We start from the raw sequence: 84569 nt of genomic DNA on the forward strand, positions 1-84569 counted from the left end.
TTTGACAAGCAGACAATATGAATAAAATAGCTAGACAAAAAATCAGTATTAAATTCTTTTTCAAAATCTTTGTCTCCTTTTTTATGCAAATATGTATTTTCAAGGTGTTAATTTAAAGAATATCACTAAGTAAAATATAAAGACAATACTATAGGATACTTACTTCTTCTCACATTCATTCTGTGCATTACTTACCAGTAACACCATTTGTCGCCACTAATTGATTATTAACTATTCGTGCTAAAGAACCTTTACTCACTCTTTCTCTCATGTAACTGCTATATTTTGACGTAGTCCAATAATAATTATTCATTGCTACAGATCTTCCAAACCAATTGTTATGAAGATCCATTTCTTTATCAATACCAACAGAATATTGTTCATGAGCATCAGTCCAAGCTTTTGCTCTTTCTTCGCCATATACAGCACCACTAGAACCACCCATGTTCGGAACTAAAATCGCATTCCAATAAGCATGTCTAAACGCATCACCATTTCCCTTAGTAAGTTGATCACCACCATAATATTTCTTCGCTTCATTAAGAGCATCAATTGAACATCCTCCATAAGTTACGAATTCAATAGGATGCCTCTTTGCTAACGAAATTTCCGCTTCTGTTAAATCAGGCATTCCTGGTATATCGTAACCATATAAACTAGGGGATTTTGCTGTGCTATTTTTTATCTTGTCACTAGCAATTTGATTCAATTCAGCATGAGTATATTTCCCATTCTTTATCTCATCTTTTAATTCTTTAAATATCAAATTTAATTGATATGGATCGATTGACCTTACCTCTTCTTCACTTAAATATTCTTCCCCCGTTTCTTTTAATTCATTTAAGTCAATGTTTTTTGCCTTTTCTGGCATGTTAGATAAAGAGAATGTTTGAAGTTTTGCTATGTTACTTTCTTCAGCATGAGAAATAGTTGGCAAAAGTCCGCCAAATAACATAGCTGATGTTAATGTAATAATTCCTGCCTTTTTAAAATTCAATTGAGTTTTCCCCATAAAATTACCTCGCCTTTAATTGTTAGTATATTTCAAATTTTGAAATACCTGTATATATTTGTAATATATTACCAAAGGTGATTATAGTTAAATATATTTTTCTTAATAATAGACAGAATATTCTTTTTTATTTGATTTTGATTATAAATATTTCCTTTTTAGTAGATGAAGTAGAGAAAAGGTTAACTGCAAAATGCGTTGGCATCATAGAGGAACACACTGCTGCGGAACATGAGCTGCTTCTTTTAGAGGAAAGAAATGAAGCTTACACAAAAAGTAAGTCAATTGCTAAATTAGAGCAAGAACTGAATATCTTGTTACATATAAGAAAGGAGTGAATAACAGCTGAACAATTAAATATTTTAGATTCAGGATTTGAGTAATTAAATAAATTTAAAAATTGATTTAATACTATAGCATCATTAATTACGGAAAAAGTAAATTAGATGCAGGTGACTTCCATACTGCCTTATCTTATTTTCAAAAGGCACTTCAAATCAGGCTACAAAAAGGAAATGAAGAGCTAATTCATTCAACTAAGTTTTGCATTGCGTATTGTATGTCTTGCTGATAAAAATCCCCAAAACTTTTAACTTTCTTCACAATTCTTTCAAAGTAATCACACTTAATCTCGCTATATTAAATAAGTAGTTATTCATATAGGGAAGGTTAGGGGAACTGAAAGTATGAAAGTAAATCGTTCGCTTCATTACATTTTTTGGCGTTGGCATTTTTATGCTGGGCTTTTTATTACGCCACTTCTTATTACGTTGTCACTGAGCGGAATTGGGTATTTATTTCGGGAGGAAGTTGAAGATTTCATCTATAAAGATTTATATTTTGGGAAGAGTGCTCAAACAGAATCTATTTCGATGTCTGATTCTATTTCCTTAACAGAGAAAAAATATCCACATTATAGCGTGGCGAAAATTAGTGAGTTTAATGGGGATTATAATACGAGACTTACGATTGCAAATGAGTATACTGGACAACAAAAATATGTATATTTAGATAGTAATAATCAAATTGTTGGAGATCAAAATGCAAGTGAAACGTTTGCCAATATCATGAGGGAATTACATAGTTCTCTTTTAGTTGGCGGCACTATCGTTAACTATACTGTGGAGCTTGCGGCATGCTGGACAATCTTTTTAATCATAACCGGATTGTACATGAGTATACGCCAATTCAAAAACACACCATCATCCAATAAGCGAGAAAAAGCAAAAAGACGTCATTCTATTATCGGTATTATATTTACAATTCCTCTCTTTCTGCTAGTCGCATCTGGCTTGCCATGGTCAGGATTTATGGGGAACCAAATTTATAAAATTGCATCGTCAAATGAATCACTCGGATATCCAAAATTGTACATGGCACCGCCTGAATCAAAGGTAAAAGAATTGCCGTGGGCAACAAGAAAAGAAGCTCCTCCTGAATCGAATTCAAATGAACCGAAAGCAATTTCTGTCCATGAATTACAAAAAGGAATTGAAATAAAGAAGCCATATGTTATTTCACTACCAGCTGATCCAAAAGGTGTATTCACTGTTTCGAAATCGAGCGGTTCTGGTATTACAGGTATGCATGTTGCACCAAATGAAGAGATAACAGCTTACTTTGACCAATATAGCGGAAAGCTTATTTCCAAAACGGACTATCGTGATTATGGATTACTTGCACAATGGTTCACTTACGGCATCCCGCTTCATGAAGGACATTTATTCGGATGGCCAAATAAAATATTATGCTTACTAACGACATTATCTCTACTACTGCTCATTTATTACGGAATAAAAATGTGGTTAGCAAGGAAGCCGAAAGGAAAATTAGCAGCACCACCAAAGCAAAGAGATAAGAAAAGCATAATCGTTTTCTTTATCATGATGGTTATACTAGGCGCTGTCATGCCTTTATTCGGGCTATCTGTTTTAGTGATTTTTGCGATTGAACTTCTTATATATGTATTTTCAAAAATACGATCATAATAAAAAGTATTTGTACTCTCATGTACAAATGCTTTTTTATTTACTATTTTCTTTTTTTCTACCACTTATTAAAAAGACAATATCTACTATAATAATCAATGCAATGATAACTTGGGCTACATAATCCATCGTTGTAGGACCACCCGCTTTATTCATCATCATATACGTTCCTGTTACAAATGAAATGGAAAGTAGCAGAAGTAATGTTACTTCAATATTGCCATATAGCTTTTGAAACAATCGCTTCATTTCAATCACCACCTTTACCATATTATAACAAAGAAAACCACTCTACATGAGTGGTTTTCTTCATCACTGCGCTGTTTTCTTTCGGTACATCTTCCCGTTCCAATAGAAGAATCGTGAAGTGAGGCCTCCGTACTTTACAATGCGCCGTGCCATTTTGTGCATATTCTTTTGTGCTGATACTTTTTGATCTGATAAATAAATACCAAGTAACCCTCGGCTTATAAGGCGATGAAACTTCGCATGAGGCAAATCACCAATACTCTTCTCCGCTTCTTCTACAAAATGTTTCATCCGATCTAATATTGCTTGCTCGTTTTCGTAATAACTACAGAAATTCAAATCTCCGCCTATACGGTCTTCTTCTTGATCAATGAAATAATCAAGTAAGATATGAAGCCCTTGTACGTAAGGGAAGTATCCTTGTCTAATTTTCGCAATATCTTCATCATGTAATTCATCATGAAAGGCATATGCGACAAGACAGAAGATTCCAAGTGTAGAACCGGCACATGCTGAAAATTCAAACCAACTCATCTCTGGTAAGTTTTCTTTATGCGCTTCAAACCACTTTTGTAATCGTGGTTCTCTTTCTTCTAATTTTACATGTTTATGAATTTGTAAATCACAATAATAACAAGCAAGTTCATGAAGAACAGGAGCAATTTTGTCATAGTGCTTCGTTTTCTTTAAAACATCTTGGCATGTTTCAACAAGTTCATCTAAATAACCACCATCATCTTGATCATCACGATAACGATAATAATTACCGCCGCCTTCTACTTCAGGTGATAATGCCATTAACATCGATTCATGCAGTGCGGCAAAATCATTTGGATCAAGTGATGTACTGCGATCACATAAATTATCTAAATAGTCGCTGATCGTTTGATACGCTACGATAAAACGAATACATTCTTCTCGGTGTTCATTTGCTAGCAGAGCTAAAATGCCACCGCCCTCGCAATGAAACGTTTTATGCTCAATACTTGCGATTGCCTGACTATGAAGCTCATCATTCGGAATATGGTAGGCACGCTCTTTCCACATCGCTAGCTCATGGTGTACAACCGGAAACACATCACGGTATACTTTCGCCATGAGCGTTATGGGATTACTCGGTACGTTCACTTCTTCCTTCATCTCCTCTATTAAATGTACAAATAATGATTTATTTGTTTGTTTTTACTATATTATTGACATGCATTTCAGTAAATGACTGAATATAACTCAAAATTTCATCACGCTCATACTCATTTAATAGCTCGTGATAACAATTCGGCCATTCTTTAAAAGCCTTATCACTTATTTTAACATTATCAAACCAAGTGCGGACACGTGTTTTATCTACAAGTTTATCCTCACAAGCTTGCATTAGCAAGAGCGGAACATCTGGAAAATCATCTATTTTTTTATGAGCAATTTCGATAGACTTGATCAATTCACTATACCAACGTACTGATACTTTGCGCAAGAACAAAGAATCATTCTCCATTGCATCTCTTACTTCATGGTTACGTGTTGACATTTCCACCGTAAGATTCGTTGCAAATTGCAATTTTGGAGCCACAACATTTAATATTTTTGAAGCAAATTGAAGCGGAGCAGAGGGTCCAGTCACTACCCCTAAACAAGGCGAACTCAAAATAACACCTTCTACATCTTCTCTCTTCGTTTCTTGCATCATACGAATGACAATAAGACCACCCATACTATGACCGAATAGAAAAATAGGTAACCTATACTTTCTTGCTTCTTTCACCCATAATTTAACTTCCTCTATGTATTCATCAAATGAATCAATATGTCCTCTATTTCTTGAAGTCGTTCCATGTGACGGAAGATCCCCCATCACGACGTGGTAGCCGATATGATTCCACATTTCCGCAACTGCTTCGTAACGTCCGTGATATTCCATTGCGCCGTGCACAATAACAATGACAGCTTTTGCTTCCTCCGCTTCATAATTCCACATACGGCTCTCCTCCATTTCACTCTTTCTCATAATTTGATACACTAAAACTAGTCTCTAGGAAAGGAAGACTTTACATGATATATCCTTACAAAGAAAAAAAACCGAAAATTGCGAGTAGTGCTTTTATCGCTGACTATGTTACGATTACAGGCGATGTTTCCGTTGGCGAGGAATCAAGTATTTGGTTTAATACAGTCATCCGTGGTGATGTGTCACCGACAATCATTGGAGACCGAGTAAATGTACAGGACCAATGTACACTTCACCAAAGCCCGCAGTATCCTCTTATTTTAGAAAACGACGTAACAATTGGGCATCAAGTCATTTTACATAGTTGCCATATTAAGAAAGATGCTTTAATTGGAATGGGATCTATTATATTAGATGGTGCTGAAATTGGCGAAGGAGCTTTTATCGGCGCTGGAAGCCTCGTTTCACAAGGAAAGAAAATTCCGCCGAACACGTTAGCTTTCGGTCGTCCCGCGAAAGTCATTCGTGAATTAACAGAAGAAGACCGTAAAGATATGGAGCGTATTCGCACGCAATACGTTGAAAAAGGTCAATATTATAAATCATTACAGAAGTAAATTTCCGCTGCCATAAGATTGGCAGCTTTTTTTATATAAAATCTAACTTTTTCTTTACAAAACATTATTACTCCCTCAACAAAATCTTATTAAAATAAAAGCTAATATCTCCATATATATGTAGATGAGGGAGGAGAATTTTTATGAAGGTCAGTGGATTATATAAAATAGAATGTTACATTTTCAGAGGAATTAACCGCTACTTTGATCAAAAAACATTAAATATCTTTTTCAGCAATATTACTCATATCGGTGGCGCGACTTTCTCCATCGCACTCACACTTTTCTTTTTAATTTTCGCAAAGGGAACTTTGCATCAAGCTGCAATTGCAACTGCTATTTCGTTAGCAATTAGCCATATTCCTGTGCAAATATTAAAAAGGTGGTATCCGCGAAAACGTCCTTATTTAACAATTCAGGATGCAAAATATCCAGTCCATCCATTAAAAGATCACTCTTTCCCGTCTGGTCATACAACAGCCGTTTTCTCTGTCTTCATTCCATTTATTTGCTATAATCCAAGCTTACTTGCTTTCCTATTACCGTTAGCATTATGCGTCGGTATTTCACGTATTTATTTAGGACTTCACTATCCGTCAGATGTATTCGTCGGTATGTGCCTTGGCACTTGCTCTGGCATCATCTCTTTTTATCAATTCATCCCACTTTTCACATAAAGGAGTGATATGATGAGAGTCGCCATTTTTACCGATACTTTTACGCCACAAGTTAACGGGGTTGCGAAAACGTTAGAGCGATTAACACAATATTTTCAGAAAGAACAGATCGCCTATTCTGTTTTCGCTCCTCAGCATACAGCTGAAGATAATTTTGTAGCGAATGTGAATAAGATGAGAAGTATCCCGTTAACAATATTATATCCAGAATGTCGTTTTTCTTTTCCTACTCCGCGCATTAAACGAGAACTACTTTCCTTTAAACCTGACATTATTCACATTGCCACACCTTTCAACATGGGACTTTGTGGATTGTATTATGCAAAAAAGTTAAACATCCCAGTTGTCGGTTCTTATCATACTGATTTCGATGCCTATTTACGTTATTACAAAATCGAATTCCTCTCCAATATGCTGTGGAACTATTTAAAATGGTTTCATAGTCATATGCAAAAAAATTTTGTACCTTCCTTTGAAACATTACATCAATTAAAAAACAAAGGCTTTCAGACCCTCTCTATATGGGGACGTGGTGTAGATTGCACACTCTTTCATCCTGCTTACAATACAGACCTATTCCGAAAAAAATATAATATTACAGCGAAGTATGTCCTTTCCTATGTTGGACGAATTGCTCCTGAAAAAGATATTGATACGCTGCAACACCTTATCGTTAAAACAGCACATACTCGAAACGATATTCATTGGCTCATTTCAGGAGACGGTCCTCTAGCAACAAGTTTACGTGAAGCTGTTCCGAAAACAAATATCACTTTTACTGGCTATTTACAAAGTACAGATTTAGCTGAAGCATATGCTTGTTCTAACATAATGGTGTTTCCATCAGCTACTGAAACATTCGGAAATGTCGTACTTGAATCACTCGCATGCGGTACACCTGTAATTGGTGCAAATAGTGGCGGGGTTAAAAATATTATTACAGATGGAAAAACGGGAGTTCTTTGTCCGCCTAAAAATGAAGATGCATTTCTATCATCCATTTATTTTTTATTACAAAATGAAGAAAAACTTGAGCAGATGGGAATAGCAGCTTCATCTTTTGCGAAATCAAAGAGCTGGGATGAGATCTTTCACGGTTTGCTTAACCAATATGAAGAAGTCCTGCAGCATAACGCATCAGAGTTGCTTGCTTAAATAGAAAAACTCCCTTCAAAAAAACGAAGGGAGTTTATTACATAGTCATAAATTTTAGTTTAATAAATGATACATAAGGTTAAACATTGTTTTATTTCTATATTAATTATATCAAAAATAAACATAACTAAACAGACTTGTAATAAAAACCCATAAAAATTAATATATGGTTATACAGTATTTTAAACTGTATAATGATTTTAAGAATTCCCCTTAAAATCAACTTACTCACATACCTTTATACAGCAATTGTTCCCCAATTCTGTATATCAAAAAACCTTTCATTCATTTGAAAGGTCTTTTTGAGCCTGCACATATTCTTCTTTCGTATTTACATTTATAAACCAATCCGCATTCGCCTGTACATCTTCTCCAGAAACATACTTCACATTACATAGTGATAAAAGCTGGCCCATACTTCTTTTTTCTTCCTGAAGTAAAGCATAAATCTTTTCTTTCACGCGGTTATGATACGCCGCAAGTAGCGGTTGTTTTCTTCCATTAATAATAGGTACAACCGCATCATATTCATTGCTCGTTTGCTCTAGTAAAATGGCAAACCATTGATGCGAAACGTTTGGTGCATCGCAAGGCATAATAGCGTACCAATCTGCTTCTATGTATTCCATACCTGATACAATGCCCGCAAGCGGTCCATTTCCTTTATAGTGCGGGATATCTTCTATAACAGGAACTTGTACGAATTGCTCTACTCGCTCTTTTATATCAGTATGGCTAATTACTACAATGTCTTGCAAAGTAGTTCCCATCACTTTCACAATATGCTCAACAAAAGTAGTTCCCTTCCAAATTGCTAACGCTTTCGGCTCACCAAATCTACTCGACATACCGCCCGCTAATACAATTCCAGCACACTTACTCATTGGCGATGCAGCTCAAATGTAATATGGCCTAATTCCGGTAAAATTAATTTATTCATCGCAAGTCGAACCGCTCCGCTAGACCCTGGCATCGAGAAGACTACTTTGCGCCCAATTGTACCACCAATCGCTCTACTTAACATTGCGCTGCTTCCGATATCTTCTAAATAACTAATCATACGGAACAGCTCACCAAATCCAACAATTTCTTTATCTAATAACGCTGATACTGCTTCAATTGTGACATCACGTTTCGTAATACCAGTACCGCCGTTTGTTAATACAACATCTACATCTCCCTTATGATAACCAGCTAACACCGCTTGCTGAATACTTTCTTTATCATCTTTTACAATTTCATAAGAAGTTACTTTATGTCCCGCTTCTTTTAACAATTCATGTAATAGTTGTCCGCTCTTATCTGTTTCTTCCGTACGTGTATCGGAAATCGTAACAATCTTGCAACGCACTTCTTTTGGAGCTTGCTTTTTATGTTCAGTTACACTCATTTTTTATCTTTCCTTTCTTAAAGACTTTTCTTCATTTTATCATACATACCTTTACACAATTATGTATGAAGCCACTCATGCGGCATGATACAATATAAGTATACTAACCCACAAAAAGGAAAGTGTACTTTCTTATACTCCTAGACTACACATCTTTAGCTACTCTTTATATTTTCTACATAATAGAATTCAATTTTAAAACTTGTACTAAAAAATAAATTGGAGGTCTACATAGTATGGAACTTTATAAAAAATTAACAACAACATTTATCCTCTTATTCATCGCTTCAATCACTGTCGGCTTTTCCTTAAAAGGCGCAATTCCATACGCTACATTAGTAAGCATTATATTTGCGACACTATTTTTACTAAGTAGTGCCTTTTGCGCAAGTAAAGCACGTCAAATGAAAGGTTGATTACATATGTTCAGAAAGAAATCAATCTTTTGTAAATCATGTAAAACAGAAATACAAACGTATGAAAAAGCGTGGATTCATATGCCCTTTCCGGCGAATGGCATGACGAATATGAAAAAGTATATTGAATTAGAAGGACAAATTTATTGTAGTTCGTGTGTTGAGATAATGAATAAAAACCAGTAAATACAAAAGGGGTGTTTACATTGTTTGAGTCCAACCGTATCCAGTTACGAAAGTTTTCCGAAGATGATATTCTAACATATTATAAATGGCATAATGATATAGACGTTATGAGTTCAACTACACTTACTCTTGATAAATATTCCTTTCAAGACACAGAAAAACTTTGCCAGCAATTTATTCATTCTTCGAACTCTAAGAGCTATATCATTGAAGAAAAAGCTACGCATCTTCCAATTGGTATTACTTCTTTAATTCATATTGATTCGTATAATCGAAACGCTGAATGCATTATTGATATTGGTAAAAAGGATTACTGGGGACAAGGTTATGGGCAGGAAGCTTTAACCCTATTATTGGATTATGCATTTTTAGAATTAAATTTACATCGCCTTTCTTTACGAGTATTTTCTTTTAACGATAGAGCAGTTAAATTATATAAATCACTTGGTTTTCAACATGAAGGAACTTGTAAAGAAGCTATATTCCGCAACGGCACTTGGCATGACATTGAACTCTTCGCTTTATTCCAACGTAATTATAAATAAAAAAAGCTTTGCGCTCACCGCGCAAAGCTTTTTTTCATATATTATAGACCAGCTTGCTCTTTTAAAGCTGCAGCTTTGTCTGTACGTTCCCATGATAGATCTACATCAGTACGTCCGAAGTGGCCGTAAGCTGCTGTTTGTTTGTAAATTGGGCGACGTAAGTCTAACATTTTAATAATACCAGCCGGGCGAAGATCGAAGTTGTTACGAACTAGTTCTACTAGTACGTCTTCAGATACTTTACCAGTGCCGAATGTATCAACTGAAATTGATACTGGTTGTGCTACACCGATTGCGTATGCAAGTTGTACTTCTGCTTTTTCAGCAAGACCAGCTGCTACGATGTTTTTCGCAACATAACGAGCTGCATATGCTGCAGAACGGTCAACTTTCGTTGCATCTTTACCAGAGAATGCACCGCCACCGTGGCGAGCGTATCCACCGTAAGTATCAACGATGATTTTACGTCCTGTTAAACCAGCATCACCTTGTGGTCCACCAATTACGAAGCGGCCAGTTGGATTAATGAAGAATTTCGTTTCTCCATCCATTAATTCTGCTGGTACTACAGCTTTAATTACGTGCTCTTTTAAATCGCGATCGATTTCTTCCCATGTAACATCTGGGTGATGTTGTGTAGAAATTACGATAGTATCAACACGTACTGGTTTACCATTTTCATCATACTCAACTGTAACTTGCGTTTTTCCATCCGGACGTAAGTATGATAATGTATCATCTTTACGTACTTCAGTTAAACGGCGAGCTAATTTGTGAGCAAGCGAGATTGGAAGTGGCATTAATTCTTGTGTTTCATTACATGCAAAACCAAACATTAAACCTTGGTCTCCTGCACCAATCGCCTCAATCTCAGCGTCAGTCATTTGACCTTCGCGTGCTTCTAGCGCTTGGTCAACACCCATAGCGATGTCAGCAGACTGCTCATCGATAGATGTTAAAACAGCACAAGTTTCTGCATCGAATCCGTATTTTGCGCGTGTGTAACCAATGCCTTGAATTGTTTCACGAACGATTTTCGGAATATCTACGTAAGTAGAAGTCGTAATTTCCCCCGCTACCAATACTAAACCAGTTGTTACAGTTGTTTCACAAGCTACACGTGCATTTGCGTCTTTTGATAAGATCGCATCTAAAATTGAATCAGAAATTTGGTCACAAATTTTATCTGGATGTCCTTCAGTTACAGACTCAGATGTGAACAGATGACGTTTTTTTGTCATGTGGTAAACCTCCCTACAGTAATTGTATATATTGTACGGAACTCATCCTTAATTTGCCACAAACTGCGACATACATTTATTCTCCCACACAAGCATACAGAAAAACCTTTCCTACTTTACATAGAGGAAAGGTTTAATTTGCTACTTGCATACTGCTTTTTGCCCTTCGCTCTTATCGTTCGAGACCTGTAGCCTCGCACAGGTTTTAGCACCTATTCACCTGCATTTATCAATACAAGTGAGGTTGCTGGGCTTCATCGGGCCTGTCCCTCCGCCAGCTCGGGATAAGAGAGTATCCGTCCCAACCTATACTAAAGAAATGATATTCATTTGTCAATTAATATTCACATTTTCCTGAAAGTTTTTCTCAATACGCCTGAAATGAAATATTAATAAGGAAATAATGCATTCACACAAACAAAAAGAAATAAATAGTATACATTATTTATATAATTGTGTTATACTCTTGTTGGGGATTACGAGAAATATTTCATTAAATGAAAAGGATGGTATATAAATATGAGTACTGTGAATGTCCAAATTGGTTTACACGAATTATTGAACGGAAGCAATGCACAGATTCAACTAAGTGTTCCGCAATTAGTGGAAAAAGTATTAATGCGAAATGAAGGGAAATTAACTTCTACTGGTGCCGTTTCTGCTTCAACAGGAAAATATACAGGACGTTCTCCTAAAGATAAATTTATTGTGAAAGAAGCATCGGTTGCTGACAAAATTGCTTGGGGAGCTGTGAACCAACCGATTTCTGAAGAACATTTTAATAAATTATATACTAAAGTTTTAGAATACTTAAAAGAAAAAGAAGAGTTATTCGTCTTCAAAGGATTTGCAGGCGCTGACCGCAATTACCGCCTACCAATTCAAGTTATTAACGAATATGCATGGCACAATTTATTTGTACATCAATTATTCATTCGTCCAACTGAAGAAGAATTAACGACTCATGAATCAGAGTTCACAATTGTTTCTGCACCGAATTTCAAAGCTGATCCAGCTGTTGACGGTACAAACTCTGAAGCATTCATTATGGTTTCATTCGAAAAACGCATCGTATTAATTGGTGGTACAGAATACGCTGGAGAAATGAAAAAATCAATCTTCTCTATTATGAACTTCTTATTACCTGAACAAGATATTCTTTCTATGCACTGTTCTGCAAACGTAGGTGAAGAAGGCGATGTAGCATTATTCTTCGGTTTATCTGGAACAGGTAAAACAACATTATCTGCTGATCCAAACCGTAAATTAATTGGTGATGATGAGCACGGTTGGTCTGATAACGGTGTATTCAATATTGAAGGCGGTTGCTACGCGAAATGTGTAAACCTTTCTCACGAGAAAGAACCACAAATTTTCGATGCAATCACATTTGGATCTGTTTTAGAAAACGTTATCATTAATGACCAAACGCGTATCGCAGACTATAACGATACTACTTTAACAGAAAATACTCGTGCTGCATACCCTATGCATGCGATCGACAATATCGTACTGCCAAGTGTTGCTGGACACCCAAATACAATCATTTTCTTAACTGCTGATGCATCTGGCGTATTGCCTCCAATCAGTAAGTTATCAAAAGAACAAGCTATGTATCATTTCTTAAGTGGTTACACTAGTAAACTAGCAGGAACAGAGCGCGGTGTTACATCTCCGCAAGCAACATTCTCAACTTGCTTCGGTTCACCATTCTTACCACTTGATGCATCTCGCTATGCTGAAATGCTTGGTGAAAAAATTGAGAAACACGATGCGAAAGTATTCTTAGTAAACACTGGCTGGACTGGTGGCGAATACGGCGTTGGTAAACGTATGAACTTAGGTTACACTCGTGCAATGATTCAAGCTGCATTAAACGGTGAACTTGCGAAAACTGAAACAGCTAAACATGACATCTTTGGTCTTGAAGTTCCACTTCACGTACCAGGTGTACCTGACGAAGTGTTAATGCCTGAACAAACTTGGGCTGATAAAGCTGCTTACAAAGCAAAAGCAATCGAACTTGCAAATGAATTCAAAGCTAACTTCAAAAAGTTCGACAGCGTATCTGAAGACATTATTAACTTAGGCGGTCCAATCGCTTAAATTAAAACTTTCTGTTGAAATAACCCTTTACTCATATGAATAAGTGTCGTGTAACCGTAAAGTTTCGCGTACTCACCGACAAAACCCAATGCGGCTTAACGGTTTATACACACTTACATAAAAAAGAAGCTTACGTGAAAACGTAAGCTTCTTTCTATATCTTATATAAAGTGAAGCGCTAATCTCTTCATCTGTGACTTAGATTATAAAATTACAGCTGCAAATTTATACATTATATCCCTACTCGCTACATCTCTCTGGTTTCACACCACATGGGAGCAAAAAAGGTCCTGACCGCTTCTATCCGTGGCTGGATCATCTATTCCATCTAAAAAGAAGTCTTTTATCTTTTTTAGCTCTTTGTTAGTTCTTTCTCATCTTTCATGCTATAGTATCCTAAATTAACAACAATTAAGAAATAACCACCCATAATCCCTACTGCAAATGCCCACATAACCATGTGGTGCTCAATTTCGTACATAATAATAGCACCCAAAATGGCAGCTGCAAAACGGTTAAACATACCGAGTGTCGGTGCTTTCGTCTTCTTTACAATACTATCTCCAAGCTTCTCAATTCTTCTCCCTAAAAGCCAAACGCAATACATACTTACAATAAGCCCAATTCCAGCGCCTAAAAAATGTGCCGAAAAAGGTGTTAACATCCAACCTAGTAACAAAATACCTAGTATATAATACGATTGGATTTTAAATGATCTTAGTGACATACTAATCATGCTGTACCTCTCTTCATTCGTTCTTATCTATCCAACAAAAAATTTCTTTCAAATTCATATTCCTTACATCCATTTCATTCAAATTAAAAACAACATAAACAGTATGTTTATGTTGTTTAAATATTTTTAGGAAATAATATTATACAAGATTTCAAACATCATATTCTCATATTTTGTGACGGTTTTTCAAACTTTTTTCGTCCATTTATGAAAAAAATGATATCAATCTATGAACATACGGATATGATGTAATAAGCACACAAATAAAGGGGGCGTCTAATGATTTATTTTTTAATGGCTCTCATTCACCTCATTATCCCTGCACTTATTGGACTTTCATTGTATTGGTACACGAAAAACCATAGCATTTTTTACGCTGTCCTCGGTGTTCTTCTTCCAGGTATTATTCTTATTACACTCTTCCGTATTCCATTTTTAAACTTAATTCCACTTATTACTGCTATCTTATTTCTCATCTTCTTACCAAAAATAAAAAAATAGGAAAGCAGATCATAGGTGATCTGTTTTCCTATTTTGATATAGGTTCCCCTGCAATAGAATGAACTTTTACTTTCTCCGATTTCACAAACCATAGACCGACAAAAATGATAATTCCACCGATGATTTGTTGAAACGATACATATTCATTTGCCCAGACAGCTGCAAATAGAACAGCTACAAGCGGCGTTATATACATATATACCATCGTATGTGACGCCCCAATTTTTTGAACACCAACATACCACATTACTAGACCAAATACTGTTACAAAGAAAATAGAATATAGTAAAGCAAATAGTGTCATTCCGTGAGTAATGTGAAATGGCATGACAAACACATGTGGACCACTTAACAATAATAGCGGAATCGCACCCACTAATGCAGACCATGCTGTAACACGTAATGCTGAATATTTTTTAATTAATGGTCCTGCTAAAACAGGATAAAGCCCCCAGCATATTGATGTAATAAGTCCAATTCCATTGCCATAAAAAGAACTAGTAAGCGAATGTCCTGCTACTAAAACTAATGCTGCACCAACAAAGGCAGTCATAGAACCGATTAACTTTCGAGAAGAAAAATTTTCTTGTTTCAAGAAAATCGCAAATGCAGTTGTAAAAATAGGTGAAATAGAAATGAGTAAAGAGGCATTTGTAGCAGATGTATATTTGACAGTTTCCATAAATAACGTTTGATACAGTACAATACCTACAATGCTAACGATAATTAATCTAGGTATATCCTTTCGCTCCATATAAACCGACTTTTCAATAAAAAAGGTAAGGAGTAACAGAAGCGGTGCCGCCGCCATCATGCGAAGTGCAGTAAACTCAATTGCTGTAAATTCTAAAAGTCCATACTTCGCAATTGTATAGTTAATCCCCCAAATAATAACAACACTTAAAATTAACAACTCAATTCCCCATCTTCTCATGCGTATCCCCTCCGCAAAGAAGATTATACAGAAAATTCAATCACATGTACATTTCATTATGTGAAAAAATCTTTTTACTATTGAAACGTTTTGGTAAATGAAATTATATCAGCGATTTTCTGAATATATCGGCGCAACTCCATTTATATCAGCGATTTCCCAAATATATCAGCGCAACTCCATTTATATCAGCGATTTTTTCAATATATCGACTTATCAACAAAAATCGACAATAATAGCGACTTATAAAATAAAAAAGGTGATTCCAAAATACATTTTGGAATCACCTTTCCTTTACTATATTCGAACGTGTAACTTCATATTTGGATTATAAAACTGGCTTGGGCTCTTCAACTGAAAAGTCCCTCCACCTTCATGCCAATCAACAGTTAACTTATCATCCATAAATACAAGCTTTGTACGATCAGCGATAAAGTTCATTGTGCTTGATTCAATATCCACATCGCGCTCATCTTTCTCTGCTACAGCTACTAAATCGATAATTCCGCTCATAACACAACCGCAACCTTCATTATCGTAAAATAACTTTATATATTTCGCTTCACTTGGAATCGTATCCATAATCTTTTTATATGCTGCTTCTGTTACAGTAACGTACATACGTTAATCTTCATCCTCTCTTCTCTTATCATTCATATATTGTATCACCATTTTTCTCAAAAGTTATATACAGAAAATTAAGACTAATATACAATGTATGTGATAAAGTTTCAGCAATCGAGCTTTTATGAATAGTTCATGCAGGAGAAAGGAGGTTTACTATCCGTGTTCAAACTCCTATGTTATTAGGTCTATTGGGTAGTTTCTTCATTTCTAGCGGAATACTGTTACAGCATGTACTTCCCTATTCTCCTTCTATCGGCTGGATTCTAGGTTTTATTTGTTACCTATCCGCTTCTTATTTTACTACGAAGAATACAAACAACTCATAAAGCAAAAATCATCTTAAGGAGGATTATCAAACATGCCAGCCTTAAAAAAAATAGAGCAATCACTCAATCACTTATTCCAAATTGAAAAATACGGAAAAGATAGTGCCTTTAGTCGATTTATCCCAGCCGTATATGATCCTATCAAATTTCCTTGGCAACAATTTTTCGAAGCAAATTTTGTAGATTTATTTAACGGCCTTATGATGCACGGATCTGAAAATGTAAACAAAGTATTTTTAGCTGTATTCCCTACAGGTGACGTTCTTGAAACATTCATTTCACAATCCACACCTGGTGATTTACTCTTTATGCACCATCCCCTTGTAATGGAGTGTGGTGATCCGCTTGGAAGATCAGGTCGCGGTTTCATACCAATTCCTGAAAAATATTTGCAAGGAATAAAAGAAAAACAACTTTCTATATATACATGTCATGTACCAATGGATTTTCATCAAACGCATGGAACGAGTATTTCAATTGCAAAAGCATTAAACGCTACTGTAGTGGACGACTTTGCATATGGAGGTCCAGAACAAGAACCAATTGGTCTTATTTGTGAAATAGATGAAACATCAACAGAAGCACTCCAAAAACATCTAAAACAACTCTTCCAGATTCCTTACACAGACTTCGAAGGTAAACGACATGATTCCATTAAAAAAATCGCAATTATCGCTGGGTGTGGCGATGTTGTATCTTTAATGAAGGAAGCAGAAGAAAAAGGTGCTGAAGCATATATTACAGGAGAAATCCATTGCCATATCGACAATGATTACGGCCGACATAAATACTCGCTCATTATGGATTATGTAAAAGAAACGAATATGTCTCTAATTGGTGTATCACACTCTGCCTCTGAATATTTAGTGAAAGAGACATTGATGTATGATTGGTTTAAAGAAAATTTTGATGTGGATGTTATTTTGCTTCCGCAGGAGAAATGGTGGCTCTAACGCTATCATTTTTTAAATTTATATACACAATACAATCGACCACAGAAAAATAGAGAAATGTGAAAGCACCACCTGTACCAACGTAAATGCTTTCGTTGTGCCGGAAAACAAACCTACTGGTAGCACCGAGTTTACTGGTGCTACCAGTATTACAGCATGAATATATATTCTATTTTTCTAATCACTGACATATAGCAATTCATTTCATAAAAAAAAGACCCGAGATTCGGGTCAACAAATAGAAATATAAATGAACTACAACAAATAACAGACAAAGCCATTATATATTTTTCATAGTAAAACATCCATTATTTTCTTTTTACACTATCAATATATTATTTTTCGTTATCGTCCTCTTTTTTAGAACGTCTACCTAAGAAGAACACAAAAGCATTACTTCCAAATAAGTGATGTTTTTTCTATTTAATGCAGTGGTAACATAACCTCAACCGTTGTTCCAACCCCAACTTCACTTTCAAAACTCATTTTACCATTGTGGTCTTTAATAATTTTTTCTGTAACTACTAAACCTAGACCAGTTCCTGTTTCTTTCGTTGTATAAAAGGCTTCATTTAACTTTGGAATTTTATCTTTTGGAATACCACATCCCTCATCTTTCACTTGAACGATGATTCCATCTTTTACAGTAACTTTAATCGTAATTGTTCCCCCAACTGACATTGCTTCAATTGCATTTTTGATTAAATTAAAAAAGACCTGTTTTAATCGTTTTTCATCACATGTAATGGACGGTAAGTCTTTACTGTAAATACCTTGTATGTGGACTCCTTGTTTTAAAGCAGGCTTTTCCATAACTCGAATAACATAAGAGATAATTTCTTGTATGTTATGAGTTTCTGATTCTAGTGATTTAGATTTCTCAAATCCACTAAGTTCTGTAGCAATTATATGAATCCGATCTACTTCTTGTTTCATAATATCACTATAAATTTTATCCTCTGGATGCTTGTCGGCTTGTTTATTCACAAGTTTTTTTAAGTTTGCTAAAGGTCTTCTAATCTTATAACCAATAACCGTTGCCATTTTTCCAACAGCTGCTAGTTTTTCTGTCTGTTTTATTTCTTTGTCCATCATCTCAAGCGTACGAACGTAAGACTGAACCCTCAAAAATATAATCCAACATATAATAGTAAATACACTATATAATGCCATTGGGATTAAAACGAGAGAAGATTGAATAATGATTCCTGTAAGAGCGTACTTCCCGACAAGTATCGCTGGAACTAACCAGAAATATCTTTTGTTCACAAAGATTGGTGCGAACAAAATAAAAAATACTTCTACTATATTTCCACCGTCAAATTCCGCATCGCTACCATAATAAATCATAATGTTATGGATACAATCTAATACATTATAGCCAATTAGAATAATATACTTTACCACAAAAACATTCTTCCATTTCATAAAGTATATTCCACTGCAAAACAATACTACCGTCAAAAAGTAAAGCCATAAACCTAAACCATCTTCAAACTTTCCTACGCCTTCTTGCTCTCCCGCGATTAAAGGTACGATAAATTCATAGGCAAGATCATACACAAAAAATATAATAAAAAATAAACTTAAAAATACTTTCAATGCCTTTATTTCTTCATTTTTAAATATATAGCCTTTATTCATATGGTAACTCCTAGCTTTTCTTCCACTTGGATTTCAGTATTTCCACACTTCCTTGGGAGAATGATGTCTATTCTCGTTCCAGTATCTCTTTCACTTGAAATATGCAGCTCACCAAGGTGCTCGGCGACAATTCGATTCGCTACCGTAAGTCCCAGACCAATTTTATCTTGTTTCGTTGTATAAAAGGCTTCTGTAACACGGGTTAAGTTTTCTTGCTTAATACCATGACCATTATCGATTACGCTGATTATTACATATTCTTTCCCTTTATTCTCTAATTGCAAATGTAATATGCCACCTTGTTCCATTGCCTCTAAAGCATTTTTTATCGTATATAAAAAGACTCCTCTTATTTTTCGTTCATCACATTCAACTTCTATTGTTTTTTCTTCCACATTAGAAATAAACTGCACGTTTAATTCATTCATTTTTCCGCGAAGACTTGTTATTACTTGTAATACAATTTTTCCTACATCATGTTTCTTATAAATAGAAGGTTTGCATGTAGCAACTTCCATCAACTCACTTATCATATTATTCATATTTTCTATTTCAAAAATCATACGTTTATAAATAGGATCCTCTTCATGCTTCTCTCGTTGTAATTGCGTAAATCCTTTTAATGAAGCCAGTGGATTTTTAATTTCATGTCCAACAGTCGCTGCCATTTTTCCGATTACTGCTAATTTTTGTGATTCACTAGCAATCGCAATACTTTCCTTTACGGCTGAAAGATATTGTAAAAATCGATTTAAAATGATATATGCAGCTATTAACATAAGCGTACACATAATAAGGAACATAAATGCTTTTACTTCCTCTAATACAAATAAATAAATTAAATATTTTCCTACAATAGAGGAAAGTAAAAACACATAAAATTTTTTATTTAAAAATATAGGTACAAAGAAAATGAGAATAATTTCTATTATATTTGTCGCATCAAACGCCGCTTTATTATAAAAAACATATGCAAATATATTAGCGATTTCTATCGCTATGTATGCAAATATCCATGCATATTTAACAAGGTTTGCCTTCTCTTTTTTCATTAAATATATATTCACGCACAGTATTGCTACTCCGCAAATAACTTGCCATATTATGTTGTATCCCTTATCCATTATTGATTTATCTTCTAATACGATTGCATAGAAAATTTGATATACAATAACAATGACATATAACACCCATAAAAGGATTTTTGCATTCTTTTCTTCTTCTTTATATGATAGAAAACTTTCTTTCACTTCAACACCCCTTCAAAATAATATCTCGAAGAATACCATTTATTATAATAAATGATTTTCATAGACAAACAAAGATAAATCGAACATTTGAGGAAAATCGTACCAAAAACGCAATATATTTAGACTATATACAGAGCATAAAATCTATGATCATTAATACGTATATTATGGAGGATGTTTTATATAGACGGCCTAAAAAGTAAAACAAAGCTTTTAGAATGGAGCCTATTGATAGAACAGGGGGAGTTTTATGTTTGTTACTGTCGAGAAAGATGTGCATATTTTTGTGCAAGACGTTAATCCTGGTCCAGGTAGTAAGACTGTTTTCTTCGTTCACGGATGGCCTTTAAATCATCAAATGTATCAATATCAACTCAATGTTTTACCAGAGCATGGCTTTCGCTGTATTGCCATGGATATACGAGGGAATGGGCAATCTGATAAGCCATGGACTGGTTACACGTATGATCGATTAGCCGATGATATCGCAATTGTTCTGGAAGCACTTCAAGTAGAGAACGCTACATTAGTCGGTTTCTCAGTTGGTGGTGCTCTTTCTATTCGCTATATGTCTCGCTATAATGGCCGCCGCATTTCTAAGCTCGCATTAATTGACGCTGTCTCCCCCTCTTTCGTTAAAAATCAAGAGTCCCCTTACGGTGTACCGAAAGAACAAGCAGATGCTCTCATTAATCAAATGTATGCTAATTTACCAAAATTTTTAAATGATGTATCTTTATCCTTTTTCAATAGAAACTTAGGAGCTGCAACCCTTGAATGGTTTTCTTATCTCGGTATGCAGTCCGCTTCTTATGCCCTTATCAAAATTTTACAAGCAGCTGCAAATGAAGATGTAACGAAAGATTTAAATAAAATTAACGTCCCAACAAAAATCTTCCACGGCGTTCACGATCAACTAATTCCTTACAAAAGTGCTGAACTTACACAACAACGAATTAAAAATTCTCAGTTACATGCTCTTACAAATAGTGGTCATGGTTCACCAATCGATCAAGCGGATGAATTAAATAAAGAACTGATAAAATTTTTACAAACATAACAACTGCAATATAAGAATGAAAGTTAACATAATCGTTTTTATAAAACATAAAATTCACACATTTCTCACAAATACACGAATAAAACGATTACATTTTCATATATACTAAATGTACAAGTAATACTCCCTAAACCCAGCTTGTCTGGTTACCCCGTTAAATACTATGAAAAAAGAACTTGTATCGTTATACAAGTTCTTTTTGTTTCTTTTATTTAAAGAGGATATCTTTACTATATTGATTTCCAACGAGTAAATCATATTGAAGCATTTTATATTGCTCTAACATTTCGTTTTGTTTCTTTGTTAAATCATTGATTACTTCTCCATTTTTATCAACTTTTAATTCATCTCTAAGCACTGGTATTTCCTTGTAAAGTTCCGATAAAAATTGATAAAATAAGGATTTATTTAATCCTGCATAATCAAAAATAAGATTAGAAAAATGAATTGGGCTTACTAAACCTAAATTATCATTTGGCATATCAAAGTTTGCATACATTAATAACGGAGTTTGCGCCATCGCTAAACGTTCACTCGGTGTTTTTTCATTCGTTATATACCCGTTTTCTTTATAAAAAGATTTATTTGTTCCTAATGATGGAAGATGATCTCCAAAGAATACTAATAATGTAGGTCTATCTAAATTATCTAGTTGCTCTATTAAATATTGAAGGGCCTCATCTGAACGTCTTAATCCTTCTGTATACGTCTCTAATTCTCCCTTTGATTCTTCATTTTCTAGACCGCTAATTTCTATTAGGTTTTCACCAAATCGGCCTTCTGTAAATGGAAAATGATTTTGCATCGTAACTGCATGAATAAATGTTGGCTGTTTTTGTTCCTCTAACTCAGCAATTATCTCTTTACTCATCGCTAAATCACTAATATAATCTCCATCAATATCCACATTTTCCATCGTGTCCTCTGCATTAAACTTATCAAATCCTAACACCTTATATACATCGTCACGTTTAAAGAATGTGCGACCAAATGAATGAATTGCACTTGTATAATAACCTTCTTTTTTCAACGCCGTAGGGATTGATGGAACTTCTTTCTTATTTGTAATAACCTGCTGATATGGTATAGAACCTGGCTTTAACAAACTCATTGAATAACTTGTTAATGCCTCAAATTCAACGTTCGCTGTATTTCCCCCAAATGTAGGAGAAATAGTTTGTCCCCCAGGAAAGTTTTCTATATAATGATGCAAATTTGGTACAGGATCTTCACTAAAAGAAAGGTTGGTTACTTTCGTCGGATCCCAAAACGATTCACTCATTACAAAAATAATATTCGGTTTCTCTTTTTTCTTTTGATTCCCTATATTTCCACTATATTGTTTTTTTATATCGTTTGCTATTTGAAGCATATTTTCTTTAGAATAATTTTTTGGTTTTTCCATAACTGTTGTATCTAAATTGCTAATAAACCCAAGTACAAAACCATTTGAAGCGTAGTTCTCATTTTGATTCCACAAAACAAAATCTACACCTGATTTTTGAAATACTTTATTCATAAATGTATTCGCAAAATTACCGTACGCATATAGAACAAAAATAGATCCTACTACTAATAAGGCTCTTATTCCTAGATGAATCTTTACATTTTGAATGTACCTTCTCATATATATCCCTGCTACAATACAAGCTACGATACTTACGATAATGACAAAAATATAACTCCAACTAAAATAGTCCATCACCATCGGTATAACAGATTGCATATGCGTAATTTGTGTGAAATCAGAAGGATATAACGGATCACCTCTGAAAATAAGCTTCAAATAATTCACAATACATAAAATGACTAACGTACAGCTCGTTAAAACCATACTTAGAAAAACCTTACCTATTAAATTATATACAAGAATATATATTGCATAAATTACTACAAAACTTAATATAAACTGCATATTATAAAAGTAAATCCAATTCATTGCCTCTATGAAACTCATATTAACTTGCATGACAATATAAAATAACGCTACTGTATGAGCTAGTAAAAGTAATATAAAATGCACTCGCAGGGATGCTCTAAGTATAGACATCTCTTTTTTATTGAAATGCGTAATATAAAACGTTATGCCCCATATGAAAATCATCATAACACTTAAAACAAGCTTTTGATTTAAATGATCTTTCATCATGTCTAAATTAAAAACCTTTAAAATCATAAACAGCATAGTTATTACTAATAAAGTCACCATACTACTTATAATGCTAGAAATTAATATATTTCTTTTTGGAAGATGAAAAAGTGTAGAACCATACTTCAATTCATTCCCTCGTTTCTATGTCTTAATTTCCCCCGCATCGAAAGAACTATTTCTATTAAAATAACATATATTACATATTTCGTCTGCATACTTGCTTCTACCATAAATGTATTGTCTTAATATTCCCTTAATCAACAGTTAAATTATGGTATACAAATTACTCATTCTTGAAAAGCTTAATTTCAGCACTCCACTTTATGATGTAATAACTATTTTTTAGAAATTCTTAATGCTATTAAAGATTCCACATGAAAATACGAAAGAATTAATAAACAGGCGTTGCACGTTTTTAACAACTATTACTATAACGAAAAGAACCTGCCACAAGACAGGTTCTTTTCGTTATTTTATGATAAAAGAGAAAATGATTAGCATGTGTATTATATAAAAGGAAGCAGCCATATTTTCCATACGATACATACGAGCACTATAACTACAAAATCAAAAAAATCTAATCTCGGTCCTTTTTTCATATTCATATGTAGCCACATATGAAACCATTTTATTTTTGTATATTTATGGATGTTTTTCTTTACAAATCGGTAAATAAGCATTTGCATAATAAAAAATCCGGCCACAAAAATAAATAATAAGATGAGAAATCCAATCACAAAATTCCTCCTATTTTTGTAGCGTTTTTTCTACTATCCGATTTTTCAAAACCCACTCTTCAAACTGGGCACTTCCAAATTCCCAACTAAGATCGCGAGCATGTACAGAAAAAACGTAATAACCGGCATATTCGTCCATAAACCTACCTAACTCTACATCGTCTTTCTGAATACCGTATACTCCAAAATTAAAATACACATCCCATACGTCTTCATTCTTCCTCTTATAAGCGATCGATTCCATATCACATTCTGTCCCGAAATAATCAAGATGTAAATGTACGCTATCATCGTATTCGTACTCCATTTTATCACCCCTTATATTTGTACTTCTTTACCACCCAAAAAATTCCTGCTATCTACACTCACATATGGGCACTTACCTACATATCATGCTTGTAGAGTGACTTCTAGGAGGTGTTATATAGTGAAAAAATTAATCGCGATTTTTTGCATCATGTTACTAGCTGTTTTTACTTTTGCTGCTTGTAGTAGTAAAAAAGAAAGTACGAAAGAACAAACTCAAAACATTCGCGTTGGCGAAGTTACCCATTCTCTCTTCTATGCCCCATTATATGTCGGGATTGAAAAAGGATTTTTTAAAGATGAAGGACTAAATATTGACCTACAAACAACAGCTGGTGGCGATAAAACGATGACCGCCCTATTATCTGGCGGAATTGATATTGCTCTCGTCGGTTCTGAAACGTCTATTTATGTTCATCAACAAGGAGCGAAAGACCCTGTCATTAACTTTGCACAGCTTACACAAACAGATGGGACATTTTTAGTTTCACGTAAAAAACTAGACTCTTTTAATTGGAATGACGTAAAAGGTGTTACATTTTTAGGACAGCGTAAAGGCGGCATGCCGCAAATGGTTGGGGAATACGTTTTAAAGAAAAATGGAATTGATCCTCGGAAAGATACGAACTTAATTCAAAATATCGAATTTGCTAATATTGCAAATGCCTTTGCATCTGGTACAGGAGAGTTTGTGCAGCTCTTTGAACCGACTGCAAGCATATTCGAAAAAGAAGGTAAAGGTTATATCGTCGCTTCATTCGGAAATGAATCTGGTACTGTTCCTTATACAACGTTCATGGCAAAAGAAAGTTTCTTAAAGAAAGATAAAGCTGCTGCTGAAAAGTTCACACGTGCGCTCTATAAAGCACAGCAATGGGTTGATACACATAGTCCAGAAGAGATTGCTGATGCTGTTTCTCCGCTATTTAAAGACACTTCGAAAGACATTACAGTAAAAGTAATTGAACGGTATAAAAAACAACATTCTTATGCGACAAATCCACTACTAGATGCGGAAGAATGGAAACAGCTCCAAACGATTATGAAAGATGCTGGTGAATTACAAAAAGAAGTCCCACATGAAGCGCTCGTCAATACAAAAATTGCCGAAAGCGTTATTAAGAAATAGAGGCGAAGTGTATGAGTTTTTTACAAATACGTAACGTTTCTCACTGTTTTTTCGCAAAAGAGAATGCCAAACTTATTCTCGAAGATATGAGCTTACAAGTGGAAGAAGGCGAATTTATTTCTATACTCGGCCCAAGTGGTTGCGGTAAAACAACGCTCCTCTCAATCATTGCTGGACTACTTGATCCAATTGATGGTATCGTCTTTTTAGATGGTGAACCAATTACAACGAAAACTTCATCTATGGGATATATGTTGCAGCAAGATTACTTATTCCCGTGGAAAACAATTGAAGAAAATATTATGCTTGGACTTCATATTCGAAAGATTTATGATGAACAGATGAAAGAACATACTTTAAATCTTTTAAAACAAGTCGGTCTACATGGGGTAGAAGGACAATATCCTCGTGAACTATCCGGCGGTATGCGTCAACGTGCTGCTCTCGTTCGAACGTTAGCAACTGATCCGAAAATTTTATTACTAGATGAACCATTCTCCGCACTCGATTATCAAACGAAATTAAAACTAGAAGAACTCGTTTTCAACTTACTAAATAAATATAAGAAAACATCACTACTTGTTACTCACGATATTGAAGAGGCGATTGCGATGAGTGATCGTATTTATTTACTGCAAGCGAATCCTGGAAAAATCGCAAAAACCTTTATCGTCCCGGAAAGTATCCGTTCTTTATCACCGTTAGAAGCACGCCATCACTACGATTTCCCAGCCCTCTTTCAAGATATATGGAAGGAGCTGGAACGACTTGGATAATATACAACAACTACATGAACAATTTCGAAAGAAAGAACGCAGGCGTGCTTGGATTGCTCGCTCATTACAGCTTTTACTACTTATTCTTTTCTTTGCACTATGGGAAATAGCTAGCAAAAAAGAATGGATCGATCCTTTACTCTTTAGTTCTCCTTCGAGTATTTGGGATCTCTTCTTAACGAAATGGATCGATGGTTCACTTTGGGTCCACATATGGACGACATTGCTGGAAACAGGAGTAGGCTTCATTCTCGGAACGGTACTCGGTGCTATTATTGCCACGTTTCTTTGGTGGATGCCACTTCTAGCCCGCGTACTTGATCCTTACCTCGTCGTCCTAAATGCAATGCCAAAAGTTGCACTCGGTCCAATCATCATCGTTATTTTCGGTCCAAACATTTCATCTTCTATCGCAATGGGAGTAATCATTTCCATCATCATTACCATTCTCGTTATTTACAGTGCATTTCAAGAAGTCGATTCTAACTATATAAAAGTGATGGACACATTTGGCGCAAATAAATGGCAATGTTATAAGCAAGTCGTTCTCCCTGCATCCTTTCCAGCAATTATCTCAACGTTAAAAGTAAATGTTGGTTTATCCTGGGTCGGTGTTATTTTCGGAGAACTTCTCGTTTCCAAACAAGGACTTGGCTACTTAATTAGCTACGGATTCCAAGTCTTTAACTTCACACTCGTCTTACTTAGCGTACTACTCACATGTGTTCTTGCAACTCTTATGTATGTATTTGTTGAGGCATTTGAAAAAATTCTAATTGGAAAAAGAAAAAGAAGCTGACTCAAAACAGTGCGCTATAGTCAGCTTCTTTCTTTTACCTTTTATCACACATTTTCGTTTCATTTGTAATGTTTCCATCCGCAACCGTAACTGTATGGAAACAGTCTTTCACACGTACTGTAACGACATTATCTTTTCGATCTATCACATGATAATCATTAAACTTTTCATTCAAAGCACTACGAATTTGCTCCCCTTCAAAAATCGGAAAACCGTGAGACATTACCCAAATGAGACCAGCAACAGCAAGAATCGTTTTCATACGTTTCATTACCTCCTCGAGAGTAAACTTATAGTCCCTACAACACGCGCATTATAATTGTGTCTAAATTGTGACATTTTTATACTAATTCTATTTTATACCGCAAGTTCCTTCTTCTTTTTAATAAAAATACAGAATTTTCAATTTTATCAACATAAAAAAACGCAAAGAATTAAAAATTCTTCACGCTTTTCTTTAACGAAACTATATCGAAAGCATAACTCACATTAGTCTCCACTTTGTTGTTCTATCGTTTTTGAAACATCATATAATCCCGACAGCACTTCCGCTCTCATTTTTACAAGCTCAGGGAACTGATAGAAGAAAGCAATTTTTTTATATTTTAACTCTGTTCCTTCTTTCACCTTTTTTGAATCTTGTAAAATGAACGCTGTAAATGTATCTGCGATATCCTCCGTTACATTTGTTGTTCCATACAGCGATACAAAATCATCATGCTTTTCTTTATAAAATTCAATTTGTGCCTCTTCACTTTCTTCTACTTTCTTTTCTGTCCACTCTTGCTCAATTGGTTTCCAAAATTCATTATAAAATTGGTTAATATACGAAGTTTTTCTCGCACATCCATTTTTCAAGAACACCGTTTTACATTTATTTCGATATGATGAAATGTCTTTCTCTTCATCAAACGCCTCTAAATATTTCCTATCCACTGGTACTTGTTTATGCCCAATCGTTAATACGTGAGCCGTTTCATGAATTAATGTTTTCATCACTTCATCTATATTCACCCCAGAATCGAGCACGTCTAAACTAAGCAACCAATCTCTCGGGTCATCCATACTTGGCATGACATGGGCAACAACGCCGTCATAACCATCCGTTATTAAATCCAACCCTGTTATATTCTCACGATATTTCACTGGAATGAGAGTGCGATACATGTCCCATAACGTTTCATGATACTCTCTATCTTGCCGCTGGCTTAACAAATCATCTTTTGCTACTTTGTCATCTGCAAAAACTTTATTCAATCTCTTACGATCCAATTTCTCAAAATAAGGATCTACAATTTCATCATCATCGATATAATAAGAAGCTAAAAAGAAGTAATTGTCATCCTCTTCTTTTTTCTGTTCCGCCTCTTTCATATTCATACTTTCATACTCTTCTATGTCATAATCCTCTACTTTTTCAAGTTCTGAAAGTCCCTCTATCTTTTTATATACTTTTTGTAATGTTTTATCTCCTATTTGCGTACACTCTTCTTCTGTTTTACAAATTTCTTTTTCTTTCGTAACCTCGATAGCACTCTCGCATCCTGCAACTAAACTGCTTGCTATAATACAACACACTAACTTGCCATACAGTTCCTTCATACAATCCCCCATTATTCCATTCTACAAAATATCATAATCATTTTTTTACGAATATGCGATAATTAATTATAAAAACTGCAAGGAGGCTTCCCATGATTCGTGCAATCTTATTCGACTTAGACGGAACACTATTAGATCGGCGCCAATCTTTAGAACAATTTATTTATGAGCAATATAATCGCTTCGCCTCACATTTGAAGAGCATAGAGAAATCAAAGTATTGTTCTCGATTTCTTGAACTCGATAATAATGGCTATACGTGGAAGGATAAAGTATATGCTACTCTCCTTTCCGAATACAACATTACTACTTTAACGCAAGAACAACTACTACACGACTATATTACAAACTTCCAACATCATTGTATTCCTTTCAAAAACACGCATGAACTACTTCAACAGTTAAAACAGCGAAACATTAAAATTGGTATTATTACAAATGGTTTTACTGAATTTCAGATGAGCAACCTTCGAGCACTACATATACATACGTATACAAACACCATTCTCGTTTCAGAAGCTGAAGGAATTAAAAAACCTCATCCTGAAATTTTCGAACGTGCTTTGCAAAGACTAGATGTGAAGGCAGAAGAATGTCTTTATGTTGGAGATCATCCAGAAAACGATGTGCTTGGTTCTGAACAAGTAGGGATTCTTGGTGTTTGGAAAAAAGATTCGTTTTGGGGGAATTTTAAGCATTCACGTATCGTAGATGATTTGTTGGAGGTGCTTTCGTTTTTAGAGGTGGAGGTGGAGATAAAGTGAAACTTTAATCCGCCGCCCCCACCTACTTCATTGCTCCCGCTGAATTTTGAGGTGGGGGGTCTTACTGCCCGGCAAATAGCGAGATAAAAACATAATAATAGTAATTAAATCATATTAATGATTTTCATAATATATCGATTTACCGGAAAAAAGTGATAATAAAGGAAGAGGGGGCAGTTATTCAAAAACGCCTCCTCTTTCTTTATTATTCATACACTGTAAACTGTGGTTTACTCGGATGATCTTTTACTAGCGCATCATCTGGAAACTTTGAAACTTTTTGATATAAGGCAATGTCACCGATACAACCTGCTGTTAGTAGAATTCCTAAAAATGAGAGTGGCTCCAGATTCATAGCTAATCCCAATACAATTGGCAAAATTCCAGTTGGTAAAAACGGAAGCATTAACACTTTCTTCATTTGCTTTACTGTAACCGCCTGTTTAGAATGAGCATATGCAACACCTAATTTCCAATTAACGCCCCATTTTAGTTCACTCCACGGAACACCTCCGATATAGCGAAAGCCAATTAAATGTATTGCCTCATGAATACAAACGAGAACAATCATTGCGATAATAAAAAGAAACATCGTTAATAATGTAACTTCAACTTGAACCCCACCTGAAAGAAATATATGCAAATAACCAATTCCAAACGACAAAGCAATTATTATAAAAAATAAAGAAAAGTTTAATTTAACCATCGAAACAGTAACAGTCGTTTCTTTTCTTTTATCCATCTTCCCCCTCCTAAAATGTAAATATATCTTTACAAAATTGTATAATATAACCAAAATAATGTAAAGATATATTTACATTTATTCTTACATACAAAAAAAGAAACCGGCTACTTTACTTCGTAAAACAGCCGATTTCTTCTATATGTTTCATCGTACGCGCTAATACGTCATCGCGCATTATAAAGCTAAATTTTCTATTCGTTTTAATGTTGTCAGGAATGTCTTTTAATAAAACAGACCCTTTCGTTTCTTCGTAATGCGTATGTTCTTCTACCGCACTAATTGTTGCAAAATAAATGTTTTTAATGATTATTTTGTCTTTTCCAGATACTTTGTATTGTCCTAAGTAAGTTAAATCAGAAACTATGCCGCCGGTTTCTTCATGAACCTCTCGAACTGCCGCTTCTTCCGGTGTTTCCCCTAGTTCTACTTTACCACCTGGAAATTCAAGACCGCGACGTAAATGATGCGTTAATAACCATTGATCCCCGTACCGGCATACAACCCAAACATGCTTTGGCTCAGGAGAAAATGGATAACGTTCAAACGATAATTGTACAGTGTTGTGGTAATAATCTTTAAATTTGTACATGCCATTACTCCCCTATTGATGGTTACAAGTTTTTCCTACCACAAATTGTAGCATATTCTCGCTTTTCTGCATAATATTATCCAATTACAATCCATTGATTATTCCCATTTGCGCGACTAATTCTTTCGTCTCATGATTTCCTAAATCGTAAATCATTTTATATGCTTTTTGTAGTTGTTCATCATATCGGTCATTATTTGAATCGTGATGATACTCAACAAATGGAACGTGGGAGCGTACAAATGACCCTAAATCTTCTACATATGCTTGATCAAAGTGCTCTCTTAATTCCGTAATTTCCTCATCATTTGCGGAAATCTCAAAATTATACGTATCCGCCGTCTTCACTTGTGAAATTTGACCATTTCCTATTGATATATAATATGTTTTTTTCGTCTCCATGTAACACCCTTCTTTCATCCTTTTAATTTCTATTGTTTTCATCAATTACAAAATTATGTAAAATAAAGAAAAGGAGGGGTTTTATGTTCAAAATATTAATTATCGGTATTATCATCGTCCTAATCATCCTCGTACTCTCCATCATGACAATTAATAAAGGCTATGCTTATAAACATTCCGTCGATAAACTAGAAGATAATCCTTATACAAAAAAGAATAAGGATGATTCCTAATATGCTTCGTATACTCTGCATCATAGTAGCACTCACTGTGATCGTTATGTCGGCAATTGGATTATATACAGGTCAAAATAATTTTTTACCTCTTTCACAATTTCTATTAGGGGCTTTAATGTTTCTCATCGCATTTGAACAAATAAAGAAAAAGGAGGCAGCAACTGGATTTATTTGTATTATTGCCGGTGCTTTCATTTGGATAGTTCTCATTATTACCTACATAAAATAGAGGAGGTCTTTTATGCTAAAAGGGGGTCGGATTACTTTATCACTTATTGCCTTATCTATAGCAATCTATGGATTTTTTACTGGTAGTAGAGAAATAATGCCTTATATGTTCATCTTTTTAGGAGGTATGGCCCTCACCATAAGTTTAGAGGAAATATTAAAACGACAAACAGGAGGTAGTCTGCTCGCTCTACTAGCAGGGGCCGCTGCTTTATTTATTGGTTTCACAGAAATATTCTAGTAAATGGTCTAAAGGAGGCTATACAATGCTAACTCTAACTATATTACGGAGTTTTTTAGCATTTCTCATGCTTCTCTTACTCATTCTAAGCACTTATATCCATGTTACCGATAATTTTTCACTTCTCCCATACGTACAATTTATTCTCAGTTGTTTCTTTATTCTTCTAGGAATTAATGAATTGAAATCCGGACGAAAATCAATGAGTATCCCGTATTTTTTCGTTTCCAGTCTCATATTCTTCTTTTTAATATCAAACTACTTTCGTTATATGTAGAATGAAATTTTGACCAATTTAGCATTTATAATTATTTTCTCTCAGTAACTATTTCTTTCTACTTAAGGGGGATTCCATGTTAAAAAACATTCAAATTATAATCGCCACTATCGCTCTTTCTCTCGCCCTATTTAGCTTCTTTGCAAACTTCACTATTCTTTTACCTTACGTGTCTATCCTTTTAAGTATTATGTGTATCCTTTTTGGAATCGATGAAATAAAGAAGCAGCAAAAAACGAAAGCATTTGTTTATTTTCTCTGTTCTGCCTTTGTTTTATATGTTGGAGTGTCTAGTATACTTTCATAAAAAAAGAACATGTTCGCTCTTAATAAAATAAAAAACTGCCCTTTCACAGGCAGTTTTTCTTTTTATCCAAAAACTTTCTCAAGTTCATCTTTATCTTGGCTTAACCAGAAGTTCATTAAGCGTTGTGCTCCTTCTAAGTCGTGAAGCTTCGCTTGACCACATTGCGTTTCATTTGCAGCCGGAATTTCTGTAATTTGAACCGCATCTTTTAATGTTAGTTCTAATAAATCAATGATTTCTCGAACTGTCGGCGTTCCGCTCACTACAAGATAATATCCTGTTTGGCAGCCCATCGGTGAAATATCGATAATATCAAAATGCGGATAACGATCAATATATTTACGTAAATTAAATGCTAATAAATGCTCTAACGTATGAATAACATCTGGTTTCATTGCTTGTTTATTCGGTTGACAGAAACGAATATCAAATTTATTTACAATACCGTCACTACCTACATTGTGAACTCCGCAATGTCTTACATAAGGTGCCTTTACAATCGTATGATCTAATTCAAAGCTTTCTACTGATGGCATACAACATCTCTCCCGCTTTTAATTTAATTCCGTTATATCCAATATGATATAACGGAAATGCACATTAGTAAAGTATTATGTACAGTCGTGCTATAATACTTTAAGAATATGCTGAAAAGGAGACCGTTATGAAACAGATTTTTATTGGGATTATACGCTTTTATCAAAAGTTCATTTCTCCGATGACACCACCAACATGCCGCTTTTATCCAACTTGTTCTCATTATGGATTAGAGGCGTTTCAAAAACATGGTGCACTCAAAGGCTTTTGGCTTACTTGTAAGCGTATATTAAAATGTCACCCTTTCCACCCGGGAGGATTTGATCCTGTCCCAGATAAAAAGGATGACAAAGTAAATTCTTAATTGTCGTAACCATTCACAACTAAATCTAATTTTCCTGTATCAGGATCTATAACAAGACCGTGAACAGGTACTTCTTCCGGAAGTAATGGGTGGTTGCGAAGTACTGATACGCTATGTTCTACACTTTCTTCCACACTAGAGAAACCGCGCAAGAATTGTTCTAAATCGATTCCAGAATAACGAAGCATATCTAATTTCTCTTCTGTTATACCGCGTTCTTTCATTCTCTCAATCGTACTGCTTGCTTGAATTTTTGCCATACCACAATCATGGTGACCAACTACACATACTTCATCAGCGCCAAGTTCGTATACAGCGACTAAAATACTACGCATAATACTTCCAAATGGATGTGAAATAACAGCGCCTGCTACTTTAATAATTTTCACATCACCGTTACGCATATTCATCGCTTTCGGTAATAGTTCAACAAGTCGTGTATCCATACAAGAAATAATTACCATCTTTTTGTTTGGAAATTTCCCCGCTACAAACTCTTCATATTTTTTCTCTTCAACAAATTTCTCATTGTACTGCAAAATCTCTTCTAATGACTTCATAGTAAAGGACCCTCTTTTCTCTCGTTTACACTACATAAATAGTGTACCAAAATATGAAAAACTCAAAAAGGATATCGCTTTATAGTAAAAATAAGATATTTTCAGATAATCGACATAATTCTTTCAAAATATACACACATCTTTGTAACAAGTTTCACATACTTTAAACGTATTTTCACTATAAACTGATTGTAGATAATGTAAAAAAGGAGTGAATATTTATTATGTCCGACGTTCTGTTACTGAGTCGTTTTCAATTTGCAATTACTATTTTTTATCACTTTTTATTTGTACCTTTGACAATCGGACTTGTCATTTTAGTAGCATGTATGGAAACTCAATACGCCCGCACATTGAATCCAACATACCGTAAAATGGCAAATTTCTGGGGTAAATTATTTACAATTAACTTCGTAATGGGGATTATAACCGGGATTACGATGGAATTCCAATTTGGAACAAACTGGTCTGAGTACTCCAAATATATGGGAGACATTTTCGGATCACCTCTCGCAATCGAAGCACTCGTTGCCTTCTTCTTAGAATCTACTTTCATGGGAATATGGTTATTCGGTAAAGACAAAATTTCACCAAAGTTCCGTGCCTTCTGTATGTGGATGGTTGCACTTGGAACAAACATTTCCGCACTTTGGATTATTACAGCAAACGGCTTTATGCAAAACCCTGTTGGCTACGTAGTACGTAACGGCCGCGCTGAATTAAATGATTTCTGGGCACTCGTTACGAATCCATACGCTTGGAATATGTTCTTCCATACTGTAGTTGGTTGTTATATTGTAGGTGCTTTCTTCGTTATGGCAATTAGTGCCTATCACTTATTACGTAAAAATGAAGTAGAATTCTTCAAAAAATCATTTAAGTTTGGTTTAATGTTAGGCTTATTCGCCGCAACAATTACACCGTTTATGGGACATCAATCTGGTGTATCAGCAGCTAAATATCAACCCGCAAAAGGAGCTGCGATGGAAGCAGTTTGGGAAACTGGAAAAGGACAAGGCTTCTCAATTGTTCAAATTCCTGATGTAAAAAATGAGAAGAACTTTGAATTCCTTACGATTCCAAAACTCGGAAGCTTCTTCTACACAAATTCATTTGATGGCGAAATTGTTGGTTTAAAAGATATTCCGAAAGATGAACGTCCAAATGTTAACCTTGTGTATTATAGCTTCCGCTTAATGGTTGCACTCGGTATGTTCTTTATGGCATTAACTTGGTATGGTTTCTATTTAAACCGAAAAGGAAAACTAGAAAACTCAAAACGTTATTTAAAAATTACAATATGGTCTGTCTTACTTCCTTATATCGCGATTAACGCAGGATGGATTGTCGCTGAAGTAGGTCGTCAACCATGGACAGTATATAAACTAATGCGTACAGCAGAATCTGTATCACCTATATCTGTCCCGCAAATTTGGTTCTCATTAATTAGTTTAATTTTATTCTACACTTTACTTTTAATCGCAGACGTATACTTAATGCTGAAGTTCGCGAAAAAAGGACCTGCCGCATTAGAAGAACCTGCTACTGAGGGAGGTGTGGCTCATGTCTCATGATATGCTTGCAATCATCTGGTTCGGTTTATGGGGCGTGATTTGGACAGTTTACTTCATTCTTGACGGGTATGCACTTGGTAACGGAATGATTTTTCCTTTCGTTACGAAAGACCGACAAGAACGAAATCAATTACAAGAAGCAATTGGCCCGTTCTGGGGCGGTAATGAAGTATGGTTAATTACAGCTGGTGGCGCAACATTTGCTGCCTTCCCAGTCACATATGCTAATATGTTTAGTTATTTATATACACCGTTATTCTTAGTATTACTTGCACTATTTGCTCGTGCCGCTGGACTGGAATTCATGCATAAAGATGATTCACCAATTTGGCAAAAAACTTGTAAATGGGCATTTGCAATTGGCAGTTTCCTAATCGCCTTCTTATTCGGTGTTACATTCGCTAATCTTTATTACGGACTACAAATCGGAAAAAATGGCTATGAAGGAAATTTACTTAGCTTACTAAACCATTACGGTATATTAGGTGGTCTTTTCTTCACTACTATATTTGTCGTATCCGGTGCCCTTTGGGTCATGATTAAAACGACTGGTGAAGTATCTGATCGTGCTTATAAAATCGCAAGACCGTTTTCAATGGCAACTGCTATCATTTTAGCTATCTTCTATGTAGCAACTGCTAATCGGACAAACTTATTCCAAAACTTTACGGAATATCCGGTACTATTCATTCTTCCAGTACTTGCAATGCTAATGAGTGTACTCGCACTTATTATGGTGTACAAACATAAAATTGGCCTTGCATTCACATTCATTTGCCTAACAATCGCAATGTTTATGACAACTGGCTTTGCAGGTATGTTCCCAAGAATGTTACCATCTCGTATTAACGATGCATACAGTACAACCTTATACAACGCAGCTGGTAGTCAATTAAACTTAAAAATTATGTTCTTCGTTGCAATGGTCATGGTACCAATCGTTATTGGATATCAGCTTTGGAGCTACAGTATTTTTAAAAATAAAATTCATAAAGACTCTGCTAAAGGGTATCACTAAGGTAAAAAAAGACACTTCGTTTGAAGTGTCTTTTTTTGTACGTATGATTTTTGATAAGATGTTATATTTCTAATCTAACAACTATAATACAGAAGAATCATTAACAGCTCACAGCTAGAGTGTAACATACAACAAACATGTTACTTTATGCAATTTTGCATTTTAAAATTATAACGTTGATTGAATAACTTGATCATACGCATCATTATCCCTTACATCCGCCGTACTAATCCCGCTAAACGTTTGTACTTTCATTCCTGTATTTGATGACCCCGATCCATTATAAGCCTTCGTCTTTTCAATCGGCTGTACGTTATATTTATCCCCTACATTAATTGTTCCATTGCAATTTTCAATAATAACACCTTCCACAACTGCCGGCATTTTGTCACCCACTTTCATTTCTTTACTTTTATTTTATGAAAATCGCCTAGAAAAATAGCATGTTTCAATAAGAAAAAGCACTCAATTTGAGTGCTTTTTCTTTAAGCATAAAGACAAGTTTGGAGACAGTTGACTTCTTCAAAATTTTATTAGGGGTAATATTTTGAAAAAGAAAGCCTTTCATATGTAGGTTAACACCACTGGAATATATAGTAAATTGATAATATTTATACGGAAGATTGCTAATGTTTAGTATAGATAGTTTACACTACGCTAACAGTGAAAACTATCTATACTAATAAAAAAAGGTGCCTTCAAAAAAGACACATTTCAAAAACAGACACTATAAAACAGAATTATTTATTGTTATACGATTGTTAGATACAAAAAGTAGAGGGAAATGTTTGTATTAAATTCTGCTTTATAAAGTCTGTCTACAAATTATATTGTAATCCTCTTCATTTGAAAAAAAATATAATATGCACAATTGCATACAAAAAGAAAAAGCACTCTACTGAGTGCCTTTTCAACCATTTTACTTTTAATATATCGCTTTACATACATTGTAACATATGTATCTATATATTTTATTGAGAAAATTCTGAATCATTTTTTCTTTCATTTTCAATTATAAAATCATGTAATATAAAGGATATGTCAAATTATTATACAAATTGAGGTGTACTATATTTATGTATTTTGGAATTATTCCTCTTATATTGTTTATTATTTTTCTTATCTCCTATTTAAAAGATCCACGAAAAATAATAAACGGCTTTTTATTTAATGCCTTTTTCTGTTTTTTCCTTCTGTTTTGTATACTTGTCTCTTGGGACTCAAGTAATACTATCCTAGGCTACATAATAGTCTTACCTATTTTAGCAGTGATCGTTATGATTCCTTTCGGTGTTGTTGCTTTAATGTTTGGGCTATTTCTGAATGCGAGAATTTTAATGAAACGAGAAGGACGACGTTTTACTAACTGTTTAACACTTATTGCTGCTTTAGGTATTTTATTCTCTATATTATTCCTTTTCATAAGTCCAGCAAGTTTCTTCTCATCACATTTGCAACCTATTTTTGGTGGAATTTCTCTTATAACCATATATTTCTTTATACACTTATCTAACTTCTTAAGTGCATATTTTTTATACCAATTCAACAGACCAAGACGTAATCAAGATTTCATTATCGTTCTTGGTAGCGGCTTAATTAATGATAAAGTACCACCATTACTTGCAAGCCGCATTAATAAAGCTATCGACTTCTATTGGAAACAAGCAGCTGTAAATACACCACCAACAATTATTTTCTCTGGTGGTCAAGGTCCAGATGAAGGTCTTCCAGAGGCAGAAGCAATGCAAAATTATGCTGTTGAAAAAGGAATTCCTCTTGAACATACAGTGCAAGAAAATCGCTCTGTAAACACATATCAAAATATGTTGTTCTCTAAAGAAATTATGGATTCTTTAAAACCTGAAGGTAAATATAAAAGTATTTTTACCACAAATAATTTCCACCTTTTCCGCGCTGGCATATACGCTAGACAAGCTGGTCTTAATAGCCAAGGAATCGGGTCAAAAACTGCATTTTATTACTGGCCTAACGCAATGATTCGCGAATATGTTGCGATTGTCGTAATGGGACGTAAGCGCCATATGAAAATATGTGGAACTATTTTAGGTTTCGCTTTATTCGTATCAATACTTAGTTTTATATTTTCTTAATAGCATCCCATCCTTTGAAAGGATGGGATTTCTTATACTGATTTCAAAAATATTTTAAAGATAATATGGTGATAATATTCCCTGCATACATCCATTAAAGGAGAATTTTTTCAAATTAAATGTTAAAATAAAATTTAGGTGTGAATGACGTAACAAATAAGAAACTAGTTTGAAACGAGGAAATTATATGGAGAAAATTATCAAAAACAAGCCCAATAAGCTAAAAATTGCTTCAAAAGCTTTGATGATTATTATTGGGGCATTTATTACAGCGTACGGATTAGAAGCAGTATTAATTCCAAATAACGTATCAGACGGTGGTGTGACTGGTTTAAGTATCGTTAGTTCAAGATTATTTGGATTGCCATTAGGAGCTCTAATCGCAGTTATTAACATTCCTTTCGTTTGGTTAGGGTATAAGCAAATCGGTAAAAGCTTTGCGATTTATTCTATTATCGGAATTGCTTCATTAGCAGTAGGTACCGTTGTCATGCACGGAATACCAGCTATTATTGAAGGCGATACATTATTAGTTACAGTTGTTGGTGGTATTATCATCGGTTTTGGTATGGGACTAGCATTACGTAACGGTGGGGCATTAGATGGAATCGATATGCTTGCTGTATTGCTTTCTCGTAAGTTACCATTTGGAACGAGTGACCTTATTTTATTCTTAAACATGTTCGTATTTATTTTCGTATCAACGGTATTCGGTCTTCAAGGAGCTATCCTTTCGGCAATTGCTTACTTTATCGCTTCGAAAGTGATTCATATCGTTGAAGTTGGTTTAAGTGGTTCAAAAGCATTTAAAATTATTACAAAAGAGCCTGAATTAATGGTAGAAACAATTCGCGATCGTTTAGGCCGAAGTGCAACATATAACGAAGTATACGGTGGTTATTCAAGAGAGAAATTCAAAGAAATTTCTTGCGTAATTAACCGTTTAGAAGAAAGTAAAATGAAAGAACTTATTAATGAAATCGATCCACACGCCTTTATTACAGTTTATGACGTAGCAGAAGTAAAAGGCGGTAATTTCAAGAAACGTGATATTCATTAATCGTTATATAAAAGAGGGTGTGCCAAAATTTTGGCACACCCTCTTTTTATTATTAAGTTGCTATCGTTGTCAGTTTTTGTCGGTAAGTCGATATATTCCAATAATCGCTGATATATTTTAAATTGCGGTCGATATATTCTAATAATCGCTGATATATTTTTACTCCCCCCCCTTATGCATAAATCGTACCAACTGAAAGGGATTAATTCCCATAACAAAAAAAGACCAAAAAGCAATTTACACTTTTCGGTCTCTATACTATCTTCTCTTTGTAATTTTTCCTGAACCACCGACCCTTGTTTTCGGAGGAGATGTGTTCCTTGGCGGCGTTTTAATAGATGATTTTGGCTTCACATCTGATCCGCTTGAACCGCCTGGTGTTTTTGTAATTTTACCCTTGCTTCCAGTAGAAGGTGGGGGCGTCGTATTACTTCCTTTTTCAGTAATACTTCCCTTATCACCTACTGATGGTTTCGAATCTACATTATCGCCTCGCTTAATGATAGATCCTTTCCCTTCCTTCGTAATTGGAGGTGGGGTTTTCTTTTCTTCTTTCGTAGGTGGTCTTTCTGGAATAACTGGTTGATGATTTTGTCTGTCATTATATCCTCGGTAATCACCGTATGATGATTTTCGTGAACCGAATATATCGTTTAATATGCTACCCATAATATATCCTTGCAAAAAGGACGGTTGGTAATTTTGACGGACAAATTCTTTATTACTTATTTCAATTAACGTATCAGATGGTTTCTCTTTATCCTTTTGCAGGTTATAAATCTTATCAGAATAAACGAGGAACATTTGATTTTCGTCTTCTTTAGATGCTTGCTTCGGTTCTCTTTCGTTAATGAGTTCCTTCGCTACTTCAGGAACTGACCGATTGGCGGCCCTATACACGTAAGATTCTTGTTTACCTTCCTTGGCAACAGATTCAAGTGGATAACGGTCTTGAATCGACTTTGTCTGCCCGCCTTGACAACCTGATAAGGCATAACCAGCAACAACAAGTAATATAACGATAGCAAGTATAGGGATTACAAACGATTTAATCATGGTAAACAATCGGTTTGACATGATTACGCCCCCTTACGTTGCTCTTATAATTTGTACATCAGCAGGAATGATTGCTTCTCCCTCATACATCATTGTGCGACCATTTTGCCATTCAATACGCAATAATTTTCGATTGTCTGATTGGAATTCCCATACGTACTGTTCTTCTGAAGCTGAGAATGGAGTTTTTCCCATCACAACAACACGTCCGTTATATTGTTCTTCCATATGGTACTCGGTATCATCCATTTCAATTGTCGTCGGAATTTCATCAATTGAATCTAAGCGACCATCAATTGGTGTATATAATTTGTAATACGTATTTTCACGATCTTCAATTTTTAAATAACGAATATCTTTTCCATCTTGCAATGTCAAAACAATTTCCTTACGCGAATGCATACTCGTTTTCCCAATTAATTCATACATAACTAATGAAACTTCAATCATATCGCCAGGAGCTAACGTTAAAAGACTTTTTTCCGGCTTCAGTGGCTCTGGGCTTTTCATTATATTTTTTATTCGTTTAAATAAACTCATACTCTACCCCTCCTTTTCTCTTTATAAACAAGCACCTAAAATTAGTGCACCAACAATATGTAATGATCCGGCTAACATCGCATGTGCAACGCTACCTTCTTTCGTACCTTCTTCTAAATCAAGACCAGACATTTTCTTTAATACAAATTCGATAAACATTTCTACCACTAATAAAATAACGAAAGAAACTGCTGAAGCAAGAAGTGCCTGCCATAAGTCATTTGCTTTCGTAATTGATTGGGATAAAATGTACCCTTGTGCAAATAATTTCATAATAAAACGAGTTGTTACAGCTGTATTTCCATTTTTAATTTCTTTTAAATCATTGTATTTTGTAAAAATTGAATCAACCCACATAATTGCAAATAAAAGTACTGCACTCGCTCCAGTCCATACAAGCATGGCAACTACATTCATCCATGTCATTGCAAAACCTCCTCTAAATATAATAGAAAACCGACATGAATATATTTAGACATGTCGGTTCATTTGTCTCTATTCTATATTATTTCTCATACTGCTTCATAATACGAGCTAATTCATCGTCAACAGCAGAATTTTTGTTTAAGCTTGCGAATTCATCATCTAATGATTTTTCTTTCTTATAAACTTCACCGCTTGCTTCTGCTTCAGCCTCTAATTGAAGAGCTTTCTCTTCCATACGGCTTAAACCAGCTTTTGCTGAGTTTGAATCAAATCCAGACATCGCCTGATTAATATTTTTTTGTGCTTTCGCCGCATTTACACGCGCTACAAGTGTCTCACGTTTATTTTTCAGCTCATTTAATTGCTTACGCATTTCTTCTAGCTTTAGGCGCAGGTTATCAGCAGCAGCTTTATTTTGCTCATAGCTTGCTTTATACTCATTCATCTTTTGCTCCGCATTTTGTTTTTCTTCTAGTGCACGGCGCGCAAGATCTAAGTTATTAGCTTGAACAGCCATATGAGCTTGCTCTTCACGTTTTTTCACAAGTGCTTCTTGCTCTTCAAATAATATTTTGAATTTCTTCTCAAGCGCGATTTGAGCTGCTACACTTTTCTCAGCTTCTTGTACATCCGCTTGCATATCGCGTAAATATTGATCAGTCATCTTAACTGGATCTTCCGCTTTTTCAATTAATGAATATACATTCGACATTGTTAAATCTCTTAATCGTTTGAATACAGACATCTAAATTCCTCCTATGATATACCTCATATTTCAAATTCACTACTTGGAAAACTGAAAAATCTCCCTTTACAGTAAAGAATATTCATTTTTACAGCCTATGTGTTTATTATAACAAAACTAATATGTCCTTACATGTTATTTCCAAAATACATCCATTATAATATGACATTCTATATACAATATTGTATTTCTAATATATTCTCATTATCCCTCTTTGAAATTAACTTACTTTTGTGCAATTTCACTAAATTACATAAGTGTAATGTTACTGTAAGCTAACTCGATAGTTGCATTCTAATATTTCTTATACACTAATACCAGAAGCAACAAACAAGCTTCTTCACTTGTAAGCAATAATACAAAAATTGTATTTAATATAAAACATATAAAAGGAGAAATCATCATGAAAAAATTAGTAGGAATCGGATTAGCAGCAGCAATTTCACTTGGAGCATTATCAGGTTGTTCTTTATTAGGAGAGAAAGCGAACGGTTTTGTACTGTACGGCTCAGAAGAACAAGTTCAGCAAATTACAGATAAAAACAAAAAAGAAGTGAAAGAAAAAGACTTCTATAAAATGAAAATGACAACATTAGATGGTAAAAAAGTTCTTGTAATGGATAAGAAAACTGGTGAGGAACTAGTGAAAAAAGAGTTACTTAGCAAAGTTGATGAAAAAGACAACACGAAACCACTTGATAAATTACCAGCTGTAACAACAGAACAAGGTGTATTATTTGCAAAAGAAAAAGTAGAAAATGCTACACTTGATGGAGCCAAATTAAAATATGAAGGCAACACAATTATCGGAAGTGGCCGTGCATATACAGATATGTATGCGATTGTCGATGACGCAACTTACAACAATGTAAAAGGTGATGAAAAATCTGTAGGTGTATTAAAATTTGATAAAGACCCAAGTAAAGAATTCCCTGGTTACAACGGCGTCGAAGCTTCTCAACTTGTAAAAATTAAAAAGTAAAACAAAAAAGCTTTGCGAAATTCGCAAAGCTTTTTTCTATTTATTATGAGCAACTTGTTCCATATCTGGACTACAAGTTTTCGACTGACATGACTTACTTAAAGAACATGCTGCGCATTTTCCTTTTTTACTTCTCTTTACAAAATTAACTAACGTGTATGCTGCATAACCAAAAATGATAGCTCCAATTATAATATTGACCATCATTATACATCTCCTTTTAGAATCCTAGTAAAGATCCAACTTGGTATATAATAAGCGTTAATACATACGCAACAACAAGCGGGTAAACGACTGAGAAAATCGTCCATTTCGCTGATCCTGTTTCACGTTTAATAACAGCCACCGTCGCTAAACATGGAACGTATAATAAAATAAAGAACATAAATGCATAAGCTGATAATGCTGTATAATGTGCTCCCATTACGTTTCCAAGCACATCTTCTTTAACTGCATAAATAATTGCCATTGTTGAAACGACAACTTCCTTCGCTAAAAATCCTGTTAAAAGGGATGCTGCAGCTTGCCACGTTCCAAAGCCGAGCGGTGCAAATAGCGGTGCGATAAATCCACCAATCATCGCTAAGTAACTGTCTCCCATATCAACACCAAATCCTGATGGACCTGCATAGTTTAATAACCAAATGATAACTGAACCACCGAAGATGAATGTACCAGCTTTACGAACAAATCCTTTTCCTTTCTCCCATGTGCTCAGCCATAACGTTTTTGCTTGTGGCACACGATAAGGAGGTAATTCAATTACGAAAATAGACTTTTCCGCTTTCAAAATCGTAAGAGACATAATTTTTGTAACTAATAACGCAAGAACAATCCCTGCAACATATAAAGAAAATACAACAGTCGCCTGACTATGCGGGAAGAATACGCCCGCAAATAATGCATATACAGGTAATCGTGCTGAACAAGACATAAATGGTGTTACTAAAATGGTAAGTAAACGTTCTTTCTCCTGTTCAATCGTTCTCGCAGCCATAATACCTGGAACGTTACATCCAAAACCGATAATCATCGGAATAAAAGCTTTTCCGTTTAAGCCGAAAAACTCCATAATTCTATCCATAACAACTGCAATTCGCGCCATATACCCTGAGTCTTCTAATAATGAAATAAAAAAGAATAGTGCAAAGATTTGTGGTACGAATACTAATACAGCACCAACACCGGCAATAATACCTTCTGTAACGAGTGCTTGAATAAAATGAGAAGCTCCAATACTTGTAAGTCCAGCCGTCACCCAATCCGTAAGCTGGCCACCAAAAAACTCATCTAACATATCAGATAAAGGTGTACCAATCCACGTAAACGTAACCTGAAAAATAAAAAACATAACTGCTAAAAAGATTGGAAGTCCTAAAATTTTATGTGTAATTAATCTATCAATTTTTTCTGAAAAAGGAATTTTTCCTTCTTTCTCATGCTTCATAACATTTGTTTTTAACTTTTCAATATACGCTTCACGAGTTTTGTAAATGTGCTCTTCTAACGTACAATCAAGTTTTCCTTCTAAGCGAGATCGAATGGCTATGAGTTCCTTATAAATTGGTAATGCTTTCATTTCTTTTTCTACTACTTCGTTATTGCTTAAAAATTGAAGTGCTAACCATCTCGGATGCTCGTAATTCACTGTCTCTAAAAGAGCAATTACTTCTCCAATTCCTTCATCCATTTGTACACCATATGAAATAAGGAATGGCTTTTTCTCTTTTTTGTCATTTTCTTTAAGAGTCGTAAGCAGTTCTTCACAGCCTTTTCCACTCCTTGCAACAACAGGAACGACTGTTACACCTAATAGTTCTGATAATCGTTTTACATTAATGACAATTCCTCTTTGCTTCGCCACATCAACCATGTTTAAACCAATTGAGACTGGCTTACCAAATTCAAGTAACTGCAACGTTAAATGCATATTTCTTTCAAACTGCGAGGAATCTACGATATTTAACATATGATTAAATTCTTCTGTTAATAGAAAGTTTGTTACAACACCTTCATCACGTGAAACTGGATTTAAATCATAAACACCTGGTAAATCAATTAATGTTCCTTGTCTATCTTTTAATTTACCAACCTTCTTTTCTACTGTTACACCGCTCCAGTTTCCTACATACTCATAAGAACCAGTAAGTGCATTAAATAATGATGTCTTCCCTGTATTCGGATTCCCTAGCAAAGCTACCTTATTCACGCTAATTCCACCTTTATCATTTTCGCGTCACAATGACGAATACTAATTAACTGCCCACGACACTCCAATGTACAAGGACCTTTAAACATCGCTTTCTGTTTCAGGCGAAGTTCGCTTCCTTCAGCAAGACCGAAAGCAGCTAGTCTACGCTTTAATAGCTGATCTAAAGACTGAATACTTTTTACTAACACTTTCTCTCCAATTTTAATATCTACTAAGCTCATAACCTTCCCCCTCAGAAGAGAATGATAATTATTTTCAAAAAAATTATACCACACCCAATTTCTCTTGTACTATACCCTTTTGCTTCATATTTATTAACATTTCGCTACAATTCTATTTCAATTATTGTCATACTGTATTCGTTTGCCATTCTCATCCATTTCGCTTACAATAAACAATAGCAAATAAAGAATCTCGTTATCACTGGGGGAGCCATGTCGCTGAGAGGGAACACTTCGTTCCGACCCTTCGAACCTGTTAGTTAATGCTAACGCAGGGATTGTGCAAACGTCCGAAATACATACCTCATTTTTATTTACGTATTTCGTATCCTCCTATGATATCTATTCTTTTTTGTACAACTTGGATTTAGGGGGAGACAACATGCGTAACACTAATTTACAAGCGATGATCGAATCTGCTATTCTTGCAGCCTTCGCCTTGGTCATCGACATTTTACCACTTTCAATAAAAATATCAGCAACAGGCGGTTCCATTTCATTTGCTATGATTCCTATTTTTATTATCGCATACCGCTGGGGCTTCAAAATGGCTTTCTTAGGGGGCCTAATTTGGGGATTATTACAAATTGTCGTAGGCGATGCCATTATCGTCACACCAATTCAAGTACTAATTGAATACTTTGTTGCTTTCGCATTCATTGGATTTGCTGGTTTATTCTATCGTCCAATTCAAAAAGCACTTTTAACTTCCAATGATAATAGCGAAGAGCAATCAAATTTAGGTAACCGTAAAGACAAACCTTCATCAAAACCAAACCAAGGAAAGAAAGTAATTGGATACATTATCGTCGCTACTTTTATCGGTAGTCTAGCTCGTTACTTCTGTCACTTTATCGCTGGTATCATTTTCTGGGGACAATATGCACCAAAAGGCCAATCGGCTTTCCTATATTCTTTAATATTTAACGGTAGTACAATGATTGGTTCCTATATTCTATGTACCGTTTTACTTATATTTTTATTTATCACTTCACCACGCTTATTCAAAAGCATCAGTGCTTATCAAATGAATACACAAAAAAAGGGCGCTTAATGAGCGCTCTTTTTTCATATCGTAATATTAATTAAAAATACAATAAATGCGCAAAAGAAAATAAATACCATTATACTTAGCCAATTGCTATGCACGGTTCATCGACTCCTTACATAACCTCATTTTCTAACCAGATTATATCGCTTAAAAATAAAGATTAGGTAAAGATAATATGAAAATAAATTAAAAAAAGCGTAGCATGCATTATCTACGCTTTTTTCGGTAAGTAAAAGTAAAATAATACACCGTCTTCTGTATTTTTCACTCCATATTCAGCATCGTGTAATTCTAAAATATTTTTAGAAATAGCAAGCCCAAGTCCCGTCCCACCTTGTGAACGCTGACGAGCTGTATCCACTCGATAAAAACGATCCCAAATTTTATCTAATTGTTCTTCTTCAATGTGAGTACCTTTATTTTCAATGCACACTTTTATACGATCCTTCTCATCTATTGTAGAAATAATAATATCTTCTTTATTTGGTGTATAACGTATGGCATTCGTAATAAAATTCACGATGACTTGTTCAATCCGGCCTTGATTTGCAATCACTTCAAATGAACATATATTTTTATGAACATGAAGTTCTTTTTTCTCTATTTCCACAGATAGATGTTCACATATATCTTCAATTACTGTATCAATATAAAACGAATCCTTTTTCATTTTATATGTACCAGATTCAAATTTAGCTAACTCAAGCATATCCAAAATTAAAGTATCCATTTTGTCTACTTCTCTCTCCATCGCTTGAAAATAATACTCTTTTTTATGCTCAGCTACCCCGTCTTTTAAAATGGAAATACAACTTTTCATAATACTTAGCGGTGTTTTTAATTCATGTGAAACACCAGAAATGAATTCTTTTCGCGTCCTTTCTAACTTTCTTTCCTTTTCAATATCTTCTTCTAACTGTCCAATATGGGAATGGAGTTTATTTGATAGCACATTAATATTTTTCGATAAATCTCCAATTTCATCTTTTGAAGTAATCGGTATTTTTTCTGTAAAATCTAATTGTGCTATTTTCTTCGTCGTATCATTTATTTTTAATAATGGTTTGGCAATTTGTTTTGAGTAATAGAACGAAGCTAAAAAAATAAGAACAACTACAAATGCAATGATATAGATATAGTAATCTTGCACCATTTGTACAGCTTCATCTACGGGCTGTAAAGAAGCCATCGCATAAATATATGTTACTGATCCGTCTTTTTCTTTTATTGGTTTCATTAATAATTTATATTTTATATCATTCTTTTCATAGTCCATTGTTTGTGTTGTATATTGTATGTGTTTGTTCTCTTTTAATAATAAATCAGTTTGAAATTCTTTTATGTTATCTAAGAAGATGCCATTTTTATAAATTGGATTCACAGGACCTTTTACATCTGGTAACTGTACTTTTGTAACACGTCCACCTATGTAAACATTTGATTCTTGAGCAGCTTGCTCCTGAACAGCTGGTTTCTTTTCCTTAACAAGTTGTTCCTCAGCTGCTCTCTTTTTCTCCTCATTTAATTTACTCATTTTCTCATTAAATGCTTTTTCTAACGGTTTATTAGATCCACTTAAATTCTGCTTAGATAAAGAAAAAGAGAATGGAATAAAACTATCTTCTTTTCTCACTCCAGAAAAATAAATTTCTTGTCCTAAAAACTGCTCTGATAATTTATTATCAATTTCCTCTATATTGACGAGATTACCTAAGGGAATTTTGAATATTTGTTGTCCAAAGCTCTTTTGTTGCCTACGATCTATCGTTACTTCAAAATAAAAATCATCTGCATGTTTTAAATTCCCGTTCTTATCTAATGTCGTAATCCACGTATTATTTTCTCTTAAAAAGTCTTGCTCTAGTTTCTGAATTTCTTCTGCATTTCCTGCATAATTTAAATAATTCTTCTCAAAGGAATTTAAATTTACTTTAATATCTTCCACTTTTCGATTCGCATAATATTGTTTAAAAAATATCGTTTGTCCAATAAATATCGTCGCTAAAATCAACATACATAATGCTGTTGTAAGAGTAAATAATTTTAGTACAATTCCTTTCTTCATACATTCCCCTCAAATTTATAACCAGTTCGTACTACAGTTGTAATATACTTTGCTTTCTCTCCTAATTTATTTCTTAAATTACGAATATGGCTATTCACCGTTCGATCATCGCCAGCAAATTCATATCCCCAAATTCTTGAAATGAGTTGCTCTCGCGTTAAAACGATTCCTTGATTTTTCATGAAATACACCAATATTTCAAACTCCGTATGCGTTAAACTAACATCTGCCTCATCAACAGTAACAGTACGCGACGGAAAATGGACATGGATGCCATGAATCGATAACGTATCATCTTCGTTCTCTAAAGGTTTCTTCGATGCTTTTCTACTTTCTAATAATCGTTTCGCTCTTGCTAATAAAATTGGAGGACTATACGGCTTCGTCACATAGTCATCTGCTCCAAGTTCAAAACCAAGTAACGTATCGTCTTCATCTACGCGCGCCGTCAGCATAATAATAGGCACCTCGGACGTCTTCCTAATCCTTCGGCAAACAGACCATCCATCGAGTTCTGGCAACATAATATCTAAAATAACTAAATCAACCTCTTCTTCTTCAAATACAACTAAAGCCTCTTTCCCGTCCCTCGCTTCAAACACTACATATTGTTCACTCAAAAAATAATCTTTTAATATTTCACGTAATATGTCTTCATCTTCAACAATTAAAATGTTTTTTGACATAACTTATATATCCCCCTCTCACTTTCAGAAACTATAATTTCACTTTGAATAACTGCCAGTTAACTTCGCCTCGATAATATATCTATCTGGTGCATCCCCTATATAATCAAATGGGTAACAAGTTGTCAGTGTTAATATCGGTTCTTCTTTTTTTATAATAACAGTACGATCATCCGCATGAGTAATCCATGTCTTTTGAATTTCATATGTGTACGTTTTATTATCATACTCTAAAACAAGGGTATCCTTTTCTTTCAACTCTTCTAAATCTGTAAATACAGTATCTCGATGTCCACTCAGTACAGTATGTCCCCCTCCAGATGGAGTTGTCGTTAAATCACTAACGAACATACCCACTCCTTTTTTCAAAGTCGTATCATCTGCTCCCCAATATATAGAAAACTTCTTCTTTATTTTCGGTATGTTTAACATCGCTACCTTTTCTCCCTCTTTATGTTCTGTTTGAGAAGAAGGCACTTGAGAAGTTACAGGTGTTTCATGAGAAAGTTGAGTATCTTGTATATTTTTAAGGCTCTTTATTTCTTCTGCCGTTAATTGCCCGGCAGAGCTTCTTCCTTTATACCATTCCACAGCATAATAGGATCCCATGAATAGCCCTATAGCCATCAATATGATACCGATATAATTGAGTAACTTCATTCTTCATTCCTCCATGCCAAAAATGGTAGGAGTAACCTACCATTTTTAATATATGAAATTATCCCATTCTTTATAGGAAAATATTTTATTTACGCTTTAATCTTATTGCGACGATTCAAACCAAATAATGTACCTACCGCTACAAGACATGCACTTAATCCCATCATTGCTACATTATTTGATGCTGTATTTGGTAATTTTTCACCTTGTACAACTGGCTTTGCTTCTTCTTTTTTAGCTACTTCATTCTTTTGCTCGGCTTTTATCGCTGCTTCTTTTTTGGCCATATCGTTTTTTAACTGTTCTTGCGCTATTCTCTTTTTCTCTTCTTCACTTTTTTTCTCAGCTTTTATTGCTTCCTCTTTTTTAGCCATATCATTTTTTTCTTGTACTTGTGCCGCTTGCTTTTTCTCTATTTCACTTTTTTGCTGTTCCTTAATTGCTTCTTCTTTTTTAGCTTTATCCTGTTGTACTTGCGCTTCTTCTTCCTTTGTTACTGTTCCAGTATCCGCACTCGCTACTGAAGAATATCCTACTGTTAAAAGTGCCATTGCACAAATTGGTAATAGTTTCTTTTTCATTTTCACTCTCTCCTTATATTTTATTCACATCTACTCGCATCGGATGTATTACTAGAATAAGCAAGAGATATAAATATAAGATGCAGATGAAATATATTTCATTTAAAGATTTCATTGTAGAAAAAGAAAAAAACATCGCAATATGTACGATGTTTTTTTCGGGTGTGTGTCTCAATTATTTACATGTTACTTTCGCGTGATTTGGAAGTAGAACGGGCCGGAGCGATAACTAATTGTCTCGGCTCAGTTTTCTTGAAGTGATTTTTGACGTTACACTTACGACGTTGAACAACCCACGCTTTAATAGGGTTTGTTAAAATAATCTTTTGCTCTTCGTTAGGGGCCTCTTCTTCAATCTTACAACTCTCGCTCCATTTATTCCATTTCATTGTAAATTTAGAAGAAGAATGATCATTTTCACGATCAAACAAGTGCAAAAAATCCATTTTTCCATCTAGCATTACGGTGTTACTAGTCGCTAAAAAAGAAAAGGTCGTCCAACGTTTCTCCATGCCCTCCTACTCCTTTTTCACATATAGAGTGCCTAAAACTTAATTTACCTAAAATATGCTTGCCTTTTACCTTACACCCATAGTTTATCCAAAATGCTCTTATGCAACTATCGATTTGCCTTACAACTACCTTACATTTTTGTAAGAAACAAAAAAACCTTCACTCTATATAATGAAGGTTTCTCACTTTTTATCTATATGATCTCTCATATCATCAAGTCCAGCTTCTTTTAGCTGCGACATCATACCGTGCGAAATTGCTCCTAACACTAAAGTCATTCCAATTAATGAAATACGAATCGCAGGTACATCAATTACGTAAGCCAACAGGCCAAGAACAATTGTTAAAAGTAATGCTTTTATAAATGTTACACTTGTGTACTGTTTCTTCTTCATCATATTCACCCTTTATGGAAGCGTTTTCTTAATATACTTAGTATATCATATCATCAGATGATTTTGTCGTTATCTTTGTAAAAAATTACTATCTCCTTTGACTTTTTCTATTCTATCCTTTACAGTCGAAATGTTCATAAGTTTTACACTGTAGGAGGATTACAATGAATATTGAAATAAAAGACACTTTAATTTCTGAAGAACAATTACAAGCAAAAGTTAAAGAATTAGCACTTCAAATCGAACGTGACTTTGAAGGAGAAGAAATCGTAGTTATCGCCGTATTAAAAGGTTCATTCGTATTTGCTGCTGATTTAATTCGTAACATCAAAAATGATGTAACAATTGACTTTATTTCTGCATCTAGCTACGGAAATCAAACAGAAACAACAGGAAAAGTGAAACTACTAAAAGATATCGACGTAAACATTACTGGGAAAAACGTAATTGTTGTAGAAGATATTATCGATTCTGGTTTAACACTTCATTTCCTAAAAGATCACTTCTTTATGCATAAACCAAAAGCACTCAAGTTCTGTACATTACTTGATAAACCAGAACGTCGTAAAGTAGACTTAACAGCTGAATATGTTGGCTTCCAAATTCCAGACGAATTCATCGTTGGATACGGTATCGACTGTGCGGAAAAATATCGTAACTTACCATTCATTGCTTCAGTTGTAACGGAATAATCGTATAACTTAAAAAATCGATAGTACATAAAATGTATATCGGCGATTTTTTAAATATATCGACTTACCGACAATAACTGACAATCTTAGCACCCAATTAATAGGGAGAAGCTGTTCTAAAATACATGGGAACAGCTCCTTTCTTTCCATTACAAACTACAGGGAGAGATGAAATATGACAAAGACAAAATTTGAAAAAGTACTCCTCATCGTAAATCCGAAAGCTGGTCAAGGTGACTTACATACAAATTTAACGAAAATCGTACCACCTCTTGCCGCAGCTTTTCCTGATCTACATATCCTTCATACGAAAAAACAAGGTGATGCAACAAAATATTGCCAAGAGTTTGCTAGTAAAGTAGATTTAATTATCGTCTTTGGTGGTGATGGAACAGTATTTGAATGCACAAATGGCTTAGCACCTCTCGAAACTAGACCTACACTTGCAATCATTCCAGGTGGAACTTGCAACGACTTCTCTCGCACACTTGGTGTTCCGCAAAACATTGCAGAAGCGGCAAAACTTATTACAAAAGAACATATAAAACCAGTTGACGTTGCAAAAGCAAATGAACAACATTTCTTAAACTTCTGGGGCATTGGACTCGTATCTGAAGTATCAAACAATATCGATGCAGAAGAAAAAGCAAAGCTTGGTAAAATCGGTTACTATTTAAGCACAATTCGAACTGTGAAAAATGCTGAAACATTCCCAGTAAAAATTACTTATGACGGACAAGTATATGAAGACGAAGCTGTCCTTGTCATGGTTGGAAATGGTGAATATCTTGGTGGTATTCCATCCTTTATTCCGAACGTAAAATGTGATGACGGAACACTTGATATTTTCGTAGTCAAATCAACAGGTATTCAAGCATTTAAAGATTACATCGGAAAGAAACTATTTGAAGACTCAAATGAAAATGACATCTTCCACGTAAAAGCGAAATCCATTCATATTGAAACGAAAGAAGAAAAAGAAGTAGATACAGATGGAGAAAGCTCGCTTCATACACCTTGTCACATTGAATTATTACCAGGACACTTTACGATGATTTATAATCCTGCGGTTGTGTAATAAAAAAACGAGTGCTAGCACTCGTTTTTTCTCTTCTAATCTAGTTATATTGTTGGATCATTTCCTCTATTTCTTTAACTCTCTCTAAAGTAATTCCATTTCTTTGTTCGATCGCTAAAGGATGCTCGGTTGGCTCTAATTCAACATACGGTGCCATTCCAACTTCTCTTATATGTACATTTGTTTTTAAATTTAATGTTTCTGGATAAACTGGTATTTCTACAGATAACCAACCAAAATAAGGATCACTATTTTCTCGGCCTCTCTCATCCCACTTTTCTAATACTTCATCATAACTTTCTTTACTAAGTGATACCCATACAGTCCATATGAAATTTTCGTGGTAGTCAATTATAGGAATCTCTAAACATCCTCTAATAAAATAATGTTCACCATCCATTACACAAAGATCTGATGTTAAATGGAAGCGTTCCTCTCTTTCATGGGGCGCTACCTCGTAATAATAATATGGTGCTTCACTTCCGTAGCATAGAGGTAGTGCAAAACGATGCATTTGTACTTTTTCTCCGGATTTTCTTCTTCTTTTCATTTGTCATTCTTTCTCCTATCCTTTTCAGTCACAATCAAACTCTACCCAATTTCTCCAATGCGTATTAGCATTTTCATTCACAATAACACTTGGATCTTTCTTCTCTATTGCAGCGGCTACTGATTGGAAGAATTCATTTTCACTTACTTTTTCGTCTTCAACATGTTTCCATTCTTCCGTTTCATACGCTACTTCCCAGTCGCCTTCTAAACCGAACTCTTCTAAAATTTCTCCTTTATCCCACCACAATAATTTTTGAGCTTCCTCATTAGTAGCAAGCATACGCATAAAGTATGTTGGATAATGCTCTGTCGTTTGTACTTCTATTCCATTATTTATATAATCCTCTTCTGTAAATTCATATTCAAAATGATGCTCGCGAATTTTTAAACTGCCGTTATAAATATTCGGTATAAATTCACCTTCATCATCAAACAACTCATAATCGCCATTATTTAATTGTAAAATGCAATCATCACCCATTGAATGAGTAATTCTATCGCCATATACTTGAATATCATTACATACACCTAATGAACCTACACCCACAATTTGAAACACCATTAGCCAATCCTTAGCATCTTTAAAGAAAAGAGAGAATTTCACTTGTGAAATATCCATATATTCATTATCAAAGGCAGGAAATTCATAGTTACTTTGCTTTTTATCTAATAACCTTAAAATCTCTTTTTGCACATGTATCACCTTTTCATTAATATTATCTAACGTTTACCGTGCTCTCATGTAGCTAGAAAAATTCCTCTTTCATCACTATTCGTATACTCAATCTATCTTAACAAAAATGCTTTTCCTACTTCCATCATATATAGGCCGTACACCGATTCCATTTCTCTTACTTACGCATATATTGGAATATTGTTGCTTCTAATGCAGTGTGTTTTATTTTTGCTCGGAGGTGTTATAAATCGTGTTCGAATGTAAGAACGAACTAAGTCTCTCTAATATAGAAAACTTAAAATATAATTCAAACATTCCTATAATAGTAATAGCCTTCAATAACCTTACTTATGTGAAAAATATGTTAAAACAATTAGAAAACAAAAAGATAAAAAGTGAAGATATATGGATTTGGGACAATAATTCAACCGCTCCCGCTTTGCTTGCTTTTTATGAGCAAATATCAACTAAATATAATTTAGTGAAAAATAATGCCAACTATGGACCACGTTTTTTTGCCGTTCCTTATATTTTCGATTTACTTCCAGATTTTTTTGCTGTAACTGATCCTGATTTATCTTTTAATGAAAAAATGCCAGATAACTTTTTAGAGTATTTAAAGCAGTTAACAATCGAGCTTTCACTCTTTAAAGCCGGCCTTGCTTTAGACATTATACCTACTTCTAATTTCAACAGAGAGCTCATGTCAAATGAAAAATGTACAGTAACAGAATGGGAAATGCAGTATTGGCTTTTTCCTATAACTAAATACAATAACCCTAAAGTTTTCAACGCTGGAATTGATACAACTTTTGCTGTTTACAATAAAAAATTTATTAGTAACGGTTTTTATAATGCCGTAAGGGTAGCTGATAATTTCACCTGTAAACATTTACCCTGGTATAAAGACAATATAATTTCAGAAGAAGAAAAAAATATGCTAAATACGAAATGGGCTAACTGGCACTAATAAAACGAAACGTTATTCAGTAGCAGATATTACTACAAATCGAAAACCTACTTTACAGCATATGTAATAATTCAAAAATAGCTTGAATGGTTTCAAGCTATTTTTTATCAAATTTCCTCAATACTATCCAATTGAGTCTTATAACATTCATCACACTCTGGCCTCGTAGGAAGAATCCCTCTTTCATCAGGTAATAAAACCCTCAAAACTTCTCGATCCATCTCTACGAAAGACTTCATAATAATGGGATATCCTTCAATAATATTCGTATACTCAATCCCTTGTTCAAACTTTTTTCCGCTCTTTATTTCTTCTATTATGGTACAAAAAACACTATGCGCGACTTCAGGATCCATATTTAATGCTATTTGTAAATCTTGATGATTAAAGTTATCTCTTAGACCATGCGTATGATAATTAGCATGGATGCCATCAATATCTTCTGCTAATATGCTATGCATGTACCATCCATACTCTTGTAGCATATTTTCTTCCCATTCATCTGCATCCTCTTCTAAATCTTCATCAAACAAATTCGGATCATACCACACGTCCTCGTAATCTCCAGCAATTAAAAATCTCCAACCAGGTGGTAACCCTAAATACTTCTTTATTTCAGGTGCCCATTCATCAATATGTTGAACGTGTAAAGGAAGAAAGAAATCTTCTTCTGTCCCCATTTCTTCACCAGCCCAAATGTACCAACCTGTCGTTCCATTTTCTATAGGCATTCGTAACCCATTAATCGGAGCGATACCATCTTTCACATTTTGCGCTATTCCTAATTTCAAATCATTCGGAGATTCTACATACTCCGCTTTATATTTATCACATATACTCTTCTGTTCTTTTATGTATTTTTCCACCCTTTTAGCACACTCCCCAATTTTTGAAAGATAGATTTCTTTGCCGAAGCACTCTCTAACTTCCATACCCCACACGGATTATAAAATGGATCCTCTTGTTCATATATATCAATTTCAAAGCCAATCTCTTTCTCCTTATGGTGCATAACATTTCCCGCTAATATATAGTTACTTTTACTCACAACTTCTTGTATTAATTCTGTTCTATCTTTCCATAAACCAGGTACTCCAATAACGATTTGTGTCTCCATCATATGCACTCCACTTCTCATCTATTTTCAATCTATTCTTTCAATCTATTCTTTCAATCTTCCAAACTAAATTAGCTGGGATATCTTTCTCTAAGAAGGTTAACATCCATACAGTTTTTCCTTTATCGTTCATCAGCAGTACTTTATGGTTTAACTTCCAAGCCACTTTACTAACATGATCAAACATCTTATACATATCTTCTTCTCTAATAAGCTTTTCCTTTTTGATTAACCGCCTCGTTCTATACTCTCTTATTTCTAAGTACACGTCAGCATAAGCCACTTCATGCTGACATGTTATATTACATACGTATTTTTTATTCGGACTACTCTTTTTTATATATACGAACTCGTTTCTATAATTCAATTCTAGTATCTTATTCTTCACTTTTTCTAACTCTTCTATATCCCAATCATATTTCACAGCTAAACGCTTCATTTCCCCATGAACGATTTGAAGGGCTAATTCTTTTTTCTCTCTATCTGATAAATATGGAAAATCCCTCACACTCCCATATTTCACAAAAGCATTCATATATTCAGGGAAAATTCGATATTTCTTCTCCCACTCATCGAGTAATGAAATATCATCCACACAATGAATCAAAATACCTTTCTCATACTCCATTCTTAACTTTGGCATATGTCGACAATATAAAGAAGTAATACAGCTCGTCTCTTTACCAAAAGAGATATCTTCATCGTAGTTGCTTGTAGATGCTAACTGTAATGTCTCAGTGCTTCTAGTATGCTCTTTTACTTTTAGAAAACTCAATTGTATATCTCTTATAACCGGCATTTGCTCTCTCCTCTTCGCAATACAACTATGAAACACCTTTGTTAATACGCCTTAATCAATTTCAAGCCATCCCATTCCCATAGAAAGAAATAACAGCCCAATTACAAAAAAGAGACCCCCAGTTAAAAAATAGAACGGTGCTCCGTGCAATGGATCACTAAATAACTCTATCAAATTTCCAGCTACTACTTTCCATTTCTCTTTCTTTGAATTTTTTTCTTTTATTTCTTTAACAAATCGATAGATACTTATACTAATCAAAATAATTCCTATTAATAGGCATCCTACTATGATTAAAATCTCCAAATATAACACTCCATGTGTACATTTATATTTATTTTCGTTTACATACTATTGTTATTCATAATCCATTTTAGCTAATAAACAAACGAAAGAGAACTAGGTGGATTAATGTTTACTTAAAAATAAAAAGTCCGAAACTATATAAAGTGATTTCGGACTTTTTATTTTTAAAATATTAAATTACATTTCGAACAAAAAGGAGCTGAATTTCCTCTTCTAATTTTCGTATCACATTTTGGACAATATACATATCGTTCCTCTACCTTTTGTCGTTCTATCATGTGTAAGGATACTATTTTCATACTGCACATAATTCCAATTAAGATAAGGCTAAAAATGAGTAGCACAACGCTCTTCCTCCCTTAACTACTTACCTATATTTTACCATTAAATAAAGATAATTTTATACTTATAATCCTATCTTGTCCTTCATACTGGAAGAAACTTTCTTTACTTCTATTTACTCATCAGCGTGATTCTTTTTTGTCTATATAAATAAAGAATACCTGTAACTATAAAAACAATCACGCCAAAATACACGCCATATTCTATCGCAATCGCTACAATACTTTCAATATGCTTTCCAAATAAAGCACCGAGCACAAAGTAAACGAGTGTCCAAACAAATCCTGTCGTATAAGAATACAAAGCATACGTCTTAAATGACATGTTATTCATTCCAACTAAATACGGTACGATATGTCTTACAACTGGTATGAAGTAACTTGTGACTAACGCATAATGACCATACTTCTCTACCATTTGTTGAGATTTCAAAAGATATTTCGCCTTTTTCTTTTTCACTAGCTTATCAAGTACTTTCGTACCAAATATTTTCCCTAATATATAACCTAAAGAAAGCCCAGATACAACACCTAAATATGTTAATAAAAATGCAGGAATGACACTTAATATCCCTAGTGAAGATACAAAGCCACCACTCATTACGATCATTTCGTCTGGAATTGGCATACCAATAATACCTAACCATAAACAGAAAAATAATGCCCAATAACCGTATTGTTCAATATAAGATAATAATTCATGTAATTCCATTATGCATATGCTCTCCTTAGCTCTTTTTTACAGCTAAAGACATACGCTGGTGGGAAATTGAGCCACACTTTCTCTAGCGTAATTTCAGGAAAGAAGTGCTGTATAAATCCTTTTTTCACAAGTGAATATTGAAATGTAATAAATTCACCATTCTCATGTATCCCTTCCATTACATTGTTTAAAATACGCTTTGAAACTTCTTCTGGTAAAGAGGTAAAAGGTAATCCCGATAAAACGTAATCCACGCATTCTATATTGAGATCTTCTATATACTTTTTTATATTTTCGGCTGAACCGTGTACAACAATGACGTTCTGCTCATCTTTAAATTTTCTCTTTAGCTCCTTGCAAAACACTTCATTAATTTCAATAAGAAGAAATATTGTTTCCTTCTTCTTTCTCTTCATAATTTCTTTCGTAAAGACTCCTGTACCAGGACCTAACTCTACAATGCATTTCGCTTTATTAAAATCAATTACATCTACCATTTTCTTTGCTAATATTTTTGAACTTGGCGCAATTGCACCAGTATGTTTCGGATGTTTAATAAATTCATGTAAGAATGTTATGAGTTGCATATAAACCTCTCCTCATTCGTTCAATAGTTTCTAACTTGTTTCTAAGTATAACTATTATTTCTTAACAAAAATTGAGGAGATTTCTTAAGATTTTATGAAGAATAAAAAAACAGCTATCGTCTCTAGCGATAGCTGTCCCTTATTACTTCGCACTCACGATTTTATAATAAGAACGAACCGTTAAGAAGTAATATCCAATATAAATCGCGCCGTATACTCCGATACTAATTAGAAGCGGAATCATAATTTCAAATGGTAATATATTTGATAAACCTTTTAGTGCAAATAGGCTGTGTAAAATACCGATTACTAACGGAATAGCAAAGATAAAGCTCACTTGTTTTGCGATAGCTCTCTTCATCTCTTGCTTCGTTACACCAATTTTATGAAGAACAACATAACGATCATGGTCAGCACTTGCTTCTGTTAATTGTTTAAAGTAAATGATTGAGCCTGTTGCTAATAGGAATACTAATCCTAAAAATAACCCAATAAACATCATTAAGCCTGTTGTTTCAAGCCCCATTTGGAATCCTGTATAGAAATCGTTAAATGGTTTTAAAACTTCTGATTCTCCAGCTGGCATAATGCTTGCTAATTTTGCTGTTAACTCTTTACTATTTCGCTCACCTTTTACATCAATATTTTTTACAGTACGCGTTTCGTTTACTTGTTTCACTTGCTCATATGTTTTATCAGGAACGATTACAAATAGTTCATTTAAATTTGTAAGGCTTCTATTATTTACACCTTTAATTTTTAATTCTTTTGACTCGTTTCCAACAGGGAATACAGCTGTATTTCCTGTATAAAGAGGACCAAAATCAAGTTTCTCAATATATAAGCTATCATATACGAAAGCTTCATTCGCACTTAAATTTACAGGCTCTACATCTAAATGTTTCACAAGTGTATTAAAGCTTGATTGAGAAATAAGCTGGTACTGATTCGTAATATTATAGTGTGTGTTCAGAACTTGATCAGCTCTTTCACCTTTAAATGTTCCTTTCACAGGAGTCATTTCAACTTCTGATTCATATGTGACTGGGTGATTATTCTTCTCTCCAGCAAGTATTTCATTTACTTTTTTATCTAATGCTGCATCTTTTTTCTCATAGGAATAACTATACGGCGCAGCAACTTTTGATTGCGTAAATGTGTTGTAATACATCGTAACTGACGTACCAACCGCTGTTAATGTTACCGCACTTAAAATAGCGATTGTCGCCAGTGATTTCGCATTTCCTTTAATACGATATAGTAACTGTGATGTCGTTACCATATTCATACCATTATAAAATGCTGACTTATTATTTCTTGCACGTTTCAATACAAATACTGTGAAGAACATGAACAGTAAATAAGTCCCTGCTACTGTCGCTAATAAAATATATAATGCAACGACCATAAAGTCTGCATACATAACTGCTTTCATGTACATTAATGCTAAAAAATAACCTGAACCAATTAAGAAAACTGAAATTAATGCCATAATGACAGATCCTTTTGGCATTGCTTCTCCTTCACGTTCTGCACGGAAAAGTTCAATTAACTTAAAGCGATAAATTAAACGATATCCTTGAAGTGATGTATATAAAATAATCACAAAGAAAATAATTGCTGTATCAATAATGGCAGCCATCGGTACTTCAAAATGAACGTTTAAATTTAATCCCATCATATTTACTAATAACTCAAGGAATAATTTTGAAAGGACACTACCGATCGCAATCCCAATTACTAATGACATTAATCCCATTAACATATTTTCATAAAAGAGCATTTTACCAATTTGTCTTTTACGAATACCTAATAACGAATATAAGCCAACTTCTTTTTTACGTTTACGTGTAAAGAATCCGTTCGAATATATAATGAACACTGCTACGAAAATGATAAGCATCACACTTGAAACTTGGAACGCTCCGCTAATTTTTTTTGAAGCTTCTGCTGCTTTTTCCATTTGTGAATTATATTGCAGTGCTTTAAATGTAAAATAAATAACGATACTAAAAATCATAGATGCAAAATATACAAAGTAGTCTTTAAAGTTCCGCTGTATGTTGCGGAGGGCAATGCTAGATAAGGTCATCAGCCATACCTCCAGAAATAGAAGACATTACGTCAACAATTTTTTGGAAGAACTGTTTACGCGTCGATTCACCGCGGTGTAATTCTTTATATAGCTCACCATCTTTAATGAAAATAACTCGTTTACAATAACTTGCTGCAAATGCATCGTGCGTTACCATTAGAATTGTTGAGTTATCATATTCATTTAACGACTTCATACTTTCAAGTAAATCTGTTGCAGATTTAGAATCAAGTGCTCCAGTTGGCTCGTCTCCGAAAATCATACTTGGATTCGTAACAATTGCACGCGATGCTGCACAGCGCTGCTTCTGCCCACCAGATACTTGATATGGGAACTGACTTAAAATATGATCAATACCGAATTTCTTTGAGATTTCAAGAACGCGGCGATCAATCTCACTCGCTTTCACCTTTGATAACGCAAGTGGTAAAGCGATATTCTCTTTCACCGTTAACGTATCTAATAAGTTATAATCTTGGAAAATGAAACCTAAATGATCACGGCGGAATAACGCTAACTTATCATCATTCATCTTTACAATATCTTTTCCATCAATTAAAATTTCACCGTTCGTCGCATTATCAATTGTAGAAAGAACATTTAGTAAAGTCGTCTTACCAGAACCAGAAGGTCCCATAATTCCAACGAACTCACCTTCTTTTACTTGTAAGTTAATACCTTTTAACGCTGCAAATTTATTCCCACCCGTGTCGTACACTTTTTCAATATTTTTTGCTTCTAACACTGTTTTCATCTCGACATCCCTCATTTCTTCTATTCTCTATTTTCAACTATATACACTCTCTACTCTTGCCACTATCGATGTTTCTTACACAAACATGACAGTTATGTAAGACGCATAAGTAAAGATATAAAAATTTAACCTACTGAACAAAAGTACTTTGTTACTATAACATTGGGATATCATACCATCCATTCATTCTCCTTACAGGAACATTACAATTTTGTAAGGTTAAAAATGTCCCCTACAAAGTTGTGCACGAAATGTCGGATGGAGCTATTTCGTTCCTGCTATTCTATGTACAGAGGAGGTCATAATATGGATTCACTTAAAAATATGAATACTGCAATGCGCTATATTGAAGATAACCTTACGAATGAAATTGATTTTAAAGAAGTTGCGAGGCTAGCTCTCTGTTCTGAGTATCACTTTAAAAGAATGTTTTCGTTTTTAGCAGGTATATCACTATCTGATTATATTCGCTGTAGACGTCTTACTCTCGCTGCCTTTGAACTAAAAAATAGCGATGCAAAAGTCATTGATGTCGCTATAAAATATGGCTACAACTCACCAGATTCATTCGCCCGTGCATTTCAAAACTTGCACGGTATAACACCTTCAGAGGCCCGAAATAGTAGCCATTCTTTGAAGGCTTATTCACCAATGACCTTCCAATTATCCATTCAAGGAGGAAATGAAATGAACTATCGAATTGAAGAAAAAGAGCCATTTCGAATTATAGGTATTACAAAACGAGTACCAATCGTTTTTAACGGTGTAAATGAAGAAATTGCTTCTATGTGGAAAAGTTTAAACCCAGATTCTATTCAAACATTAAAGTCCCTTTCAAACATTGAACCTACTGGAATCATTAGTGCTTCTACTAACTTTTCTGAAGGAAGAATGGAGGAAAAGGGGGAACTCGATCACTACATTGGAGTAGCCACAACGAAAGATTGCCCAGAGCAATTCGCGCAACTTGAAGTTGCTGCTTCAACATGGGCTATATTCGAAGCTGTCGGACCATTTCCTGATGCATTACAAAATGTATGGGGACGTATTTATTCTGAATGGTTCCCTTCTTCGAACTATGAACTAGCGGAAGGACCGGAGATATTGTGGAATGAAAGTAAAGACGTATCCTCTCCGAATTTCAGAAGCGAAATATGGGTACCTGTTTTAAAAAAGTAATATAAGAGGCTAACCTTTTCAAAATAAAGAAGCTGCTCTCCCTTTTTAAAGGAAGAGCAGCTTCTTTATTTTATACTTCTTCTTGACTCGTTCTTATACAAGAAAATAGTAATAATCGTAAGCACTGTAATAACTGCAAAAGTAAATACTCTGTAGTTCGAGATAGTAGCAGTACCAATTAACAAGGCAGGTATAACCGCCACAATTAAGCCACCAAACATACCAACAAACGATCCTATACTTTGTTTTACTACTTGAGTTTCTGATACCCAATCATAATAACCAAATCGATTATTAATGAAAATCCCCCATACTGCTGAAAATAATGAATATGTTATCGGTGTTATTACGATGAAAAGAGAGCTCCAAACATCTAGCTTTAACCCGATTATCAGTAATACAGCACTAATAAGTGATGCAGGTATACTCAATGAAAGATTCATAAGAATTTTACTATCATAAATCATCTTTGGCGCTATAGGCAATGATTTAATAATCCATACATTTTTTCCTTCTAAAGACAATGAAACACATGTTGTACATGTCATCGAAATCGCTGCTGCAATAGCAAATGGAGCAATCTTTTGCAACAGGAGCTCAATTCCAGGATACGCTATTAATTGGCTTGGTCCTACTACAACTATAGCTAGCGAGAAAGCTAGCGCCATCACGACTCCCATTCCACTATTTATGACATACACTGTAGAAGAGAAGAAACGTTTCAGCTCTTTTTTATACAATGCGACCAATACACTCTCTTTTTTCATGCTATTAATCTCATAATTTGAAAGCATATGATAAGTGGTGATCCCTGTGTTTATTTGCTTATATTTTAACGAAAGTATTTTTACAAAAAGATAATACCAAATCACTGATATCCCCACGAATAAGATGAAAGCTACCATATCAGCATTAACAATTGCTTTTTGAAACATGTTAGCTAATGGATACACTTTAGTTAATTGCTCGGAAACAATTGCACCAATTCCGTTCATATCATTAAGGCTATATTGAGCATTTCCGTTTTTTAGCATAAAGGAACCGAATGTAATAATTACTATAAAACTTAAAATCGTAGTTATTTTATTCGTATTTTTAAATTCAGAAGCGATTGCCGTAATCGAAGCTCCAAAGATTGCTGCGATTGTTGTTGGGATTAAAGATGCGATAAACATACTGATGAACCACATAAAGTAAAAAGAAACTGATGGATTTTCATGTATGCAATACACAACTCCCATTGGTAGCATGATTATGATTGAAAAGATTGTATTCAGCAAGTATAAATACAAAAACCTACTTGCAATAACAGTACTTACGCGAATCGGCAATGACATTAAAAAGTCGTAATCCTTAAAAGCAAAAATTTCTCCATTTGCCTTAAATATAGTGAAAAACAACGTTAATATACTGCTAATAACTAGTGCATAGACGGGAATAATTTCACTAATTCCTATTTTTATCAATCCATATGCTGAAGCTCCGCAATATAACATTAACATGACACCAACTAGAGCAATAGATACTGTCAGCAAAATCTTATTCTGCTTCTTTCTCTTATCTTTTTCGTATTTAAAGGTGTTTAAACCGAGCTGCGTTATCAACCGAATTTTCAAAAGACCTAAACTATTAGTATTCATTAGCAAGCTCCTTCATAAAGAGCTCTTCCAATGAGCCTTCCTTTATTAAAGAATTTACTTCTCCTGAAAGTGCTAATTTCCCTCTATTAATCATCGCTACTTTATTACATAACTTCTCAGCTACATCTAAAACGTGCGTAGAAAAGAAAATCGCACTTCCTTTTTCACAAAGCTCTTTCATAATACCTTTCAATACTACGGCTGCCTTTGGATCAAGACCAACGAAAGGTTCATCTAAAACTAATAATTTCGGTTTATGTAAAACCGCCGATATAATCGCTACTTTTTGTTTCATACCGTGTGAATAAGAAGATATTAAATCCCCTAAGTACGGTGTAATCTCAAAAGCATCCCCATACTTCTGTATCTGTTCTTCCCGATCCCTCGCAGGCACTTTAAACACATCCGCAACAAAGTTCAAATATTGAATTCCTGTTAATTGCTCATATAAATCTGGATTATCAGGAATATACGCCATTACTCTCTTACATGCAATCGGATCCTTTTTTACTGAATGTCCATCAACAAAAATTTCACCCTCTTCAAAATCTATAACTCCTACTAACGACTTAATTGTTGTACTTTTCCCCGCACCGTTATGTCCAATAAATCCAAAGATATCCCCTGCTTTAACAGTAATATTCAAATGATCAACTGCTTTCTTACCGTCTTTATATGTCTTGCTAAAATTTATAATTTCTAACATGTAAATCCCCCCAAATCACCTTTTCGATTGAATTTTCAGACCTTAAAACGAAAAATTTACTCAGTGAGCTTTTCATTATTCCCACTGAGTATTAAAATCTCTTAACACATAGAAACTATAAATATAAAATTTGACTAATATAGCTCACATTTGTATTTCTTTTTTATACAAAACGTAAGAATATAAATTCGTTATAATGACAGCAACTACTATAATCCCAAGCATCATATAAGTTCTCCAATCAGCCGGAGCGAAAACACTTATAATCATAATAATTCCTAACGCCACAAATACTTTTCCGCTAAACCGATGTGTTTTCCGCCATACTTCTTCATTACTTAACGTCCATGGATTACGCATCCCAACAAAAAAGTTTGGCTTACACTGTGGTAAATAATTACCCATTACTAAAAATAAAACACCAACTAATAATTCAGGCACCCGATTAATGAATAAGTTATATCCTAATCCACTTGTAATAATGTCTATATTTCCTACAAATAGTAGCAATAGTACACCATTATTCATCATCATAAAGGCTTTAGAAAATTTCTCGTAATTTGCTTTTCTTGGATCAATCTTTGGTATCACATTTAGAAATATATATAATGCAATCATAATTCCGACCATAGAAATCATTCCGTAAAATTTAGAAGAATATCCATCTACCTTACCTCCGCTCCAATGCGTTGCAATTGTATCCGGCAAATGTGGCCAAGCAAACGCCCAAGCTAAACAAGTTATAACAATTAATAAGATTGCAAAAAGATGTTTTTTCATTTCCCCTCTTCCCCCTTATTCGTAAATGTAAACACCCAAGTTAATAAATCTTGAAAGACAGTTGTGTTTAAAGAGTACACAACAAATTGCCCTTTCTTTTCATCTTGAATAAGTTCAGCATTTTTAAGTGCGCTTAAGTGGTGTGAAATACTTGGTTTTGTCATATTGAAATGTTCAGCGATTTCACCAGCGGTTAAATCACCTTCTTTTAATAAGTCTAAAATTTTTCGCCTTGTTGGATCTGCTAATGCTTTGAATGCTTGATTCAATGTCTTTCTTCCTTTCGATAATTAGACATTTAGATATTTATCTAAATGTTAAACCGATTACTGTTATTTGTCAATTGTATCCAGTTCCCTTTTTACTTTTCTCACTTTTAACCTATACTGTTTACTAGCTTATCTTTCAACATAATGAAAAGACTTGAAACACATGATACACTATAGCTACAATTGTTTTTCTGAGGAGGAATATACATATGTATAAAATTTTAATCGTTGAAGACGATCCAAATATTTCATCATTACTGCAATCTCACATTCAGAAGTACGGTTATGAAGCTGTTGTTGCAGAGAATTTCGATGATATTATGGAATCGTTTAACGCTGTGAAACCACATCTTGTTTTACTTGATGTAAACTTACCGAAATTCGATGGTTTCTACTGGTGCCGTCAAATTCGTCATGAATCTACTTGTCCAATTATTTTCATTTCAGCGCGTGCTGGTGAGATGGAACAAATTATGGCAATTGAAAGCGGTGCGGATGATTACATTACAAAACCATTCCACTACGACGTTGTAATGGCGAAAATTAAAGGACAATTACGCCGTATTTACGGTGATTATGCACCAAATATTTCTGAACGTATCGTTGAAGTAGAAGGTTTAAAACTATTCCCAGAACGTCCTGAAATTCACTTCGGATCTGAACAAGTTCTTTTAACGAAAAAAGAAGCTATTTTAGCTGAAATGTTATTATCTAAATTCCCTCGTACAGCAAGCCGTGAAGATTTATTAGCTGCGCTTTGGGATGACGAAAGCTTCGTTGAAGAAAATACATTAAACGTAAACATTACGCGTCTTCGTAAAAAGTTTAATGAGCTTGGTATTGAGAACTCTATTGAAACAGTACGTGGACTTGGATATCGCTTTAACGCAACTTGGAGTGAATAAGCATGAAGCTATTTTTACGTGATCATTTTGCATTTTTCCTACTGTACGTTTTAAACTTTGGTATCATTTTCGTTCTTTATGATGCAGTAGATGGATTTCAAAACAATAAATTTTATTTCGTCGTTTTAAGTTTATATTTATTTATTTGTTTCCTCGCTTACCGTTACGTTCGCAATCGTAGAATGTACCATAGATTAAGCGAGCAACCAGAAAAAATGGAAGATGTGTTTATTGAAAGAGCAACTGCTCCGATGCCTCACGGTGTCAATGAACTCGTGCGTACGCAGTACCGCCTCTTCCAAAAAGAACTACAATCGTATGAAGTAAAACAACAAGAACATCAATTATTCATTAACCACTGGGTACATCAAATGAAGACTCCTGTTTCTGTTATGCAGCTTATGGTGCTAGAAATGGAAGACGAGCATTTAATTCCAAAGTTTAAAAAAGAGTTAGAGCGTCTAAACCAAGGGCTTGATATGGCTTTATACATGGCTAGGTTAAATAACTTCCATGAAGATTTCCATGTTGAGACGATTTCATTAAAAGATACGGTAACAAAAAATATTAACGGATTAAAAGAACTATTCATTCGTAATGGTGTCTTCCCTGTTTTAGAAGTCCATTCTGATTTAAAAGTTGCTTCTGATGCAAAATGGCTAAAATTTATCATCTATCAGTTAATGACAAATGCTGTTCGTTACTCTGGGGAACGCGGAAAGAAAGTTTTCTTATCTGCTTACCGAAACGGAAAAGATATTATTTTAGAAGTTCGCGATGAAGGTGTTGGTATTCCGCAAGAAGATATTCGAAGAGTATTTGAACCATTTTACACTGGGAAAAACGGTCGCGCATTCGGAGAATCTACTGGTATGGGACTTTATATTGTAAGTAAAATTTGTGATTATTTAGGTCACTCTGTCAAACTAGATTCCGAAGTTGGTAAAGGAACGACGATTAAAATCATCTTCCACAACGCTGCAAATAATCAAGCAGAACATACGGAGAAGGTGACCGAAGCATGATCGTAACATATGCTAGCAAAATGTATGAGAACTCACTCTCATACATTTTTTGCAATACAACTACTTCTATATCTTCTAGCCGGAGGTATAATCTATGACATTTTGGCAATTTGCATTTAAAAACGTCACGCGCAACTCGAGAGCTTATTTTGCTTACTTTGTAAGTAGTTCCTTTTCCATTGCTGTGTTCTTTTCGTTTGCTGTTTACTTATTCCATCCGAAATTACAAAACTTTGACATGACCTCTGAAATTTCAGGATTAATGATATTTTCAGAAGTAGTAATTGTATTTTTCTCTTTCTTCTTTTTACTATATTCCATTGGTACTTTTTTAAAAGTTAGAAAAAAACAATTTGGTGTTTTGACCATTTTAGGAATATCGAGAAAACAATTACATCGTCTTGTTTTTATGGAGAATATGTTAATCGGGATTTTATCTATCTTTTTCGGCATGCAGTTTGGAGTTGTTTTTTCTCAATTTTTCTTATTAGTAACAGCCAAACTTACGCATGTTCCAGGAATATATTTATACGGTCCTACTAACGCGTTTATTTTAACAACCATTGTTTTCCTTAGTCTTTTTATCATTGTATCTGCATTCACACCAATGCTTATTCGTACAAAAAAAGCGGTACACCTTTTAAAAACAAATGGTGGAAAACAAAAAGAAAGAAAACCATCCGTACTTGTTTCATTATTTGGTGCGATTTGTTTATTTGGTGGTTATACGTTAGCTGGAAATCCTAAATATTTCGTATCAGTAAGCCCGCAAATCGGTGTTATATATATGGTTTCGAGTATTTTCGTTATCCCAATGCTAGTTACAATCGGAACATATTTTTTCTTTTCTCAAATTAGTTTCTTACTGATTTATATTTTAAAGAAAAGAAGAAGATTTTATATGAAACGGATTAATATGCTTTGGATTTCAGATTTAGCAAACCGTATTCGGACGAATATTAATATGCTTTTTATTGTAGCGATGCTCTCTACAATTGCTTTCACAATGATCACGTTCCTATATGGATTCGGGAAATTTATTAAGCTAGAGGTGAATAGAACTTCCCCTTTCCCAATTTCTTATTTCTCTTATGATGCGAACCCTTTTGTTACAGAGCATTTAAATTGGCTTGAGCAACAATTACAAAAAGAGCATTTCCCTTATCAAAAAATAAAAGCTGATATATATGAAACACCACTAAAAGAAGATAAAGATATAGCTATTTATAATGACGTATACGCAATTAAGCAAAGTGACTATAACAAACTTGCGAATTCTTTACGAATGAAACAACTATTTATGGATGATAACGAAGCATATGTGCTAACAGGGACATCTTATATCACCATATTCAACGAATTTGAGCAAAGCTACAATAGGGATTACATTACACTCTCTAGTACAAATACGAAATTAAGAGTTAAAGGCTATGAGCATGTAAACGCAATCCCATCTGACTTTTCATATCAAACGATAGTGTTGCCTGATGTTATCGTAAATAACTTACCTAACACCGTAAAACATATATCAGCATACAATTACAAAATTCAAAACTGGGAACAGACATATGAAATTGCTGATAATTTTATAGAAAAGGTACAAAAAGATCGAAATAAATACCAGTATGAAGGGCCTCTTATTCGCTCCTTTGAATCAGCGGGATCGTTATACAAAATAACATCAGGTAGTGCCGCGTACTTCCTAATCGGGACATTTTTAGGAGTTATTTTCTTCATTGGAGCTGGTAGCGTTCTTTACTTTAGAATGTATACGGATTTGACGAACGAACAAGAGAAATATATAACGATTTCTAAAATCGGTGTAACAGATACAGAGATGAAACGATCTGCAACCATTCAACTTAGTATTTTATTTTTCATTCCGTACATTATGGCATCCATTCATACAATGTTCGCAACAAAAATGCTACAAGATGTAATTGGTCTGTCTTTGTTCAAAGAAGTTTCAGCCGTTCTTATTATTTTTGGATTCGTTGAAATCATATTTTTCTTATTCATTCGTTCACTTTATATGCAAAAATTATCACATTACACGAGTGGACAAAATATTTAAAACAAACTTGATGAAAAGAGTATCTCTCATACTCTTTTCATCTTCACCCTATTAGGAGGTTTAGGTGAATGACATTTTGGCAGTTTGCATTTAAAAACGTCACAAGAAACGCCAGAGCTTATTTCGCCTATTTTGTAAGCAGTGCGTTCTCCATCGCAATCTTTTTCTCATTTGCAGTTTATTTATTTCATCCTAAATTGCATATGACAGACGTAAATTTTTCTCTGAACATATTAATGACAATTTCAGAAGTTGTCATTGTGTTCTTTTCATTTTTCTTTTTACTGTATTCAATCGGGACGTTTTTAAAAGTACGAAAAAAACAGTTCGGGATTTTAACAGTACTTGGCATATCTCAAAAACAATTAAAGCGACTCATATTTATAGAAAATATGTTAATTGGTGCTCTTTCTATATTTTTTGGCATTCAACTTGGACTTGTCTTTTCACAGTTCTTTTTGTTAGTTACCGCCAAAATTACACACGTACCTGGTTTATATTTATATCCGCCTACAAGTGCTATCGTTTTAACTATCATCATCTTTCTCGGGCTCTTCATTCTCGTATCATCTTTTACACCGATGCTCATTCGCACGAGAAAAGCCGTACGTCTTTTAAAAGAAGGAAAACAACAAAAAGAAAGAAAAGCATCCGTGCTCATCTCTCTATTTGGTGCGATCTGTTTAATATGTGGATATGCGTTAGCCGCAAATCCGCTGTATTTTATGTCGCTAGGTGACATAATTGGACTTTTATATGCCGTCTCTAGTATATTTGTCATCCCATCGCTTATTGCAGCTGGAACATACTTTTTCTTTTCACAAATTAGTTTTTTACTTATTCGTATTTTAAAAACACGAAGAAAGTTTTATATGAAACGAATTAATATGCTTTGGATTTCCGATCTAGCATCACGTATTCGGACAAACATTAACATGCTCTTTATTGTAGCGATGCTATCGACGCTCGCTTTTACAATGATTACATTCTTATATGGATTCGGGAAATTTACAAAGTTTGATGCGATTAGACAAAACCCTTTCCCGTTTACTTATTTATCACATACTGAAAATACGTTAGCTGATGAACATTTAAACTGGTTAGAGCAGAAATTTAATGAAGAGCACTTTACTTATACAAAATTTAAAACGGATATATATGAAGTATCTTCGGCTGAAGATAACACGCAGCTCTATTATGCCATTAAACAAAGTGACTATAATGTACTTGCTAAGGCTTTAAATTGGGAAACGCTCACGGTAAATAAGAATGAATCTTATATTCTTATGAAAGACTTAGATGATCAAGTTATTGGAACGCTCCATAATAAAGAACAGAAAAATACTCTTACACTTACTCAAAACAATTTACAACTACAGGTGAAAGAATATAAAAGTTATAGCCCATTCCCAAACAGCTTAATATACCAATTACTCATACTATCTGATGAAAATGTAGAAGCCTTATCCACAGTTTCCAAACAAATGAGTGTATATAGCTTCAAAGTTACAGATTGGGAAAAAGCACATAATATCGGTTCATCGTTTATAACAAAAATCCATAACGATAATGCAGCAATTCAAGCAGAGCATCCACCTTTCCATGCAAGTGAAGCGAGCGATTCTCTATATAAGACAAAACTAAATGTCGCTTCGTTCTTCTTAATTGGTACTTTCCTAGGAGTTATTTTCTTTATCGGTGCTGGCAGTGTTCTTTACTTCCGGATGTATACAGATTTAACAAATGAGCAAGAAAAATATATAACGATTACGAAAATCGGCTTAACTGAGACTGAAATGAAACGTTCAGCGACAATTCAGCTTGCGATTCTTTTCTTCGTACCTTACATTATGGCATCAATCCATACGATGTTTGCGACAAAGATGCTACAAGAAATATTACATCTCTCGTTCTTCGCTGAAATTACAGTCGTACTGTTGATTTTTGGAACAGTTGAAATTTTATTTTTCCTTTTAATTCGTTCCTTTTATATGCAAAAATTATCACAACACATTAAGTTTTAAAAAGTAGAAAGGTGATTACTATGGAAGAAGTATTACACATAAAAAACGTCTCAAAAGTATATGAGGGAAAAGTCCCTCATACTGCTTTAAAAAATATAAATTTACACGTGGATAAAGGGGAATTCGTTGCCATTATGGGACCATCTGGTAGCGGAAAATCTACATTTTTAAACGTTATCTCTACAATCGATTCTCCGACTTCTGGTGATGTCGTGATTAACGGAAAAAAACCGCACACATTTCGTAGAGAGAAGTTAGCTATTTTCCGAAGACAAGAGTTAGGATTTGTTTTCCAAAACTTTAACTTACTAGATACACTAACAATCGGTGAAAATATCGTACTACCTTTAACATTAGATAATGTTCCATTAAAAGAAATGGATGAAAAGCTTGATAACATTTCAAAAAAGCTTGGAATTGATCATATTTTGGACAAGCGTATTTTTGAAGTTTCTGGAGGACAAGCACAGCGTACCGCAGTAGCACGTGCTGTTATTCATCATCCTTCACTTCTACTAGCCGATGAACCGACAGGAAACTTAGATTCAAAAGCGGCAATTGACGTAATGGAGTTATTTACGAAATTAAATAAAGAAGAAGATGCAACGATTTTAATGGTTACGCACGATCCGTTTGCAGCAAGTTATTGTAACCGTGTTATTTTTATTAAAGATGGCGAACTTTACAATGAACTGCACCGCGGATTATATCGCGAGAAATTTTATCAAGAAATATTAGATGTTCTAGCGTTATTAGGAGGAAGACGTGGATGACATTTTGGCAATTCGCATTTAAAAATGTCTCGCGTAATTCGAAAGCATATTTCGCCTACTTTGTAAGTAGTGCGTTTTCTATCATGGTTTTCTTTTCATTTACTGTATACGCGTATCACCCGCGGTTACAAAGTGTACAAAGTTTCCAAGAACGTGATCCTCTAATGAACTTAGCTAGTACAGCACAGCTTGTGATTGTTATGTTCTCGTTCTTCTTTCTCTTATATTCAATTGGAACATTTTTAAATGTACGGAAACAGCAATTCGGGATACTCACCATTCTCGGTATCTCACAGAGACAATTAAAGAGACTGTTATTTACTGAAAATATGATCATCGGGATATTGTCTATCTTTATCGGCATTCAAGGTGGACTTGTATTTTCTAACTTTTTCTTATTAGTCACTTCGAAATTAACAAGTGCGAAAGGTCTCTATTTATATTGGCCAACAGAAGCGATTATCGTTACAACCGTAACGTTTATCATTTTATTTTTAATCGTTTCTACGTTTACACCAATGTTTATTCGTACTCGAAAAACAGCCCACCTCATTAAAGGGAACAAGAAAATGCCAGCTGAAAAAAGACCATCTATACTCATCTCTTTATTCGCTTTAATTTGTTTAGGGCTATGCTATTATATCGCTGGTTATCCGCGAGGCTACGTAACGGAAAAAAATGTGCAAAATGGATCTGTCTTTTTTATTATGTTATCTATTTTACCGCTCGTAATAGTCGGGACATATTTATTCTTTTCACAAACATTCCTTCTTTTCATCTATATTTTAAAGAAGCGCAGAAAGTTTTATTTGAAACAAATAAATATGTTATGGATTTCAGATTTAGTTTCTCGTACACGCAGTAATATTAATGTACTCTTTATTGTTTCTATGCTATCTGCACTTGCATTTACGATTATTATTGGATTATTCGCCGCTAATAACAATACGAAGGCATCAGTATTAGAGCGATATCCCGTTCCCTTCACGTATACATCAGAAGGTGACAATTCCCTTGAACAAAAGCATATTTCTACAATTGAAACGGAGCTTACAACTAATAATTTTCTTTACAAAAAATATAAGTTTACAGTATTAAAAGATACAGCTTCCAAAGAAGATATTATGCTTATGAAGATGAGTGATTATAACGCAATTGCTAAACAATTGAAAAGACCGGAAATAACAATCGATTCTACAGAAGTTTATATTATTTCTCGGCACTCACCAGAACTTCTCGATCTCGTATCTAATCCATTTGCAAAGCAAAATACGATTACACTCGGGTCTAATAAAAAAGAATTTCATATTAAAGGGTTTATTAATAAGGGAATCGAACCATCCTTTGCATTCCCACATTTAGTTGTCGTACAAGATTATGTATTTGATAATATGATTCCTCATATTGAAACAACTGTAATCTATAACTACTTCGTAGAAAACTGGGAAAATGCAATAGTTCCAACCAAAAATATGTTACGTGTTATTAGTGGCGATGCGCGTGAGTTCTACGAAAAGCATACAGAAGAGAACGCTCAAGTTCCTTTCTTCATACACACGGCTACGGATGAACTCATTTACGGTAAAGGAAATGCAGTTGCTCAATTCTTTATTTGGGCATTTCTCGGCTTTATTTTCTTTATCGGTGCGGCTAGTGTTTTATACTTCCGTATGTATAATGACTTAACAACTGAAAGACAAAAGTATATTACGATTACAAAGCTTGGCTTAACTGAATCAGAAATGTTTCGCTCTGCAACGATTCAATTAGGAATTTTATTTTTCGTTCCTTACATCGTTGCTGGTGTTCACACGTTATTTGCGGTTAAGTTTTTACAAAGCATGTTTTCTTTCTCATTACTAAAAGAGACATGTATCGTACTCACCTTTTTCGGGATTATTGAGATTATTTTCTTCTTCTTAATCCGTTCTCTGTACATTAATAAATTATCACAGCATATAAAAATATGAATAAAATGGCCTTGTGCATATTGCACAAGGCCATTTTCAATAGTTTTTAATAATTAGCAGCAATATCCGCCGTAGCCACCAGCATAACCGCCGTAACCACCATAACCACAACCGCCGCCTCCGCCGAAGCAACTAGCACCGATGATAATTAATAAAATAAACAATACGATTAGAAGCGCAAAACCGCCTCCGCACCCATGTCTGCGGTTACAATCATCATGTCTGTGTTCACACTTTTCGCTCATTACTCTATTCCTCCTTTAGTATCATTCATAACAAGTTCACCTTGCTCTAAATGAGGGGATTCCATTTATAGTATGTTTTCAGGGCGAATAGGAAGCTTGGCTTTCTTAAAAACGGGCTTGTTTTCGGAAATGGGCTTCATCAAAAAAAGATACCAATTAAGGTATCTTCTAAATAAACATATTTAATAAAAGTGCAAAACCAAATGCAATAAATGATAACAATGTCTCAAGTACCGTCCACGTTTTAAACGTTTCCTTCACCGTTAATCCTAAATACTCTTTTACAAGCCAGAATCCTGCATCATTTACGTGAGAAAACATTAATGATCCCGCACCTGTTGCTATAACGAGCAATTCTAAATTTACACCTGACATGTGCTGAATAACTGGTGAAACAATTCCTGCTGCCGTCGTTAATGCTACCGTAGCTGAACCTGTTGCAATTCGAATTAATCCAGCTACCATGAAAGCTAAGACGATCGGTGATAACGATATATGTTCTGCCATTTGCGCAATCGCTGTTCCAACGCCGCTTTCAATTAATATTTGTTTAAACCCACCGCCTGCACCAATAATTAAAATAATGGAACCGACTGGTAGTAAACTTTCATCCGTTAACTTTTTAATCATCTTTTTATTAATTCCTTGTCTTATTCCAAGTAAATAAAATGCTGCGAAACATGAAATAAGTAAAGCAATTACTGGGCTTCCTATAAATACTAAAAATTCAGTTATCTTTTTCGGTAATGAAATATATGGTGCCACTACTGATAAAATCATCAATACAACTGGTAATAAAATAATAAAAAATGAAACTTTACGACTTGGTAAATCTTTTGATACAGTCGTAACTCGAACAAGCTCTGGTTCATTTTCGGGTATAACCCTTTTATGTACCCACTTTGCAAATATCGGTCCTGCGATAATGGCTGCAGGTAACGCGATAAGTAATGAATATAAAAGTACCTTTCCTAAGTTCGCGTTATAAATACCGATTGCTGTCATCGCCCCTGGATGTGGTGGCACAAGCCCGTGCACAATAGATAATCCAGCAATAACAGGTAACGCAATTAATAATATATTTTGCTTCGTCGTTTTTCGAATCGAAATAACAAGTGGTAATAATATGACGATCCCCACTTCAAAAAACACTGGAATCCCTATAACAAAACCTGCAAATAACATAGCCCAAGGTAGTTTCTTCACACCGAAAAATCGAATAAAGAAGTCTGCCACTTGCATGCCCGCCCCTGAATCGGACATCATTTTTCCTAAAATTGTTCCGAGGGCTAAAATACCAACTAGATGCCCTAGTACACTACCAACACCAGTTTCATAGGCAGTCACTATTTTCGTTAAGTTCAGTCCAGACATAATAGCTAAAAATAAACTCGCAACTGTTAAACTAATAAATGCATGCCATTTCCACCATGATACCCCTAAAATAACAATTGTGATCGCAAGTAACGTGACGATTAATAAGTATATATCCATCTCTCATTCTCCTTACTTTTATCCCGATTGGTGTGGGCTAATAATTAGTGGGTGATGCCCTCCTCCACTAATTAAAGTTTTACTTTATAAAAAAAGAGGGAACATCCCCTCTTTTTATACGTCATAATTCACTACATAATGCTGCATTTCTGTATTGTAGTAGCCTTCGCTATATTCAATTACTTCGCCAACTTCATCATAAGAATAGCGCATACGTTTTAATAACGCTGTCCCCTCTTTTTCACCTAGCGCTTCTGCAACGAAACTAGGCGCGAGTCCAACAGCGAATTCATCTCTGAAGTTTTCTAAGTGAATGCCTCGGTCTTCAACTAAATCATAAAGCGATTGCAAGTCAAAGTCCGATAAATCTGTACTTGCCATTCCTGCTGAGAAATAGTGCGTATAATGAATGTAAGGTGCATCATTTAACGTATATAAACGTTCAATACGAAAACTCTCCTTGCCGAATAATCGAAATGGCACCGTTCCTTCTTCATTATGAACGATTTCTGCTTTTAGCAATTTCTTTTGTACTTTATATCCTTCTTCCACTAACACTTCTGTAAATTTCTTACCTTTTGACAACTTCGTCGCAGAAGTATTACGGATAACTTTCGTTCCTTTACCGCTTTTCTTTTCTAAATATCCTTCTTGAGCGAGTTCTTTAATTGCATTACGCACTGTAATTTTGCTCACTTTGAACTCTTCTTCTAACTGCGGTTCGGAAGGAATATTCGTATGAATCGCATATACACCATGCAATATTCGATCACGAATAATATTTTTTATTTGTAAATATAATGGTCCTTTTTTCCTCGTTACGTTCACCGTTACACCCACTACCTTTCTACATCACCTACTGATGCCGTCATTGCCCGAAGTATATCCTTCTCTGATGACATTGGCGTATCACCGACGATTGTATGTGCAAGCATTCCAGCTGCTGACGCAAATGAAACAGCTTTCTCTGGTGCAAACTCTTTTATCTCGCCATGAATAATCCCGCTCGTATAAGCATCTCCAGCACCTATTCTATCATATACAGAAAACGTAAGTGTTTTTGCAAAAGTGAACGCACCATCTTTACATATAAATCCGCGAAGCGAGTGTGTATTATCACTATTAATAGAGCGATGTGTACCAGCGATTGTAGCGATATGATATGTTTCAGCCACCTTTGGAATAAGATCAATAAGTTGTGCTTCTCGCTCCGTCTCCTCTGTTTTCATTCCAAGAACGAACATTGCATCTTTTTCATTCATCATAACAATATCAGCAAGAGCCAGCATTTCTTCATAATGTGGTTTCGCCTGCTCATACCCATCTTCTCCCCAAAGAGATGGACGATAGTTGCAATCAAAGACGACAGTGCCTGCGCTTTCTTTCACTGCTTTCGCTAAAGATTTCATATGATGGCGCACCGTATCATTCATCGCAAGTGTAATTCCGCAAAAATGAACAATATCAATTTCCTTTGCGATTTCTTCAAATTGATACATGTCTTCACATGCCGTATTGAAACTACTTTCTAATCGATTCGAATATGTAACGCGACTTGCCCGTGCGCCAAATCCATTTTCTAAAAAGTACATGCCGACATATTTACCGCTTCTTGAAATAAACGGTGCCTGAATGCCTAACTTTTGAATATGTGATACTGCAGCATCCCCAACAGAATTTTCCGGTAAAGTTGAAATAAGAAAGCCTTCATGACCGAGATGAGAAAGTGCTGCTGCAACGTTCACACCTGTACCAGAAAATGAGTAATTTAATGTGTTAGCTTGCGACAACAATTCATATCCTGGTACTTGCAGGCGCATCATTACTTCACCAAATGCTGCAATTTTCTTACGCATATTGATCAACTAACTTTTTCACGACTGCTAATAATTCACGAACATCTTCTACTTTCGTGTTACCAGTTTCTTTATCAATAATAGAAGAGTACACGTGCGGGATAACTTGCTCTACGTTTGCTTCAAGCGCAATACGTACAATTGTTTCGAAGTTTTCTTTATCAATTCCGCCTGTTGGCTCTAATGCAAATCCTTCTTCTGCACAAGCCTTCGCAACTGCGCGATATTCTTCCTCATGAGCTAAACCTTTCATTGGGAAGTATTTCAATGAATTTCCGCCCATATCACGTACAAGTGCAATTGCTGTTTTAATTGGAACGATTGCTTTTTCTTCTCCAGCTGCGCTAATTGGACCAGTAGAAATATTTACGTAACCTACTTTTCCTGTTGGCGATACTAAACTATTAATCCAGCTATCTTTTTCGCCAAGATTTGCACGTGTCGCTCCAACTGAAGGGAACACTTGGTTAATATGGCTGCCAGGATAATGCTTCGCAATCTCAGCTACAACTGCCGCTTGGCGATTATCTCCTGCTCCTAGTCCGATTGATACAGCGTCATCAATTTCTTTTCCGTATGCTTTCATCGCTGTAACGGCTTCTTCTACTGTTGGGTAGTCTTTTGATAATACCCCCACTACTACATACCCTTCTGCTGCTTCAAAAATATCTTTCGCATTTCGGATATTGTTCGCTAATACATTTAATGCTACGCGGCCTTTATAAAAACGTTTTTGAATGTTTGTCATTTTAGTTTCCCCCTACAATTTCTCTCAATTTTTCTTCAATCACATGTATGTCATCACCTTGAAGTGGACGTGGATCAATATCAAAGAATCCTTGTCTTACTCCGTAATCACGTGTATAGATTGCGATTTCCCCTTCGCGTAATGCTGTCACAACGCCTTTTGCCGATTTATTTAACTCTTTTTCGTTAATATGAATACGTGCTCTAAAGATTGCTCTTCCCGCTTCATCTTGAACGATCGTTACATTTACACCTTTTAATTCTTTTAGCGGCATAAGTACTTGTAACAAATCTTTTTCTTGCTCGCTCTTATCTTCTTTTACTCCGTACTCATCAAGTGCTTGAAGTAAACCAAAAGTTGTTTCTTTCCCAACTTTCATGCTTCTTCCGATGCAATGTAACTGCACTTTCAGCCATTCGATATATTTTCGTTTACCGCCAACAATACCAGAAGTAGGTCCTTCAATTGCCTTTGAACCACTATAAATGGCAAGGTCTGAATACTTCACATACTTTTGAATGTCTTCTTCAGCTGCTGCATCAACGATAAGCGGTACATTATTTCGCTGCGCAACTTCCCATGCTTCTTCAACAGAAATCATATTTTTTTGCACTGCATGATGTGATTTCACATACAGAATCGCTGCTGTATTTTCACCAATTGCCTCTTCAATATGCTCTGCTTTCCCTTCATTTGCATAGCCAACTTCTACAAGTTTACCGCCGCCTAAATAAATCATCGTTTCAACAGGAGCACCGTATTGAACGTTATGACCTTTTAACATAATCACTTCGTTTTTCGCGATTACTTCTTGATGAAGTCTTTCACTTTTACGGCGATTTCCTTCTGTAACGATACCAGCGATAGAAAGTGCAATTCCGCTCGATGCTGAATTCACAACGACCGCTGCCTCTGAATCTAGAATTCTCGCAATATGGTCTCCTGCTTTATCTACTAAATCTGCAATTTCCACATAATTTTGTCCACCATGTTTCATCGCATCCATCACTGTATCTGTAGGAGCGGATACACCTAAAATACTCATTCTACCGCTCGCATTAATTACTCTTTTTAATCCATACTTAGCATTCAATGAATGACCCATTGATTACAACCCCTTTCGTATCAATTCTTCTTTCAGCAATGCGCTGATCCCCTTCTGAATCAATTAACGTAACCTTCTCATCTTTCACCGTAAATAAAGTTAAGTTTGCAATATCGCCTTCTTGAATACGGCCAAGCTCTGGTTTTTTCAGCCACTCTGCCGCATGTTTCGTCACCGCATCAATTACCTCTTCTAGCGGATATCCTAAGTAAAGGAATTTCGAAAGAACGTGAGCCATACTATACACGGGACCGTGTATACGATTCTTTCGGTAAATATCTGTACTAATTGTATTAAAGGCAATACCATGACGCTTCGCCGCTTCTGCTACTTTAAAAGAAAAACTAGCATTACCGTGACCAACATCTAAATGAACGCCGCGATTCACTGCATCTAGTAATACAGGTAGCGGTTTGCCTTCTTCATCGAATAAATTATTTTCTTTCCCGTTTAAGTAATGTGTAATCACATCATCTTTTTCTAAAAGAGGTACAACTTCCTCTATGCGAGGAGGCGCTGAACCGATATGTACCATAATCGGTAATGATGTTTCACGAGATAAAGAGCGTGCAACACGAAGCGGTTCAATCCCACTATCACAAACGACACTTTTACTCATTCTCGCCTTTAACCCAACGATTACATCTTTATACTTTTCTACTGCTTCTATTACTTTCTCTTTATCTATCCATTCCATATTGGATAGTTCATCAATTCGTTTCAAACCGATGCGAGAAATATTTAAAAAGGCAAATAAATTCGTTTTTGCCTGCTCTCTACTTTTTACTAAATCTGCAATGCGATCAGCTCCGCAGCTACCCGCATCAACAATTGTCGTTACCCCTTGCTTAACGCCAATTTCATCCACCTCATCGCCATACGGATTAAACTCTGGAAAAGCGTGAACGTGTAAATCAATCCAGCCACTCGATACGTAAGTACCTGAGTAATCAAGAACCTTTCCACCCTCGCCAGTACCAGCTTTCGTCACCTGTGCGATTTTGTTATTTTCAATTACAATGTCAATCTCTTCCCCGTTCACACGTTTCACATTACGTAGTACGAATCGTTCTGTCATTGTACTTCCACCCTTTTCTATAAGAAGCCATAAGAATACGCTTACATTAAAATTTCATTTTATATGTCTTTCACACGTTTAGCGTAACACAAAAAAAGAGAGAAGTAAATATAACGTTATAATGTTTGAAAGTGAATAAAAAGATGCTCCTCCAAAATGGTAATAGTATAGGAAATTATATCAACGATTTTTTGAATATATCTATCATAACTTACAATATATCAACGATTTTTCAATTATATCTATCATAACTTATAATATATCAACGATTCGACAAGGAATATCGATTTACCGACAAGAAACGTCAATTCCTTTCTTATATAAAAAAAGCTGTTCCAAATGGCACAGCCTTTTTCTTTATTCCTGAACCGTCACAATAACCCCATCCATATTATTCCCCGAAATTTCATACTGCTTGTTTGTCGGAATGTTCACTTTCATATTCTCAGAAACTTTATAATAAGAAACAGTATATTTCTTACCTTCTACTTCAGTTGAAATCCCTTTTTCCTCTTTTAAAAACTCTAAATATTCCTCTAGTGTGAAATTCTTTTTTTGCATAATTGCGCTATGAGGTAGGCCAACATAACGGATATGCCATGGCTCATATTGAATTCCAGTAATGTTACTTTTATTTTTCGGATAACGTAATACAAAGCCATGCTTCCATACGTTCTCTTCGATCCATTTTCCTTCAGGCGCTTTCTCCATCTTCTTTTGCGTTGATCCAACGTCTAGTGATAATCCTAAATTATGTTCACTATATCCTGCTGGAAGCGCGTAATCAGATCCCATTTCTTTATATAATTTACTTTGTTCTTTAAAATCTCGATACCCACTACTCATTAAGAAATGCTGTACGCCATCTTTTCCAGCCGCATCGACAACGTTCAAAAACTTTTTTACAACATACTTTGATAAACGAAGATTTCTATCAAATATTACGTAGCCTCTCACTAATTCACTATTATGATTTACATTTATAATATCAGACCTAATACTATCTTTTTTTACTGGATAATCCCTATTAACTAATAATAAATCACCCTTATAAATTTGTTCCTTCGTAATCTCTTTCCTCTCGGTATTTGCCGCCTTTACTAGCTCATCTTTTCCGACAATTTTAACATCGATTTCCTTTTGAAATAACGGTGATATATAAAAGCCTACACATACTGTGCATGCTATAAAAAAAGAAATAAATACCCACTTTTTCATTTCTAGTTCCTCCTTAACGTAACTTACGTATAGAATAGAAAAAACTATTAAAATAAAAAGTGGGGTAAAGTTTAAATTTTTATTAAATTGTTAAGTTCTCGTCTTTTGGCAATCGCACTTCAAACATTGTTCTAACTACATTACTTTCAGCAGAAATTGTACCGTTATGCTGCTCAACAATATTTTTCGCAATAAACAGTCCAAGGCCTGTCCCGCCACGGTTCTCAGTTCTCGATTTATCACCTATATAAAACATATCAAAAAGATACGGTAAATCTTCTTCTGGAATGCTGTCTCCATAATTCATAACTTGTACAACAACTTCTCCATTATCGATATACCCATTCAGATCAACAAATTGCCCATCATATCCGTATCGAACGGCATTTGTTAACAAGTTTTCAAATACTCTAGCTAACAATTTTCCATCACCGTTAATTGGCAAATGAGGATCAATATTCAACCTAGCTTGTAAATGATGTTTCTCTAATAAAGGATACAATTCCTCATCTAACTGTATAAGTAGTTCACTTATATCAATCGGCTTTTTATCCAGCTTTAGCATGCCATAATTCATACGTGTAATTTCAAATAACTCATCAATTAAA

The 84569-nt window shown here is 34.7% G+C and carries 97 protein-coding genes and 2 riboswitches; of the genes, 37 read left to right on the forward strand and 60 right to left on the reverse strand.

What is annotated here, in order from left to right:
- Nucleotides 1-187: 187 nt before the first annotated feature.
- A complete protein-coding gene (locus tag HMPREF2590_RS30990) occupies nt 188-997 on the reverse strand; it encodes a DUF6973 domain-containing protein (protein ID WP_227596004.1) in 810 nt (269 codons plus the stop codon).
- A gap of 146 nt (nt 998-1143) precedes the next feature.
- On the opposite strand from HMPREF2590_RS30990, the gene HMPREF2590_RS27125 reads away from it, so the two are divergent.
- Nucleotides 1144-1350 carry a hypothetical protein gene (locus tag HMPREF2590_RS27125; protein ID WP_000600687.1) on the forward strand — a complete coding sequence of 69 codons (207 nt, stop codon included), beginning with the start codon at nt 1144-1146 and terminating at the stop codon, nt 1348-1350.
- A 348-nt stretch (nt 1351-1698) separates the two neighbouring features.
- Entirely contained in the window at nt 1699-3000 is a 1302-nt protein-coding gene (locus HMPREF2590_RS27130; protein ID WP_050822139.1) for a PepSY-associated TM helix domain-containing protein, read from the forward strand.
- A 36-nt stretch (nt 3001-3036) separates the two neighbouring features.
- Here the strand turns inward: HMPREF2590_RS27130 and HMPREF2590_RS27135 are convergent, their stop codons facing one another.
- Genes HMPREF2590_RS27135 through HMPREF2590_RS27145 form a run of 3 tightly spaced genes read right to left on the reverse strand, consistent with a single transcriptional unit; the run spans nt 3037 to nt 5221 of the window.
- Nucleotides 3037-3270 carry a hypothetical protein gene (locus HMPREF2590_RS27135; RefSeq protein WP_002005854.1) on the reverse strand — a complete coding sequence of 78 codons (234 nt, stop codon included), beginning with the start codon at nt 3268-3270 and terminating at the stop codon, nt 3037-3039.
- Nucleotides 3271-3312: 42 nt separating this feature from the next.
- Complete coding sequence (locus HMPREF2590_RS27140) at nt 3313-4377, reverse strand: tetraprenyl-beta-curcumene synthase family protein (RefSeq protein WP_001102467.1); 1065 nt, start codon at nt 4375-4377, stop codon at nt 3313-3315.
- Between the two features lie 40 nt (nt 4378-4417).
- Nucleotides 4418-5221, reverse strand: a complete 804-nt coding sequence (locus HMPREF2590_RS27145; RefSeq protein WP_000267425.1) for an alpha/beta hydrolase — start codon at nt 5219-5221, stop codon at nt 4418-4420.
- 74 nt (nt 5222-5295) lie between these two features.
- Between HMPREF2590_RS27145 and HMPREF2590_RS27150 the strand changes: the two genes are divergently transcribed.
- From HMPREF2590_RS27150 to HMPREF2590_RS27160, 3 genes are all read left to right on the forward strand, one after another.
- Nucleotides 5296-5808, forward strand: coding sequence for a gamma carbonic anhydrase (locus HMPREF2590_RS27150; protein WP_000640186.1), 513 nt, complete (start codon nt 5296-5298; stop codon nt 5806-5808).
- A gap of 143 nt (nt 5809-5951) precedes the next feature.
- Nucleotides 5952-6485, forward strand: coding sequence for a phosphatase PAP2 family protein (locus HMPREF2590_RS27155; protein WP_000868592.1), 534 nt, complete (start codon nt 5952-5954; stop codon nt 6483-6485).
- Nucleotides 6486-6497: 12 nt separating this feature from the next.
- Nucleotides 6498-7640, forward strand: coding sequence for a glycosyltransferase family 4 protein (locus tag HMPREF2590_RS27160; protein ID WP_001261605.1), 1143 nt, complete (start codon nt 6498-6500; stop codon nt 7638-7640).
- 281 nt (nt 7641-7921) lie between these two features.
- Here HMPREF2590_RS27160 and HMPREF2590_RS27165 read toward each other — a convergent pair whose 3' ends face one another.
- Nucleotides 7922-8524: a molybdenum cofactor guanylyltransferase gene (locus HMPREF2590_RS27165; RefSeq protein ID WP_000030834.1), complete on the reverse strand. Its 603-nt coding sequence runs from the start codon at nt 8522-8524 to the stop codon at nt 7922-7924.
- A complete protein-coding gene (locus tag HMPREF2590_RS27170; protein WP_000117128.1) occupies nt 8521-9030 on the reverse strand; it encodes a MogA/MoaB family molybdenum cofactor biosynthesis protein in 510 nt (169 codons plus the stop codon). Before HMPREF2590_RS27170 ends, HMPREF2590_RS27165 begins: the two co-directional genes overlap by 4 nt.
- Nucleotides 9031-9266: 236 nt before the next feature.
- On the opposite strand from HMPREF2590_RS27170, the gene HMPREF2590_RS27175 reads away from it, so the two are divergent.
- From HMPREF2590_RS27175 to HMPREF2590_RS27185, 3 genes are read left to right on the forward strand one after another with little or no spacing between them, the layout of a single operon-like run.
- Nucleotides 9267-9446: a hypothetical protein gene (locus tag HMPREF2590_RS27175; RefSeq protein ID WP_000424800.1), complete on the forward strand. Its 180-nt coding sequence runs from the start codon at nt 9267-9269 to the stop codon at nt 9444-9446.
- A gap of 6 nt (nt 9447-9452) precedes the next feature.
- Complete coding sequence (locus HMPREF2590_RS30995; protein ID WP_000488709.1) at nt 9453-9632, forward strand: hypothetical protein; 180 nt, start codon at nt 9453-9455, stop codon at nt 9630-9632.
- Between the two features lie 20 nt (nt 9633-9652).
- Nucleotides 9653-10177, forward strand: coding sequence for a GNAT family N-acetyltransferase (locus HMPREF2590_RS27185; RefSeq protein ID WP_000464119.1), 525 nt, complete (start codon nt 9653-9655; stop codon nt 10175-10177).
- Between the two features lie 41 nt (nt 10178-10218).
- On the opposite strand, the gene metK is transcribed toward HMPREF2590_RS27185, so the two are convergent.
- Nucleotides 10219-11418 carry a methionine adenosyltransferase gene (metK, locus tag HMPREF2590_RS27190; RefSeq protein ID WP_000163123.1) on the reverse strand — a complete coding sequence of 400 codons (1200 nt, stop codon included), beginning with the start codon at nt 11416-11418 and terminating at the stop codon, nt 10219-10221.
- Nucleotides 11419-11587: 169 nt separating this feature from the next.
- Nucleotides 11588-11709, reverse strand: a riboswitch (SAM riboswitch).
- Nucleotides 11710-11937: 228 nt separating this feature from the next.
- On the opposite strand from metK, the gene pckA reads away from it, so the two are divergent.
- Nucleotides 11938-13524 (forward strand): phosphoenolpyruvate carboxykinase (ATP), encoded by a 1587-nt coding sequence (pckA, locus tag HMPREF2590_RS27195; protein WP_000108802.1) that lies wholly within the window; start codon nt 11938-11940, stop codon nt 13522-13524.
- Between the two features lie 352 nt (nt 13525-13876).
- On the opposite strand, the gene HMPREF2590_RS27200 is transcribed toward pckA, so the two are convergent.
- Nucleotides 13877-14260, reverse strand: a complete 384-nt coding sequence (locus HMPREF2590_RS27200) for an ATP synthase subunit I (protein WP_000624926.1) — start codon at nt 14258-14260, stop codon at nt 13877-13879.
- A 279-nt stretch (nt 14261-14539) separates the two neighbouring features.
- Here HMPREF2590_RS27200 and HMPREF2590_RS27205 point away from each other — a divergent pair, with 279 nt between their 5' ends.
- The gene (locus HMPREF2590_RS27205; protein ID WP_000639042.1) at nt 14540-14761 is read left to right on the forward strand and encodes a hypothetical protein; all 222 of its coding nucleotides are present in this window, start codon (nt 14540-14542) and stop codon (nt 14759-14761) included.
- Nucleotides 14762-14789: 28 nt separating this feature from the next.
- On the opposite strand, the gene HMPREF2590_RS27210 is transcribed toward HMPREF2590_RS27205, so the two are convergent.
- Both HMPREF2590_RS27210 and HMPREF2590_RS27215 read right to left on the reverse strand, forming a co-directional pair.
- The gene (locus tag HMPREF2590_RS27210; protein ID WP_050822140.1) at nt 14790-15695 is read right to left on the reverse strand and encodes a DMT family transporter; all 906 of its coding nucleotides are present in this window, start codon (nt 15693-15695) and stop codon (nt 14790-14792) included.
- A 297-nt stretch (nt 15696-15992) separates the two neighbouring features.
- Nucleotides 15993-16316: an iron-sulfur cluster biosynthesis family protein gene (locus tag HMPREF2590_RS27215; RefSeq protein WP_000289569.1), complete on the reverse strand. Its 324-nt coding sequence runs from the start codon at nt 16314-16316 to the stop codon at nt 15993-15995.
- Nucleotides 16317-16680: 364 nt separating this feature from the next.
- Between HMPREF2590_RS27215 and HMPREF2590_RS27220 the strand changes: the two genes are divergently transcribed.
- Complete coding sequence (locus HMPREF2590_RS27220) at nt 16681-17601, forward strand: Nif3-like dinuclear metal center hexameric protein (RefSeq protein ID WP_001111134.1); 921 nt, start codon at nt 16681-16683, stop codon at nt 17599-17601.
- Between the two features lie 423 nt (nt 17602-18024).
- Here HMPREF2590_RS27220 and HMPREF2590_RS27225 read toward each other — a convergent pair whose 3' ends face one another.
- Both HMPREF2590_RS27225 and HMPREF2590_RS27230 read right to left on the reverse strand, forming a co-directional pair.
- Nucleotides 18025-19245 (reverse strand): ATP-binding protein, encoded by a 1221-nt coding sequence (locus tag HMPREF2590_RS27225; RefSeq protein ID WP_001032637.1) that lies wholly within the window; start codon nt 19243-19245, stop codon nt 18025-18027.
- Nucleotides 19242-20495: an ATP-binding protein gene (locus HMPREF2590_RS27230; protein WP_000664863.1), complete on the reverse strand. Its 1254-nt coding sequence runs from the start codon at nt 20493-20495 to the stop codon at nt 19242-19244. Before HMPREF2590_RS27230 ends, HMPREF2590_RS27225 begins: the two co-directional genes overlap by 4 nt.
- 250 nt (nt 20496-20745) lie before the next feature.
- Between HMPREF2590_RS27230 and HMPREF2590_RS27235 the strand changes: the two genes are divergently transcribed.
- Nucleotides 20746-21555, forward strand: coding sequence for an alpha/beta fold hydrolase (locus tag HMPREF2590_RS27235; RefSeq protein ID WP_000498279.1), 810 nt, complete (start codon nt 20746-20748; stop codon nt 21553-21555).
- A 208-nt stretch (nt 21556-21763) separates the two neighbouring features.
- On the opposite strand, the gene HMPREF2590_RS27240 is transcribed toward HMPREF2590_RS27235, so the two are convergent.
- The 3 genes from HMPREF2590_RS27240 to HMPREF2590_RS27250 all read right to left on the reverse strand — a co-directional run bounded on the left by HMPREF2590_RS27240 (nt 21764) and on the right by HMPREF2590_RS27250 (nt 24751).
- Complete coding sequence (locus HMPREF2590_RS27240) at nt 21764-23833, reverse strand: LTA synthase family protein (RefSeq protein ID WP_000873631.1); 2070 nt, start codon at nt 23831-23833, stop codon at nt 21764-21766.
- 380 nt (nt 23834-24213) lie between these two features.
- Nucleotides 24214-24444: a hypothetical protein gene (locus HMPREF2590_RS27245; protein WP_000578985.1), complete on the reverse strand. Its 231-nt coding sequence runs from the start codon at nt 24442-24444 to the stop codon at nt 24214-24216.
- Nucleotides 24445-24454: 10 nt separating this feature from the next.
- Nucleotides 24455-24751: a DUF3986 family protein gene (locus HMPREF2590_RS27250; RefSeq protein ID WP_000455580.1), complete on the reverse strand. Its 297-nt coding sequence runs from the start codon at nt 24749-24751 to the stop codon at nt 24455-24457.
- 120 nt (nt 24752-24871) lie between these two features.
- On the opposite strand from HMPREF2590_RS27250, the gene HMPREF2590_RS27255 reads away from it, so the two are divergent.
- Genes HMPREF2590_RS27255 through HMPREF2590_RS27265 form a run of 3 tightly spaced genes read left to right on the forward strand, consistent with a single transcriptional unit; the run spans nt 24872 to nt 27454 of the window.
- Entirely contained in the window at nt 24872-25879 is a 1008-nt protein-coding gene (locus tag HMPREF2590_RS27255) for an ABC transporter substrate-binding protein (RefSeq protein WP_000733151.1), read from the forward strand.
- Between the two features lie 11 nt (nt 25880-25890).
- A complete protein-coding gene (locus tag HMPREF2590_RS27260; protein WP_000009025.1) occupies nt 25891-26655 on the forward strand; it encodes an ABC transporter ATP-binding protein in 765 nt (254 codons plus the stop codon).
- Nucleotides 26648-27454 (forward strand): ABC transporter permease, encoded by an 807-nt coding sequence (locus tag HMPREF2590_RS27265; protein ID WP_000368822.1) that lies wholly within the window; start codon nt 26648-26650, stop codon nt 27452-27454. Before HMPREF2590_RS27260 ends, HMPREF2590_RS27265 begins: the two co-directional genes overlap by 8 nt.
- Nucleotides 27455-27488: 34 nt before the next feature.
- Here the strand turns inward: HMPREF2590_RS27265 and HMPREF2590_RS27270 are convergent, their stop codons facing one another.
- Together HMPREF2590_RS27270 and HMPREF2590_RS27275 are read right to left on the reverse strand one after the other, a co-directional pair.
- On the reverse strand, nt 27489-27716 hold the full coding sequence (locus HMPREF2590_RS27270; RefSeq protein WP_000849112.1) for a hypothetical protein: 228 nt from the start codon (nt 27714-27716) through the stop codon (nt 27489-27491).
- Nucleotides 27717-27943: 227 nt separating this feature from the next.
- Entirely contained in the window at nt 27944-29056 is a 1113-nt protein-coding gene (locus HMPREF2590_RS27275; protein WP_000661682.1) for a hypothetical protein, read from the reverse strand.
- 92 nt (nt 29057-29148) lie between these two features.
- Here HMPREF2590_RS27275 and HMPREF2590_RS27280 point away from each other — a divergent pair, with 92 nt between their 5' ends.
- Nucleotides 29149-29820 (forward strand): HAD family hydrolase, encoded by a 672-nt coding sequence (locus HMPREF2590_RS27280; RefSeq protein WP_050822141.1) that lies wholly within the window; start codon nt 29149-29151, stop codon nt 29818-29820.
- Between the two features lie 205 nt (nt 29821-30025).
- Here HMPREF2590_RS27280 and HMPREF2590_RS27285 read toward each other — a convergent pair whose 3' ends face one another.
- The 3 genes from HMPREF2590_RS27285 to HMPREF2590_RS27295 all read right to left on the reverse strand — a co-directional run bounded on the left by HMPREF2590_RS27285 (nt 30026) and on the right by HMPREF2590_RS27295 (nt 31556).
- Nucleotides 30026-30562, reverse strand: a complete 537-nt coding sequence (locus HMPREF2590_RS27285; protein WP_000361287.1) for a DUF3267 domain-containing protein — start codon at nt 30560-30562, stop codon at nt 30026-30028.
- Nucleotides 30563-30674: 112 nt separating this feature from the next.
- On the reverse strand, nt 30675-31154 hold the full coding sequence (gene mutTA, locus HMPREF2590_RS27290; protein ID WP_000276385.1) for an antimutator 8-oxo-(dGTP/GTP)ase: 480 nt from the start codon (nt 31152-31154) through the stop codon (nt 30675-30677).
- Between the two features lie 84 nt (nt 31155-31238).
- A complete protein-coding gene (locus tag HMPREF2590_RS27295; RefSeq protein ID WP_000448409.1) occupies nt 31239-31556 on the reverse strand; it encodes a hypothetical protein in 318 nt (105 codons plus the stop codon).
- 83 nt (nt 31557-31639) lie between these two features.
- Here HMPREF2590_RS27295 and ytzI point away from each other — a divergent pair, with 83 nt between their 5' ends.
- The 4 genes from ytzI (at nt 31640) to HMPREF2590_RS27315 (ending at nt 32845) form a co-directional block, all read left to right on the forward strand.
- On the forward strand, nt 31640-31789 hold the full coding sequence (ytzI, locus tag HMPREF2590_RS27300; RefSeq protein ID WP_000472789.1) for a YtzI protein: 150 nt from the start codon (nt 31640-31642) through the stop codon (nt 31787-31789).
- Between the two features lies 1 nt (nt 31790).
- A complete protein-coding gene (locus HMPREF2590_RS27305) occupies nt 31791-32021 on the forward strand; it encodes a DUF3953 domain-containing protein (RefSeq protein ID WP_000944352.1) in 231 nt (76 codons plus the stop codon).
- 12 nt (nt 32022-32033) lie between these two features.
- Nucleotides 32034-32261, forward strand: coding sequence for a DUF3953 domain-containing protein (locus tag HMPREF2590_RS27310; RefSeq protein ID WP_000911652.1), 228 nt, complete (start codon nt 32034-32036; stop codon nt 32259-32261).
- Between the two features lie 353 nt (nt 32262-32614).
- Entirely contained in the window at nt 32615-32845 is a 231-nt protein-coding gene (locus HMPREF2590_RS27315; RefSeq protein ID WP_000916673.1) for a YczI family protein, read from the forward strand.
- Between the two features lie 62 nt (nt 32846-32907).
- Here the strand turns inward: HMPREF2590_RS27315 and luxS are convergent, their stop codons facing one another.
- Nucleotides 32908-33381 carry an S-ribosylhomocysteine lyase LuxS gene (gene luxS, locus HMPREF2590_RS27320; protein WP_001141371.1) on the reverse strand — a complete coding sequence of 158 codons (474 nt, stop codon included), beginning with the start codon at nt 33379-33381 and terminating at the stop codon, nt 32908-32910.
- A 128-nt stretch (nt 33382-33509) separates the two neighbouring features.
- Between luxS and yidD the strand changes: the two genes are divergently transcribed.
- A complete protein-coding gene (yidD, locus tag HMPREF2590_RS27325; RefSeq protein ID WP_000809334.1) occupies nt 33510-33746 on the forward strand; it encodes a membrane protein insertion efficiency factor YidD in 237 nt (78 codons plus the stop codon).
- On the opposite strand, the gene HMPREF2590_RS27330 is transcribed toward yidD, so the two are convergent.
- Nucleotides 33743-34306: a beta-class carbonic anhydrase gene (locus HMPREF2590_RS27330; RefSeq protein ID WP_000838164.1), complete on the reverse strand. Its 564-nt coding sequence runs from the start codon at nt 34304-34306 to the stop codon at nt 33743-33745. The genes yidD and HMPREF2590_RS27330 overlap by 4 nt on opposite strands.
- 224 nt (nt 34307-34530) lie before the next feature.
- Between HMPREF2590_RS27330 and cydA the strand changes: the two genes are divergently transcribed.
- Together cydA and cydB are read left to right on the forward strand one after the other, a co-directional pair.
- A complete protein-coding gene (cydA, locus tag HMPREF2590_RS27335; protein ID WP_001286188.1) occupies nt 34531-35880 on the forward strand; it encodes a cytochrome ubiquinol oxidase subunit I in 1350 nt (449 codons plus the stop codon).
- Entirely contained in the window at nt 35870-36898 is a 1029-nt protein-coding gene (gene cydB, locus HMPREF2590_RS27340) for a cytochrome d ubiquinol oxidase subunit II (protein ID WP_000017669.1), read from the forward strand. Before cydA ends, cydB begins: the two co-directional genes overlap by 11 nt.
- A gap of 168 nt (nt 36899-37066) precedes the next feature.
- Here cydB and HMPREF2590_RS27345 read toward each other — a convergent pair whose 3' ends face one another.
- Nucleotides 37067-37300, reverse strand: a complete 234-nt coding sequence (locus tag HMPREF2590_RS27345; protein WP_002062565.1) for a spore germination protein — start codon at nt 37298-37300, stop codon at nt 37067-37069.
- Between the two features lie 674 nt (nt 37301-37974).
- Between HMPREF2590_RS27345 and HMPREF2590_RS27350 the strand changes: the two genes are divergently transcribed.
- Together HMPREF2590_RS27350 and HMPREF2590_RS27355 are read left to right on the forward strand one after the other, a co-directional pair.
- A complete protein-coding gene (locus HMPREF2590_RS27350) occupies nt 37975-39009 on the forward strand; it encodes a YdcF family protein (RefSeq protein ID WP_002098000.1) in 1035 nt (344 codons plus the stop codon).
- A 187-nt stretch (nt 39010-39196) separates the two neighbouring features.
- A complete protein-coding gene (locus tag HMPREF2590_RS27355) occupies nt 39197-40069 on the forward strand; it encodes a YitT family protein (protein WP_000411244.1) in 873 nt (290 codons plus the stop codon).
- Nucleotides 40070-40327: 258 nt separating this feature from the next.
- Here the strand turns inward: HMPREF2590_RS27355 and HMPREF2590_RS27360 are convergent, their stop codons facing one another.
- The 4 genes from HMPREF2590_RS27360 to HMPREF2590_RS27375 form a co-directional block, all read right to left on the reverse strand.
- A complete protein-coding gene (locus tag HMPREF2590_RS27360; protein ID WP_000071193.1) occupies nt 40328-41146 on the reverse strand; it encodes a DUF4247 domain-containing protein in 819 nt (272 codons plus the stop codon).
- Between the two features lie 12 nt (nt 41147-41158).
- A complete protein-coding gene (locus tag HMPREF2590_RS27365; protein WP_000051740.1) occupies nt 41159-41665 on the reverse strand; it encodes a DUF4178 domain-containing protein in 507 nt (168 codons plus the stop codon).
- A gap of 21 nt (nt 41666-41686) precedes the next feature.
- Nucleotides 41687-42091, reverse strand: coding sequence for a DUF350 domain-containing protein (locus HMPREF2590_RS27370; RefSeq protein ID WP_000220087.1), 405 nt, complete (start codon nt 42089-42091; stop codon nt 41687-41689).
- Nucleotides 42092-42170: 79 nt separating this feature from the next.
- On the reverse strand, nt 42171-42836 hold the full coding sequence (locus HMPREF2590_RS27375; protein WP_000110280.1) for a PspA/IM30 family protein: 666 nt from the start codon (nt 42834-42836) through the stop codon (nt 42171-42173).
- Nucleotides 42837-43239: 403 nt separating this feature from the next.
- Here HMPREF2590_RS27375 and HMPREF2590_RS27380 point away from each other — a divergent pair, with 403 nt between their 5' ends.
- Nucleotides 43240-43818, forward strand: coding sequence for a lipoprotein BA_5634 family protein (locus tag HMPREF2590_RS27380; protein ID WP_000737502.1), 579 nt, complete (start codon nt 43240-43242; stop codon nt 43816-43818).
- A 36-nt stretch (nt 43819-43854) separates the two neighbouring features.
- Here HMPREF2590_RS27380 and HMPREF2590_RS27385 read toward each other — a convergent pair whose 3' ends face one another.
- The 3 genes from HMPREF2590_RS27385 to HMPREF2590_RS27395 are packed head-to-tail and all read right to left on the reverse strand — an operon-like array spanning nt 43855 to nt 46251.
- A complete protein-coding gene (locus tag HMPREF2590_RS27385; RefSeq protein WP_000989600.1) occupies nt 43855-44025 on the reverse strand; it encodes a FeoB-associated Cys-rich membrane protein in 171 nt (56 codons plus the stop codon).
- A 13-nt stretch (nt 44026-44038) separates the two neighbouring features.
- The gene (gene feoB / locus HMPREF2590_RS27390; protein ID WP_001044851.1) at nt 44039-46027 is read right to left on the reverse strand and encodes a ferrous iron transport protein B; all 1989 of its coding nucleotides are present in this window, start codon (nt 46025-46027) and stop codon (nt 44039-44041) included.
- Nucleotides 46024-46251 carry a FeoA family protein gene (locus HMPREF2590_RS27395; RefSeq protein ID WP_000060512.1) on the reverse strand — a complete coding sequence of 76 codons (228 nt, stop codon included), beginning with the start codon at nt 46249-46251 and terminating at the stop codon, nt 46024-46026. Before HMPREF2590_RS27395 ends, feoB begins: the two co-directional genes overlap by 4 nt.
- A 194-nt stretch (nt 46252-46445) precedes the next feature.
- A riboswitch (TPP riboswitch) is annotated at nt 46446-46547 on the forward strand.
- Nucleotides 46548-46633: 86 nt separating this feature from the next.
- Here HMPREF2590_RS27395 and HMPREF2590_RS27400 point away from each other — a divergent pair.
- The gene (locus tag HMPREF2590_RS27400) at nt 46634-47305 is read left to right on the forward strand and encodes an energy-coupled thiamine transporter ThiT (RefSeq protein ID WP_001246570.1); all 672 of its coding nucleotides are present in this window, start codon (nt 46634-46636) and stop codon (nt 47303-47305) included.
- Nucleotides 47306-47513: 208 nt separating this feature from the next.
- Here the strand turns inward: HMPREF2590_RS27400 and HMPREF2590_RS27405 are convergent, their stop codons facing one another.
- From HMPREF2590_RS27405 to HMPREF2590_RS27430, 6 genes are all read right to left on the reverse strand, one after another.
- Nucleotides 47514-49367 (reverse strand): sensor histidine kinase, encoded by a 1854-nt coding sequence (locus HMPREF2590_RS27405; protein WP_030028872.1) that lies wholly within the window; start codon nt 49365-49367, stop codon nt 47514-47516.
- The gene (locus HMPREF2590_RS27410; protein WP_000041848.1) at nt 49364-50053 is read right to left on the reverse strand and encodes a response regulator transcription factor; all 690 of its coding nucleotides are present in this window, start codon (nt 50051-50053) and stop codon (nt 49364-49366) included. The genes HMPREF2590_RS27405 and HMPREF2590_RS27410 overlap by 4 nt, the downstream gene beginning before the upstream one ends.
- Nucleotides 50054-50092: 39 nt before the next feature.
- Entirely contained in the window at nt 50093-50713 is a 621-nt protein-coding gene (locus HMPREF2590_RS27415) for a class D sortase (protein WP_000771590.1), read from the reverse strand.
- An 89-nt stretch (nt 50714-50802) separates the two neighbouring features.
- Nucleotides 50803-51294, reverse strand: coding sequence for an LPXTG cell wall anchor domain-containing protein (locus tag HMPREF2590_RS27420; protein WP_030028875.1), 492 nt, complete (start codon nt 51292-51294; stop codon nt 50803-50805).
- Nucleotides 51295-51473: 179 nt separating this feature from the next.
- Complete coding sequence (locus tag HMPREF2590_RS27425; protein ID WP_000415619.1) at nt 51474-51806, reverse strand: hypothetical protein; 333 nt, start codon at nt 51804-51806, stop codon at nt 51474-51476.
- 183 nt (nt 51807-51989) lie between these two features.
- Nucleotides 51990-52205 carry a hypothetical protein gene (locus HMPREF2590_RS27430; RefSeq protein ID WP_002001286.1) on the reverse strand — a complete coding sequence of 72 codons (216 nt, stop codon included), beginning with the start codon at nt 52203-52205 and terminating at the stop codon, nt 51990-51992.
- 161 nt (nt 52206-52366) lie between these two features.
- Between HMPREF2590_RS27430 and hpt the strand changes: the two genes are divergently transcribed.
- The gene (gene hpt, locus HMPREF2590_RS27435) at nt 52367-52894 is read left to right on the forward strand and encodes a hypoxanthine phosphoribosyltransferase (RefSeq protein ID WP_001019298.1); all 528 of its coding nucleotides are present in this window, start codon (nt 52367-52369) and stop codon (nt 52892-52894) included.
- Between the two features lie 175 nt (nt 52895-53069).
- Nucleotides 53070-53972 carry a diacylglycerol/lipid kinase family protein gene (locus HMPREF2590_RS27440; protein WP_000167895.1) on the forward strand — a complete coding sequence of 301 codons (903 nt, stop codon included), beginning with the start codon at nt 53070-53072 and terminating at the stop codon, nt 53970-53972.
- 40 nt (nt 53973-54012) lie between these two features.
- Here HMPREF2590_RS27440 and HMPREF2590_RS27445 read toward each other — a convergent pair whose 3' ends face one another.
- Together HMPREF2590_RS27445 and HMPREF2590_RS27450 are read right to left on the reverse strand one after the other, a co-directional pair.
- Nucleotides 54013-54522, reverse strand: a complete 510-nt coding sequence (locus tag HMPREF2590_RS27445; protein WP_000830212.1) for a DUF2199 domain-containing protein — start codon at nt 54520-54522, stop codon at nt 54013-54015.
- A gap of 24 nt (nt 54523-54546) precedes the next feature.
- Nucleotides 54547-55218 carry a DUF7003 family protein gene (locus HMPREF2590_RS27450; protein ID WP_001168352.1) on the reverse strand — a complete coding sequence of 224 codons (672 nt, stop codon included), beginning with the start codon at nt 55216-55218 and terminating at the stop codon, nt 54547-54549.
- A 232-nt stretch (nt 55219-55450) separates the two neighbouring features.
- On the opposite strand from HMPREF2590_RS27450, the gene HMPREF2590_RS27455 reads away from it, so the two are divergent.
- Nucleotides 55451-56170: a glycosyltransferase family protein gene (locus tag HMPREF2590_RS27455; protein WP_000461059.1), complete on the forward strand. Its 720-nt coding sequence runs from the start codon at nt 55451-55453 to the stop codon at nt 56168-56170.
- A 107-nt stretch (nt 56171-56277) separates the two neighbouring features.
- On the opposite strand, the gene HMPREF2590_RS27460 is transcribed toward HMPREF2590_RS27455, so the two are convergent.
- From HMPREF2590_RS27460 to HMPREF2590_RS27500, 9 genes are all read right to left on the reverse strand, one after another.
- Complete coding sequence (locus HMPREF2590_RS27460; protein WP_000417356.1) at nt 56278-57036, reverse strand: DUF4262 domain-containing protein; 759 nt, start codon at nt 57034-57036, stop codon at nt 56278-56280.
- A complete protein-coding gene (locus tag HMPREF2590_RS27465) occupies nt 57021-57290 on the reverse strand; it encodes a hypothetical protein (protein ID WP_000970753.1) in 270 nt (89 codons plus the stop codon). Before HMPREF2590_RS27465 ends, HMPREF2590_RS27460 begins: the two co-directional genes overlap by 16 nt.
- Nucleotides 57291-57327: 37 nt before the next feature.
- Complete coding sequence (locus HMPREF2590_RS27470; protein WP_050822142.1) at nt 57328-58086, reverse strand: hypothetical protein; 759 nt, start codon at nt 58084-58086, stop codon at nt 57328-57330.
- Nucleotides 58087-58137: 51 nt separating this feature from the next.
- Complete coding sequence (locus HMPREF2590_RS27475; protein WP_000404319.1) at nt 58138-58392, reverse strand: hypothetical protein; 255 nt, start codon at nt 58390-58392, stop codon at nt 58138-58140.
- 164 nt (nt 58393-58556) lie between these two features.
- Nucleotides 58557-58736: a hypothetical protein gene (locus tag HMPREF2590_RS27480; protein ID WP_001986677.1), complete on the reverse strand. Its 180-nt coding sequence runs from the start codon at nt 58734-58736 to the stop codon at nt 58557-58559.
- A 109-nt stretch (nt 58737-58845) separates the two neighbouring features.
- Nucleotides 58846-59445, reverse strand: coding sequence for a DedA family protein (locus HMPREF2590_RS27485; RefSeq protein ID WP_044584935.1), 600 nt, complete (start codon nt 59443-59445; stop codon nt 58846-58848).
- On the reverse strand, nt 59445-60023 hold the full coding sequence (locus HMPREF2590_RS27490) for a class I SAM-dependent methyltransferase (protein WP_001176053.1): 579 nt from the start codon (nt 60021-60023) through the stop codon (nt 59445-59447). Before HMPREF2590_RS27490 ends, HMPREF2590_RS27485 begins: the two co-directional genes overlap by 1 nt.
- A 142-nt stretch (nt 60024-60165) precedes the next feature.
- Complete coding sequence (locus tag HMPREF2590_RS27495; protein WP_050822143.1) at nt 60166-62115, reverse strand: ABC transporter permease; 1950 nt, start codon at nt 62113-62115, stop codon at nt 60166-60168.
- Nucleotides 62102-62872, reverse strand: a complete 771-nt coding sequence (locus HMPREF2590_RS27500; protein WP_000859655.1) for an ABC transporter ATP-binding protein — start codon at nt 62870-62872, stop codon at nt 62102-62104. The genes HMPREF2590_RS27495 and HMPREF2590_RS27500 overlap by 14 nt, the downstream gene beginning before the upstream one ends.
- A 306-nt stretch (nt 62873-63178) precedes the next feature.
- Here HMPREF2590_RS27500 and HMPREF2590_RS27505 point away from each other — a divergent pair, with 306 nt between their 5' ends.
- Complete coding sequence (locus tag HMPREF2590_RS27505) at nt 63179-64051, forward strand: AraC family transcriptional regulator (protein ID WP_044584938.1); 873 nt, start codon at nt 63179-63181, stop codon at nt 64049-64051.
- A 65-nt stretch (nt 64052-64116) separates the two neighbouring features.
- On the opposite strand, the gene HMPREF2590_RS27510 is transcribed toward HMPREF2590_RS27505, so the two are convergent.
- The 4 genes from HMPREF2590_RS27510 to HMPREF2590_RS27525 form a co-directional block, all read right to left on the reverse strand.
- Entirely contained in the window at nt 64117-65691 is a 1575-nt protein-coding gene (locus HMPREF2590_RS27510) for a hypothetical protein (RefSeq protein WP_050822144.1), read from the reverse strand.
- Nucleotides 65681-66397 carry an ABC transporter ATP-binding protein gene (locus HMPREF2590_RS27515; RefSeq protein WP_000889756.1) on the reverse strand — a complete coding sequence of 239 codons (717 nt, stop codon included), beginning with the start codon at nt 66395-66397 and terminating at the stop codon, nt 65681-65683. Before HMPREF2590_RS27515 ends, HMPREF2590_RS27510 begins: the two co-directional genes overlap by 11 nt.
- Nucleotides 66398-66541: 144 nt before the next feature.
- Nucleotides 66542-67177, reverse strand: a complete 636-nt coding sequence (locus tag HMPREF2590_RS27520) for an SdpI family protein (protein WP_000716347.1) — start codon at nt 67175-67177, stop codon at nt 66542-66544.
- Nucleotides 67174-67446, reverse strand: coding sequence for an autorepressor SdpR family transcription factor (locus HMPREF2590_RS27525; RefSeq protein WP_001070531.1), 273 nt, complete (start codon nt 67444-67446; stop codon nt 67174-67176). The genes HMPREF2590_RS27520 and HMPREF2590_RS27525 overlap by 4 nt, the downstream gene beginning before the upstream one ends.
- Nucleotides 67447-67655: 209 nt before the next feature.
- Here HMPREF2590_RS27525 and HMPREF2590_RS27530 point away from each other — a divergent pair, with 209 nt between their 5' ends.
- The 6 genes from HMPREF2590_RS27530 to HMPREF2590_RS27555 all read left to right on the forward strand — a co-directional run bounded on the left by HMPREF2590_RS27530 (nt 67656) and on the right by HMPREF2590_RS27555 (nt 76217).
- The gene (locus tag HMPREF2590_RS27530; RefSeq protein ID WP_000276738.1) at nt 67656-68351 is read left to right on the forward strand and encodes a response regulator transcription factor; all 696 of its coding nucleotides are present in this window, start codon (nt 67656-67658) and stop codon (nt 68349-68351) included.
- 2 nt (nt 68352-68353) lie between these two features.
- Nucleotides 68354-69376 carry a sensor histidine kinase gene (locus tag HMPREF2590_RS27535; RefSeq protein ID WP_050822145.1) on the forward strand — a complete coding sequence of 341 codons (1023 nt, stop codon included), beginning with the start codon at nt 68354-68356 and terminating at the stop codon, nt 69374-69376.
- A 94-nt stretch (nt 69377-69470) separates the two neighbouring features.
- Nucleotides 69471-71450 carry an ABC transporter permease gene (locus tag HMPREF2590_RS27540; protein WP_000145057.1) on the forward strand — a complete coding sequence of 660 codons (1980 nt, stop codon included), beginning with the start codon at nt 69471-69473 and terminating at the stop codon, nt 71448-71450.
- Nucleotides 71451-71518: 68 nt separating this feature from the next.
- Nucleotides 71519-73474: an ABC transporter permease gene (locus HMPREF2590_RS27545; RefSeq protein WP_050822146.1), complete on the forward strand. Its 1956-nt coding sequence runs from the start codon at nt 71519-71521 to the stop codon at nt 73472-73474.
- Nucleotides 73475-73494: 20 nt separating this feature from the next.
- On the forward strand, nt 73495-74247 hold the full coding sequence (locus HMPREF2590_RS27550) for an ABC transporter ATP-binding protein (RefSeq protein ID WP_000393250.1): 753 nt from the start codon (nt 73495-73497) through the stop codon (nt 74245-74247).
- Nucleotides 74244-76217 (forward strand): FtsX-like permease family protein, encoded by a 1974-nt coding sequence (locus HMPREF2590_RS27555; protein ID WP_050822147.1) that lies wholly within the window; start codon nt 74244-74246, stop codon nt 76215-76217. Before HMPREF2590_RS27550 ends, HMPREF2590_RS27555 begins: the two co-directional genes overlap by 4 nt.
- Before the next feature lie 53 nt (nt 76218-76270).
- Here the strand turns inward: HMPREF2590_RS27555 and HMPREF2590_RS27560 are convergent, their stop codons facing one another.
- From HMPREF2590_RS27560 to HMPREF2590_RS27600, 9 genes are all read right to left on the reverse strand, one after another.
- The gene (locus tag HMPREF2590_RS27560; RefSeq protein ID WP_001290392.1) at nt 76271-76462 is read right to left on the reverse strand and encodes a YjcZ family sporulation protein; all 192 of its coding nucleotides are present in this window, start codon (nt 76460-76462) and stop codon (nt 76271-76273) included.
- Nucleotides 76463-76630: 168 nt separating this feature from the next.
- On the reverse strand, nt 76631-77956 hold the full coding sequence (gene gntP / locus HMPREF2590_RS27565) for a gluconate permease GntP (protein WP_050822148.1): 1326 nt from the start codon (nt 77954-77956) through the stop codon (nt 76631-76633).
- Nucleotides 77957-78070: 114 nt separating this feature from the next.
- The gene (locus tag HMPREF2590_RS27570; protein WP_000539261.1) at nt 78071-78796 is read right to left on the reverse strand and encodes a GntR family transcriptional regulator; all 726 of its coding nucleotides are present in this window, start codon (nt 78794-78796) and stop codon (nt 78071-78073) included.
- Nucleotides 78796-79812: a sugar kinase gene (locus tag HMPREF2590_RS27575; RefSeq protein ID WP_050822149.1), complete on the reverse strand. Its 1017-nt coding sequence runs from the start codon at nt 79810-79812 to the stop codon at nt 78796-78798. Before HMPREF2590_RS27575 ends, HMPREF2590_RS27570 begins: the two co-directional genes overlap by 1 nt.
- The gene (gene dagF / locus HMPREF2590_RS27580; RefSeq protein WP_000181935.1) at nt 79805-80560 is read right to left on the reverse strand and encodes a 2-dehydro-3-deoxy-phosphogluconate aldolase; all 756 of its coding nucleotides are present in this window, start codon (nt 80558-80560) and stop codon (nt 79805-79807) included. Before dagF ends, HMPREF2590_RS27575 begins: the two co-directional genes overlap by 8 nt.
- Nucleotide 80561: 1 nt before the next feature.
- Nucleotides 80562-81665, reverse strand: a complete 1104-nt coding sequence (locus tag HMPREF2590_RS27585; RefSeq protein WP_050822150.1) for a DgaE family pyridoxal phosphate-dependent ammonia lyase — start codon at nt 81663-81665, stop codon at nt 80562-80564.
- Complete coding sequence (locus HMPREF2590_RS27590; protein ID WP_050822151.1) at nt 81643-82743, reverse strand: amidohydrolase/deacetylase family metallohydrolase; 1101 nt, start codon at nt 82741-82743, stop codon at nt 81643-81645. The genes HMPREF2590_RS27585 and HMPREF2590_RS27590 overlap by 23 nt, the downstream gene beginning before the upstream one ends.
- 357 nt (nt 82744-83100) lie before the next feature.
- Nucleotides 83101-83961, reverse strand: a complete 861-nt coding sequence (locus HMPREF2590_RS27595; protein ID WP_000759396.1) for a D-Ala-D-Ala carboxypeptidase VanY — start codon at nt 83959-83961, stop codon at nt 83101-83103.
- An 82-nt stretch (nt 83962-84043) separates the two neighbouring features.
- On the reverse strand, nt 84044-84569 hold a 526-nt coding region (locus HMPREF2590_RS27600), incomplete at its 5' end, for a sensor histidine kinase (protein WP_141763559.1).

The sequence above is a fragment of the Bacillus sp. HMSC036E02 genome, assembly GCF_001836235.1.
GTDB lineage: Bacteria > Bacillota > Bacilli > Bacillales > Bacillaceae_G > Bacillus_A > Bacillus_A cereus.

Excerpts from the sequence above, each read along its gene's own strand:
- HMPREF2590_RS27315 (WP_000916673.1), top strand. The coding sequence starts at position 32,615 with ATGTTAAAAAACATTCAAATTATAATCGCCACTATCGCTCTTTCTCTC.
- HMPREF2590_RS27210 (WP_050822140.1), bottom strand. The coding sequence starts at position 15,695 with ATGAGAAGATGGGGAATTGAGTTGTTAATTTTAAGTGTTGTTATTATT.
- HMPREF2590_RS27415 (WP_000771590.1), bottom strand. The coding sequence starts at position 50,713 with ATGAAGTTACTCAATTATATCGGTATCATATTGATGGCTATAGGGCTA.
- HMPREF2590_RS27310 (WP_000911652.1), top strand. The coding sequence starts at position 32,034 with ATGCTAAAAGGGGGTCGGATTACTTTATCACTTATTGCCTTATCTATA.
- HMPREF2590_RS27500 (WP_000859655.1), bottom strand. The coding sequence starts at position 62,872 with ATGAAAACAGTGTTAGAAGCAAAAAATATTGAAAAAGTGTACGACACG.
- HMPREF2590_RS27445 (WP_000830212.1), bottom strand. The coding sequence starts at position 54,522 with ATGAAAAGAAGAAGAAAATCCGGAGAAAAAGTACAAATGCATCGTTTT.
- HMPREF2590_RS27355 (WP_000411244.1), top strand. The coding sequence starts at position 39,197 with ATGGAGAAAATTATCAAAAACAAGCCCAATAAGCTAAAAATTGCTTCA.
- HMPREF2590_RS27425 (WP_000415619.1), bottom strand. The coding sequence starts at position 51,806 with ATGGAGAAACGTTGGACGACCTTTTCTTTTTTAGCGACTAGTAACACC.
- HMPREF2590_RS27220 (WP_001111134.1), top strand. The coding sequence starts at position 16,681 with ATGCCAGCCTTAAAAAAAATAGAGCAATCACTCAATCACTTATTCCAA.
- HMPREF2590_RS27280 (WP_050822141.1), top strand. The coding sequence starts at position 29,149 with ATGATTCGTGCAATCTTATTCGACTTAGACGGAACACTATTAGATCGG.
- HMPREF2590_RS27530 (WP_000276738.1), top strand. The coding sequence starts at position 67,656 with ATGTATAAAATTTTAATCGTTGAAGACGATCCAAATATTTCATCATTA.
- HMPREF2590_RS27465 (WP_000970753.1), bottom strand. The coding sequence starts at position 57,290 with ATGATGGAGACACAAATCGTTATTGGAGTACCTGGTTTATGGAAAGAT.
- HMPREF2590_RS27395 (WP_000060512.1), bottom strand. The coding sequence starts at position 46,251 with ATGAGCTTAGTAGATATTAAAATTGGAGAGAAAGTGTTAGTAAAAAGT.
- HMPREF2590_RS27170 (WP_000117128.1), bottom strand. The coding sequence starts at position 9,030 with ATGAGTGTAACTGAACATAAAAAGCAAGCTCCAAAAGAAGTGCGTTGC.
- HMPREF2590_RS27260 (WP_000009025.1), top strand. The coding sequence starts at position 25,891 with ATGAGTTTTTTACAAATACGTAACGTTTCTCACTGTTTTTTCGCAAAA.
- HMPREF2590_RS27165 (WP_000030834.1), bottom strand. The coding sequence starts at position 8,524 with ATGAGTAAGTGTGCTGGAATTGTATTAGCGGGCGGTATGTCGAGTAGA.
- HMPREF2590_RS27250 (WP_000455580.1), bottom strand. The coding sequence starts at position 24,751 with ATGGAGTACGAATACGATGATAGCGTACATTTACATCTTGATTATTTC.
- HMPREF2590_RS27440 (WP_000167895.1), top strand. The coding sequence starts at position 53,070 with ATGACAAAGACAAAATTTGAAAAAGTACTCCTCATCGTAAATCCGAAA.
- HMPREF2590_RS27515 (WP_000889756.1), bottom strand. The coding sequence starts at position 66,397 with ATGTTAGAAATTATAAATTTTAGCAAGACATATAAAGACGGTAAGAAA.
- HMPREF2590_RS27295 (WP_000448409.1), bottom strand. The coding sequence starts at position 31,556 with ATGGAGACGAAAAAAACATATTATATATCAATAGGAAATGGTCAAATT.
- HMPREF2590_RS27200 (WP_000624926.1), bottom strand. The coding sequence starts at position 14,260 with ATGATTAGTATGTCACTAAGATCATTTAAAATCCAATCGTATTATATA.
- HMPREF2590_RS27130 (WP_050822139.1), top strand. The coding sequence starts at position 1,699 with ATGAAAGTAAATCGTTCGCTTCATTACATTTTTTGGCGTTGGCATTTT.
- HMPREF2590_RS27360 (WP_000071193.1), bottom strand. The coding sequence starts at position 41,146 with ATGTCAAACCGATTGTTTACCATGATTAAATCGTTTGTAATCCCTATA.
- HMPREF2590_RS27175 (WP_000424800.1), top strand. The coding sequence starts at position 9,267 with ATGGAACTTTATAAAAAATTAACAACAACATTTATCCTCTTATTCATC.
- HMPREF2590_RS27400 (WP_001246570.1), top strand. The coding sequence starts at position 46,634 with ATGCGTAACACTAATTTACAAGCGATGATCGAATCTGCTATTCTTGCA.
- HMPREF2590_RS27225 (WP_001032637.1), bottom strand. The coding sequence starts at position 19,245 with ATGAATAAAGGCTATATATTTAAAAATGAAGAAATAAAGGCATTGAAA.
- yidD (WP_000809334.1), top strand. The coding sequence starts at position 33,510 with ATGAAACAGATTTTTATTGGGATTATACGCTTTTATCAAAAGTTCATT.
- HMPREF2590_RS27560 (WP_001290392.1), bottom strand. The coding sequence starts at position 76,462 with ATGAGCGAAAAGTGTGAACACAGACATGATGATTGTAACCGCAGACAT.
- HMPREF2590_RS27285 (WP_000361287.1), bottom strand. The coding sequence starts at position 30,562 with ATGGATAAAAGAAAAGAAACGACTGTTACTGTTTCGATGGTTAAATTA.
- metK (WP_000163123.1), bottom strand. The coding sequence starts at position 11,418 with ATGACAAAAAAACGTCATCTGTTCACATCTGAGTCTGTAACTGAAGGA.
- HMPREF2590_RS27585 (WP_050822150.1), bottom strand. The coding sequence starts at position 81,665 with ATGGGTCATTCATTGAATGCTAAGTATGGATTAAAAAGAGTAATTAAT.
- HMPREF2590_RS27420 (WP_030028875.1), bottom strand. The coding sequence starts at position 51,294 with ATGAAAAAGAAACTATTACCAATTTGTGCAATGGCACTTTTAACAGTA.
- HMPREF2590_RS27540 (WP_000145057.1), top strand. The coding sequence starts at position 69,471 with ATGACATTTTGGCAATTTGCATTTAAAAACGTCACGCGCAACTCGAGA.
- cydA (WP_001286188.1), top strand. The coding sequence starts at position 34,531 with ATGTCCGACGTTCTGTTACTGAGTCGTTTTCAATTTGCAATTACTATT.
- HMPREF2590_RS27545 (WP_050822146.1), top strand. The coding sequence starts at position 71,519 with ATGACATTTTGGCAGTTTGCATTTAAAAACGTCACAAGAAACGCCAGA.
- HMPREF2590_RS27410 (WP_000041848.1), bottom strand. The coding sequence starts at position 50,053 with ATGTCAAAAAACATTTTAATTGTTGAAGATGAAGACATATTACGTGAA.
- pckA (WP_000108802.1), top strand. The coding sequence starts at position 11,938 with ATGAGTACTGTGAATGTCCAAATTGGTTTACACGAATTATTGAACGGA.
- HMPREF2590_RS27405 (WP_030028872.1), bottom strand. The coding sequence starts at position 49,367 with ATGAAGAAAGGAATTGTACTAAAATTATTTACTCTTACAACAGCATTA.
- HMPREF2590_RS27155 (WP_000868592.1), top strand. The coding sequence starts at position 5,952 with ATGAAGGTCAGTGGATTATATAAAATAGAATGTTACATTTTCAGAGGA.
- HMPREF2590_RS27350 (WP_002098000.1), top strand. The coding sequence starts at position 37,975 with ATGTATTTTGGAATTATTCCTCTTATATTGTTTATTATTTTTCTTATC.
- HMPREF2590_RS27150 (WP_000640186.1), top strand. The coding sequence starts at position 5,296 with ATGATATATCCTTACAAAGAAAAAAAACCGAAAATTGCGAGTAGTGCT.
- luxS (WP_001141371.1), bottom strand. The coding sequence starts at position 33,381 with ATGCCATCAGTAGAAAGCTTTGAATTAGATCATACGATTGTAAAGGCA.
- HMPREF2590_RS27205 (WP_000639042.1), top strand. The coding sequence starts at position 14,540 with ATGATTTATTTTTTAATGGCTCTCATTCACCTCATTATCCCTGCACTT.
- HMPREF2590_RS27385 (WP_000989600.1), bottom strand. The coding sequence starts at position 44,025 with ATGATGGTCAATATTATAATTGGAGCTATCATTTTTGGTTATGCAGCA.
- gntP (WP_050822148.1), bottom strand. The coding sequence starts at position 77,956 with ATGGATATATACTTATTAATCGTCACGTTACTTGCGATCACAATTGTT.
- HMPREF2590_RS27135 (WP_002005854.1), bottom strand. The coding sequence starts at position 3,270 with ATGGTAAAGGTGGTGATTGAAATGAAGCGATTGTTTCAAAAGCTATAT.
- HMPREF2590_RS27345 (WP_002062565.1), bottom strand. The coding sequence starts at position 37,300 with ATGAAAGTGGGTGACAAAATGCCGGCAGTTGTGGAAGGTGTTATTATT.
- HMPREF2590_RS27485 (WP_044584935.1), bottom strand. The coding sequence starts at position 59,445 with ATGGAATTACATGAATTATTATCTTATATTGAACAATACGGTTATTGG.
- HMPREF2590_RS27575 (WP_050822149.1), bottom strand. The coding sequence starts at position 79,812 with ATGCGTAAGAAAATTGCAGCATTTGGTGAAGTAATGATGCGCCTGCAA.
- HMPREF2590_RS27270 (WP_000849112.1), bottom strand. The coding sequence starts at position 27,716 with ATGAAAACGATTCTTGCTGTTGCTGGTCTCATTTGGGTAATGTCTCAC.
- HMPREF2590_RS27330 (WP_000838164.1), bottom strand. The coding sequence starts at position 34,306 with ATGAAGTCATTAGAAGAGATTTTGCAGTACAATGAGAAATTTGTTGAA.
- cydB (WP_000017669.1), top strand. The coding sequence starts at position 35,870 with ATGTCTCATGATATGCTTGCAATCATCTGGTTCGGTTTATGGGGCGTG.
- HMPREF2590_RS27380 (WP_000737502.1), top strand. The coding sequence starts at position 43,240 with ATGAAAAAATTAGTAGGAATCGGATTAGCAGCAGCAATTTCACTTGGA.
- HMPREF2590_RS27160 (WP_001261605.1), top strand. The coding sequence starts at position 6,498 with ATGAGAGTCGCCATTTTTACCGATACTTTTACGCCACAAGTTAACGGG.
- hpt (WP_001019298.1), top strand. The coding sequence starts at position 52,367 with ATGAATATTGAAATAAAAGACACTTTAATTTCTGAAGAACAATTACAA.
- HMPREF2590_RS27375 (WP_000110280.1), bottom strand. The coding sequence starts at position 42,836 with ATGTCTGTATTCAAACGATTAAGAGATTTAACAATGTCGAATGTATAT.
- HMPREF2590_RS27550 (WP_000393250.1), top strand. The coding sequence starts at position 73,495 with ATGGAAGAAGTATTACACATAAAAAACGTCTCAAAAGTATATGAGGGA.
- HMPREF2590_RS27275 (WP_000661682.1), bottom strand. The coding sequence starts at position 29,056 with ATGAAGGAACTGTATGGCAAGTTAGTGTGTTGTATTATAGCAAGCAGT.
- mutTA (WP_000276385.1), bottom strand. The coding sequence starts at position 31,154 with ATGTACAAATTTAAAGATTATTACCACAACACTGTACAATTATCGTTT.
- HMPREF2590_RS27595 (WP_000759396.1), bottom strand. The coding sequence starts at position 83,961 with ATGAAAAAGTGGGTATTTATTTCTTTTTTTATAGCATGCACAGTATGT.
- HMPREF2590_RS27590 (WP_050822151.1), bottom strand. The coding sequence starts at position 82,743 with ATGACAGAACGATTCGTACTACGTAATGTGAAACGTGTGAACGGGGAA.
- HMPREF2590_RS27490 (WP_001176053.1), bottom strand. The coding sequence starts at position 60,023 with ATGCAACTCATAACATTCTTACATGAATTTATTAAACATCCGAAACAT.
- HMPREF2590_RS27470 (WP_050822142.1), bottom strand. The coding sequence starts at position 58,086 with ATGCCGGTTATAAGAGATATACAATTGAGTTTTCTAAAAGTAAAAGAG.
- HMPREF2590_RS27510 (WP_050822144.1), bottom strand. The coding sequence starts at position 65,691 with ATGAATACTAATAGTTTAGGTCTTTTGAAAATTCGGTTGATAACGCAG.
- HMPREF2590_RS27535 (WP_050822145.1), top strand. The coding sequence starts at position 68,354 with ATGAAGCTATTTTTACGTGATCATTTTGCATTTTTCCTACTGTACGTT.
- dagF (WP_000181935.1), bottom strand. The coding sequence starts at position 80,560 with ATGACAAACATTCAAAAACGTTTTTATAAAGGCCGCGTAGCATTAAAT.
- HMPREF2590_RS27520 (WP_000716347.1), bottom strand. The coding sequence starts at position 67,177 with ATGAAAAAACATCTTTTTGCAATCTTATTAATTGTTATAACTTGTTTA.
- HMPREF2590_RS27305 (WP_000944352.1), top strand. The coding sequence starts at position 31,791 with ATGCTTCGTATACTCTGCATCATAGTAGCACTCACTGTGATCGTTATG.
- HMPREF2590_RS27505 (WP_044584938.1), top strand. The coding sequence starts at position 63,179 with ATGGATTCACTTAAAAATATGAATACTGCAATGCGCTATATTGAAGAT.
- HMPREF2590_RS27370 (WP_000220087.1), bottom strand. The coding sequence starts at position 42,091 with ATGACATGGATGAATGTAGTTGCCATGCTTGTATGGACTGGAGCGAGT.
- HMPREF2590_RS27145 (WP_000267425.1), bottom strand. The coding sequence starts at position 5,221 with ATGTGGAATTATGAAGCGGAGGAAGCAAAAGCTGTCATTGTTATTGTG.
- HMPREF2590_RS27555 (WP_050822147.1), top strand. The coding sequence starts at position 74,244 with ATGACATTTTGGCAATTCGCATTTAAAAATGTCTCGCGTAATTCGAAA.
- ytzI (WP_000472789.1), top strand. The coding sequence starts at position 31,640 with ATGTTCAAAATATTAATTATCGGTATTATCATCGTCCTAATCATCCTC.
- HMPREF2590_RS27495 (WP_050822143.1), bottom strand. The coding sequence starts at position 62,115 with ATGACCTTATCTAGCATTGCCCTCCGCAACATACAGCGGAACTTTAAA.
- HMPREF2590_RS27215 (WP_000289569.1), bottom strand. The coding sequence starts at position 16,316 with ATGTACGTTACTGTAACAGAAGCAGCATATAAAAAGATTATGGATACG.
- HMPREF2590_RS27430 (WP_002001286.1), bottom strand. The coding sequence starts at position 52,205 with ATGATGAAGAAGAAACAGTACACAAGTGTAACATTTATAAAAGCATTA.
- HMPREF2590_RS27365 (WP_000051740.1), bottom strand. The coding sequence starts at position 41,665 with ATGAGTTTATTTAAACGAATAAAAAATATAATGAAAAGCCCAGAGCCA.
- HMPREF2590_RS30995 (WP_000488709.1), top strand. The coding sequence starts at position 9,453 with ATGTTCAGAAAGAAATCAATCTTTTGTAAATCATGTAAAACAGAAATA.
- HMPREF2590_RS27235 (WP_000498279.1), top strand. The coding sequence starts at position 20,746 with ATGTTTGTTACTGTCGAGAAAGATGTGCATATTTTTGTGCAAGACGTT.